This window comes from Streptomyces caniscabiei (genome assembly GCF_014930365.1).
GTDB lineage: Bacteria > Actinomycetota > Actinomycetes > Streptomycetales > Streptomycetaceae > Streptomyces > Streptomyces caniscabiei.
This window is the reverse complement of record NZ_JABXWI010000008.1, coordinates 1-115343: the sequence shown is the minus strand read 5'-3', so window position 1 is coordinate 115343 and position 115343 is coordinate 1. Positions and strand designations below refer to the sequence as shown.

The window sequence follows — 115343 nt, the reverse complement described above, 5'->3', positions numbered from 1 at the left end:
CGGGCGGCGCTCGCGTGCCTCGACATCCCCGGTACGGGCGCGGCCCGACGGCTCACCTACGCGGAGCTGGACGCGGCTGCGAACCGGATCGGCCACCATCTGCTCGACCGGGGGATCGAGCCCGGCGAGCACGTCGGTCTGCACCTCTACAACGGTGTCGAGTACCTCCAGACCGCGCTCGGCTGCCTCAAGGCCCGCATCGTGCCGGTCAACGTCAACTACCGCTACGTGGAAGACGAGTTGGTCTATCTCTACCGGGACGCCGATCTGGCCGGCCTGGTCTTCGACGCGGAGTTCACGGGGCGGGTGGCGGCCGCGCTGCCGCGGACGGAGAAGCTGCGGCAGCTGGTGCGGGTGGGGACCCCCGCACCGGACGCGCCCACCCTCGACGCCGTCGCCTTCACCGAGGCGGAGGCCGCCGCGTCCGACGGCCGGGGCTTCCCGGCACGCTCGGGCGACGACCAGTTCATCATCTACACCGGCGGCACGACGGGCATGCCGAAGGGGGTGATGTGGCGTCAGGAGGATCTGTTCTTCTCGGGGCTGGGTGGCGGCGCGCCGACCGGGGAGCCGGTGAAGTCGCCGGAGGAGCTGGCCGAGCGGGTCGCCGCCGGGGGCGAGGGGATCACGTTCTTCCCCACCGCCCCGCTGATGCACGGCACGTCCACGCTCACCGCGTTCATCGGGTTCAACTTCGGGCAACGGGTGGTGATCCACCGCAAGTTCGTGCCCGAGGAGGTCCTGCGGACGATCGAGCGGGAGAAGGTGACCAGTGTGTCGCTGGTCGGCGACGCGATGCTGCGCCCGCTGATCGACGCGCTGGGCGGCCCGATGAAGGGCACGGACTGTTCGTCGTTGTTCAGCGTGTCGTCGTCCGGGGCGATCATGTCGGAGACGGTCCGGCGGCAGTTCCAGGCGCTGGTGCCGAACGCGATGCTGCTGAACAACTTCGGGTCGTCGGAGTCCGGTTTCAACGGCACGGCCACACAGGACGCGGGCGCCGGCGACGGTTTCCGCATCCGCGTCCACTCCCGCACGCGGGTCGTGGACCCGGCGACGTACGAGCCGGTCCCGGTCGGTGTGCCGGGGCGGGTGGCACAGCGCGGCCATGTCCCCCTCGGCTACTACAACGACCCGCGGAAGACCGCCGAGACCTTCTTCGAGCGGGACGGCGAGCGCTGGGTGTTGCTCGGCGACATGGCCACCGTCGACGAGGAGGGTGTCGTCACGGTCCTCGGCCGGGGTTCGCAGTGCATCAACACCGGTGGCGAGAAGGTGTATCCGGAGGAGGTCGAGCAGGCGCTCAAGGCCCACCCGGACGTCTACGACGCGCTGGTCGCCGGAGTGCCGGACGTCCGGTGGGGCAACCATGTGGCCGCCGTGGTGCAGCTGCGCGAGGGGGCGGTCCAGCCGTCGCTGGAGGACATCCAGACCCACTGCCGTACCCGCCTGGCCGGCTACAAGATCCCCCGCCAGCTGGTCCTGACCGACTCCATCCGGCGTTCCCCGAGCGGCAAGGCGGACTACCGCTGGGCGCGCTCGGTGGCGGTGGCTGCGGACGCGTGAGCGGTGCGCGGGCGGCGGACGCGTGAGCGGCGCGCGGGCGGCGCCCTGCGCGTCCTGCCCGCGCCGGCCGCGTCGAGGCGGCCTCGGGGTCAGGGGCGTGCGAAGCGGTCGCGCAGCTCGCGCTTGAGGATCTTCCCGCTGGCGTTGCGCGGCAGTTCGTCCACGAAGAAGACCCTCTTCGGCGCCTTGAAGTGGGGGAGCTTCTCGCGGGCGTGGGCGATCAGTTCGTCCTCGCTCGTCTCGCCCCGGGGGACGACGACCGCCGCGACGGCCTCGATCCAGTGGTCGTCGGGCAGGCCGATGACGGCGACCTCGCCCACCCGGTCGTGGGTGTAGAGCGCGTCCTCGACCTGGCGGGAGGCGATCAGGACGCCACCGGAGTTGATGACGTCCTTCACGCGGTCGACGACGGTGAAGAACCCGTGGGCGTCCCGCACGGCGAGGTCCCCGGAGCGGAACCAGCCGTCACGGAAGGCCTCGGCGGTCTCCTCCGGCTTCTCCCAGTAGCCCTCGCAGAGTTGGGGCGACTGGTAGACGATCTCGCCGGGAGAGCCGTCGGGCACCTCCTCGCCCTCCTCGTCGACGACCTTGGCCTCGACGAACATGACGGGACGCCCGCAGGAGTCCATCCGGCCCTTGTGCTCGTAGGGGCCGAGGACCATGGACAGCGGGCCGATCTCGCTCTGGCCGAAGCAGTTGTGGAAGGCGAGCTTCGGCAGGCGCTCCCGGAGGCGTTCGAGGACGGGCACCGGCATGATCGACGCCCCGTAGTAGGCCTTGCGCAGCCCGCCGAGGTCGCGGGTGTCGAAGTCGGGGCGGTTGGCGAGGGCGATCCACACGGTGGGCGGCGCGAAGAGGCTGTCGGCGCGGCCCTCCTCCACCAGGTCCAGGATCCGGTCGCCGTCGGGGCCGTCGAGGATCGTGTTGGTGGCGCCGACCGCGAGGTAGGGCACCAGGAAGACGTGCATCTGCGCGGAGTGGTAGAGCGGCAGGGAGTGCACGGGCAGGTCGCCCGCCTGGAGGTCGAGGGCGGCGATGGCGCTGAGGTACTCGTGCACCAGCGCGCGGTGCGTCATCATCGCGCCCTTGGGCAGCGCGGTGGTGCCCGAGGTGTAGAGGAGCTGGACGAGGTCCTCGGCGCGGGGCTCCTCGCCGTCGTACGGCTCGGTGGCGGCGAGCCGGGCGAGGAGCGAGTCGTCGGTGTCGCGCAGCGCCAGGGTGCGGGTGCCGTCGGGGAGGTGACCGGCCAGGTCCGGGTCGGTGAGGACGAGAGTGCTGCCGGACTGGTCGAGGAGGTAGGAGAGATCGTCGCCGGTGAGGTTCTGGTTGACGGGGACGTGGACCAGGCCGGCTCGGGCGGCGCCCAGGAAGGCGATGAGGTAGGCGTCCGAGTTGTGGCCGAACGCGGCGACCCGGTCGCCCGGTTCGAGGCCGGTGTCGCGCAGTGCGCGGGCGGCGCGGGAGACGGCGTCGTCCAGTTCGGCGTAGGTCCAGGACCGTTCGCCGTAGTGGATCGCGACGCGGGCGGGGGTGCGCCGGGCGCTGCGCCGCAGCGTCCCGTCGACCGTCACGCTGCGACCAGCCGTCATGTCCCGCTCTCCTTCGTCCAGGGTCTGTCGCGATCCTCGTTCCGTCGCGCGAGCCAGGTCAAGCGGACCGGCCGTACGGCCGGTGTCCGGCGCACATGGCGGGAAGTCGCTCAACCCGGGCCTTCGGACGGTGAGTCACCTTGAGGGAAGATCCATCACTCGTATGGACTACGCAGACACGTGTCGACATGCTCAACCCTCTCTTCCTCCGACGACGTTGGGAGTCGCCCATGCGCACCCGTCTGAGACAGCTGGTGGTCTCGGCCGTCGCTCTGTTCACCGCTTCGGCCGTACTGCCCTCGGCCACCGCCGCCACCGACGGCGAGCGGGCCGGTGGGCAACGCACGTCCCACGGCGGCCTGTCCGCCGTGATCCGCTACACCGAGTACGGCGTACCGCACATCGTGGCGAAGGACTACGCGAACCTGGGCTTCGGCACCGGTTGGGCGCAGGCCGCCGACCAGGTGTGCGTGCTCGCCGACGGCTTCGTGACCGTGCGGGGGGAGCGCTCCCGCCACTTCGGGCCCGACGCCGCCCCCGACTTCTCGCTCTCCTCCGCCTCCAGGAACCTCACGAGCGACCTCTACTTCCAGGGTGTCCGGGACGCCGGCACCGTGCGGCGGCTGCTGGAGCAGCCCGAGCCGCTGGGGCCGAGCCGCGCGGTCAAGGATCTGATGCGGGGCTGGGCGGCCGGTTACAACGCGTGGCTGAGGAAGAACCGGATCAGCGACCCGGCGTGCAAGGGCGCCGCCTGGGTGCGACCGGTCTCCACGCTCGACGTGTTCTCGCGGGCGTACGCCCTGGCCGTGCTCGGCGGCGAGGGCCGGCTGGTGGACACCATCGCCACCGCGCAGCCGCCCGCCGCCGGAGCCCCGGACCAGGCCGCCGCCCCGGACCCGAAGAGTGCCGCCCGCGCCGCGAGCGAGCTCTTCGACGCCGCGAACGCCGACATGGGCTCGAACGCCGTCGCCTTCGGCGGCGGTACCACGGCAGGCGGCCGGGGGCTGCTGCTGGGCAACCCGCACTACCCGTGGGCCGGCGGGCGCCGCTTCTGGCAGGCGCAGCAGACGATCCCTGGTGAACTGAACGTCTCCGGCGGGGCGCTGCTCGGCTCGCCTATCACCCAGATCGGGTTCAACGAGAAGGTGGCGTGGAGCCACACCGTGGCCACCGGCGTCCCCATGAACGTCCATCAGCTGACGCTGGACCCGGCCGACCCGACCGCGTATCTGGTGGACGGTCGGCCGGAGCGGATGACGAAGCGGACCGTGACCGTCGGGGTGAAGGACGGCTCCCCGGTGACCCGCACCCAGTGGTGGACGCGGTACGGCCCGGTCGTCACCTCGCTCGGCGCCGAGCTTCCGCTGCCCTGGACGGCCGGCACCGCGTACGCCGTGCACGACCCCAACGCGGCGAACATGCGCTTCACCGACACCTCGCTGGGCTTCGCCAAGGCCCGCGGCACCTCGGGCATCCTCAAGTCACTCGCCCGGCACCAAGGGCTGCCGTGGGTGAACACCGTCGCCGCCGACTCCGCGGGGCACACCCTGTTCACCCAGTCCCAGACCCTCCCCCGGATCACCGACGACCTCGCGGCCCGCTGCTCGACGCCGCTGGGCCGGGCCACCTATCCGTCGGCGGGCGTCGCGATCCTCGACGGCTCGCGCTCGGACTGCGCGCTCGGCAGCGACGCCGACGCCGTGCAGCCGGGGATCTTCGGGCCCGCGAGGATGCCGACGCTCAAGGACGCGCCGTACGCGGAGAACTCCAACGACAGCGCGTGGCTGGCCAACGCGGACCGGCCGTTGACGGGGTACGAGCGGATCTTCGGCAATGTCGGCACCCAGCGGTCGCTGCGCACGCGCGGCGCGATCGAGGACGTGTCGGCCATGGCCGACCGGGGCGGCCTGACCGTACGGGACCTCCAGCGGCAGCAGTTCGCCAACCGGGTGCCCGCGGCCGATCTCGCGGCCGACGACGTGGCGCGGGCGTGCGCCGCGCTGCCGGGCGGAACGGCGACGGCCAGTGACGGCGAGGTGGTGGACGTGTCCGAGGCGTGCCGGGTCCTTCGGACCTGGAACCGGACCGTCGACAGCGACAGTCGGGGCGCGCTGCTCTTCGACCGGTTCTGGCGGCGGCTGAACGCCATGGTGCCGCGCCCGCAGATGTGGAAGGTGCCGTTCTCGGCGGCGGACCCGGTCAACACCCCGAACACGCTCAACACCGACGCGCCTGGCTTCGCGACGGCCCTGGCGGAGACGGTGACGGAACTGCGGGCGGCGGGCGTCGCGTTGGACGCGAAGCTCGGTGACCACCAGTTCGTCGTACGGAACGGCCTGCGCATCCCGGTGTCCGGCGGGACGGAGTCGCTGGGCGTGTGGAACAAGATCGAGTCGGCGTGGCGCGGGGCCGAGGGCGGCTACGCGGAGGTCTCGTCGGGTTCCAGCCACATCCAGGCGGTCGGCTGGGACGGCGGCCGCTGCCCGGTGGCCCGCACGCTGCTGACGTACTCGCAGTCCTCGAACCCCAATTCGCCCCACTACCTGGACCAGACGCGGCTGTTCTCGGCGGAGAGGTGGGTGACCTCCCGGTTCTGCGAGAAGGACATCCTGTCCTCGCCGAAGCTGAAGGTGGTGCGTGTGAGCCAATGAGCGAGGGGGTGTGGTGCCGTCCCGCTTCGGGGCGGCACCATTCTTCTGGCAGCACTCATGCCATGGGCATATAACCGTTCCTCATGAGGAGGCCCCTCGGTGGCGCAGGACTCGTTACGTCGGGAGACGGATTCGACGGCCATGATCGACACGTCGGTCCCGCACTCGGCCCGGATCTGGAACTACTGGCTGGGCGGCAAGGACAACTACCCGGTCGACCACGCGGCGGGCGACGCCTTCCGCGCGGTGTTCCCCGGCATCACCGACCTGGCCCGCGACTCCCGGGCGTTCCTCGGCCGGGCGGTCACCTTCCTCGCCGGCGAGGCGGGGATACGGCAGTTCCTCGACATCGGCACCGGGCTGCCGACGGCGGACAACACGCACGAGATCGCCCAGCGGACGGCCCCGGACGCGCGGATCGTCTACGTCGACAACGACCCGCTGGTCCTGACCCACGCGCGTGCGCTCCTCACCAGCACGCCCGAAGGGGCGACCGACTACGTCGACTCCGATCTGCACGACCCCGCGACCGTATTGCGGGAGGCCGCGAGGACGCTCGATCTCTCCCGGCCGGTCGGACTGACGATGATGCAGGTCAGCGGCCACATCGCCGACTACGCCGAGGCGCGTGCCATCGTCGGCGCCCTGATGGGCGCGCTGCCGTCGGGGAGTTGGTTCGCGTTCAACGACAGCGTGGACACGCACGAGGCGAACGCCGAGGCCACCCGCCGTTACAACGAGAGCGGTGCGGTCCCCTATCACCTGCGCAGTCCCGCCGAACTCGCCGGATTCTTCGACGGGTTGGAGCTGCAGGACCCCGGGGTGGTGCCGCTGAACGACTGGCGTCCCGGCCCCGCGACCCCGGTCCACGGCGAGGTCATCGCCCTGGGCGGAGTCGCGCGCAAGCCGTGACCCACCCTCGCGTCCGTGGGCCGGCGGCGAGAGGCGTCAGACGGCCTTCTCCCGGTCCTTCCAGTACGGCTCCCGCAGTCGGCGTTTGTAGAGCTTGCCGTTGGGGTCGCGGGGCATCGCCTCGGTGAAGTCGACGCTTCGCGGGCGCTTGTACCCGGCGAGCCGGCGGGCGCAGTGGGCGAGGATCTCCTCGGCCAGGACCGGTCCCGGGGTGAATCCGGGGGCCGGTTCGACCACGGCCTTGACCTCCTCGCCCCAGTCGTCGTGCGGGATGCCGAAGGCGGCGGCGTCGGCGACGGCGGGGTGGGTGAGCAGGGCGGCCTCGATCTCGGCGGGGTAGATGTTGACGCCGCCGGAGATGATCAGGTCGATCTTGCGGTCCCGGAGGAAGAGATAGCCGTCCTCGTCGAGGAGACCGAGGTCGCCGACGGTGAAGAAGTCCCCGATGCGGTTCTTCCGCGTCTTGCCCTCGTCCTTGTGGTAAGAGAAGCCGCCGGTGCTCATCTTCATGTAGACGGTGCCGAGTTCACCGGGCGGCAGCCGGTTGCCGTCGTCGTCGAAGACCGCGAGTTCGCTGATGGGCCAGGCCTTGCCGACCGTGCCCGGCTTCTTCAGCCAGTCCTCGGCGGTGGCGAAGGCACCGCCGCCCTCACTGGCCGCGTAGTACTCCTCGACGCACTCGCCCCACCACTCGATCATGGCCCGCTTCACATGGTCCGGGCAGGGCGCGGCGCCATGGATGGCGTGCCGCATCGACGACACGTCGTAGCGGGCGCGCACCTGCGCGGGCAGCGCGAGGAGCCGGTGGAACTGGGTCGGCACCATGTGCGTGTGCGTGCAGTGGTGGGCGTCGATCGCGCGGAGCATCCCCTCGGGCGTCCACTTGTCCATCAGCACCAGCCGGTGGCCGATGTGCAGGGACGCGCCGGCGAACTGGAGCACGGCCGTGTGGTAGAGCGGTGAGCAGACCAGGTGGACGTTGCCGTCGAACGGCCGGATGCCGAAGATGCCGAGGAAGCCGCCGAGATAGGACTCCTCGGGGAGCTTGCCGGGCAGGGGGCGCCGGATGCCCCGGGGGCGTCCGGTGGTGCCCGAGGTGTAGTTCATGACCCAGCCGAGCGTGCGCTCGGCGGGCGCCGACTCGGGCTGCCCGTCGAGGAGTTCGGCGTACGGCCGGAAGCCCTCGACCATGCCGACGGCGTACCGGCGGCTGTCGGGCAGCTTCGCCTCGTCGGCGGCGTTGCGGGCGGCCTCGGCGAACCGCTCGTGCGCGATGAGCACCTTGGCGCCCGAGTCGGAGACGATCCAGGCGATCTCGGGGCCCACCAGGTGATGGTTGACGGGCACGAGGTAGAAACCGGCCTGGGTGGCGGCCAGATAGGCGACGAGGAACTCGACACCGTTGGGCAGGACCACGGCGAAGGCGTCGCCGCGTTCGAGTCCGGCCGCGCGCAGTCCGTGGACCAGTCGGTTGGTCTCGGCGTGCAGCCGTCCGGCGGTCCATCCCTCCCCGTCCGGCGCGATGAGCACCGTACGGTCGGGGTCGGTGGTGGCCTGGGCCCAGAAGCCCTGGGGTGGTTGGCTTCGGGGGGCTTGGCCTTGGGGGGCTTGGCTCACTGTCCCTCGCTCCTTCCGGCGATCCGGTTGATGCGGTCCACGGCCTCCTCGAAGCCCCGGGTGAGGTCGTCGAAGACGGCCTGGACGCTGCGTTCGCTGTTCATCCGGCCGACGATCTGCCCGACCGGGGTACCGAGCAGCGGCTCCACCTCGTACTTCTGGATGCGGGAGACCGCTTCGGCGACGAGCAGGCCCTGGAGCGGCATGGGCAGGGTGCCCGGTCCGGCCGGGTCGTCCCAGGCCTCGGTCCATTCCGTACGGAGCTGGCGGGCGGGTTTGCCGGTGAGGGCACGGGAGCGGACGGTGTCGCCGGAACCGGCGGCGAGCAGCTTCTCGATCAGCCGGGGCGAGGGCAGTTCGGCCTCGGTCGTGGTGAGCCAGAGCGAGCCGAGCCAGACGCCCTGGGCGCCCAGGGCGAGGGCGGCGGCGACCTGCTGTCCGCTGCCGATGCCTCCGGCGGCGAGCACCGGCAGCGGGGCGACGGCGTCGACGACCTCGGGGGTCAGCACCATGGAGGCGATCTCGCCGGTGTGGCCGCCGGCCTCGTAGCCCTGGGCCACGACGACGTCGATGCCGGCGTCCGCGTGTTTACGGGCGTGGCGGGCGCTGCCGGCGAGCGCGGCGACGAGGACGCCCTGCGCGTGCGCGCGGTCGACGACGTCGGCGGGCGGGGAGCCGAGGGCGTTGGCGAGCAGCTTGATCGGGTAGTCGAAGGCGACGTCGAGCTGGGTGCGGGCGACCTCTTCCATCCAGCCGGTGATGCGCCAGCCGGAGGCCTCGCCGTCGGCGAGTTCGGGCACGCCGTACTGGGCGAGGGTGTCCTTCACGAACTGCCGGTGCGACTCGGGGATCATCGCCTCGACGTCGGCCTCCGTGACGCCCTCGACCTTCTTGGCCGGCATCACGACGTCCAGGCCGTAGGGCCTGCCGCCGACATGGGCCTCGATCCAGTCGAGGTCGCGTTTGAGGTCGTCGGGGGCCGTGTAGCGGACCGCGCCGAGCACCCCGAAGCCGCCGGCCCTGCTGATGGCCGCCGCGACTGCGGGGAACGGGGTGAAGCCGAAGACGGCGTACTGGACTCCGAGGGTGTTGCTCAGCTCCGTCTGCATGGTGCGCAGGATGCCGTAGTCCTCCGGACGAGGGAAGGGTTTTCTGATGCCTCGTCAGATCTGGCTGGGCGGAAGCCTTGGCTCCGCCTTGGGCGCGTCAGGGGGTGCCTTGGGAGGTTGTTCGGCGGGTGCGGGGTTGTGGGGGCTGGTCGCGCAGTTCCCCGCGCCCCTTGCGGGGCGGGGTGCGGCCCTGCTGATCGCGGGCAATCAGCAGGGCCTCTCCCCCGTGAACGGCCCCCCGTCGCCGCTCGTACCGTCGATCTCAGCGCACGGGGCATTGTTTGGCAGGGGTGTTCGAGCGGCCTGACAATGGCAGGCGCGCGCGGAGGCGGGCCGCTGACGGAGGGGGCCGTCCCTCCCATCACTCCCCCAGGACGGCCATCGCCGCGTTGTGGCCGGGCACTCCGCTCACCCCGCCGCCGCGCACCGCGCCCGCGCCGCACAGCAGGACGTTGGCGTGTCGGGTCTCCACGCCCCAGCGGCCGACGTCCTCCCGGGCGTAGGGCCAGGCGAGGTCGCGGTGGAAGATGTTGCCGCCGGGCAGGCCCAGGTCGCGTTCCAGGTCGATGGGGGTCCTGGCCTCGATGCAGGGGCGGCCGTCGGCGTCGGTGGCCAGGCAGTCGGCGAGCGGCTCGGCGAGGTGGGCGTCCAGCTGGGCGAGGGTCGACCGGAGGAGTTCCTCGCGCACGGCGTCGTTGTCGGCCTCGAACAGCCGCGCGGGGGTGTGCAGTCCGAAGAGGGTGAGCGTCTGGTAGCCCTGCTCCACCAGCTGCGGGCCGAGGATGGTCGGGTCGGTGAGGGAGTGGCAGTAGATCTCGGAGGGCGGGGCCTCGGGCAGGGTGCCGGAGGCGGCCTGGGCGTAGGAGGCCGCCAGTTGGTCGTACCCCTCGGCGATGTGGAAGGTCCCGGCGAAGGCCTCGTGCGGGTCGACCGACTCGTCCCGGAGCCTCGGGAGCCGCTTGAGCAGCATGTTCACCTTGAGCTGGGCGCCCTCGGCGGGCGTCGACGGTTCGTCGCCGGTGAGGGCGGCCAGCTCCTGCGGTGAGGCGTTGACCAGGACGTGCCGGGCGGCGACCGCGCCCTCCGTGTCGGCGGTCCGGTAGGTGATCTCGGCCGAGTGTCCGTCCGTGGCGATCCGCCGGACCTCGTGGCCCGTGGCGATCACGGCACCGGCGTCGCGCGCGGCGCCGGCCAGCGCGTCCGTGAGGGCGCCCATGCCGCCGACGGGCACGTCCCAGGCGCCCGTGCCGCCGCCGATCACGTGGTAGAGGAAGCAGCGGTTCTGGCGCAGCGAGGGGTCGTGGGCGTCCGCGAAGGTTCCGATGAGCGCGTCGGTGAGGACGACGCCGCGCACCAGGTCGTCGGCGAACGCCGTTTCGACGGCGGCGCCGATCGGCTCCTCGAAGAGCATCCGCCACGCCTCCTCGTCGTCGACGCGTCGGCGCAGGTCGTCGCGGGTGGGGAGGGGCTCGGTGAGCGTGGGGAACACCCGTTCGGCGACGTGCCCCGTCATCCCGTAGAACCGCTGCCAGGCCTCGTACTCGCGGCCCGAACCGGTCAGCCGCTCGAAGGCCTCGCGGGTGCGGCGCTCGCCGCCCCCGACGAGCAGACCGGTGGGGCGGCCGTCGCGTTCGACGGGGGTGTACGAGGAGATCGTGCGGCCGCGGACGCGGAAGTCGAGGTCCAGGTCCCGCACGATCTTCCGGGGCAGCAGGCTGACCAGGTAGGAGTACCGCGAGAGCCGGGCGTCGACCCCGGCGAAGGGGCGTGTGGAGACGGCGGCTCCGCCGGTGTGGTCCAGCCGCTCCAGCACGAGTACGGAACGGCCCGCGCGCGCGAGATACGCGGCGGCGACCAGTCCGTTGTGACCGCCTCCGACGATCACGGCGTCGTACGAGTCGTGCGGCCGGGTCCCACTCGGGCGACCGGACGGTGCTGAAGGCGCGGGGGTGGCAGGCATGGCTCTTGGTAACACGCCATGATCGAGGTCGGCCAGGGGGGCGTGCCAGGTGGATCAACAGCTGGGTGCCCTGGTCCGCGGCGCACGGGGTGGTGTCCTCGGTGGCCGCACGGGTGGGCGCGGCGGTCCGACGCTCCCTGCGTACGGCGGCGACGCCTGGTGTGTGGGCGGTCGTCGGCTTCGGGGCCGGCCCGGGGGTCAGTGGTGGCCGGTCGTCCGTTGTCGGCGTAACGCCGCCACTCGGCGGTACAGCTCGACCGCCTCCTGGCCGCGGCCGAGTTGTTCCAGGCAGTGTGCCTCGTCGTTGCGGCCGGCGAGGGTGTCGGGGTGGTCGGGGCCGAGGACCCGTTCGCGGGCGTCGGCCACTCGGCGGTACTCGGTGAGGGCGTCGGGCCAGCGGCCGAGCCAGCCGAGGCCGACGGCGACCTCGCGGCGGCTGACGAGGGTGTCGGGGTGGTCCTCGCCGAGGACGCGCTCGCGCAGGGCGCACACCTCACGGGACTCGGCGAGGGCCTCCTCCCAGCGGCCGAGGCGGCCGAGGTTGACACCGAGGCCGTGGCGGGCGCGGAGCGTCTCGGTGTGGACGGGGCCTTGGACACGGGTGCGGTCGTCGACGAGGGCGCGGTAGAGGGTGAGCGCGTCGGCGCTGCGGCCGAGCCTGCCGAGGCTGATACCGACCTCGTGGCGGGCGGCGAGCGTGTCGGGGTGGTCGGGCCCGAGGGCCTGGGCCCGGGCATCGGCGACCTCCTGGTAGGCCCGCAGCGCCTCGGGCCAGCGGCCCAACTGCCCGAGCGCGTAGGCGACTTCGTACCGGGTGACGAGGGTGTCGGGGTGGTTGGCGCCGAGCACCCGGGCGCGCGCGGCGGCCACGTCGTCCGCCATGCGGTACGAGTCCTCCAGGCGGCCGAGCCTGCTGAGGTTGAAGGCGAGGTTGTGGCGGCAGCGCAAGGTGTCCGGGTGGTCGGGGCCGGCGAGGCGCTCGCGGACGGCGAGGACCGACGTGTAGGCCTGGTGGGCTTCGAGGTGACGGCCCAACTGGCCCAGCACGTATGCCATCTCCTGCCGGGCGGCGAGGGTCTCGGGGTGCTCGGCGCCGAGCGCGTGCTCACGGGCGCGGGCCACATGGGCGAACTCGCGCAGTGCGTCGGCGGGCCGGCCGGTGCGGCTGAGGGTGAAGCCGACCTCGTACCGGCTGGCGAGGGTGTCGGGGTGGTCGGGGCCGAGGGCGTGCTCGCGTTCGGCGGCGACCGCGCGGTGCACCTCGCCGGCCTCCGTCCAGCGGCCGAGGCGTCCGAGGCTCAGGCCCGCGTTGTGCCGACCCGCCAGGGTGGTGATCAACTCCGGTGACGGGGCCGGACGTTCGTCCTGTACGGGGTGTGCCGCGCGGCCGACGACGGGACGGGCGATCCACTCCCCGGTGAGCCCGGCGGAGCGGTCCGGCGGGGTGAGACCCGGTCCGGTACCGGTGGCCTTGTGGCCGGTGGTCATGCCCCGGGTCCAGGACGGCAGCCGCGGTTCGCACGAGGGCGGCCGGCCGGGGTGGGGGCGGGCCGCGCCGCGAGCGGCATCGGGGCCGGGCGGGGGCGGGACGACGGCCGTGCCGTGGACGCGGGCCGGTGCCGGGGCGGTCGCCGCCCGTCCCTCGTCGACCCGGCGGCCCACCTCGCCGGCGTCGTACGGTCGTTCCTCCGGCTCCTTGGCGAGCAGGTCGAGGATGATCCGGTCGAGGTACTCGGGCACCTCGTCGCGGTGCCTGCGCGGAGGGGTCGGCGCGGTGTCGCGGTGGCCCATGAGCACCGCCCAGGCGTCGTCGAGGTCGAACGGCGGCACCCCGGTGGCGATCTCGTAGAGCACACAGCCGAACGAGTAGAGGTCGCTGCGCCGGTCGACCTGAGCACCGACGATCTGCTCCGGCGACATGTAGTGCGGGGTACCCATCGCGATGCCGGTGCCGGTGAGGCGGGAGGTGAAGGTGACGTCACGGCCCAGGCGCGCTATGCCGAAGTCGCAGATCTTCACGGTGCCGTCGGTGAGCAGCATGATGTTGGCGGGCTTGAGGTCACGGTGCACGATGCCCTGGAGATGCGTGTAGGCGAGGGCGGAGGCCACCTGGTCGGCGATCTCGACGACCGCGGGGACGGCCAGCGGATGGTGCTTGTTGTCCTCCAGGAGCTGGCTGAGGTTGCGGCCCTCCAGCAACTCCATGACGAGGAACAGCACACCGTCGGACTCACCGAAGTCATGGACGACGGTCACGCCCCGGTGCTGGAGCGCCGCCGCGACCCGCGCCTCGCGTCGGAACCGCTCCCGCAGGACCCGGGTGAAGGACTGGTCGGGCCGGGTGTCGAGGGGTTTGAGGCACTTGACCGCGACCTGCCGCCCCAGTGACTCGTCCTTCGCCCGCCAGACCTCGCCCATCCCCCCGCGCCCGATCAGATCGAGCAGCCGGTACCGGCCCTGGATCAGCCTGGTGTCCCCCATCGCCGACGATCGCCCCCGTATCCGAACCGACGCGCCCTCCCCTGGCCCGTCCAGTATGGCGGCCTATCTGCCGACTTTGTACGGTGCCGGGCGGGAGCCGGGGCCCAGCCGTGACATGGCGCGGAGAATGTGTTTGGGCGGGAGTTGCCAGCGCAGACGTGCGGGAACCGAGCGAAGAAAGGTTCCGGTGAGCCGCAGGCGGCGGGTGACCACAGTGGGGGCGGGGGCGGGTCTGCCGTACAACTCGTGGGCGTACGGCGGCAGGGAGGCGTACGCCAGGTTCGCCACGCGCCGCCACAGTGCTTCACGTGCCGGTACGAGCAACGGGTGGGTCGGCGGCCGCCCCAGGAAGTCGTCGACCTCCCGCGCCTCGGGGCCGGCCGCCAGGTCGGGCCGTACCCGCTTGAAATAGGCCGCCAGCTCCGCGGTGTTCCCGGGTGCCGCGGCGGGGTCGAGGCCGACCAGGCGGGCGCTGACGCGGTGTTCGCCGACGTACCGGTCGGCGGCGGCCTCTGTGAGCGGGTAGCCGGAGCGGCGCAGGATGTGGAGGTAGGAGTCGATCTCCGCGCAGTGCACCCACAGCAGCAGCTCCGGCTCGTCGACGCCGTACCGCTCCCCCGTGTCCGGGTCGGTCGCCGAGAGCAGACTGTGGATCCTCCGGACCCGGGCGCCCGCGTGCTCGGCGGCCTGGGTGGTGCCGTACGTCGTCGTGCCGACGAAGCTCGCCGTGCGCAGCAGCCGGCCCCAGGCGTCCTTGCGGAAGTCGGAGTTCTGCATGACGCCGCGCACCGCGCGCGGGTGCAGGGCCTGGAGGTACAGCGCGCGGACCCCGGCGATCCACATCATGGGGTCGCCGTGGACCTGCCAGGTCACGGAGGCCGGTCCGAACAGGCCGGGGTCGCCTTCGAGGGGATCGCTGTGGCCGTCCACGCCGTCACTCCAGCCTGTCGGGGGTCGGCGCGTCACCCGGGAGGTGGGCGTCGTCTCGTCCCAGTGTGCTGGGGCTCGGGCCTGGCTTCAACGGATCAAGCGCCCGGCCCCCACCACGGCCCGTGCCGTCACGCCACGCGACGCCACGCGACGTCACATCACGTCACGGTGGACGACGCGCGAGACTGGGACACGGCGATCATTCGAGAGGCGGTGCGATCTTGAGTCGGATTCTGGTGACCGGTTCCGCGGACGGTCTGGGACGCGCGGCGGCGGACACTCTCCTGTCCGCCGGTCACGAGGTCGTGGTGCACGCCCGCAGCCCGCGCCGCGCGGCGGCCCTGGACACGTTGGTCGGTCGTGGGGCCCACCTCGTGGTGGGCGACTTCGCGGAGCGCGACGCGGTACGGCGCATCGCGGCCGAGCTGAAAGACGCCGAGCCGCTCGACGCGGTCATCCACAACGCCGGCGTGTGGAGCGGCCCGGCGGTCATGCCGGTCAACGTCATCGCGCCGTACCTGCTCACGGCGTTGCTCGACGGTCCACGCCGGCTGGTGTACCTGAGCAGCGGCTCGCACTACAGCGGCCGGCCCTCCCTCGCCGGCGTCGACTGGCGTGGGAGGAGCGCGGGTTCGTACGCCGACAGCAAGCTGTTCGTCACCACGCTCGCGGCGGCGCTGGCGCGCCTGCGTCCCGGAGTGCCCAGCAATGCCGTGGACCCCGGCTGGGTGCCGACGAAGATGGGCGGGCCGAGCGCGCCGGACGATCTGGAGCTCGGCCACCGGACCCAGGAGTGGCTCGCGTCGAGCGACGAGCCCCAGGCGCTGACGACGGGCGGGTACTGGTACCACCGTCAGCGTCAGGAGCCGCATCCCAGCGTCCACGACGAGGCCTTCCAGGCCCGTCTCCTGGAGGCACTGGCACAGGAGACGGGCACGGCGGTCCTGCCGGGCGCTTGACGCGAGCCACGCGCCCACCGACGGAGATCTCAGCCATGCCACCTTCGGTGGCGTCGGTCAGCCGACCGGCTTGATCGTCCACAGCAGGTTGTTGTTCTGCTCCCATGTCCACTGCTTGGTCACGGACCCCGAGGCGACCTTCCCGCCACTGTCGAGAACCAGTCCCGTGCTGCGGTTGGCGATCGAGTACTGGCCCTGGCCGCGGTGGGTGATCTGCCACTGCTGGGTCTGACTGCCGTCCCAGGCCTTCTGCCGGGCGGGGTCGCCGTTGCCGGTGGAGCCCCAGCCGTCGGCGACCATGCCGTTGGTGCGGTTGACGAGCCGGTAGTAGCCGTTGCCGAGTTCGACCGCCTGCCACTGGAGGTTGGCGTGGTCGATCACCTGCCACTGCTTCAGGTTCGAGCCACTGGCGACGTTGCCGCCGCTGTCCAGCGCCAGGTTGCTCGTGACATTGACCAGGCGAAGGTACGTGGAGGGCTTGAACGTCACCTTCAGTGAGGCGATGGCGTCGTTGTTGCCGGTCACCCGGAGGTCGGGGGTGTCCGAGGTGAACGTCCAGGCGGTGCCGGTGAAGTTGTTGCCGGAGTAGCCCGTCACCTGGTAGCCGTCGGCCACTCGGATGGAGGAGGCCATGGCGGGCCCCAGTCCTGCGGCGGTCAGCTGGGCGGAGGTGTAGGAGCCCAGCGGCAACTGGGCTCGGGTGCCCTGGTAGTCGACGTTCTGGAACACCGTCGCCGTGGCACCCCGCACGGGCATGCCCTGGACCTCGACGCACACCACGGAGTCCCTGGCGTCCGGCGCGGTGCTCGGCACCGTGACGTTGATCTGGTCGGTGACGGTGTACGAGAGCGAGACCGAGGGGTTGTTCATCAGGTAGACGCGGCTGATCGTGTTGTCGATCGCCGGGATCTGGAGCTGGCCGTTCGTGGGCCAGGAGAAGACATGGGCGAAGAGCTTGCCGCTCTTCTTGGTGATCTTCCCCCAGGAGGGTTCGGTGGTGAACGGGCTGCCGCTGGTGCCGTGGATGCTGTCGCTGTACGTCGACATCCATGAGGCGAGGCCGTTCAGGATGGTCTGGGTTCCCGCGGTGACCGAACCGTCGCCCTTGGGGCCGATGTTGAGCAGGTGGTTGCCGTCCCGGGACACCACCGTCACGAGCTCTCGGACGATGTCGGTGACCGACCTGTACGAGTTCTCTCTCGCTCCGTCGTAGCCCCAGGCGCCGTTCATGGTGGCGCACCGCTCCCACGGTCGGTCCATCGGTCCGCTGGGTATCCCGAACTCCGCGACCGCGTAGTCGCCGAGACCGTGGTCCCGCTTGACCCGTTCGTTGACGATGAGGTTGGGCTTGCGGGCGATCAGCCAGTCGTAGAGGTCCTCGCCGTCCGAGGTCAGCCACCAGTCCTCCAGGGTGGGGCTGGAGGGCTCCGCGAACCAGTCGCCGTCGAACCACAGCAGTGCCGGGTCGTAGCGGTCCAGCAGTTCCTGGAGCTGGGCCTTCATGTCGGCGATGTAGGCGGTGCGGGCCGCCTGCGAGGACATCGTGGTGAGACCTCCCTCGTGACGGTCGGTCTGGGAGGGGTGGTTCCAGTCGAGGATCGAGTAGTAGAGGCAGAACTTGATGCCACGGCTCTCGCACTCCGTCTTGAGGTCCATGAGCAGGTCGGTCTGGATGCCGTTGTAGTCACGCAGGTTGTACTGCTTGGTGCCGGTGGTGTCGGTGAAGCCCGCCACGTCGGAGTTCCACATCGCGTAGCCCTCGTGGTGCTTGGAGGTGATCACGATGTACTTCATGCCGGCGTTCTTGGCGAGTTCGGCGATGGTGGCGGCATTGAACGCCGTCGGGTTGAAGGGCTCGGTGACCTCGTTCTGGTAGTCCGCCTTGCTCCAGTTCTGAGCGTCGAACGCCCATTCGCCCTGGCCGAGGTGCGAGTAGGACCCGAAGTGGATGAACATCCCGAACCTGGCCTGGTACCACCAGTCCATCTTCGAAGGGACGGTGTACGCCTCGGCGCTGGAGGCCCACAGGGCCTGCGGCAGCCCGAAGGCCACCACTCCTCCGGCGAGGGCGGCGGCCTTCATCAGTGAGCGTCTGCTGAGGGAGGCAGAGGACATGGTGCGGCTCCATGTGTCAGGGGATGACAGGGCGCTAGGAGCGGAACGCCGCCATGGCTGCCGTGCTCCGCGTTGCCCCGAAAGATACATCGGATGGATTTATAGGAGCCTCAAGGTGGCCACGTCTATAGCTGCGACGAGATTCACCTGAAGAAGCGACTCAAACAGGAGCTTCCTGGGCACGTGGCCGAGCCGGAGAAGCCTTCTGTCAACTTCGAGAACCCGCCATACATCGGATCTATCGAGGTCGACTTTCCCGACCAGCGACAGCCGCCGCTATCGACGACGGGGACGGTGCAAATTCCTCGCCCCGTCGCCGCCTGCGCGTCACTGTGCCGGTTGTGACATGTCAGCGGGGCTTCTGTGATGCGTCATCGGGCGCCGCCGGTCCGGGGCTGTGAGGATCGACGACCATGACCAGCAGCGAGACGACCATGAGCAGCTACGGGCACGACCCCAAAGGCGGTGGCTTGGCCTGGGACGACGATCGGGACTTCGCCGACGCGGACCGGGGGTTCGTCGCCCGGCTGGAGCCCGGCGTGGTGCGGGCCGCGGACGGCCGGGTGGTGTGGGACGCGGACGCGTACGGCTTCCTGGACGGGGCGTGTCCGCCGACCGCCCATCCCTCGCTGTGGCGGCAGAGCGGGCTCGTGGCACGGCAGGGGCTGTACGAGGTGGTGCCGGGGATCTACCAGGTGCGCGGCCTGGACCTGTCGAACGTGACCTTCGTGGAGGGCGAGCGCGGTGTGGTCGTCATCGACCCGCTGATCAGCGCCGAGGTGGCCGCCGCCGCCCTCGCCCTGTACCGGGAGCACCGCGGCGAGCGGCCCGTGACGGGGGTGATCTACACCCACTCGCATGTCGACCACTTCGGCGGTGTCCGCGGCGTCGTCGATCCGGCCGAGGTCACGGCCGGGCGGGTGCCGGTCCTCGCCCCGGCCGGGTTCCTGGAGCACGCCGTCAGCGAGAACGTCTTCACGGGTACGGCGATGGCCCGCAGGTCGGGTTACATGTACGGGGCCGCGCTGCCGAAGGGGCCGGCCGGGCAGATCGGCTGCGGGCTCGGGCAGACGACGTCGACCGGCACCGTCGGCCTGATCGCGCCGACGGTCGACATCAGCCGCACCGGGCAGGTGGAGACCGTCGACGGGGTACGGATGGTCTTCCAGCTCACACCGGGCACGGAGGCTCCGGCGGAGATGAACTTCCACTTCCCCGATCTACGGGTGCTGTGCGTGGCGGAGAACGCCTGCCACACGCTGCACAACGTGCTCACCCTGCGCGGCCGGACCCCGACTTCGCCCTCGTCACGCCGTGACGCCGGTGTCGGCGTCACGCGGCAGCAGGGCCGCCAGCGCCAGGGCCACATCCCGGGGGTCGGCGAGGTCCAGCCCGGTCAGGTCCTGGATCCGGGCGAGCCGGTTGTCCACGGAGTTGGGGTGCAGGTTGAGCAACTGGGCGGTGGCTCGGCGGTCCTGACGCTGCGCCACGTGGGTGCGCAGGGTCGCGACGAGTTCGGGGCGGTCGGCGAGGGGGTCGAGCATGGCGACGATGCGGGCGCTGCCCTCGCTCGGGCGGGACAGGTGGTACTCCAGCAGCACGTCCTCGAGCCGGTGCGCTCCGGGCCGCACCCCACAGGCGGGTGCGACCCGGACCACCTCGGAAGTCAGGTGCGCGGCGCGCGGGATGTCGCCGGCCGTCGTCGCGGCAGCGGCCGCCAGCCGTAGCTCCGGCCCCACCGCCTCCCCCAGCAACTCCCGGAGCCGGCCCGGGGGTTCGACCACTCCACCGCCTGAACGCGCCGGAGCAGCCGCCGGACGGTAACAGGGGAAGGTTCGCCAGTCGCCGCCGAAGTGCCGAAACGCAGGAACAGCACCAGCACGGGCCCGTCCGGTGCGGCCCCGTCGACGACCGGCCGCCCGTCCAGCAGGGCCCGGGCGCGGGAGCGGCGCTGCTCGTGGCGTTCGGCGGCGGGGGCGACCCGCTCGTCGAGGTAGCTCTCCGCGACGGCGCCCACGACGTGGTCAGCGGCCGTGAACAGTGCCTCGGCCAGCTCGGCCAGGGCCTGCTGCTCGCCGGGACCGGCCACCTCCCGCAGGGCCCGCCACAGTTCCCGTGCGCCCAGGTTGTCGGTGCGCAGCAGCAGGTGGAGCGGCATGCCCTCCTCGGCGCGCTGCGCGGCGCGTTCCTGGAAGTACTCCAGCGAGTCCCACCCGGACCCCTCGGCGGCCCCGCGCAGGAAGAGCCGCATGGCGTGCCGAGCGGTGGCGGCGATCTCCACGTCCTTCACGTCGCCCGGCAGCTCCGCGTAGCCGCGCAGCTGCTCGAACACGCCCCGGGCCATGCGCCGGGCGAGTTCGTCGACCCGTGGCTCGCACCGGGCCGCGAGCGCGGCCGCCGCAGGGGAAAGAGCCGGCGGACGGTCGAGGGAAGCCGGTTGCGCGTGTTCCTCGTGCGCCATGCTCACCTTCCCACCGATGGTGATCCATCACAGTAGCGAGCGCGCACGACTGCGATGCCGAAGGGTGTCCTCCTGCCCCCGCTGCCCGCTGCCCGCTGCCCGCTGCCCGCTGCCCGCAGGATCGGCGCCACGCCGGTGACAGGACTGCGCGAAGGAGCGCCCCTCCCCCTGGAGAAGGGGCTCGCTGGTCGGCGAACGCCGACCGGAGACTCGGCTCGGTCAGGAAGCACTGCAAGGTTGAGGGCGAGGAGACGGTGCCGCCGGTCAGCTGACCGTCTGGGCCTGTTGGGCTGCGGTGGGGTGGGGCAGCGGGATCTTCTGTGCGAGCTGGTCGCCCTCGACATCGAGGTCGGGAAGCAGGCGGTCCAGCCGGGCGGGGATCCACCAGGCTTTCTCCTGGGCGAGTGCCATGGTGGCCGGGATGAAGGTCATGCGGATGACGAAGGCGTCGATGAGGATGCCTGCGGCCAGTGCGAAGCCGGCCTGTTTGATCATGGGTTGGGCGTTGAAGACGAAGCCGGCGAAGACGGAGACCATGATGGTGGCCGCCGCCAGGACGACGGAGCTGGCACGGGCGAACCCTATGACGGTGGCGTTGACGGCGGTGGCACCGTGGACGTGTGCTTCGCGTATGGAGGTCACCAGGAACATCTGGTAGTCCATGGCCAGCCCGTAGAGGACGCCGGTGATGATGATGGGCAGCAGGCTCACGACCGGTGCGGTGGCGTCGAGTCCGATCAGGCTCTGCAGCCAGCCCCACTGGAAGACCGCCGTGGTGATGCCGAAGGTGGCGGCGATGCTCAGCAGGAAGCCGAGGGTGGCCATCACCGGGACCATGAGGGAGCGGAAGACCAGGAGCAGGACGATGAGGGACAGCCCGAGGACGGTGGCCACGTAGAGCGGAAGGACGTCGGCGAGCCGGTCGGAGACGTCGATCGCCAGGGCGGTGAAACCGGCGATGCCGATGTCGGCGTCGCGGGTCGCACGGATCTGCGCGCTCTTGTCCCGTACGGCGGTGACGAGGTCCTTGGTGGCGTCGTCGTTCGGGCCGCTGCCGGGGATCAGGCTGAGGATGGCGGTGGTGCCGGCCTGGTTCATGCCGGCCAGGGAGACCGATGTGGCGCCCTTGACGCTGCGCAGGTCCGAGGTCACCGCGGCGAGAGTCGCGGGGGTGAGGGGCCGTCCGTTCGTGGTGGAATCGACGGCGATCAGGAGGGGGCCGTTGTAGCCGGGCCCGTACGCGTCGCTGACCAGGTCGTAGCTGCGCCGCTGCCCGGTGTCGGTGTTGTAGCTGGCGCCGGAGGGCAGGCCGAGCTTCATGCCGGCGGCGGGCACCGCCAGGATCACGGGGATCAGGATCGAGGCCGCGAGTGCGGCGTACCTGTGGCGGACCAGGAAGGCTCCCCAGCGCGTGGCCCGGGTGTGCTCGCCACCTCCTGTCCGCTCCTGTTCCCTTCGCCGGGTGCGGGCGGGGCAGATGCGTCCTTTGACCAGGCCCAGTAGGGCGGGCAGCAGGGTCAGGGCCAGCAGGACAGCGATCGCGATCGTGCCGGCCGCGACGAGGGCCATGGTGCTGAGCAGCGTGATGCCGATGACCAGGAGCCCGGCCAGAGCGATGATGACGGTGCTGCCGGCGAAGAAGACCGCGCTCCCGGCGGTGCCGAGCGCTCGGCCGGTCGCTTCATGGGGGTCCATGCCCTGGTCGAGGATCAGCCGGCGTTCCCGGTTGACGATGAACAGTGCGTAGTCGATGCCGACGGCCAGCCCCAGCATCAGCGCCAGCACCGCGGCGAGTGAGTGGATCTCGAAGACGGTGGAGAGGGTGAAGGCGCCGCCGACTCCGACCGTGACGCCGGCCAGGGCGATGATCAGTGGCAGACCCGCCGCGACGACCGATCCCAGGGTGATCAGCAGGACGAGGGCCGCCACGACGACGCCGACGATCTCCCCGACGCCGATGATGTCGGGGATCTCCATCATGGCCGCCGACGGCAGGACTTCCAGGTGCCCGGGTGCGGCCTGCTCCTCGGCGGCCCGGACGGTGCTGTCGATCGTCCCTGCGGGAAGTTCGAAGGTCTGCTGGTCGAACTGGAACTGCATCAGTGCCGTTGAGCCGTCGGCGGAGACGACGACTCCCGGCACCGGCTGACCACCCTGCTGCAGGGGGACGGGCGTCTTGCCGGAGGACGGCTTTCCAGCGGCCTGGGCGACCGCTGCCTGAGCCCGCAGCAGTGGGCTGTTCGCCCCCTTGGCGGCTTCCCGGGCCAGCACTTCCCTCGCGTCGATGACGTGGTCGTGGCGGTATACGGCGTCGACGGCGGCCACCAGGGCGGACCGCACCTTGTCGTCGTCGATCCGGGCACCCTTCGGGGCGGTGAAGAGCAGCATGCCCTGGCCGCCGGACGCCTCCGGCAGGGAGGTGGCCAAGCCGTCGATGACCTGCTGGGACGGGGTGCCGTCGATGCGGACCTCGTTGCTGAGCTTGACCGGATGGGTCACGAGCAGCAGGACGACCGCCGCCAGCACCGCCAACCATCCTCCGATGACGTACCACGGCTTGCCGTAGGCGAACTTTCCCAGCCGATACAGCAGAACGGACACAGATTTCTCCCTCTCGTCCAGGCGACCTGACGAGCCAGGCCGCATCGCGAAGTGAGAGAGTACTATCAAAACGAGAGTGGACTATCGATACGGTAGGGTGCTATCGAAGCGGCTCATCCGAGATCAGGGAAGTCACAGATGGCAACGACGGACGGCCGCGCGCCCCGACGCAGGGTCGACGCCCGCTCCAGCATGGAGCGCATCACCGCCGCGGGACGGACGGTACTGGGCAGAGGCGAAGCCTCTCTGGAGCAGATCGCGGCAGAGGCCGGCGTGGGCATCGCCACGCTCTACCGCCACTTCCCCAATCGTGAGGCCATCGTCCGGGCCGTCCTGGAGGACATCCTCGAAACGGACCTGCTCCCTCTCGTCGAGCGAGCCGCCGACTCCCCGCACACACGCCAGGCCCTTCAGGACATCGCCACGCATCTGCTCGACCTCATCACCGAGGAGCGGGGCCTGGTCCCCTTCGCCGGCAACTTCGCCGACGTCGCGGTGGACGTTCTCCAGCGCTTCAGCGCCTCACTCCACCCGCTCCTGGTGCGCGCACAGCAAGCCGGTGAGATCCGCGCCGACCTCACCGCCGAGGACATCCCCCACTTCCTCGTCATGGCGGTCGCCGGCCTCGCACTCCCCGGCACCACACCCTCTCTGCGCGCCCGCTTCATCGCCCTGCTCTTCGACTCACTCGACCCGGCCAACGCCACTCCTCTGCCCCCGCTGCTCGCCGGAAACGACGACCTGCGCGCCTCGGTCGGCAACGTCGCGCGCACCTGACCCACGACATCCGGCCCGCCGAGTCGAGCCGAGTCGAATAGCATTAGGAAACGATATGGTGTCGTTTCCTCAGCATTCGAGAGAGTGAGCCGATGAGCGCAACGAACACCCGCCCCCCGGGGCGGCCCATGAGTGCGGAGCGGGAGCAGGTGCTGCTGGACGCCGCACTCGAGGTTCTCCGCTCCGTCGGCTACGACAAACTGACCGTGGTGGCCGTGTGCGAGCTGGCGGGAGCCAGCACCAAGACCGCCTACCGGCGCTGGGCGAACAAGGACGAACTGCTCGTCGCGGCACTGCGTCGCGCCGTCGAGCGAAAGGTCGACGGCGTACCGGCTCTGATCCGCGAGGACCATCTACGGGAAGCACTGATCGCGAACCTGCAGGCGCAGGCGGACTCCTACCGCGCCTCCGCCAACCTCGTGATCGGACTGCTGGTGGCCTCGCGCGTCGACGGCGATCTCGGCGCCGTGGCCCGCCAGGTCATCAGGCAGCACGAGACGACGTACTGCGGGGTGCTGCTCCAGGACGCCGTCGCGCGCGGTGAGGCGCGTCCCGACGTCGATCCCGAGTTCGTGGCCGACCTCGCACGTTCGTTCTTCCTGCACGAGCTCCTCGTCCGCGACGAACCCCCGGGTCGCGAACGCATTCTCGCCTTCGTGGACCAGGTCCTGGTGCCACTGTGCGCCACCCGCGAAGCGTGACACCCCCTTCCCTCGCTCCCCCGCACGCCCCGGGACATCCGGTCGGCATGCCTTCGCGAGCAGAAAGAGGTACGACGTTGTCCGACGACTACAGCGCCAAGTACACCGAGATCGATCACTCGGTCGCCCCGGTGACACTGGAGGACGAGAAGAGTCACTTCGAGTCCCTCGCGCTGCCCTCGGAGCAGACCGACATCTGGGAGGAGACCGCTCTGGGAGTGGTCGCGGAGTCGGGCGATCATGACGTCCTGCTGTGGGCGGCCGGGTACGCGCTGTTCGGAAACGGCAAGGGCGTCTGGGGCCCCGGAGCGTCTGCCGAGCGTGAGGTGCAGCTCATCGTCGTACCCAAGTCCCAGCGGGGCACGATGACCGACAACGACTTCGTGCGTGTCGGCTGGACGCCGACCGAACGTCTCCGCGGCGAGCAGCTCGTCATCACAGAGGGAAGTGACGAGGTCACCTGGGACTTCGACGGCCTGCGTTTTGTCGCCCAACCGCCGCAGTGGCGTCTGGAAGGGGCCGCGGGCGACGCGGAGTTCGACCTCACCTACCGGACGAAGGGCACCCCGCTGTGGAACTGGGGTCCGTTCTCCGAGGCGGCCGAGCAGGACCGCGCCGGCTACGACGTGTTCGTCGGGGTCGACGGCACGATCCGCACCCCGGCGCACGAGCTTGAGCTGACCAACGGCTACGGCGTGCGCGAGCACATCATCACCGGACAGTCGAACGACCCGATCGCCAACCTGCCCGCGCCGAACTGGATGTGGTGGCTCTACAGCATCAAGGACGACGTCAAGGTCAACTTCTTCCAGCCCCGCGACGGACTCCAGCTCGGCTTCGTCAAGTTCGCCGACCAGCAGGTGAACATCGCGACCGGGCTCGGTGACATGGACTTCGCGGTCACCGAGAAGTGGGAGGACCCTCGCACCGGAATGAACCTGCCGGTCAAGTGGCGGCTCTCGATGGCGAACGACGGAGTCAAGGTGGATGTCGAGATAGCCGCCCACGGTCGCGCATACAGCCACTGGCCCACCGCGAACGGCACTCGCATGTACTGCTACCTGCTGTCCACGATGACCGGCACCGTCGATCTCCCGGACGGGCGAACGATCGAACTCGACCAGCACCTCACCGTCAACTCGTTCTGCCGTACGATCCTCACCGCACGGGAGACGAGCCAGGGCGCACGCGGTGACATGGTCTGACCAGGCGTTCAGCCGCGCCAGGGGGAACGGGAGGCCGCTCGTCGGCGCCCGCTGACGTAATCCCGGTGAGGTCGGCGAGACCAACTACCCCCGGTATGTGACAACTGGCGTCGGTGGTCACACACGCTGTGACCAGGAGCGGTAGTTGGCACTAGGAAACGCTCGTGACCTGCACTGATGCCAACTACCTTCCTCAGCCCTACGCCCGGGTTCAGAGATTTAGTTGGCACTTTGGTACACCGCAGGTCAAAGAGGGTTCCGGGGCGTTTCAATGGATCACTTGGCCGTTGGGGCAGGCATGTCGTCGACCGCCGAGCAATCAGAGCAGACCGAGCCGTTGCGACCTGACCCCGGACCTCAAAGGGGGACGGGCGGCAACTGGCACCATCGGCATGCGGACGATGCGCAATACCGAAGCTGGATGGTCACGGTCTGCTCTGCCACAGGCCGCACGCCCGGCCTACGCTCGCCAGATAGGTCTACTCGCACTCGCGCACGAGGCGCGGTGACCTTGCGCCCTTTCCAACCTCAGCATGGCTGCTGACGCGGCTCGCCCCCGGTTGAGCCGGGTGGAAGCCCTGAGGGCAGGATGCCTTCGTGCCCACCATGGTTGTTGAGATCCACGTGCCGTTGCTGCCGACGCCCGACCTGTCGGACGGTTCCTACCCGTTTCCCTGGATCGAGGAGGTCGAGGACTTTCTGTCAGATCTCGAAGACCAGGGTGACGTGGAAGTCTTCGATGAGGGAGAGGAGGACGGGGACGTCTACGTCTTCTTCGTCACCGGAGCCGGTGAGAGGGATCTGCTGGCAGTGGCATCCCGCGTGGCCACGCTGCCCGGGGTCCCTGCAGGAGCAATTGCGGTCGTCAGTAACGACGAGGCCGAGGGGTTCGGTCTGGGACGACGGGTGGCGCTTCCGCTGCCTGCGCTCTGAAGACCGGTGCGAAGCCCCCTTGCACAGGTCAGGTCGCATAGCAGCGGGGCACCGCGTGCGTGATGAAGTGAAGCTTCTGGTAGACGAGTTGTCGGCCAAGATCAACCTGCCCGCCCGGAGCTTCGCATGCTTGTCTATCCATCGGGACTCGATCTGTCCAGTTCAGCCCTGCGGTTCCTGGCCGGGAAGCTGACAGCCCTGCGCCGTGAACGCGGAACCCGGTGGCGCCGGCTCGGAACGGACCGGCAGGCCCTGCTGGTCCTAGGTCGTGTTTTGAAAGTCGGCTCTGCTCCTTGTCCCGCATCGCGATGATCTCGGTGTGGGGCGAGGGGATCTTTCTGACGGGCAGTGGGCTGTGCTGGAGGCGCTGTTGCCGGTCGCGGTGTTGGGGCGGCCGTCGTTGGGCCGGCGGAAGCTGATAGATGGGATCCGGTGGCGGGTGCGGACCGGTGCTCCATGGCGGGATCTGCCGCCGGAGTACGGGCCGTGGCAGACCGTCTACGGACTCTTTCGCCGCTGGCAACGCGACGGCACCTGGCCCGAACTGCTGACCCGGCTGCAGGCCCGGGCGGACGCCGACGGGCTAATCACGTGGGAGGTCAACGTCGACTCCACGATCTGCCGGGCCCATCAGCACGCTGCAGGCGCCCGCCGCGACGGCCAGGCTCAGAAGGAACCGCCGGGCGGAACCCGCACCGAGCCCGAGGACCACGGCCTGGGCCGGTCCCGGGGAGGCTTCACCACTAAGATCCACTTGCCTGCACAAGGCCAACGGCCGCTGTCTCTACTGGTCACCGCAGGACAGCGTGGTGACAGTCCTCAGTTCACCGCCGTCCTGGAAGGCATCCGGGTGCCCCGCACCGGACCGGGCCGTCCCCGTGTCCGGCCGCTGCGAGTGCGCGGCGACAAGGCCTACTCCTCCCGCGCCAACCGGACCTACCTTCGAAAGCGCGGAATCCGCTGCACGATCCCGGAGCCTGCGGATCAGGCCGCCCACCGCAAGCGGCGAGGGAAGGCCGGCGGACGGCCTCCTGCCTCCGATCGTGAGGACTACAAGGCCCGGCACGCGGTCGAGTGCGGGATCAACCGGCTCAAGCGCAACCGCGCGGTCGCCACCCGGTTCGACAAGCTCGCCGTCCGCTTCGAAGCCACCGTCCTGATCGCCGCGATCGGCGAATGGCTGTGACCGGCCTGACCTGTCGGTGCCTCATGCCATGCTGACCGCGACCCGGGTCGACAGCGAGGGAGAGGCAACGATGGGGGCTCAGTACTACGGCGCCGACAGCGAGAACGGCGACCGCATCGACGACCCCTCCGAGGACGCGCTGTTCATGATGATCAGCGACCTCAACAACTCCGACAACACCTTCGTGGTCGTCCAGCCCGACGAGGACGACCCCGTCTGGTTCACCTCAGTGGCCGTCCTGGACGAAGGCGGTTACGAGATCGTCCGCCGTGACACCACCCGCAACGTGCACGAGGTCACCACAGCGACCAGCATCAACGACATCGCCCGCGACCTCACCATCTGGATGGCCGCCCGCGACTTCCCCAGACGGCCAACCACGCAGGTCAGCGAGTTCTAAAACACGGCCTAGCCCACCTGCGATGCGGACACACCTACGCCCAGCTGGCCACCGGGTTTAGCATCAGCCTCAGTACCGTCTACCGGTACGTGAGCGAGGCCGTCGAACATCAGCAACGGTCAGTTCACTTCGTACCCGAAGTCACGTGCTGCTCGTTGCACCACTGCGCAATCCGCTCGGCATAACGCCCCAGCCGTGCACGCAAGATGGGCCTTTCACCGGTCCGGGCGGCAAGGTGTGCAGCCACTCCCTTGCTGATCGACTTTCCCTGGGCCAGGTGGTTCCCGAGTTCCTCGTCACGAACCAACGGGCTCAACAAATAGTCACCCTCAGTTACATAGGTCCACACAATTATAGTGCTGACCTTGTGTCGCCACGGGTCACGCATCCGCGGTGACATGCCGTGCGTCAACTGCTCCCAGTCGTCACCAGGAATATCCCACTGCGCCAAAACCTGACGTCGCTGGGCATAGTTCGGTGGATCCTGTGCTCTCTCGATTTCATGGGCAATCGCCCGCACCCCCGCTTGAAGTAACTGCCAACCTTTCGAGTTGGCACGACACCTCAGCACCTTTATTGACGTGTGAGCTCGCCCCGGCGGAATCTTCAACACCTCGGCGCACTCCTTAACGGAATTTCCGGATGCAAGCTGGGCCAACATCAGCGCCCCGGCACGGCGCACGTGCCGAACAGTGTCGCGCTTCACGCTCGTGAGCGTTTTCGTGAATGGCTGGAGGTGGCGATGATACCACTCAAGAGGAATGAGTTGCGGCACTTGAGACTCTCTGATCCATACGCTTGGCAGCGAAACCGGCTGGGTTGCAACAGCCCTCAGTCGTGACCCAACCCGAAATCCGAGGTGCTGCAAGCCCATCGCCAACCTGAGCTGATCCGTCATGGGCTGGTGGTTGACCAGCTTCCCGAACCTGCCCAGCTCTTGAGCGGAGGCAACCTCAGCCAACGGTGGCATGACCTCGCGCAGGCGGGCAGGTTCACGGTCAGCGAGAAGTTCGTCCGCCTGGAGGAGCAGAGCTGCAGACGCTGCGGGGTGCGTCGGCGGCGCAAGGAGTTCCCGGGGGCGGCCCTTCGGGAGCGCCGCAGCCTTGCGCCGAACGTCCTGGATATGAGCGTCAAGAGCCTCCACCATCGGAGATGACGTCGACGCCATTCGCATCGGTACAGGCCAGGACATGATGATTAGTTGGGCCACGGCGATCAGGTCGTGGAAGTAGGCCGGGTCAGATTGATCTTTCGGTGACAGGCACAAACGCTGCTGAATACGCGCCTGCAGAGCGACACATCGAGCGAGTACCTCGGCGTCCAGAACTGGGGCAGCAGATCTCGCTTCGCCAGTAAGATCTGCTCCACACAGGAGACGCGGGCGTTGAAGAGGCGCATCGAGGGCATGGTTTCTGCACTGTTTTGGGTGTAATGCTTCGCAGTGCAGATGCAGCAGCAGACTCGTCTTGGCACCGAGCCTGCCGCTGGGCGGACGGCGACAATGGGGGCACAGATAGTCCAGTAGCCGCTCGTGGCGGACGCAAGCGAACGTTGTGGGCAGGTGCCATTGTTGTCGCCAGGCTCCGCCGTGAGCCTGCTGAACGAGATCTCCGTCTCCACCCAGACACTGGGGACAGAATCTGCTGGAGGCCGTGAATGCCCATGCGTTATACAGTACGCGACCGTTCTCCTGTGCCCCGGCGCCAGCGAGCGGCGGGTAGACCTCCGAATAGCGGCGCAGCCCCAGCCCGGCGACTTCCGCAGCGGTCAGGCGGGCTGCAGCAGCAAAGTTCGCTGCAGCAGGGGAACGCAGACCCACCAGCAGATGTGCGGGCAGGGCAACTACACGATCCTGACGGTAGTTGCCAAGCGTGGTGAGTTCGGCGATGCGCCCAGGTGAGCAGTCGAGCCTGTAGGCGAGGCGCAGCACGTACCCGGAGAGCGACTCGTCAGGCAGGGGAACGAGGCTACGCGGAAGCGGTCTCCGCCCGATGCTCCCCGTCATGTTCTACCTCTCGTCCGCCATCGGCTTCGAGCACGGCATCACCATGCTCCGACCCTGCACGCCGTAACGGACCAGTCCGACGTCGTCCGCAGCAGCACAACGCTCGAATATTCACTCGTACGTGTGACATGGGAACGCATGGGCGGTCCCTGGGGGCCGGACGTCGTACCGTCATCGCGCTCCTGGCATACGGATCATGACGGCGGAGGCGGGAATTGCAGATTAAGTCGACTGTCGTAGATGGGAGTTGGCGCCCTGGGGTGGCCTTGCGGCCAGGCGGCGTGTGGTCGGATACATGCACTCTCAATGATCTCGCTGTGCTGTGCACCGGCTTCGCGGACTACACACAGTCCTTGGACCTCGACGAGAAGTGGCCCGCGCGCTGGACCACGACGTGGAAGTTCAGACGCACCCCGGGCACCAGCCCTGTGCGCGACCTGGACAAGGTGGATCTGAGGCAGAGCGTTCCGGTGCGCCGGTTCACTTGGCGCACCGATCAGTTCCACCGCCCTGGGCTCGAGTACCTGATGTCGACCGACCGGCACCACGGATTTGAGAGTCATGAGGAGGAGCGCCTGCTGCTCGTGGCCGACTTCGCGGCCGGCCTGGTGGAGGCTCTGTGTCAGCCCTTCCGGCTGCGGTTCTTCGCGGGCGGAAAGGCGATCCGGCACACGCCCGACTTCCTGTTGGTGACGGAGTCGGGGCTGCTCCTGATCGACGTGCGTCCGGCCGATCGGATCGAGCCGGAGGACGAGTTGAAGTTCGCCGCGACGGCGGAGGTCGCGCTATCGGCAGGGTGGCGGTACAGCGTCGTCGGGGGATGGCGCCAGCATGTGTGGACGAACATGGACGCGCTCTCCGCGGAGCGACGGCCGACGCCGGACGTGCTAGGGACTCAGGAACAATTGCGGCATGTGGCAGCGCAAGGCCCTTTACCATTCGGTGAGTTGGTCGAGCGCTGCCGCATCCCGGCGATTGCCCGCGCGCATGCGATCCACCTGTTGTGGCACCGGCACCTCGGCGCCGATCTCTCCGTGTCGTTCGGTGACGCGAGCCTGATCCGATTGGCGCCCCAGAAGCACCACCGGGAGCTCCCGCGGTGAGCACTGCGGTAGGGCCGATGTGGAACCTGGAGCCCGGCGCCGAGCTGATCATCAGCGACATTGCGTGGCAGGTTCAATCCTGTCTGCCGCACCTCGGCCGGGTGACCCTTGTCGACGAGGACGGCGAGACATGGAACGTTTCGGTGGGTGAATTGATCCACCGTGCGGACTGCCGCCCCTCCACCCGGACCCGCGCAGACCTGCCAGCCGCGAACCGGGGTCGGCAGCCCAAGTCGATGGACGACCTGAGACCGGAGCAGCGCACCATCGTCATGCTTCGCGTGGAGCACCTGCGGGAGGTCGAGACCGGCTTCCGTAACGGGCATCCACTCGCCGCGCTCCCCCACGAACCGAGGCCCCAGTACGACCCGGACACCACGACACTCACCCAGCGCCGCCTCGCGAAAATGGACGAACTGCGGAAGACCGCAGCCGAAACCCCCGCGCAGGCGAAGGCGAACGGCCTGCACCACGTGAGCATGCGCACGCTGATCCGCTGGGGCACGGCCCACACGAGGTACGGCCCCATCGGCGTGGCGGACGACCGGTGGCTGCGGGAGGCAACCGGACACAAGATCGCTCCCGAACTGCGTGAGGCTCTCTACGCGGTATACGAGGAGTCACAGCACCGCTCGAAGCTGACGATGCGGGACAAAGACCTTCTCATTCGCCAGTACGTCCACGAGACATTCAACTCCGAGGAATCCGACGACTCCGATACACCTCGCGTGGAGATCCCCGGCTACGACACCCTGCGGTCCATCTGGAAGGACTGGTTCGGCTCGAACGGCGCGCGGCAGCGCTACGCGCGTTCGGCCGCGAAGACGAAGGCGTACGCGACCGGCCGGCACATCGTGGTGTACCGCCCCGGGCAGGTGGTGGCGCTAGACAGCACCGTACTGCCGGTGAAGGTGCTGGAGCACGTGTTCGGCGACCCGGTGTCCGTGCATCTGACACTGGCCCTGGACGTCTACACGCGCTCGATCGTCGCGTTCCGGCTCAGCCTCGTCTCGGACACCTCGATCGACGTGGCCATGGTGCTGCGGGACATGATGATGCCGCTGCCGATGCGCCCCGACTGGGGCGAGGACATGGAGTGGGCCTACCCCGGAGTACCCGGCATGGTGGTCGCGGACTTCGCCGGATACGAAGTCGCCGGCCTCCCGTTCTTCGCGCCGGAAACCGTCACCACCGACCACGGCTCCGTCTACCGCAACCACCATCTGGTCGAGGTGCAGCGGGTCATCAAGGCCAACATCAAACCCAGCCGCGTCCTCCGCCCTACCGACAAGCACTCCGTGGAGCGGACGTTCGGCGCCATCAGGTCACTGCTGTTTGCCCTCCTGCTCGGCTACCAGGGCACAGACGTCGCCGACCGGGGCGCGGACCCGGAGGCGGATGCCTGTCTGACCGTCACGGAAATGGAACACCTCATCGCCACCTGGGTTGTGGAGACCTGGCAGAACCGCCGGTTCGGCTCGTACGCTCCGAGCTGGGACCCGCGCGGTGATCACAGCCCCAACAGCCTGTTCGCGGCGGCGATGTCCCAGGGCGGCTTCGCCCTGCGGATCCCGCCCGCCGAGCTGTACTACCAGCTCCTGCCGCGGCACAAGGTCATGATCCACGGCAAGCGCGGAGTGAAGATCAAGAACCTCTGGTACGACGGTGAGGCCCTGGAGCCCTACCGCGGTGCACTCTCCCACCGCGGGGGCCGGAACAAGAACAAGTACGTCATTCACCGCGACCCGCGCGATCCCTGCTTCGTGTTCTTCCAGGACCCGCGGACCCACGACTGGCACACGCTGCGCTGGACGGGCCTGCCCGAGGAAGGCGAGGTGCCCGCCTTCAGTGACGCCCGCGTCCGTGAAGCCATGCGGGAACTGCGCAAGAGGGGCCTGGCCCCGAAGGCGGACACCGAACTCCTGCCGGTGCTCTTGGAGTTGATCGGCGGCAACATACCGGTCGAGAAATGGCCGACCCAGCTCTCCAAGAGGCAGCGTACCGAGCACGCACGCGAAGTCGCCCAGGCGTCCGCGGCGGCCGCCGACCGGCCCGCGAACTCGGTCAAGAAGGAGCCGCCAGCACAGCCCGCCTCCATTCCCGCAGCGCGGCCAGGCTCCCCCGACGCCAAGGTCGTACCTCTGCGCCCGACGGACCGCGCCCAGCACGTACACGATGCAGTGAACAGCGAACGCCGGCGCCGCCGTGAAGCAGCGGTCCCCGACCAGTTGCCCACACCCCCCGATCTCTCCGAACGGCTGCGCGCTACAAGTTTGTTGGCGTTGCCGGATGACGACTTCGACGATGACGACACCACGATCACGGCCAGCGAGGCCGAGGAAGAGGCCGACCAGTGACCTCGAAGCAAAAACCGCTGTCGTTCCTCCCCGGCCCGGCGGTGGACCGCACCACCTTCGAAGGCTGGAACCGATGGTGCCAAACTCGCAGAGCCTTCGTCCCCGCACCGATCCTCACGGCACAGGAGTACGGCCGCCTCTCGAAACGCCGGAAGCGCATCCACGACCTGCATCGCCTCGCGACGCACAGTTCCCTGCCGATCCAGGCCACCCCCATGAGCGAGCGCGTCGCCCACGCAGTACTCGCCCGTGTCGAGGACGGCGCCTTCAGTCACAAGGCCGGAACCCGCGGCGGCATCATGGTCAACGGCGACGGCGCCCAGGGCAAGACCGAGACGATCTGCGAGGCCCTGGCCTGCTTCCAGGAGGAGTGGCTGGCCATCAACAACTACGCAAACCCCGACGCCATGCCGGGCACCCGCGACCTGGTCGCCCCCGTCGCCTACGTACGCTGCCCGGTCAAGGCCACACCCATCTCCACCTGCCAGCGGATCCTCGACTTCTACGGCGAGGACTACAAGGGCATGCGCCTGGAAGACCTCGTGCGCACCGTCAAGACCGCGGTCGTCGAGCACGCCACGAAGGCGCTCGTCATCGACGACATCACCCGCCTGAAGCTCCACCGCGAAGCCGACCAGGACGTCCTCGACCTGATCCGCGAAATGATGAGCATGCCGGTCACACTCATCCTCGTCGGCGTCGGCATCCCCACTTCAGGCCTGCTGCGCGAAGGCCGCCGCGACCCCAAGACACAGGAGTGGATCTACGAGCCGGTCAAGGACATCGGCCGCAGCCCCAACGACCACGCCGCCAGCCAGCACGAACGCCGCTTCCAGGTCGTCGACCTCGGCCCGTTCAGGTACGTCACACCTGCGGAGATGGAGGCCTGGATGGCCCATCTCCGACGTCTCGAAGGCGAGTTGCGGTTACTTGCCAACACCGCCGGCATGCTCACCCAGGGCGACATGCCCGAGTACCTGTTCAACCGCACCAAGGGCGTGGTCGGCATCCTGGAGAAACTCATCCAGCACGGCTGCCGCCGCGCCATCGAGGACGAAAGCGAAGGACTGACCAAGGACCTACTCAACCAGTTCACCGTCACCCCCGACGACATGCCCGACCTCGACGCCGAATCCGGCGAACAGCCCGATATCCCGGTGCACACGCCAACGCCGAAAAGGAAGCCCAAAGGCCGCAACACCGTGTTCGACGACGACGGCCCGGAGGCCGTAGGGTCGGCAGGGTAAATCGGATGGAACGCCTGGCACTACCCCGAAGTCTGGCCCCGTTCCCGGAGGAATCGCTGCCCGGATTCCTCCTCCGACTCGCTTACCGGCTGGAACGGTCCCCTGCCCGCATCGGTGCGTTGTGCGGGCTCAGCACCATGCACCGTCGCCTGCCCGCCGACTATCTGATCGCCTTGCCCCCGCAGCCCGCCAAGGCGCTCGCCAAGGCCGCGCGGCTCTCCTCCACCGAAGCACAGTCACTCACGCTCGCCGGATCGGGGCTCTCCTCCACGTACACGCCACTCGTCACAACCCGTCTGGATCAGGGCCGCAACCACGCGGCCGCGCGACGGCGTTGGGCGATCAACCTGTCCAGCCGCTTCTGCCCCCGGTGTCTGGCGGGCGACGGAAGTCCCTTACAAAACACGTTCGGCAGCGCCTGGAAACTGCGCTGGCATCTTCCCGTTGTATTCGCCTGCTCCAAGCACTCGATGCTGTTGTCCGGCACCTGCCCGCAGTGCGACAACCTACCCAACCGTCCCCCCGGAACCGAACGCTCCGGCCTACTCATGCAGCGTTCCGCAGTCGGGCTCCATCCCGCACAATGCCGTCACCCACTGCTGGGCAGGAACTCCACCGCGTCCGAGACCAACCGCTATTGCGGAGCCCGACTCGATCAGTCACCCGGCAACCCACCGACGATGACACCCGAGGACCTGGATCGCGTTCTGGCCCTTCAACTCCGCATTGACCAGCATCTATTTGCCACGCCTTCCCAGCCCACAAAGAATGATCCCTATTTCTTCCTCGATCTGGTCGCCCTAGCTCATCTGATCAAGTTCAGTTGGCCGCTAGGAGCGTCCCTGGTCCGTTCGGCGCATCTCGCCTCTCTGATCGACAGCCACAGCACGGCTATCACCCAGCGGCTGAATAGGCCGCTCGGCTCCGGGCCCGGCCCTCGGTCGTCCAGCCCTTGGCCTGCCCCGGACAACCCCGCCCAGTGCGCGGCCTTGCTCGCCGCAGCCAGCGAGCTTCTCAGCCATCGCGATGAAGGCGATGCAGAGTTCCGGGACCGGGTTCAACCGCTGGCGCGCACGGCCTTCGAACGGCTCCCCTCGAACCAATCCGCAGGGTTCCGTCGGATGGACTTCTCACCGGCTCTCGCCCGTGCATTAGCTCGCAAGATCAACGGCTTTTACCACGCAGGCGGCCATGGCGGCTCTAAACTCCGTACACCCTCGCGGAAGTGCCTTTTCGGCATCGAGCACGTTCCAGCGCTACTACCCACAACCTGGTCGGACAGTCACTTCGCCAAGCTCCGGGAACGCTTGGGGGCCAGCACAGACTGGAACACCCGCCATCTGCGCCGGGCCACATCGCTGAAACTTGTCGAGATGGCGGCCGGCGGCACCTGGTCCCAGTGTGCGGAGACTCTTGGTACGCCCTCGACCACAGCACAGCACAGCCTCAGAATCCTCAAGCAAGTACTGGGCACGAAGGAATCGTGGGCGGAATTCGACCGAGCAGTCGAGCGAATCGCCTACGCCCTGGACTCCGATCCCAATCGCATCGACTACGCCAACCGGCGCCGCGCTATGTTCCTCTGGCACCTGTCAGATGCCGCCTGGACTGAACTCCGCGATGGGTTCAAGAACTTCAGAGGCGGACCGACGTCACCAAATCCAACAGCCGCGACCGCGCTGCTCTGGGCTCACGTCACTCAAGGCGACTATTTGCACAGCCCTGCTCTCCATGCGCTGCGAGACTCCGGAAGGGACACCACGCCCGTGGTCGCGAGTGTGAACCAGCTCCTCCGAGCCGCTTCCCGGAGCAGAGGGGAGAAAGCCCTGTTCGTCGACCGGCTTGAGCACTATGCCAGCCGTCTGGCACGGGCGTGTGACCATACGCACGGTAGCCAACCCGTCACGGACGCTCTCGTTGCTGAACAAGCTGCTTGCTGACCTCGAAGCGTGGTGTCGGCGCGAGCTGACAGCTCGTCATCCCTCCGTTATGCCGATTGCATGTCTGCTTCGACGCCCTCGCGTGTGCCGGGAACGCCGCTGAGCCAGCGAACCAGCGGCTCATCATCCCCCGCGAGGTGCGCCTCCGCATCGTCCAAGCGCAGCGGGGACAGAGCGATGAAGCCGTGGGACAGCTTCACTTCACGCATCCGGCGATTCTCGAGGCCGGAGCTGTGTCGGGCCATCGGATTCCGCGGGGTATCGCGCAGAGCCACCACGACAGTGGATGATCTTGGTGTGCCTGGTGTGATCACGGCGTCGGAGCCGTCCTGGACAGCCCCGTTCACCGGGCTGAGCCCGCCTCAGTTCGGCAAACCGGTCACCGCGTTGCGGTGCGAGGGTGCGGATCCGGTGCGCAAGGGCCGACCGTGGAGCCCGCCGCTGGAGGACCGCGTGCTGCTGGTCACCGCGTACTGGCGGACGAACCTGACACTGCGCCAACTGGCGCCATTGTTCGGGGTGTCCAAGTCCGCTGCCGACCGGATCGTCGATCACCTCGCCCGTCGCTGGCACTGCAGCCGCGCAAGCGGTTCCGCCGCGACGCCGTGCTGATCGTGGACGGCACTCTGGTCCCCACCCGAAACCACACCATCGCCGAGCAGTCGAAGAACTACCGCTATTCGACCAACCACCAGGTCATCATCGACGCCGACACCCGCCTGGTCGTCGAGGTCGGCCAGCCACTGCCAGGCAACCGCAACGACTGCAAGGCGTGGGAGCCGTCCCGTGCGAAGGACGCCGTCGGCCGCACCACGGTCGTCGCGGACGGCGGCTACCGGGGCACCGGCCTGGTCATCCCGCGCCGCCGCGAGAGAGGCCAGGCCGAACTCGCCGCCTGGAAAGAGGAACACAACGCCTCCCACCGCAAGGTCCGCGCTCGTGTCGAGCATGCCTTCGCCCGCATGAAGACCTGGAAGATCCTCCGCGAGTGCCGCCTGAAAGGCGACGGCGTCCACCACGCCATGCTCGGCATCGCCCGCCTGCACAGCCTCGCGCAGTGCGAGATACCAGGTGTCGCTGACTTCAGTAGGCGCAGTCGGCGACCACCGTCCGGCAGCCGAAGCCCGCCTCCTTGCCCTGGGCCGCGAGGGTTGCGGCCAGCTGCGGTTTCGTACGGAAGGCCGGATCTGACCGGCCGCGGGCGAAGTGGTGGGCGGGGGTGTAGGGGTGCGCGTGCAGCGGGTAGTAGACGCGGCCATCGGTCCATGCCGTGGTCACTGTGACGATGCCGTTGTCGGTCTTGCCCAGCCGGCCCAGCCACTGCCGGCCCACGTTGGCCGTCGCGGTGCCGTCCTTGCGGTCCCCGGAGTCGTCGATCACGATCACCCCGCCGTCGTGCGGAGCCGTCGCCGGCTGCTCGCGCAGCAGCTCAAGGCGCCGGTCGTTGATCTGTTCGGCCTCCCACGGGGATTCGGACAGGAAGAACTGCAGCCGCTTGACGCCCGGCGTCCCCGCACCCGCCACGGGCTCCGCGCCTGCCAGGCAGGTGATCGTCTTGTTCCGCTCCCGTGGCGCCAGCAGTCCCGTCAGGTACTCGCGAAAACCCCGCCGCTGGGCCAGGCTGCAGAAGAGGTCGTCGAACCGGGCCGCGTACTCCTCCAGCGGCCCCGGCGCGGGCGGACACGGACGGCGAGCGGTCATCTTCAGCCCCAGCCAGGCAGTTGATTCCTACCACCGGCCTACGACCAGCCCGACCTACCGTCAACCCACACCACAGCCGGATTTAACGAACTACCGATAGCTAGGAAATGGGCCTACGCGACGATCTTCGCCACGGACTCACGAGCCTGGTTCGCGATACGGTCGTCCGTGGTGTCGTCCGCCCCGCCCACCCCGATGGCGCCGATGACCTCCCCGTCCGCCGTCACGATCGGCACGCCGCCGGCAACCGGCAGGAGGTTGGCGTCGACCATGTGAGGAGGCGCCACCCGCATCTGCGGGGATGCGGCGAAGGCCGCGAACTTGGCGGTCGGGACACCGCTCACCGCCGAGGTGTACGCCTTGCGTCGCGCGGTCTCCACGCCGAGCAGGCCGACGCCGTCGTCGCTGAGCAGCACCTTGGTGACGCCGCTCCGGTTGACCACGACAGCGCACACCTTGTGCCCCTCGGCCCTTCCCGCTTCCAGAGCGGCGAGCGCGGCGCCGTGGGCGATCTCGTAGCTGAGCGGCTCTCGCATGGGGCGGTTCCTTCCCTGGCGGCCGCATGGTCGAGCGGCCGACTTCCGTGGCGGAAGCCAGTATGTCGCCGTCGGCCATTAATGTGAAGGGGTGCTCGCATTCACATCAGGTCCCACTCACCGCGTCGGCATGCCGAGCAGGTACAGGCAGGCGACGTTCACCAGTTCGTCCGTGAGCTGACGCCACGTCAGCGGCCGGTCGGACTCGAAGAGATCGCCGTACAGCACACGGTTCTGGCACGTCCCGTAGATCAGGCGGTAGACGACGTCCAGGCGTCGCTCCGGCTCCGGCTCCGGCGCGTCGATCATCGGCAGAATCGGCTCCAGGAACCGACGGAAGACGCGCCCGGCGTCGATGGCGGCCTCCGAGCCGACCCGGGCCACCGCAGGATCGGTCGCACCCGCGGCCAGGAAGACGCGCATCAGCCGCTCGTGCGCCTGATAGGTCTCGGTGAGGCCGGCGACCGCCGAGGTGACCAGCACGGTCGGGTCCGTACTCAGCGGCGCGAAACGGCGGACGATGTCGGCGCCGAACTCGTCGATCATGGCGTGCTGCAGAGCCGCGATCAGCCGGTCCTTGTCGCCGAACCGCCGGTAGACGCTACCCACTGAGACGCCCGCCCGAGCGGCGACGGCCGCGACCGTGAGCGCCTCGGTGCCGCCCTCCTCGAGAAGGGCCGTACCCGCCTCCAGGATCCGTTGCTGGGTCAGCCGGCTGCGGGCCTGCTGCGCCGGCGGCAGATCGAGTGACGGTTCGGTACTCACCGTCCCAGCCTATACACCGTCGGCATCCGCCCCGGCGGCGTGCCGCCCGGCCCGCTTCGCGAACACGGCCCTTGACGCCCACGAGGCGTAATGCGAATGTGAATGCACAATCCTATTCGAGGACCGCACACCACCGTGCCCTCGCAGGTGATCCCCCACAACCCTGCCCGCGCTACGAGTTGTGCCCCCGAGCCGCACGGGAGACCGCACCATGACCACCACTTCAGAGACCACCACTTCAGAGATCGACACCGGCACGGCCTACGGCCGCCCGAAGCCCTCGTACAACGCCCGGCTGCGCGAGGTCGGGCCCGGCACACCCATGGGCGAGGCACTGCGCCGCTACTGGCACCCCGTCGCCAGCTCGGAGACGCTCGTCGCCGGCGCCCTGCCGCAGAAGACCCGCGTCCTGGGCGAAGACCTGGTCGTCTTCCGGGACGGGCAGGGCAACCCCGGCGTCGTCATCGAGCGCTGCACCCACCGTGGCGCCAGCCTCTTCTACGGCCGTGTCGAGGACGACGGCATCCGCTGCTGCTACCACGGCTGGAAATTCGACGTCCAGGGCCACTGCATCGAACAGGCCTGCGAACCGGCCCTCGGGCGCCGCCGCGACGCCGCCCGCCAGCCCTGGTACCCCGTCGCGGAGCGCTACGGCCTGGTCTTCGTCTACATGGGCCCGCCCGAGCTCAAACCCGAACTCCCCCGCTACGACGCGCTGGAGGACCCCGCCGAGGACGAGAGGTACTTCGCGAGCTGGCCGGTCCCGCACGCGGCGGTCCTCGGCATGCCGGCGGACTTCAGCTGGCTCAACGTCTACGAGAACTCCGCCGACCCGACCCACGTCACCTGGCTGCACTCCACGCACAGCGGCTACCAGATGCTGGGCACCGGCACCTTCGGCTACCCCGAGAACTTCTTCGACCCGGCCACCATCGCCGACCGCCTGACGTACGAGCGCACCGACCACGGCGTCAAGTACACCCAGCGGTTCGAGATCGAGGGCGAGGACGGAGAGGTCACCGAGTACAGCTTCGACGTCGAGCAGCACCTTCCCAACGTCTTCGGCCTGGCGGACTACGTGAAGGTGACCCCCGACGAGCGGCCGGACCAGTTGCTGTGGGTCGTGCCGTCCGACGACACGACCCACCGGCTCTTCTTCTCCATCCGTACCAACGACCACGAGCGCATGGTCCGCTTCGTCATCGGCATCCAGCAGAACGGCAAGCTGAACCACGAGCTGACCGACGAGGAGCGCCAGCGGTTCCCCGGTGACAACGAGGCCCAGGGTTCACAGGGCGCCATCACCTTGGACTCCGAGGAGACCCTGGCCACCGGGGACCGCGGCGTCGTCATGCTGCGTCGGATGCTTCTGACGATGGCGGACGACGTCGAGGCCGGGCGGGACCCGATCAACATCATCCGTGACGCGTCGGAGGTCCACCACACCCAGTCCGGCCTGTTCACCATCGGCAAACGTCCGGCGGACGCCGATGTCGACGCCACGGCTGGAATTTGAGCGAGCACCATGAGCAACGAGTGGCTCGACACCATCGTGATCGCCCGGTACGACGCGACCGCGCGGATCGTGGTGCTCGACCTGATCAGTCCCGACGGAGCCGAGCTCCCGGAGTTCGCCGCCGGCGCCCATGTCGACGTGCTCCTGGACGGTGACGGCGCCGCGGGACTGGTCCGTCAGTATTCGCTGTGCGGGCCGCCGCACGACCGCACCCGGTACCAGCTGGCCGTGCTGGCCGAGGCGGCGTCGCGTGGCGGCTCCCTCGGTATGCACCGGCTCCGCGCGGGTGACAGGCTGCGGATCTCGCGTCCGCGCAACAGGTTCGGAGTCTCGGACCGGGCCCGTCGCCATCTGCTCGTGGCGGGCGGTATCGGTGTCACTCCCCTGCTGGCCATGGCGCATCTGCTCCAGGCCACGGGCGCCGAGTACGAGTTGCACTACTGCGCCCGCAGCCGGGCGGACGCGGCGTTCCTCGGCGAGTTGGAACGCAACCCCCGCGTACGGCTGCACTTCGACGACGGCCCGGACGACCAGCGGTTCAGCGCCGGCGACCTCGGCCCGCCCGACCCGGACACCGCGGTCTACGTGTGCGGACCCGGAGGCTTCATGGACTTCGTGATCTCCTCCGCGCAGGGAGCGGGATGGCCCGCGGACGCGATCTACAAGGAGCGCTTCGCGCCCGTGCAGGACGCCGACGCGCACACCGAGGGCGGCGCGTTCACGGTGCGGCTCGCCAAGTCCGGTGGCGAGTACGAGATCAAGGAGGGCGAGAGCGTCCTGGACGTCCTCCTCTCGGAGGGCGTCGACGCCCCCTACTCCTGCCAGCAGGGGATCTGCGGCGAGTGCATCGTGCGCGTACTCGCGGGAGAGCCCGACCACCGCGACGACATCCTGACCGACCGTGAACGCGCCGACGGCATGTTCACCACCTGCTCGTCCCGAGCACTCTCACCGATTCTGGAGTTGGACCTGTGACGACCGTATCCGCCGCACCCGGCAAGGCAGTTCAGGCGATCGAGCAGGCGGAGGCCGCCTGGCTCGTCGCACTCACCGAGGGCGAGGAGGCCATGACCGCCCTCATGCTCGACGACAGCCGGGCGGTCCACGGCCCTGTGGGGAAGATCGACGATGCCAGGACCTTCGCCCACTTCACCTGGACCCGCCGCCGCCACGTCTTCGCGAAGGCCGAGCAGCTGAGCATCACCGTGCGCGGCAACACCGCGATCACGACATGCCTCCAGGAGATGCACATCGTCTTCGACGAGAACCTCCCGCCGTTCCCGGTGCAGGAGGCCGTGACGCGCGTGTGGGAGGAGACCGCCGAGGGCTGGCGCCTGGCACACATGCACCAGGCCAAGCGGATGCCGCCGGTCTGACATCCCGAACGGCAGGCGGCCGCGCCCTCACGCCGTTGTTCGATGAACGGACAAGAGGGTTCAGGACAGGCCGTCGGCCGAGAAGAGTTCGGCATGCAGGGTTCGTGCGGCAGTGAGCCGCTGTCGTGGAGATGAGGCAACAACATGTCACCCACTGAGACTCAGGCACCTACGTCCGGCACAGTCCGAACCAGCGATCTCTTCATCGCGGGCGAGCGCGTCGCGGCCAGGGACGGCCGCTACCACCAGACGACCGAGGCCCTGACCGGCGAACCGATCGCACGGGTCGCCGCGGCCACCGTCGAGGACGTCAACCTCGCGGTGGACGCCGCAGCCGGCGCCCTTGCCGAGTGGTCGGCCCTTCCGCCCGCCGCCCGGCGGGCGGTTCTCGAGCGGGCGGCTGCCCTGCTCGGCGAGCGCACCGACGACATCGTCGCCACCATGAGCCGCGAGATGGGCGCCACCCTGCCTTGGTGCGGCTTCAACGTGCACGTCGCCAAGGGCATGCTCGTCGAGGCGGCGGCCCAGGCCTACGCGGCCGTCGGCGAGGTCATCCCGTCTGACGTGCCCGGTCTCACCGCCCTCGGCGTTCGTCAGCCGGTCGGTGTCGTCGTCGGCATCGCCCCCTGGAACGCCCCGCTGATCCTCGGCGTGCGCGCCATCGTGTGGCCGCTGGTGTGGGGCAACACCGTGGTGTTGAAGTCCTCCGAGCAGACACCGCTCACCCAGGCCGCCATCGTCCAGGTGCTGCACGACGCCGGCGTGCCCGCCGGAGCCGTCAACCTCATCAGCAACGCACCCCAGGACGGTCCGGCCGTCGTCGAGGCGCTGATCGCCCACCCCGCCGTGACGCGGGTCAACTTCACCGGATCCAGCAAGGTCGGCCGTGTCATCGGCGAACTCGGCGGTCGCCACCTGACCCGCGTGGTCCTCGAACTCGGCGGCAAGGCGCCCTTCCTGGTGCTTCCCGACGCGGATCTGGAGGAAGCCGCCGCGGCGGCCAGCTTCGGCGCCTTCATGAACCAGGGCGAGATCTGCATGTCCACCGAGCGCGTCATCGTCAACAGGGCCGTCGCCGACGAACTCTCCTCCCGCCTGGCCGAGCGCGCCGCCAAGCTGGTCGTCGGCCCCCCGAGCGACCCCGGCTCACAGATCGGCCCGCTGGTCCACACCGCCGCCCGCGACCACGTCGTCGCGCTGATCGAGGACGCCCGTGACAAGGGTGCACAGGTCCTGACCGGCGGCACGGCCGACGGCCTGTTCGTGCAGCCCACCGTGCTGCGCGGAGTCACACCGGACATGCGCATCTACCACGAGGAGTCCTTCGGCCCGGTCGTCTCGATCATCGAGGTGGACTCCACCGACGAAGCCGTCACGGTGGCCAACGCCACCGAGTACGGGCTCTCCGCCGCCGTCTTCGGCAAGGACGCTGCCGCGGCGCTCGACGTGGCCCGCCGCATCAAGTCCGGCATCTGCCACATCAACGGCGCCACCGTGCACGACGAGCCCCAGATGCCCTTCGGCGGGGTCGGCGCCAGCGGCTGGGGCCGCTTCGGCTCCCGCGCCGCGCTGGAGGAGTTCACGGAACTGCGCTGGATCACCATCCAGTCCGGATCCCGCCACTACCCCATCTGATGGCATGGAGAGGCGGGTGGGGTACACGTGACTGCCGTGTGCCCCGCCCGCCTCTCTGGCGAGACCCCTGTACCGGGGATCTCCGCCCCTCTAAGGAGTCAGCAAGGAGTCAGCGATGTCGCAGAGCGACAAGGACCGCCACGAGATCCGGCAGCTCGTCGAGAACTGGGCACTGTGGCGCGACGCCGGGGACTGGGACCGTTTCGCCACGGTCTGGCATCCGCGCGACGGCTGGATGAGCGCCACCTGGTTCCAGGGCAGCGCCACCGACTTCATCAAGGCCAGTCGTGAGGGCTTCGAGAACGGCGTCAGCATCCTCCATTTCCTGGGCGGCCACACCGCGGACATAGGCGGCGACCGCGCCGTCGCCCAGACCAAGATGACCATCAACCAGCGCGCGAGCGTCGACGACGTGGAAGTCGACGTCGTCTGCACCGGCCGCTTCTACGACTTCCTCGCCCGCCACGAGGGGCTCTGGACCCTCGTGCGCCGGCAGCCGATCTACGAGAAGGACCGGCTCGACGTCGTCGACCCCGCTGCCTCACTCACGCTGGACCCCGGCCTCCTCAACCGATTCCCGACCGGTTACCGACACCTGGCCTACCTGCAGACCAAGGCGGGTTTCACGGTCAAGCAAGGACTCCCCGGCCTCACCGGCCCAGCAGTCGAGCAGCTCTACTCGGAAGGCAAGCAGTGGCTGACGGAAGCCTGATGCGATTCACCCACCGGACCCTCCCCCAACGGGTCGTGTTCGCGGCGGGGGGATCGCCGGCCGCCGTCGCGGCGGAGGTCGAGGCCCACGGTGGTACCAAGGTCATGCTGATCGCGTCCGACCGCGAGAAGGAACTGGCCGACCCGATCGCCAAGGAGATCCCGGTCGCCCTCCGTCACGAGGAGGTCGTGATGCACGTGCCGGTCGAGGTCGCGGAGCGAGCCCGGCGGGCCGCGGCCGACGCGGGCGCGGACATCCTGGTCAGCGTCGGCGGCGGCTCGACCACGGGCCTGGCCAAGGCCGTGGCGATGACCACCGGCCTGCCGATCGTCGCGGTCCCCACCACCTACGCCGGCTCCGAGGCGACCGACGTGTGGGGCCTGACCAAAGGCGAGACCAAGACCACCGGTGTGGACGACAAGGTGCTGCCCGCCTCGGTGGTGTACGACGCCGCCCTGCTGACCTCACTGCCCGGCGCGATGACCGTGGCCAGCGGTCTCAACGCGATGGCCCACTGCGTCGACTCGATGTGGGGACCACGCGCCGACCCGATCGACCGCGCGCTGGCGCAGGAGGGCATCCGCGCGCTGGCGAACGGCCTGCCTGCGGTCGCGGTGGACTCGACGAGCGTCCAGGGCATCGAGCAGACGTTGTACGGCGCCTACCTCGCCGCCGTCGCCTTCGCCTCGGCCGGCTCCGGCATGCACCACAAGATCTGCCATGTCCTCGGCGGCATGTTCAACCTCCCCCACGCCCAGACCCACGCGGTCGTCCTGCCCTACGTACTGGCCTTCAACGCCCCGCACGCCCCGGAGGCGGAGGCACGGATCGCCCAGGCCCTCGGCACGGACTCCGGCACCCGCACGGCGAGCGCCGGGCTCGCCGCCCTGCGCGAGCTGCTGGGCGCGCCACGGGCGCTGCGCGACTACGGCATGCCCGAGGACGGCATCGCCAAGGCGCTGGCGCCGATCATCAAGGCGATCCCGGCCAACAACCCCACCCCCGTCACCCTCGCCAACCTGACCCTGTTGCTGCGGGCCGCGTGGTCAGGCGAACCGATCAGCTGAAAGAGGCCGTCATGGCTACCTACGTCAACCCCGACTCGGCCCGGACCGACGACGCCGGCGCGATCCACCGCGAGGCGTCGCCGGCGCAACAGGCGGTGGAGCAGCGGCTGGTGGACAACGTCGTCGCCTCGTTCGACGCCTGCGACGACGCACGGCTGAAGGAAGTCATGGTCAGCCTGGTCAAGCACCTGCACTCCTTCATCCGTGAGGTCCGCCTGACCGAGGACGAGTGGGGACAGGCGATCGACTTCCTCACCCGGGCCGGCCACATCACCGACGACGTCCGGCAGGAGTTCATCCTGTTGTCCGACACCCTCGGCGCGAGCATGCAGACGATCAACGTCAACAACCAGGCCTACCAGGGCGCCACGGAGGCGACCGTGTTCGGACCGTTCTTCGTCGAGGACGCCGCCCGGATCGAACTCGGCGAGGACATGGCCTTCGGCGCGCCCGGCGAGCCCTGCTGGGTCGAGGGCACCGTCACCGACACCGACGGCAAACCGCTCGCCGACGCACGGATCGAGGTCTGGGAGGCCGACGAGGACGGGCTGTACGACGTGCAGTACGACGCCGGAAAGCGCGCCGGCCGGGCTCACTTGTTCTCCGCGGCCGACGGCAGCTACCGCTTCTGGGGTCTCACCCCGACGCCGTACCCCATCCCGAACGACGGGCCGGTCGGCAAGATGCTCGACGCGGTCGGCCGTTCCCCGCTGCGCGCCGCTCACCTGCACTTCATGGTATCCCACGAGGGCTCGCGCACCCTGGTGACGCACATCTTCCCTGCGGGCGACCCGATCGGTTTCAAGGACACCGTCTTCGGCGTGAAGGACTCCCTGATCAAGCGGTTCGAGCGGCAGCCCGTCGGCACGACGACGCCCGACGGCCGTGTCGTCGACGGTACTTGGAGCCGGGTGCGCTTCGACATCGTCCTCGCCCCTGCGGGTGTATGAACAGGGGCACGTGGTGGAGGGGCGGTCCGGCCGGACCGCCCCTCCGTCGTCATGGCCGCATGGTCAGTCCGACAGCAACTCCGCGAAGTCCCTGACAGGTCGAGCCCCGTTCCAGTCGACCGATGCCCGCCAGACGGATGTGAACATCTGCCGCGTGATCTCGTTGTCCTGGACCAGCTCGATCATCCCCAGGGCGTCTTCGCCACCGTCCAGGAAGAAGACGTCGCCACCCGGGGCCACATCGTGGAAACGCACCGCCGCCCCGCTCGCTTCTCGGCGTTCGACCTCTGCCTTGACGTCCGGCACGACCTTGGCGACGTGGTGGAAGCCATAACCGTGGCGTTCGTAGGCGTCCTTGTAGATCGAAGGTTCGTCGTCGAGGGTTTGGACGAGCTCGACCATCATGTGCCCCGAGAAGGCGAGCGCGAGGGTGAACTCGGCATTCCCAGGCTCACCGTTGTAGGTGGAACCCTCGCCGCCGATCCTCTGGTTCACGAACCAGGGGCCGACGCCGAGTTGGTCGGTCCACCAGCGCATTCCGGCGGTGAGGTCGGGGACGGCGTATGCGAACTGGACGACGGCGTCGGTCGGCTGACCGAAGGGATGCTCCACTGCGGTCGTCCTCTCTAGGCCGTCGGGCGAAGGAAGCTGGTGAGGCCGCCGTCCACGACGAGGGACGCACCGGTGATGTAGCCGGCTTCAGGCGAGGCCAGGAAGAGCACTGCGTCGGCGAGTTCCTCCGGCTCCCCTTCCCGAAGCATGGGGGTACTGAGCCTGATCCGCTCGCGGAAGGCGTCCGCTCCCCTGGGCGCCAGGCCCGTCGTACGGGAGGCGATGTCCGTGTTCATGCCGGCCGGAACGACGATGTTGACGCGGATACCGTCGGCGACGACCTCGGCGGCGAGAATGCGCGTCAGGTGCTCCAGTGCCGCCTTGCTGGCTCCGTAGGCGGCGGTTCCCGCGCTGGCCCTGCGGCCGGCAGCCGAGCCGCAGAAGACGACGGCCCCGCCGGGCGCGAGCAAGGGCTTGAGCCCCTGCATGAGGAAGAACGAGCCCTTGACGTTGGTGTCGAACACCCTGTCCCAGGTCGCTTCGTCCATGTCGTCCAGGCGCTTCATGCCGGCGTGCCCCGCGTTGATGTAGGCGGCGTCCACGTGGTCGACCTCCCCGGCGACCTCGGCGAGCGCGGCCTTGATACCGGCCACCGAGGAGAGGTCGGCCGCGACGGTGACCGTGCCGTCACCAATGAGACCGCTCGCGACCTTCAACTGGTGCGCGTCCCGCGCGATGATGACCACGCGCGCGCCCTCACGCGCGAAGGCCTGTGCGGCTGCCAGGCCCAGTCCTCTGCTGCCTCCGGTGACGAGGCAGGTCTTCCCAAGGAAGCGCTGTCGCTGGTCCCCGACGGCGGGGTCGCGAGGCTCGGTGTCAGTCCGGTCGTTCATGGTTCTCCTTCATGGGGGTCAGGAGTGGCGGTTCACGCGTCGATCTCGACTCCGCCGAACGGAGCTCCGCCATTCAGGACGCGCTCCTCCGGCGGGATGGGCGCGAGACTCACGCGTACGTCGATGCAGGTGGGCCGGCGGGCCGCGAGGGCCGCCTCGATCGCGGGTCGCAGCTGGTTCAGACCGGTGACGTCGACGCCGTCCGCGCCGAGGGCTCGCGCCGCTGCGCTGTAGGAGCCGTTCTCCAGGCGGTTGTTGGTGACGCGGTCCTGTCCGAAAATGAACTGCTGGGTGTGCAGGGTGGCGCCCCAGGCCCGGTTGTTCAGCACGATCACGACGACCGGGAGTCCCGCCCGGACGAGGGAGTCGAACTCGGCGAGGCTGTAGCCGACGGCGCCGTCGCCGGTGACAAGGATCGTTGCCTTGTCGGGATGCGCGTACTGCGCCCCCAGCGCCACACCGAAGTTGCTCCCCATCGCACTGAGATAGCCGTGTCCGAGGTAGTGGGCCAGCGGCGCGAGCGCGATGGTCTCCGACAGCCACAACTCGGTCAGGGCGCCGTCGACGACGACGGTGGCCTGGTCGGGGACACTCTCGGCGATCGTACGAACCGCGAGGTACGGGTGGATCGCGGGGTCCTCGTGCTGCTCGGTCTCGGCGGCGAGCGCGGTCCGCCGGGTGGTGGAGATATCCCGCAGGGCCGTGAGCCAGTCCTCGCGTCCCGAAGGCACGCCGTCGGCGCCCAGCCGCTCGTTCAGCAGGCAGATCGTGCCGACCGGGTCGGCCTGGACGCCGAGTTCGACTTCCTGCAGTCGGCCCAGCTCTCGGCCGTCGGGGTCGATCTGGAAGATCCGCGCGTTCTTCGGGAGCAGTCGGCCGGTGCCGAACTGGGTGGCCATGCCGAAGCGCAGCCCGAGCATCAGGACCAGGTCGGGCCGCTCGTCGTCGGGAACGGTGGCCAGGGTCTGGAGGAGGCCGGCGTGCTGTGCGGAGCCGGCGATGGCCCCGAGGCCCTCCCAGTCGGAGAAGAGGGGCACTCCGGTCCGGGCGGCGAACTCGTGCAACTGCGCCCGTGCCTCGGCGGTGACGAAGGACTTGCCGACCAGCGCGATCGGGCGCCGGGCGGTGGCGAGCGCCTCGATGATGCGGTCGACGGCACCGGCGGGGGAGACGCCGGTGCCGTCGACCTCGACGCGGTGGTCGTCGACTTCGTCGACGTCCACCGACTGGCGCAGGACGTCCCAGGGAATGTCCAGGAGCACGGGGCCCTTGGGCTCCGACTGCGCGATGCGGATCGCCTGGGCGACCAGACGCGGGATCAGCTCGGTGCGGGTGACGCGGTGCGCGAACTTGGTCACCGGGGCCGCCATGGCGACCTGGTCGAACCCGGCCTGCTGGTCGTTGACCTCGTCCATCTCCAGCGGGGCCGAGCCTGCGATGTACAGGACGGGGGTCCGGTCCAGGTAGGCGTTGGCCACCGAGGTCAGGACGTTGGTGAAACCGCCCCCGGCCGTGACGACGGCGACTCCCAGCTGCCCGGTGACCCGCGCGTATCCTTCGGCCGCGTGGCCGGCGTTCATCTCGTGCCGTACGTCGACGACCCGCAGCTTGGCGTCCAGGGCGTCCTGGAGGATGCCGTCGATGTGGGCTCCGGGCAGGCCGAAGGCCACGTCGACCCCGGCTCGCCGCAGCGTTCTGACGACGAGCCCACTACCGGTTGCGGTTGCCATGCGATGGTCCGCCTCTCTGGACGTACTCGGGGTTTCGACAAGGGCGCCGAGGCAGGGGCCGCGTCTCGGGCCGCCCGTGCCGCAGTCTGGGTGGGGTCGTGGGGGACGGCAATGGCTGTGTTCGTTGGACGGCCATGGTCTTGATCGTCGTCGCCCGGTCGTGACCCCGCCGACCGGGCTGTTCGCGGAAGGCGATGTCAGGATTCCGGCATCCTGAGCACGGCCTTGATCACCCGCCCGGAACCGGTCTCCGTCCACGCCCGGGCAAAGTCACTGAACGGGAACTCCTCGATCATCCGGTCGAAGGGGAACCGGCCCGCCCGCCAGTACTCGACGAGTTGGGGGATCAGCACGTGGGGGTTGGCCGAGCCTCCGATGATTCCCTGGAGCCTGCGCCCGCCGGCGAGGAGAAACCCGGTGTCCGGGACCCACTCGTCCGCAGGCGCGACCACATAGCCGAGGGTGCCTTCGACGGCGAGGCACGTCGTCGCGGTCGCGTGGACGGACGATACGTCCGCGGTGACGTACGCGAAGTCGAAGCCGTCGGGGTCGATGTCCCGCAGCGCCTGTTCGGCACCGGCGCCGCCCAGCACGGTGTCCGTCGCTCCCAGATCCCGAGCGAGGTCGAGGCGCGGCTGGTTGATGTCGACGGCGACGATGTGCCGGGCGCCCGCGAGGCGTGCGGCCATGATGGCCGCGAGTCCCACGCCTCCGGTGCCGAACACCACGATCGACTGTCCGGGGCGGAGCCGGTACGCCTCCAGGACCGAACCCGCCCCCGTGATGACACCGCAGCCGAGCGGTCCCATCAGGTGCAGCGGGACGTCCTTCGGCAGGAGGACCGCGCTCCGCGCGGGCGCCACCGCGTACGTCGCGAAGGAGGACTGCCCGAAGAACATCGCCGCGATCCGGGCATCGCCCCGGGTGATCGGTGAACTGCCGTCGAGTCGCGCGCCGCCGAAGGCCACCCGCATCGCCTCCCGGCAGTAGGTGGGCCTCGCATCGAGACAGCGGGGGCACACACCGCAAGAGTTGCCCGAGAGCACCACGTGGTCACCGGGCACGAGGCGGGTCACCCCGGCCCCGACCGCCTCCACGACGCCCGCGCCCTCGTGCCCGAGCACGATAGGGCGAGGAACGGGAACCCCACGGCCCCTGTGCGCATTGATGTCGGTGTGGCAGATGCCGGTCGCCACGACGCGCACCAGAACCTCGTCCGGCCTCGGTTCACCGAGGTCGACCTGCTCCAGACCGGGGACGGTCCGGCTCTCGCGTGACACCGCCGCCGTGATCTTCATGAGACGGCGACCTCCGGGTCGTACGCGTAGATCCAGCCGTTCTCCCTGAGCGGGTCGGCCTGTGCGTACTGCAGGTCGCGTGCCTGCTGCTCGGGGCCGTCCGGCAGGTGGTTGACGTGTGACCTCCCGTGCGAGACCTCCTGGAGGCGGGCCGTGCGGCTCCGGCGCAGTTCCTCGTAGCGGGCCAGCGCCGCGATGGGGTTGTCCGGGTCCGCCGCGAGGCACAGGGAAAGGACGGCGCCGTCCTCGATCGCCTGGGCGGCGCCCTGGGCGAAGAACGGGAACATGGGGTGGGCCGCGTCGCCCAGCAGGGTCGCGTTGCCGCGGTTCCATCGATCAAGGGGCTCACGGTCGAGCAGCGCCCAGCGCCCCGGGGTCTCGGCCGACTTGATCAGTTCCACCAGTCGGGGATCCCAGCCGGCGAACTCGTCGAGCAGTTCCTGGACCGTCGCGGTGGCCGTCCAGGACTCCACGCTGTCGGCGCCGGCAGGTGCGAAGGCAACGAGGTTGACGTAGTCCTCTCCGGAGACCGGGTAGTGCACGAGGTGGTGCTCGGGGCCGATCCAGAGCGTCTGGGCTCGCCGCTTGGCGAAGTCGGGTGCCTTGTGCGCCGGGACGAGAGCGCGGAAGGCGCAGATGCCCGACTCCCGTGCCTGAGTCGGGCCGACGATGGCGCCGCGCACGCGGGAGTGGACCCCGTCGGCGCCGATGAGGATGTCCGGGCGGACCGTCTCACCGTCCTCGAACCGCAGAACAGCCTGGTCGCCTTCGAATTCGACGGAGACGCAGCGCCTGCCGAGGTGGAGGGAGCGCTCGGGGACGGCCGACCTCAGAGCCTCCAGCAGGTCGGCCCGGTGGGCGGCGTAGGTGTGCTCGCCGTACAGGCGTATGCACCCCTCCTCCAGGTTCTCCGCGGAGAGAACCGTGCCGTTCTGCCAGCGCCGGAACTCCCAGCCGATCTCCATCCGGACCGCGCGTTTGACGAACCGGTCCAGAATTCCGAGACGCCGCAGCAGGCGGGCGGCGTTGGGCGCGATCACCAGGCCGGCGCCGACCTCGGTCAGGGCGGACGCCTGCTCGTAGACGTCACTGTCGAAGCCCTTGTCGCGCAGGAACGCCGCGGCGGCCAGGCCTCCGATACCACCACCGAGGATCGCGATCTTGGGGCCGTTGTCAGTACTCATGGTCTTTCACTCCCGTGGGCCTCGAAGCGAGGTGGTGACTGGCTACGCGCAAGAATCCGGCAGACTGCGCGTTGTTAGAACTCCTATATCCATCCAACGAACATCAAAGGTAGGATGGCCGGAGGTCAGAAACGATGGAGGAGGGGCTCATGCCTCGCGCGAACGAGCCCGGCCGGACCGTCAGCTCCCGGCTGTGGGACCTGCTGTTCGCCTTCGACCCCGACCACACCGAGCTGAGCCTCGCCGACCTGGTCAGGCGCACCGGCATACCGCACGCCACCGCGCGCCGGCTCACGCTCGAACTCGTGGAGGCCGGTGCGTTGGAGCGCACCAGCGACAACCGGTTCGCGATCGGTCTGCGGCTGTGGCGTCTCGGCACGCTCGCACCCCGCGCCGAGACGCTGCGCAGCGCCGCCCAGCCGTTCGTCGAGGACCTGTACACGGCTCTGCGCCAGCATGTGCAGCTGGCCGTCCTCCAAGGCGACCAGGCCGTGATCATCGAACGCCTCTCGGCGGTCAACGCCGTCGGGCTCACCTCGCAGGTCGGCGGCCATCTGCCGCTGCACTGTTCGGGTGTCGGCAAGGTGCTGCTGAGCCACAGCAGTCCGGAATTCATCGACGAGATGCTGGCGGGAAGGCTGCGGCGTTTCACTCCCAGGACGATCGTCGACCCCGCCGAACTCCGTCGCGAACTGGCGTCCTGTCGCTCGACCGGAACGGTTGTCGTCAAGGAGGAGCTCAGCGAAGGGGCCGAATCGGTCGCAACACGCATCGTCGACGGCCGCGGCAAGGTCGTCGCGGCGCTGTCCGTCGTGGTGGCCGCAGGCTCGATCAAGCTGCAGGCCGCCGTTCCCTCGCTGGTCGCGAGTGGACTGGGGCTGTCGCGGAGTCTCGGCTGGCGGCCGGGTATCCCCATTCGCACGTCGTGACCTCGTGCGCGGCGGATCAAGCCGCAGGTTGCCGCCGGGAGAGCTGCATGTGGCCGAGCCGCCACCCCTCGTCGGTGGCGAACCACACCCGGGTGACCACCGCCTGCACCAGGAACGGCGGCAGGTCGGGTACGCGTCGGCTGCTCATCTTCTGAAAGCACGTCACGATGGCCCGCCCCTCTCGCTCCCGGCACGTCACCTCGCTGCTCTCGGCCTCAAGGGTGGCCCCCATCGACGCGTTGTGGGCGAGGAAGCGCTCGCGGTCGTGGACGTTGCCGACCGGCCCGTGCACGATCACGCACTCGGGGAGCATGAGCGCACGCTGCTCCTCGTCCCCTTTCGTGATCGCGACGAGCCACGCCGCCTCCGCCTCGGAGACCGTGTCCGGCCCGCAAAGGCCGTCCCTGCTGCCCGGCGCCGACTGTGTAGTGGTCATGGTCCAACTCCTGTTCGAGTGGGTCGTGTGGTCGTTGTGCGTGGTACGCCGTGGCCCGCCGCGTGGCCGCTCCGGTGAAGGAGCGGTCGCGGCGGGCGAATCCGACTGTTCGACGAACCTGCTGCCCCCGTCCGGCGCCCGCAGGTTCGTCGGAGGGTCAGTCGTCGAGGGTGTGCAGGTCGTCCTCGAGATGAGCCGCCTCGACGCCACCGCGCGCACCCACGAGGAGGAGCGCCGCCGCCACGAGAGCAGCCACACCGCCGAGGGTGTAGGCGATGGAGTAGCTGTCACTCAGGGCGTTGAATGCAACGTCCTTGAGCGGGTTGAAGGGCATGGTCTGACCATCCGGCAGCGGGATGGTGGCAGGCACCGAGTTGGCGCCGAGCGGGCCCGACTCCACGGCGTGTACTGCCGCCTCGAGTTGCGGCTTCTGATCCGCGGGGGCATGGGCCGCAGAGGCCTGAAAAGCCTCGTAAGCACTTCGCAGGCCGGCATTGTCGGCCAGTTCGCGGGCGATCTCCTTGGCCGCGTGCCCCAGCGCGACAGCACCGATGATCGCGGGGGCGAGGGCGAACCCGAGGTCCCGGAACATGCTGGTGACACCGCTCGCCATGCCGGCAAGACGGTTGGGCAACGTGTTCACCGCGACCGCGCTGATGGAGGCGATGGCAAGAGCCGAACCAACTCCGACGAAGATGAGCGGCACGACGATGGAGCCCAGGCCCCGGTCGCTCGCCGGAATCTCGGCGAACCAGAACCCGCCGGCACCCACCAGAATCAGAGCGACAAAAAGGACCCACCTGGGGTTGTAGCGCTCCAGCAGCTTCGAGGTCAGGGGCAGCAGCACCAGTCCGATGCCTCCGAAGAAGAGGTAGGCGACGGAACTCCGCAGCGGGCTGAATCCCTGGATGGTGGTGAGCCGGATACTGGTGGAGTACATGATCGCGAGGAAAGCGAACATACCGATGAGGGTGACCACCGAGTTCATCGCGAACGCCCGGTTCTTGAACACACTCAGGTGAAGCAGCGGCTCGGCGACCCGGCTCTCGGTGAAGACGAACAGCACGAGGAAGACTGCCGCGGCGACGAACGCGGCGACGATCTGCGCGCTTCCCCAGCCGCTCTCGGGTCCCTGGATCACGGCGTACATCAGGGCGAACAGGCCCAGCGCGGCGGTGATCTGACCCGGCCAGTCGATGGAGCGCCCCTCGGGCGAGGCGGAGTTCTGGGCAAGGGCCTGCGACAGGACCACGCTCGCGGCGGCGAGGACAAGAACACCGACGAAGGCCCAACGCCAGTTCGCGTTCCCGGCCCAGCCGCTGTCGATCTTCGCAGCCACACCTGCCAGCAGCGGGCCGAGGAAGCCGCCGACCGAGAGCGCGGTGGCCCAGATCGCCACGCCACGCGCACGGGTGGCCGTGGTGTGTGTACCGGCTGCCACCATGGCGAGGCTGGTCGGGAAGACGGCCGCGGCGCCGATACCGCTGAGGAGTTGCGCAAGGATCAGCAACGTCACGCGGGTGTCTGTCGAGGATCCCTCACCGGGTACCAGGATCGCGAGAGCCGAGCCCGCGGCGATGAGCACGGCGCCGCCGACGAGCAGGCGCTTGCGGCCGAACAGGTCACCGAATACACCGAAACCCAGTCCCAACGCGGCCACAGGCAGCATGAACGCCTCGACGATCCACGTCAGCTGGGCCGAAGACGGCGCGAGATCCTGCTGGATCAGCCCGGTGATGAGCGAGGGGACGGAGAGAGCTATCTGCGCGAGACACACCGCGAGAACCACAGCGGCCAACGTGCCGGGCCGCAGGGTGTATCTGCCACCCTCGTCGCTTGCCTCACTGGGTGAATCGATCTGGACCATGGATGACTCCTCGTGCGCAGCGCGCTGCTGTCGGAACCGACGTTCGCCGCCGGACCTTGCTGGGGTGCTCGTGATCGGCCGTACGGCGACACCGCTGCCGAACCGCCCCGGGGCCTTCGCGGACCGCCTCCGCGTGGCTCTGCGACCAATGTGATTCAGGACGCTCGGCGTGGTGACCGACCCGTGCCGAGCAGCGACAAGGTAGGAAGTGGCCGCCGTCACGCTCAATGGACATGTTCGTTGGACGGACAAGCCATCAGCGATCCATCGGTCTCGACAGGCGCGGCGTCGCAGGTCATGCGGCGAAGGCACCTGTCCTGCGACGCCGTGCGCCCAGAGTGCGTGCCGGGCTTCGGGGCGCAGGCGTGCACTGCAGGACAGGCCGTCGGCCGACGAGGCCGACGAGGCCGACGAGGCCGACGAGGCCGACGAGGCCGACGAGGCCGACGAGGCCGACGAGGCCGACGAGGCCACTCGACTGCCGGTGCCGGTCGGCGACAGCGCAGCGCGCAGTGCCGGACGCAGCGCGGACGCTGTTCTCCGAGCGCGGCTACGAGAACACCGGCATCAATGACATCGTCCAGGCGTCGGGTGTGAGTGCCGGCAGTGTCTACCACCACTTCGGCGGCAAACTCGAAGTGTTCTCCGCTCCGACGAACGGGTTGTCGAGCATCCATGCGACCGCCTCGGCCCGCACGGCGAAGCGGGCTGTCGGCGCCGAATCGGCCAGCCCCGCAACCATGTATCTCGCGGGGCGCATGCCTACCGCTTGAGCACGTGGAAAGAACGCGGTATCACCCGCATCATGATGGGCGATGACGGGCCGGCCGGATTCTCTCCCGTGCGGCGGGAGGCGATGGAGCGGTGCAAGCGCGGCGCGGAAGGTCTCACCGTCGGCACACCGCCGCTGCCGGACTCGACCGCGTTCGCGGTGACCGGGCTGCTCCACGCGTCGGCCCTGCAGATCGTGCAGGTCGAGAACTGCCATACCGCCCAGCGGGTCGCGGACTGCTTCATCGATCTGCTCCTGTGCCTGTTCGCCCCGGCCTCAGCGCTGGAAGAGCAGCCCGCACAGCAGAGTCGGCAGTGAAGCACAGGCATCGGCCGGTCACTGGAAGTCGCACCCTGGATCGGGAGCGTCCACCGTGAGCGGGGTGCCGGTCAGATCGACGTACAGCGCGTCGAGGACGACGAGGGTACTGCCCAGGTTCCGGCCGATGTGGACATGGTCCGGTCCGGCCGGTTCGGTGATGGTGTCACCCGAGGAGTACACGCCGTCGGTCGCGCAGTCCGCGTCCGAGTGGGTCAGCGTGCCCTCCCGCACGATCCCGTACACCGTCCCGGGGTGGTAGTGCCATCCGGTCGTGCCGCCGGGGCTGATCGTGATGCGCTTCAGTGTGTACGTCGTGCCGTCAACCGTCCGCTCGTAGAGGGTGGTTGACGAGACTCCCGAACTCGGAGTGGCATGGGACACCCCTGGTACCAGGACGAGGGGCAGGGCCGACATGCCTATGAGGGCAGCTCGGCTGGTTGAGCGCATGTGTGCTGCGGTCCTTTCGTGGTGTGCGGAGTCGGGTGCGGGTCAGCGGACCCGCCGGACTGAGGCGTGTGGGCGTGTGCGGTGAATGTCGTATTTCGTCTCAGCGGCGTGTGCTGCCGCCGTCCGCGACGACGATCTGCCCCGTGATGAACGCGGCGTCCTCAGAGGCCAGGAACGCCACGACGCCCGAGACGTCGTCCGGCATCTGCACCCGCTGGATGTTCTGCGCCTGCACGGCCTGCTCGAAGAAGGCCTCGCCGGTGTTCTCCATGGCTGCGGCGGTCCGGACCAGACCCGCCGCCACGCCGTTGACGGTGATGCCGTGAGCGGCGAGGTTGGCGGCCAGGACGGAGGTGAGGCCGTTCAACGCGCCCTTGGCGGAGACGTAGGAGACGAAGGGCGGCGGCGCGGTCCAGTAGCTCGACGAGGTGATGTTGATGATCCGTCCCGACCGGGATCTCTTCAGGTCCGGAAGGAACGCCCTGGAAGCCAAAAGGGGGCCGTCCACGTTGACCGCGAAGGTGCGACGCCAGTCGTCGTACGTCACATGGTCGAGGTCGGCCAGCAGCACCACGGCCGCGTTGTTCACCAGGATGTCGGCGGAACCGAACTCGCCGCGGACCCTCGCGGCGAACCCGTTGATGGCCTCCTCGTCCGAGACGTCGACCTTGTCACTGAAGAACCGACGTCCTGTCTCCGTGACCAGTGCCCGCGTCTCGTCCGCCGCGTCGACGTCCGCGACCGCGATGTCCGCCCCCTCCGCCGCGAGCCTCCGGGCGATCTCCTGCCCGATGCCGGCACTGCCCCCGGTCACCACGGCGGTCCTGCCCGCCAGTCCTCCAGCCATGACTCATGTCTCCTCGGTCGGCGTTCGAACACAGCCAGAGCGGCCACGGCCCCATGGAGCGCTCGGTGCCGCAAGGCCCTCGCCCTCGGATTCTTGTGCTTCGAGGCTGCCGACGACTGCGGCTTGTTCGTTCAATGAACGCCCAGCACCAAGGGCTTCAGCCTGGAGCTGGACGATCTGAAGGCCTTCCGCACCTGGGGTTCGAAGACAGCGGGCAACCCGGAGCACCGGCATGCATGATCCGCTGCGACTGATGGAGCCGCTCACGCGGATGGTGATGACTCCGGCCAAGGGCGAACAGCCCGGTGTCCGGTCACCCGCACATCAGGCACCGCCGCGCAAGCCCTCCGAGGCAAGCGCGGTCGCCGCGCGAGCGATCTCTTGACGGAGCCGGTCCATGCCGATGTCGGTGCCGAGCACCATGCGCCACAGCTGCGGCATGCCGACGCTCCAGTTCGCCAGGGCAAGAGGAGCCGTGGCCTGCACGGAGAGCCGTCGTCAGGTAACTAGCGCACCCTGGGTGGCGTCCAGGGCGTCGAGCACGTCGTGGGCGGCCGCGCGGAGGGCGGCCTCGTCCGGCGTGGCGGAGGTTTCCAGGGCTGCCTTGATCGTGTGGGCGAGCAGGTCCGCCCGGCGGTCCGGGCGGAAGTCCTCGGCCGGGACCGCGATGCCTCCCGTGATGAATCCGGTCAGCACCGCGTCGATTGTATAGACCTGGTCGGCCGCCGGTGCCGTGACGGCCACGAGCCCGTGTGCGCGCCACACCTCGACGAGTCGGGCGAGGAGTGTGTGGAAGCCGAGTTCCTGGATGAGGGGACGGCCCGCCGGGGTGATGGCGAGCACGCCGAGGATCTCGCTGTCGCCGGCATGGAGGGCCCGAGTGACGGGGTCGCGGGTCTGCTGCAGGAACACCTGCCGGACCACCCGGCTGGGCAGGGCCGCAGCGGGGTCTTCTCTGATTCCGGCGGCGAAGACGCCGAGCGCCTTGTGGAGTTCACGCCGCAGCAGTTCGGCGAACAGGAGCTGTTTCGTCTTCCAGTGAAGGTAGACGGTGCCTTTCCCGACACGGGCGCGGCGGGCGATCTCATCCACGGTGACCCGCTTGTAGCCCCAGGCCAGCAGCAGTTCGCGCGCGGCGGCCAGGATGCGCTCGGCGCGTTCGTGGTCGGCCTGCAGGGCGCCGGCCGAGCGATCCAAGGTCATGAGCACAGCATCCCACCCCCTTCACTGGATGACCAAATTTCGAATCTGGTCATCCAGTATCGATCAAGAGTATGGTCGGGGCATGACCTCTTCGTCACTCCCCCCACAGGGCCCCCGCCGTGCCCTTGTCGTCGGATCCGGCATCTCCGGTCTGGCCGCGGCCCTGAGCCTGCACCGGGCCGGCTGGAAGCCCTTGATCATCGAGCGGACCCCCGAACGCCGCACCGGCGGCTACTTCGTCCGCTTCAACGGCCCGGGCTACACCGCTGCCGAACGCCTGGGCATTCTGGACTCCCTCCCGGACCGCCGCGACCCTGAAGGGCGTATGTTCGAAGTCGATTCCCGCGGCCGTCTCACCCCTGGCCTGACCTTTCCCGAACAGGCCAACGGCACCCCGCTGCGGATGCTGCTGCGCAGCGATCTGGAGCGCGTGTTGTACGAGGCTGTGCAGGACCTGGTGGAGATCCGTTACGGCACGGGGCCCGCGGCCATCACCCAGGACCGCGACCAGGTGACCGTGACCCTCACCGACGGGTCCGTGGAGAGCGCGGACCTGCTCATCGGCGCCGACGGTATCCACTCCACGGTCCGCTCCCTGGCCTTCGGCCCCGAGGACCTCTACCGCAAGGACTTCGACCACGTCGTGGCCGCCTGCGTCATGGACGGCCCGCTGCCCGGCATGCGCGATGGCGACTGCGCGGTCGCCACCGCCCCAGGGCGCTCCGCCTGGATCAACAGCTACCGCGACCACCCCCCGGTCGCCTTCCTGCTCTACCGCACGGACTGGCCCTCCGCCGAGATCCGCAAGAAGCCCTCGGTCGCCCTGCGCCAGGCCTTCGCCGACTTCGGCGGCGACCTCGTGCCCGTCATGCTGGAGGCGATGGACCGCTCCGAGTCCGTCCTGTTCGACCAGGTGAGCCAGATCCACCTGAACCGCTGGAGCCAGGGCCGGGTGGTCCTGCTCGGCGACTCCGCCTGGTGCATGACCCTCCACTCCGGCCAGGGTTCCGGCATGGGCATCGCGGGCGCCGAACTGCTGGCCCGCCTGCTGACCGAACACGGCGACCTGCCCACCGCTCTGGGCAGCTGGGAACAGCAACTGCGGCCGTTCGTCACCCGCTATCAGAAGGAAGCGCTGCTGATGCGGCACTTCTTCATGCCCGCCAACCGCTTCGGCCGCCTCGCGCGCAGCACCCTGATCCGCGCCGTCTCCACCCCGGTCGGCGCCAGGCTCGGCAAAGCCCTGATGGGCTGACACCCACACGAGAACGAGGACATGCGATGACTCAGACAACCGCTACGGTGGTCGACCGCTACATCACGCTCGTGGACCGTGCCGTGCACGAACCGCAGGCACTGCAGGAGCTCGGATCGGTCTTCGCGCCCGGCGCCGTCGTGCGGTTCGGCGACGTCCCACCGGTGACCGGCCTGGCCGACATCACCGAGTTCTACCGACGCTTCTACTCCGACATGGCCGACTGCAAGCACGTGTGGACCACCACGGCGCTCGACGAACGAACGCTCGAGGTCCGCTTCATAGCAGCTTGGCGCATGCTTGACGGCCAACTCGCTTCCCAGGGCGGTACCGAGCACGTGACCGTCGACGACAGCGGGTTGATCACGAACCTGCGGGTCCTCGGTCCAGAGACGCAGGAGGCAGGATGACCTCGCTCCACCCCACCCTGATCAGCGCCGCCGACGACCTCGCCGCGACCGCTCCAGGCAAGAACGACTCCTGGTGGTTCGCCTCCAGGCTGCGCGACGACGACGGGAACGTCTTCTGGGCGAAGATCCACGCGATGGACACGGACGGAGCCTGTCACGGCACGGTCGCGCTGCTGCGGGAAGCGGACGAACACGCCGGCGACAAGCACATCGTCGAGCCCCTCCACGACGTGAAATTGTCCACGGACCAGCTCGACGTCCAGACATCGATCCTGAGCCTGAGCGGAGACCTGGACGAACTCGAGATCTCAGGCGCGACGGACTCCGCGTCGATCCGGCTGGCGCTCAGGCGGGAAGATTCGGTGCTCTTCAGCGGCGGCAGTGGGGTGTTCCCTTTCTTCGGCGGGACGACCGGGCAGTTCGCCCTGCCCGGCCTGATCGCCTCAGGAACCATCACCATCGAAGGGGTCACGCATCGGGTCACCGGGCATACGTGGTGCGACCGTCAGTGGCTTGCCGAGGTCAGCAGACCACTGCGCTTCTTGTGGCTCGGACTCGACCTCGGACGGGGCCGCTACCTCAGCGTCTGGGACACCGAGGGAGACGGCACTTCCTGGCTCACGGCGCTGCGTGAGGACGGCTCACACCTGATCATGTCCGCTGGGCGAACCGACCGCGACGAGCACTGGATCCTGTCGATTCCCGGCCTCGACGCCCGACTGGAGATCACCCCTCGCAAGCTCGACGGCACACAAGGCGCCAAGTCCCATGTGTGTTACGTGACCGGCACGTTCGAGGGGCACGAGATCACCGGGCACGGCTACGCCGACGTCGTCGGACGCTGAGGTTTCGGCCTAGCCCAGCCTGACGGAGTACCGAGACCGCTCGGCGCGGCCGATGCCCTCCCCATGGGCCGACTTTTGATACCGTGCCGGGCGGCCACCAGCTACTTTGAGACGTTGCGGGGGTGTGCTCGCGGCCGGGAGCACGACGGGCGACGATGCCGCCTCTCGGCACCGAGGGCCGTACGCCCATCCCGCTCTTCATCGCGGCGACGAATCCCCCGCACCCGGCACACGAGTACTTCACCCGTAGGGGATTGCTGCGCCCCGGCGCAGGGGGGACAGCCCGCACCGACCGGGCGTCAGAGCAGGCTCACGCCGACCCCTGGAGCGACGGCGTGGCCAAGGACCCGTTCTTTCACGACCCGGTCGACATGCGGGGGTGGAGCCGCCGAGCCGGCTCCTGGGGGGAGCCGGCGGCGGGGCGCCCGGCCGGGTCTACGCGTGGCGAGGATCTTGTTCGCCCACCCCGTCCGGCTGGGAAGTGTCCTTGCCTGCGGAGGCGGGGCGGGGGGTGGACTGGGCGTACCAGCTGGCAAGGATGCGCAGTTTCTCGAGGTCGTCGTCGGTCTTGCCGGCGTAGACGAAGAGGATCTGGTCAGGGTCGCCGGGCAGGGAGAGGGCTTCGTAGGTGATGTCGAGGCGCCCGACGACGGGATGGTTGAACCGTTTGCTGCCCCAGGTGCGTTCGACCACGGTCCGCTCGGCCCACCAGGTGCGGAACTCGGGGGACACCGAGCGAAGTTCGGCGACGAATTCGGCGATCCGCGGGTCGTTCGGGTTGCGGCCGGCCTCGGCGCGCAGCACGCCGACGACTTCGGAGGTGACCTGAGCCCAGTCGAGGTAGAGGGAGCGGGCGGCGGGGTCGAGGAGCATCCAGCGCAGCAGGTTGCGCTCGCCGGGCGGGCGGTGGTTGAACGGGGTGAACAGGGCGTCGAGAAGGTCGTTGGAGGCCAGGACCTCGTTGCGGCGGCCGAGGACGAAGGCAGGCTGGTCGTGCAGCCCGTTCAGCATGCGCAGCAGGTCGGGCCGCACCTGCTGGGGCGGCGCCGGCTCGGCGCTGCGGCGGGGCTGGGGGCGCAGCAGGTCGCGCAGGTATTGGGTCTCGGCTTGCGTGAGCTTCAGGGCCTCGGCGATGGAGAGGATGACGCCCTCCGAGGCGCTGGTCAGCCGCCCTTGTTCCAGCCGGGTGTAGTAGTCCACGCTGACGCCGGCGAGCTGCGCGACCTCTTCGCGGCGCAGGCCAGGTACTCGCCGGCCCGGGTAGTTCGCCAGGCCGACCTGGGAGGGACGGACCGCGTCACGCCGGGCGCGCAGAAATTTCTTGATCTCCTCGGCATTGTTCGCCATGAGAACCAGTCTTCCCCGGCCCGCGGCGGCGATCCACCGGGTGGGGGGGGGAAGGTTCTTCCCCGGCAGCAATGGCCCCCGCAGGTGGCTTGGCCCCCGGCTCCCCGGCGTGCATGAATGGTGGGGCGGCCATCGCAGTGACCTCAAGAGGTCCGCGGCCCGCCTGCCGTGTGCGAGGCACAGGCGGAGCGGGCGCCGCTTCACCCCGTATGCAGCACCCCTGTCGCCGTCACCCCGTTGTGATCGCCGTAGGAGGGGTGCGTCCGTTCCGAGGAGATCCGCTTGATGACTGCTCAGCAGAAGGTCTGGTTCATCACCGGCTGCTCGACCGGCTTCGGCCGCGCTCTGGCCCAAGAGGTTCTCGCCGCCGGCCACAAGGCGGTCGTCACCGCCCGCAACGTCGCTCAGGTCAAGGATCTTGTCGAGGGCAACGACCAGGCGCTCGCCCTGCCCCTCGACGTCACCGACGCCGCCCAGGTGAGGGAGGCCGTCGAGGCGGCCGTAGAGTACTTCGGCGGCATCGACGTGCTGGTCAACAACGCCGGCATCGGCTACTTCGCCGCCGTGGAGGAAAGCACCGACGACGAGATCCGCCGGATCTTCGACATCAACGTCTTCGGCCTGTCCGACGTCATCCGCGCCGTCCTTCCTGGCATGCGTGCGCGCCGCTCGGGAACGATCGTGAACTTCTCCTCCATCGGAGGGCTGCGCGCCTTCCCGGCCGTCGGCTACTACGCCGCCACCAAGTTCGCCGTCGAGGGCCTGACCGACGCCCTGCGCCAGGAGGTCGCACCGCTGGGCATCACCACGATGCTCGTGGAGCCCGGCCCCTTTCGCACCGACTGGGCAGGCCGGTCCGCCAACGAGACGCTGCCGGAGCGGGAGATCGCCGATTACGCCGACACGGTCGGCGCGGCGCGTGCCGGGTTCCGCGCGGACACCGGCAAGGAGCCAGGCGACCCCCGCGCCGCCGCCCGGGCGATCATCACCGCCCTCGCCGCCGACGCCCACCCCCAGCGCCTGCCGCTGGGTGCCCCGGCGTACAGCATGGCGATCGAGCAGTTGGAGTCGATGCTCGCCGAGATCCGGGCCAACGAGGCACTGACGAAGTCGGCCGACTTCGACACCCCCGCCGCCTGACTCCCGCCTGGAGGGCCGGCCGGTGACGGCGTCGCCTGGCCCGTCACCGGCCGGCCACCTCAGGCAGCCCGCGGCCCTGGCCGGAGCGAGGGACCCCAGCATCTCCTCCAGCACTTCCTGCCCTCGGACACGGTAGTGAAGGAGATGGAGTCAATGCACACCACTCTCCCCTGCCGATGCGGCGCTCACGGCGTATCACCGCGTCGTGGGCTACGGCCTGACCGGACTCCCTCGGCGGACAACCGCATGCGGCCGACGGCACCGCAGGTTCCGCCTCCCGCACCCCCACGACGAAAGGCACCCCAGGATGAACGCGCACGCCGCAGTGGCCACCGTTACCGATCACGGCAGTGTCCGGATCAGCCACGGCCGTGCCTGGATCGACCAGGACGCCGGTGTCCGCATCGGCTACACCCTCACCGAACCGTCCCCTCTGTCCGAGGCCGAGGCGTTGAAGACGGTGCTGCTCATCCACGGCGCCCCACAGACCCGACATGCATGGCGCAAGGTACTCGCCCCGCTCGCACGGGCCGGCTACCGCGTCATCGCCCCCGACTACCGCGGCGCCGGCGCGTCGACCAAGCCCCGCGACGGCTACGACAAGTGGACGATGGCCGCAGACCTGCACCGTCTCGTTCACGAGCACCTCGGAGTTCACGGGCCCGTCTCCGTGGTCGGCCACGACCTCGGCTCGATGCTGGCATTCGGCTACTCCCTGCGCTACCGCGACGACGTCGTCAGCCTCACCACCATGGAAGCCCCGCTGCCCGGCACGGATTACTACGAGCAGCGCAAAGTCGCCAAGAGCGCCTGGCACTTCGACTTCCACGCCAACCCCGACATCGCCGTCCACCTCACCCACGGCCGGGAACGCTGGTACGTCACCCGCTTCTTCGACGACCTGGCCTACCAGCCCGACGCAATCACCGAAGCCGATGTGGCCGTCTACTCCCGCGCCTTCCAGGCCCCCGGCGCCATGCGCGCCCTGTGCGAGATCTACCGGGAACTCGACCACGACGCCCAGATCCACCGCGATGCCATCGCCTGCGACGGCAAACTCACCCTCCCCGTGCTCGCCTCCGGCGGCGCCACCCAGACACTGGCCGCCAACTACCGGGCCATGTGCGAGGAGATAGCCGACCACGTCACCGGCCACCTCGTCGAGGGCGCAGGCCACTGGGTGCCCGAGGAGAACCCGGAGGGCTTCCTGCAGATGTTCCTTGATTTCGACACCCGCGCACGCACCGCCTGAACACCGCTACACAGATGGAGAGCCGCCATGGCTGACAGCCACGCCAACCACCTTCAGGGCCGCGTCAGTGTCATCACCGGCGCGTCCTCCGGCATCGGCGCGGCCACGGCCCGCGCTCTGGCCGCTCGGGGCGCCCGCGTCGTCCTCGCCGCCCGCAACGCCGACAAGCTCAACACACTGGTCACCGAGATCCGCGGCGCGGGCGGCATCGCGACCACTCGCGTCACCGACGTCACCCGCCGCGACGACGTCGAGGGTCTGATGGAGTTCGCAGCCACTGAGTACGGCCCCGTCGACCACCTGGTCAACAACGCTGGCCTGATGCTCTTCTCCAAGTGGTCCGACCGTGCCGTCGACGACTGGGACAATATGATCGACACCAACCTCCGCGGCTACCTGCACGCCATCAGTGCCGTGCTGCCCGGCATGATCGCCCGCCAGTCCGGCCACATCCTCAACCTCAGCTCCGTGGCTGGTATCCGTGTCGGGGACGCCAGCGGCGTCTACAGCGCCACCAAGTTCTTCATCCGCGGCATCACCGACAGCCTCCGGCGGGAAGTCGGCATCACCCACGGCATCCAGGTCTCCATGATCAGCCCCGGTGTCATCGACACCGGCTGGGCCGACAAGGTCTCCAACGCCGAGGGCAAGCAGATCGCCCACGACCTCAACGAGGGTGCCATCCACCAGGACCGCGTGGCCGACGCCGTCGTCTACGCCCTCGACCAGCCCATCGAAGTCACCGTCAACGACATCGTCATCCACCCCACCCGCCAGGACTGGTAACCCACCCCCAAGCCCGTAGCGACCCCACACTCCCCCACGGTGGTCGGCCACCGGACGCCCACCAGTACACGGAAACGGAGCACCTCTCATGAGCAGCACCGCCTCCCGCCGCCCACTCGCCCTGGTGACCGGGGCCTCTGCGGGCATCGGCTACGAACTCGCGAAGCTGTTCGCCATCAACGGCTTCGACCTGATCGCCACCGGCCGCAGCGAGCACACCGACCAGGCAGCAGCCGACCTGGCACGGCACGGCGTCCACGTCACACCCGTGCGCGCCGACCTCTCCCAGAGCGAGGGCATTGAGAAGGTGTGGCAGGAGGTGCAGCAGACCGGCCGACCGCTCGACGCCGCCGTCCTCAACGCCGGCCGCAGCATCGGCGGCGCCTTCCTCGACACCGACCTCGACGACGAACTCTCCCTCATCCAGCTGAACGTGGCCTCCGTCGTCCACCTGGCCAAGCACGTCGCCCGGCACATGGCTGGCAACGGCCGCGGCCGCATCCTGATCACCTCATCGCTGTCGGCGACCCTGCCCACCCCCTACGAGACCGTGTACGGGCCCTCCCGCGCCTTCACCCGCATGTTCGCCCTCGGGCTGCGCGAGGAACTCAAGGAACACGGCGTCACCGTCACCTGCCTCATGCCCGGCGCCACCGACAGCAACTTCCACGCCAGCGCCGGCATGAACAACACCGCCTTCGGCCCCGACATGAAGAAGAACAGCCGCAAGGAAGTCGCCCGCCAGGGCTTCCTCGCCCTGATGAAGGGACGTGCCGAGGTCGTCGGCGGCGACGCCACCACCAAGCGCACTGCCATCGAACACCGCTTCCTGCCCGAGACTTACAAGGCCGCCCGCCACGCCAGCAAAGCCAAGCCGCGCCCGGAGCACTAGGCACCCCCTCGCACTCCTAGCTCGGAGGATCACGAGCTGAGTGCGGCCCCCTTACGGTTCAGGTCCTGGGTCGGCTCACGGTCGGCTTCGCGAGACGCTTCCTGGTCCTTGTCCCGCTCCCCCCGTTGCACCACCGGCTCGCGGTTCCGTCGGCGCGCTGAGCACGAACCGGGTCGCAGAAACGGACCAGCGGCGCGAACGCGACATCGTTGGGCGCTCTGCCTGGCCCAAGTGGCAGAGCCTCAGCCATCCGCAGGACCGATCGCACAGTCTTCGGCAGCCGTGTCCGCAGGCGCCCGGGGCCGCAAGGGTGCCGACGGGAGTAGTCGGACGGGCCTTCGGCAGCACCGCCCCTCTGCCCTGCCTCGTGTCCACCGCCCCGACGGCCGGTTCGAACGTTTGCGCGGGAGCCGGTCGCCCGTATTTCCGACACCGCCCCTGGGGCGCCCCGTACAAGTCGGGCAGCGCGACCCCTGAGCGGTCGCATCGGTCGCAGGGCACCTACACGCTGGGCGGCAAGAAAGTCCGGCTCGGCCGAGGCCACCGTCACCATCACCGAGAACAGCAACAGGCACCGCCATCAGCACCGTCGCCGCGCTACGTCATCAACGGCACCGAGAGCATGGCCCTGCAGAACGGCACTCCCTTCCACAACAAGATCGACCGGTTCTCAGACCTGTTCCAGACCTGCATCGAGACTGGCCGAGTCCACGCGACGAAGCAGACCAGCCCCGACGGATTCCACCTGGACATCACCGTGGGGACCAACAAGTTGCAGGCGACCAGCACGCTGACCACCACCGTTGGCGGGCCGCGCCTACACGCGGCCCGCCAACGGAATGCAACCTGCCAGTGTGTTGCATCGGAAGCGGAGAGCGGACTCCGGCAGAGCCGACAAGCGCACAAGCCTTGTCGTTCACGTGGACCGGAGGCTCCGCTGTCCGGCAACTTGGTATCAGCCGAGATCGTATTGGCCTCAGGCCATTCACACCGGCATGAGCAGCGACGATGTGCACGGCGCTGGGAAGAAAACGCTGCTCCGGCAAGATCGGCGCGGACTGAAATCGGGTTTCTCACCGCTGCTCAATGCGCGCATCGGTGGGAGACTGACTTTGCGATGGAGGATTTCGGCACGGTTCCTTGGGGTGCAGCCGCTGATACGTCATACGCGGCTGTGGCGCTGACGGACGCCGAAGGAGTCGTGATCGGCTGGGGCCCGGAGTCCCGGGTGCCGCTCGGCCTTTCTCGCACCGAAATCGAAGGGCGCCCGGTGCAGGACTTGCTGCGCCGGGACGACGCCGCGACCTTGCAGCGCGTGCTTGCGCGTCAGGCGAGTTGGAGAGGTCGGCTCGCATTCCTGCGCAACGACGGACAAGTCCTGGAGCTGGTACTTCGGGCGCAGCCGATGCCGTCGGGGAGGGGGGAGCTGCGCTGGATTCTGACGATGACCCGGCCCGGCGAGCCGATGGGGTCGGAAGGCGATCAGACCCTCGCAGACCGGGCTTTCACTCAGTGCCCGGTCGTCCAGGTGATCTACGACACGGAACTCCGTTTTGCACGCGTCAATGCTGCCGCCGGGCGCCGGTTCGCCGCCACGGAGGAAGAACTGCGGGGTCGTCTGGTCTCCGATGTCTTCTCGGCGCCGGTCTACGCGGCATTCCAGCGACATCTGCGTCAAGTGATCGAGACCGGGGAGCCGGTGCACTACGAGGGCTATTACAGCGTCCCGGGCGTCATTCACGAGCGCCCCTGGGCGCATGAGATAGGGCCTGTCAGGGACGCTTCTGGGCGCCTGTGCGGTGCGATCGTCACAACCTACGAGAGCAGCGAACAGTACTGGGGCCGACGGCGGTGGTCTCTGTTGAACGAGGCGGCCACCCGTATCGGCACCAGCCTGGACGTGTCACAGACCGCTCAGGAGCTCGCCGAGACGATCACCCCACAACTGGCCGACTTCGTCACCGTCGATCTCCTCGATTCGGTGCTCCAGGGGACGGATCCCGCTCTGCGGCATGATCACTCGCCGCTCGCGCTGCGCCGTGTCGCACAATCCTCGACCACTGAGGGCTCTCCGGAGGCCGCGGTCGCCGTCGGCGAGTCCACCGCTCAGACGGCGGACTCGCCCTACACACGCTGTCTGGCCACGGGAGGAGCGATTCTGGCGAGAGCTGGAGACCTCGCATGGGAACGGTGGCTCGCGAACGACAGCGTTCGTAGGGCCCGCGTGCAGGAGTTCGGGTTCCATTCGACGCTGGCGGTACCGCTGCGTTCTCGTGGTACGACGCTGGGTGTCCTCTCCCTACTACGTCGCCTGCACCCTGAGCATCCCTTCGACAGGGACGATGCGGTCCTTGTGGAAGAGCTTGCCGCAAGGGCGGCGGTGTCCATCGACAATGCCCTGCGCTATACCCGTGAGCACGCCACAGCCTTGACACTCCAGCACAACCTGCTGCCCCAGCGGCTTCGAGAACAACCTGCTGTGGAATTCGCCTCCCGCTACCTGCCCGCAGACTCCCCCCTGGGCGTGGGCGGCGACTGGTTCGACGTCATTCCTCTCTCCGGCGCGCGGGTCGCCCTGGTCGTAGGTGACGTCGTCGGGCACGGGCTTCAGGCCTCCGCCACGATGGGACGCCTGCGGGCCGCTGTACGCACACTCGCCGATGTGGACCTCGGCCCGGATGAGCTGCTCACCCGCCTCGACGATCTGGTGATCCGCCTGTCCGTCGATTCCGAAGGCGTAAGCGGCCAAGGAATCGACGGTGACGTCGGTGCGACCTGCATGTACGCCGTGTACGACCCCGTCTCGCTGCACTGCAGCATCGCCCGTGCCGGACACCCGTTGCCTGCCATCGTGCTCCCGGACGCTACGGTCGAATTCCCCGAGATACCGGCCGGGCCGCCCCTCGGATTGGGCAGCCTGCCCTTCGAGTGCGCCGAATTCGACCTGCCGGCCGGCAGTCTCCTCGCCCTGTACACCGACGGCCTCATCGAATCCCGGGCCCATGACATCTCTGTCGGCCTGGATACGCTGCGCGAGGCTCTGGGAGCTTCGCACCGCTCGCTGGAATCCAAGTGCGACGCCATCATGGACGCACTCGTCCCCAAAGCCCCCGACGACGATGTCGCTCTGCTCCTTGCCCGCACCCGGGCCTTCGACGGCGACCACGTCGCCACCTGGGACCTGGCGAGCGACCCGGTGGCCGTAGCTCCCACGCGTGCTGACGCGCGCCGGCAACTCACCGCCTGGCGACTGAGCGATCTCGCGTTCACCACCGAGCTCGTAGTGAGCGAACTGGTCACCAATGCCATCCGCTACGGCACCCCTCCCATCCGGCTTCGGCTCATCCGTGACAGCGCGCTCGTCATCGAAGTCACCGACGGGAGCAGCACCGCTCCTCATCTCAGACACGCCCGCGCCTTCGACGAGGGCGGACGAGGCCTGCTCCTGGTCGCCCAGATGGCACAACGCTGGGGCACACGCCACACAAACAGCGGCAAGACCATCTGGGCCGAACTACCGCTCAGCCAGTAACCCTCTAGTGAGGCCCGGCCGGACCAGCTCGCGACAGGGGCGGGCAGGGGCGCGACATCAGATGGCCGGCTCGGTCTTCCGAGCGTGGCGGCCGGCACGTACCGGCGCGGCGACGCTCTGGCGCTTCCGCGAGAACAGGACCGCCAGGCCTGACAGGGTGCACGGGACCGCGCCGAAGAGAAACGCGGCGGTGGCCCAGGTGCCGTGGTTGCTCAGCAGCGTGGCTGCCAGGGCGGAGGAGAGGATCGCCCCGATCGGACCGACCGCCGCGACGAAGGCGGCGCCGCGGCCTCGGATACGCGTCTCGTAACTCTCGCCCACGAAGAAGAGGACGCACGAGTAGGGACCGATCAGGAAGAAGGTCCCGATGCTGTAGAGCGCGACGACGGTCCAGAAGTTGCTGGGCCCGTAGATCATTGCGGTGAAGACGAGGCCTCCGGTGACCCAGCCGGCGGCGATGACGTTGCGCCTGCCGAACCGGTCCCCCAGGAATCCGTGGGTGAGGTAGCCCAAGTAGGCGATGACGTTGGACATCAGCAGGATGACCAGCGAGTTCGTGAACGACACATGGTGCACGTTGATGAGTACGGTGGTGCCCAGGACGCTGAAGACCTGTACGGGGAAGTAGTTGAGGATGTGTCCGAGCCCCAGGGAGAGCGTGGTACGCAGGCCGCTGCCGCGGAAGATGTCGGCCAGGGTGCTGCGGGTCTCGGACTCTTCGACGCCCAGGGTGACCGCGAGTTGTTCGGCTTCTCGGCGCGCGCCGAGGGACTGCAGCTGTCGCAGCTTCTGCACGGCCTCGAACTGCGGGGACTCCCGCAGCTTGCGTGCGAGGAGCGCGATGACCAGAGACGGAACCGCAGCGAACAGGAAGCACCCGGCCCAACCGATGATCGGGAGCATCACTGCCGTCAGTGCGGCGGCCAGGATCGCTCCGACCGGCCAACCGCCCTGTACCAGGGAGTAGATGAAGCCCTGACGTTTCTTGATTCGCGGATCGTCCGAGGCCCCATAGAGTTCGCTGAGGTAGGCGCCGTTGACACCCTGCTCGGACAGGCCCAGGCCGCTGAGGGAACGGATGGCGACCAGCCCCCAGGCCGGCACGACACCTGCCAGAGCTGTGAGGGCCGAGGCGACACCGGCTCCGGCCGTGGTGACGGCCACGCCGGCCTTCCGGCCGAACTTGTCGACGACCGGCCCGGCCAGCAGGCCGAGCACGACTGCGCCGATGGACATCCAGGTGACGAGAGTGGCCTGCTCGGCCGAGTCCAAGCCCTGGTCCTTGCCTATCTCCGGCAGCAGAATGCCGAAGAGAATGAAGTCGTAGACCGCGAACGCCCAGGCCAGGAAGGCCAGCACGGTGGCGTAGGTGATCTGTCGATTGGTGACGGGCCGAGGCCGCCAGCTGTTCTCGCTCTGGATCGTCATCGACCCACCTCCAGGAGTTAGCTACCGTTCGCTGTCAATCAATTACCGAAAGTCGCGAACGGAGGGTGTGTGCGCATGCGACATGAGGGCGATGCGCCTCATGCGGCTGAAAGGGAAAGGGGGCCGGAGGCCGGTTGGTCAGGTCGGCCTCCGCCTGCGGACTACAGGCTCAGGCTGCCGGACCCACTGGGGGCGGACACCTCGGAGCCATCCTCGATCTCCAGCAGAATCGGCAGGAGGTACCTGCGGAACTCCTCGTAGTTCTCGGTCACCGGGAAGTGGCCGAGTCTGGGCATCTCCCAGTACTTGCACCCGGGCACGAGGTCGGCCAACTCCTTGGTGTCGGCCGGCGAGGTGTTCGGGTCGTACTCACCGGTGAGCAGGTACAGCATGCATCTGTCGGTGTCGATGGCCCGCGCCTCCTCGGGGGAGACGTTGTGGTCGTAGTAGTAGTAATAGAGGTCGCCCGCGAACACGCCCGGTCCGCCGCACTGGTACTCCCACTGGAGCTCCCGGACGTTCTCCTCGGGGCTGTACGGGGAGATGTTCAGCAGCATCGCGGCCCCGGTGGAAGTGCGGGCCACGTTCGGGTTGTCGAACTCCCGGCGGATCCCCGCCATTCCCACATCGACATACTCGGCGGCTGAACGCAAAGCCCCCTCCACGGCGATGGTCGCCCGATAGCGGTCGGGACACTGGGAAGCCAGGTCGATGGCGAGGTGCCCGCCCATGGAGCTGCCCATGTAGACCGGCCGATCCAGTTCCAGGGCCTCGGCCAGCGCGTTGGGGAAGGCGATCATGCGCGCCTTGGTCATCTGGTACTCCTGCGTCCACCACGGCACTCCGTGCGGCGGCAGGGACTTGCCGTGGTAGGGCAGGTCGAATGCGATGACGCGGTAGCGGTCGGTGACCTCCGGATCATTGAGCAGGTGCCGGTACTGCCGCCCGTCCGAGCCGGCGGTGTGGCCCACGATCAGGGGGATGCCCTGACCGGCCTCCTCGTAGTAGACGCGGTACTCGACGTCTTCCACGGTCAGGTAGACGTAGCGTCCGGTGATCGGTTCATGCCTGGCCATGGTTCACGCTCCCTGGGCGTTGAGCTGGCGGAAGATCTGCATCAGCCGGTTCAGGGCCGGCAGATATGCGTAGAGCTGGTCCGTGTTGCTCAGCCGCACGCCGTGCTTGATGGAAGAGCTCTGCAGCGACTGGAAGAACGGCCGCGGGTGCTCGGCGGTCATCTCCTCCCACTGCTCGCGGGTGCCCGACACGGCGATCGCCGCATCCTCGGGATCGATGTCGCTCGGGTCCGCTGACAGGAGGCGGCCGTCGTCGTAGACGGCCAGCCACGCCTGGTCACCGATGGTCACATGGAGCTTGCCGGTGTAGTAGCGCATCTCCCGGGAGAACTCGAAGTCCTCGTCGGCCTGCTGCAGCACAGCCGCGAAGTCACGCATGGGCGTGTCCTTCCTGTGTGGTACGGGGGGTGGTGTCGGGGCGGTCGAGGATCTCGTACATCCTCGTGTGGTCCTCGGCGGCGAAACCGTTGTCGACGGCCTGGTGCCACACATCGGCGCAGTGGTGACTGAGCTCCGCGTCGACGCCCAGTTCCTCGGACAGGGCGATGGCTATGTCCACGTCCTTGGTCATCAGTCCGATGGGGAATCCGGAACGGAAGCTGCCCGAGAGCATGAACTGGGTCACCTTGTTCTCCGAGGTGTTGCTGCGCCCGGAGGAGGCGTTCAGCACGTCGGTCAGGGTCTGTGGTGCGATTCCGAACCGTTGCCCGATGTGTAGCGCCTCGACTGTGACGGCCACCGACGCGGCCGAGACGAGATTGTTCAGGGCCTTGGCCGCGTGCCCGGAGCCGGGTCCCCCGACGTGAATGAGCGACTTGCCCATCACCTCGAACAGCGGCTTTGCCTCACGCACGTCGGCGGCGGTCCCGCCGGCCATGATGGCCAGCTGGCCGTTGAGCGCTCCTCGCACTCCCCCGGAGACCGGGGCATCGACATAGCGCATGCCCTTCTTCTCCAGGGTGACCGCCAGCTGCTGAGATTGGCTGGGTTCGGCCGAGGACATGTCGATGAACAGGGTGTTCAGTGAGGCCGCGGCCACGACCTGACCGGTGAGCAGAGCGGCCTCGACGATGGCGGAGGTCGGCAGCATCGTGATGATGATGTCGGCGCGCTGCCAGGTGGCGGTCCCTGCCGTGGCGGCAGTGGAATGGGCCGCCAGGAACTTCTCGACGGCCTGAGTGTTGTGGTCGTGGACGATCAGGGCATGTCCGGCCTGGACGAGGCGCTGAGCCATGGGGAAACCCATGTTGCCCAGGCCGATGAACCCGATGGTGGTCATGCCTCGGCCTCCATTTCGGCGAAGACCTCTCGTGCCAGCCGGAAGCTTTCGAGGGCGGCAGGGGCTCCGCAGTAGACCGCGACCTGGAGGAAGATTTCCCGGATCTGCTCCTTGGTCACCCCGTTGCGGACCGCACCGCGCACATGCACTTTCAGCTCGTGCGGGCGGTTCAGGGCACTGATCATGGCCAGGTTGATGAGGCTGCGCTGAGATCGCTCGAGACCTGGGCGGTCCCACACATCGCCCCAGCAGTACTGGGTGACCAGTTCCTGCATCGGCATCGAGAAGTCATCGGCACCGTCGAGGCTGCGTTGGACGTAGGCGTCACCGAGCACCTCTAGGCGAGTGGCCAGGCCCTTCTCGAACAGTTCCTTGTTCAACGTGTTGCTCCTTCGAAACCGGGTGTGCAGTTCCACACGGCTTGGATGTTGGTGAACTCGTGGACCCCCAAGTGGGACAGTTCGCGGCCGTAGCCGCTGTTCTTCACTCCACCGATGGGGATCCGGGGGTCGGAGACCGCTATGCCGTTGATGAACACCCCGCCCACCTCCAGACGCTGGGCCACGCGGGAAGCGAGGTCCGCATCGCCGGTCCACAGGCTGGCGCTCAGGCCGAACTGGGAGTCGTTGGCCATCGCGAGGGCGTCCTCGAGGTCCTCGGCCACCACCAGAGAGGCGACAGGGCCGAAGATCTCCTCACGGAAGGACGTCATGGCCGGCGTGACATCGGCGAGCACGGTGGGCTGGAAGAAGCTGCCCGGTCCCTCGATCGGACCCCCTCCCGTCAGAAGCCGGGCACCCTCGGCGACGGTGCGCTCGACCTGGCGGTGAATCTCCTGGCGAATGTCGTCGCGGGCGATGGGCCCGATGTAGGTCGATTCCTGGGTGGGGTCGCCTACCGTCAGCTTGCGCACCTCGGCCACGAACCGCTCGGTGAACGCGTCCGCGATGGCCTGGTCGAGGATGATGCGCTTGGCCGCGATGCAGATCTGCCCACTGTTCTGGAACCGGCCGTGGATCGCCGCCTCCACGGCCGCGTTCAGGTCCGCGTCGCCGAGAACGATGAAGGCGTCCGAGCCCCCCAGTTCCAGCACACTGCGCTTGATCGCCCGCCCGGCCTGGGCGGCGATGGCCGAGCCCGCACGAACACTGCCCGTGACCGTCACACCCACAATGGCCGGATGAGCGATGGCCTGGGAAACCACGTCGTTGTCGGCGTTGAGGACGCTGAACGCCCCCTCCGGAACTCCGGCCTCCCGCCACAACCGTTCGACGGCCAGAGCACAGCCGACCACGTTCGGGGCGGGCTTGAGAACGTAGGCGTTGCCGCCCAGCAGGATCGGGATCGCCCCTCGCATCACCTGCCAGACAGGAAAGTTCCACGGCTCCACAGCCAGCACCGGTCCCAGCGGACGGTAGGCCACATGAGCCGCAGGTCCGATCGAGGTGGGAGCGTCGGCGATCATCTTCGCGCCGTTGCCGGCGTACCAGGAAGCTACCCAGGCCGCTTTCTCCACTTCGGCACGGGCCTGCGTGATGGGCTTGCCCATCTCGGCCGTGATCAGCGCGCCCAGTTCCCCCACATCCCGCAGCAGCAGCCGGGACATGCGGGCCAGAGCGGCGCACCGGACCTCGGGACTGCTCTGGCTCCACTGTGCGAAACCTTGCCGGGCACGGCGCAGGACGGCGTCCAGTTCGTCACCATCGACGAACGGGTAGGTGTCGATCACCTCTCCCGTGGCGGGATTGACCGACCTCGCGGCCGCGGGTGCTGCTTGCAGAGTCACAATCTGGTCCTCTCGGAGCCGAGTGGGGAAATGCGCAAAGTGGGTGGACAGCTCCGCGCGGTGCAGTGAGTGAACGGGCATCCGGTGGAGCCGACAGCGGACGGTTGTGTCCTCAGTCCTGCCGGTCCGGCGAAGGTGAGCGCCGTGTGCACGGCGCGGGACCGATTCCGTGTGGGGGCGGCTGGTGAGCCCCTGCATTGGTCTCTCCGTGTCGCCGGGCCCCTCCTCGCTTCTCAGGGCCGGCGACCGCTTGATAAAAGGTTAGGAGAGTGTCACGCTGCTGTGAACGAGCAGTTTCAGAACCTAAACTTCAGCGAGAGAGAACGATGGAATTCGCCCAGCTGGAGATGTTCGTGGCTGTGGCCGAGCATGGTGGGATCACCGCTGCTGCCGAGAAGTTGCTACGAGCCCCTTCCAACGTTTCCACCCGTATCCGGCACCTGGAAAAAGAGCTGGGTATGGACCTGCTTCTGCGTGACAAGCGACAGGTCACCCTCTCCGCCGAAGGGGAGGCATTCCTCGAATACGCGCGCCGGTTGATCGACATCGCCGGCGAGGCGAAGTCCCTGGCCAACGGAGAGCGGCCCCACGGCCGATTCCGCATCGGCGCTCTCGAAAGCACCTCTGCCGTACGGATCCCTTCACTGCTGGCCGAGTTCCATCTGAGCTACCCGGAAGTTGACCTCGAACTGGAAGCCGGAGCCTCCGGCATGCTGTTCGATCATGTACTCAAGGGTCAGGTAAGCGCAGTCTTCACCGACGGCCCACCCGCCTCCCCGGTTCTCACGGGAATGCACGCGTTCACCGAGAATCTGGTCATCCTCACCCCCGAACCGGTGAAGACGATCGACGACGATTTCCGGCAGTCGAACCCAACTGTCTTCCTTTTCGGCACCGTCTGCTCCTACCGCCAGAGATTCGAGGACTGGCTGGAGGAGAGCAGTATCAAACCCGGAAGGATGGTGGAAATCTCGTCCTACTACAGCATGCTCGCGTGCGTGGCCGCGGGAGCCGGCATCTGCATGATGCCGCGTTGCCTCTACGAGTCCCTGCCCGGAAGCAACCGGGTGACCTGCCACCCCATCCAAGGTGACCTGGGACGTGCGGAGACATGGCTCACTTGGCGCCGTGACGCCCGCTCCGCGAACCTGCGGGCCTTCGTACGGCAAGTCAGGGCGCACCTGGCCGACCTCTCCGAGCAGCAGGCCCCCCGAGCCGCCTGAGCCTGGACGCCCGTGTTGTCGTCGAACAGCACGGAAGTGGTTCCCGCCATGCTGTGCGCATGGCGGGAACCACTTCCGTGCACTGCCCTATATCTGGGTGCGGGGGTGCGGTTGACGCCCGTACAGGGCGACCATGGGCACGATGAGCAGACCGAGCACCGCCTGCTGCGCCGCTGCGGAGAGCCCCAGTCCCACGAGAACCGTCCCCAGCAGGGTCATGACCGCGACGCCCAGCACCGTGGCCCCGTATCCGCCGCGGCCACCAAGCAGCGACGTGCCACCGACGACGACCGCCGCGACCGTCGTGAACAGGTACGGGCGGCCGACATCGGCGAAGGCACCTCCGCTGAACCCGAGCAGCAGGATGCCGACGACCGATGCCATCGCGGCGCTGAGGGCGAAGGTGCCCAGCCAGATGCCGAGTTGCGGCACCAGGGCTCTGTCGGCAGCCGTCCGGTTGCCTCCCATGGCATACAGTCCGCGCCCCGGCCAGGTGCGGCGCAGGACGAGGATGACCACAACGGACAGCGCGGCCCACAGCCACACCGTGAGTCCGATGCCGGTCCCGAGGAAGCTGCCGTTGGCAGACCCGGCGTCGGTGAGCCATCCGGGAACGCGACCGTACACAGTCCCCGCCTGGTCGGCACCGATACCGACGACGATCTGCGCGCCTCCCAGCACAGCGAAGCCCATGCCCAAGCTCAGGATCAAAGACCTACCGGGCTGGAAGTAACTGACCAAGCCCGTGATCGTCCCCATCCCGAGCGCCAGCACGACGACGATCAGGACGCTGAACCATGAGGACAGCCCCTGGCCGAGGAGCCAGAGCATCACGATGTTGGCGGCACCGACGACGAACGGGATCGAGAGATCGAGCTCGCCGAGGAGCGCACACAGCGTCTGGCCTATGCACACGATGCCCAGGAACGCGCCGAACACCAGCATGGTTCTGAGGTTCGTGCCCGACCCGAAGCCGTCCACCGCGAGGATGCCGGTGAGGACGAGGGCGATCACGAGGATGCCGGCCATGAGGCTGCTGTTCGTCGCCGACTTGCGCAGAACAGCACGCGTAGCGCCCTGCTGTACGCGGCCGTCCCCAGCGACGTCATCACTGTTGCGCACGGACACCCCACTCATGCGAGCACCTCCACTCGGCCATGGCGAGGTCGCCTTCGCAGACCGCTCCTCGCGAAGACGGTCCCGACCGCCAACGCGAGAACCAGAATCAAGCCGTACACAAGTTGCACCACGAAGCTGGCACCGGCCCCGAAGTCGAATGTCGCCAGGGCATCACTGATCAGGAAGACATCGATCGCCCCGACGACCGCACCCAGCGCACCCCCGCGGCCGCCGCCGACGCTGATGCCGCCGAGCAGCAGCGCGGTGACGACGATCAGCGTGTACTGCTGACCGAACGCCGGATCGCCCGAGGCGATCACCGCGGTGTAGAGCACGCCGGCGAGACCAGCGTAAACCCCCGCGATGGCGTGCGCGCCGACGCGCGTCAGGACGAGTGGTACGCCGCTTGCGTACGCGGTGCGTTCGTTGAACCCCATGACCCGCAGGTTGTGGAAGAAAGAGGTCCGCGCGATCAGTGTCCACATGACGAAACCTGCCACGAGGACGCCCGTTGCCGGTGAGAGTACCGACGTCGGCGTACCCCAGGCGGTCAGCCAAGCGGGCGTCATGCCGTCGGGCCTGTCGGTAATCATCAGGTTGACACCGGCCAGTACCAGAAATCCGCTCAGCGTCACGATGACCGGCTGCAGTCTGAGACCGGCGATGAGGAGGCCCTGGACGACCTCGAAGAGAACCGACACCCCGATCGCGAAGGCGATGATGAACAGGGGGCTGGTCACTCCGGACTTGATCAGCCAGAACACCAGGCCCACATTGACGAATCCCACGAGCGGCCCGATCGCCAGGTCCACCCCTCCCCGGCCGGCCATGGCGATCGGAGTCAGGGCCATCGTGGCCATGATGAGCGGTGCGGCGCTGACGATCGCGTAAGCCGCTCCGTCGCTGGTGAACAGGTGAGGGCCGCGAACAGCGGCGAGCGCGAGCAGACACACCAGGAGGCCCAGGGGAACAGCCGCATATCCATGGCGATCGGCGAGCCGACGAAGGAGGGAACTGTCTTTCACGGTCATGATCCCGACTCCTTTTCCTTGCCGGGAATGCCGTCTGCCTGGCCGAACATGGCGGCGAGTACGCCATCCACCGTGATCTGTTCGCCCTGCAACGTGGTGAACAGCGAGTCGTCGCGGAACACGGCGACGCGGTGGCAGAGCCCGATGAACTCCACGATCTCCGAGGAGAGGAACAGGACGGTACTTCCCTGTGAGGAGAGCCGACGCAGTAGGTCGTAGAGGCTGTGCTTCGCGGAGATGTCGACCCCGCGAGTGGGATCGTTGAGCAGAACGACCCCGGGATCGGCTGCGAGTGCCCGGCCGATGAGTACCTTTTGTTGGTTGCCTCCGCTCAGGGTGCCGATGGGCGCCGAGGGCCGATTCAGACGGATCGACAACGCCGCCCGCTGCTCCTCGAAAGCCTTCTGCACCGCTCCGAATCGAATCACGCCTCCGGACCGCTGGGTGCGGAACAGGGGCATACCGAAGTTCTCGAGGATCGACAGGTTGGGGAAGGTGCCTTCGAGCTTCCTGTCCCCGGGGATGTAGGCGACGCCGGCGTCCGCCGCGTCCTTCTGCCTGGTGATCCGCAGCTTGTTCCCTTGCCTGTCGGCGACGGTGATCGTTCCTTCGGCCGCAGGCCGGATGCCGGCCACTGCCTGGATCAACCCGGCCTGTCCCTGACCGTCCAGCCCTATGACGCCGACAATCTCGCCGTCGGTCACGTCCAGGTCGAACGGCGCCGCACCATGGCGGAGGCGTACACCGGACGCACGTACCACGGGGGCACGTTCCCCCTGTGGCACGGGCGGCGGAAGTGCCGCGGTCGGCGCCCCCTCGCCGAAGTGGGCGGTGTCCCCGGTCATCATCTCCAGGAGACGGTTCTGGGTGATCTGCGGACCCTCGAGCGTGCCGACATCCACGCCGTTGCGCAGGACGGTGGCCCGATCGGCGAACCTCGTCAGCTCCTCGATCCGGTGCGTCACGATGAGCACGCACATCCCCGCGGCCTTGAGGCGGACCACTGCCTCGTAGAGCCGCTCGGCCCCGGAGTGGTCCAGGGCCGCCGTGGATTCGTCGAGGATGAGGACACGCGGCTCGCTGAGCAGAGCCCGTGCGATGGTGACCCACTGGCGCATGCTCAGCGGAAGGTCGTCGACCAGGCCATACGGGTCGAGTGCTTCACCGAGCAACTCGGTGAACACCGCTGCGACCCGGCGCAGTTGCTCGGCCCTGGGCCCCTTCCGGGTCCGGGGCCCTTCCGCGCCGATGAAGAGGTTGTCGAAGACGGTCATGCCTTCCGCCAGGAGGACCTCCTGGAAGACGGTGGCCACACCGAGCGTTCGCGCATGCGCGGGGCTGCTCGGCGTGCGGCCCTGCAGTTCGACGGTCCCCGAGTCGGCGGAGAAGACACCAGAGATGATCTTGGCGAGCGTGCTCTTGCCGCTGCCGTTCTCCCCCACGATCGCGTGGACCTCGCCGCGCCGGGCCGTGAACGAACACCCTTGCAGCGCCTTGGTGTCGCCGAACGCCTTGCGCACATCGCGCACGCAGATCACATCGTCCGCGTTGTCGTTCCGTGCGGTCTTGCTCGCGTCCTGCGGGCCAGAGGTGGCCTCGGCGGTCATGGTGTCCTCCTTCCGGTGTAGGCGCACAGCACGTGTCATCCCGTGCTCCCGCTGCCCGGAACCGCGATGTCCTTGCCGAGCGGGGCCTTGGGCCGCAGGAAGAAGTTGTCGAGATACTTCTCGGTGAACCAGTCCTTGGGCTCGATCCACGTCGCGTCGTTGACGTCACAACCCTTCGGCGTGATCGCGCGGACCTCGTCGATGCCGTACTCGGTGAGATTGCGGGTGATCGACTGGACCTTGGGACCCTGCCCCTGGAGGATGCGGACCATGATGCTCATGGCACCGGTCGCCTCGCTTCCGGGCGGCCACACGTTGAACAGCCGGGTCTTCCACTCCGGATGCTTCGTCCAGTAGCAGGCAGCGCCCTTCTCACCTCCGATGGTCATCGGCGGCAGCTTGCGCCCTGATTCGAGGACGGCCTGCATCACACCGATCTCCTGAGCGGAGTGCGTGACGATGCCGTCGATCTTCTGCGGGTGGGTGGAGAGGAACTTCAGGACCTCGGTCTTCGCGATCTGATCGGTCCACTGTCCGGCCACGGTTCCGACCAGCTTGATGTTCGGATACTTCTTCAGGGCCTTCTTGACACCCCTGTCGACGCTGTCACTGGATGCGGCTCCGGGTATGCCGGTGACGAGGAGCATGTTGCCCTTGCCGCCCATCTGCTTGGCCACGAAGTCGGCCATGGCGGCACCGCCCTGGACATAGTTGCCGTACACGTTCACCGATCCCTCGGCCGATGTGTATCCCGAGAACGTCACGACAGGCACGCCACGCGCCTGGGCGTAGGTGACGGCAGGGTTGATGGCCGCGGACGAGCAGCACAGCAGAATGATGTCGGCGCCCTGGTTGACCAGCTGACGTATCTGCTGGATCTGGGTCGAATCATTGAGGTTGGACTGGGTCACGATCATCTTGTCCACCAGCCCTGCCTTCTTGTAGGCGGGGACGAGTACGTTCTGCAGCTGGTTGAGCGATCCGGATCGCCACGTGTTGCCGGCGTACGAGCTGGCGTATCCGATGGTCCATGGTGGGCTCTGCTTCGGCTTGAAATTCGCGAAGGGCGATGAGCCGGTCGGTCCGTCAAAGTCCGTGTAGGCCGCTCTTATGTCGCTCGGCAGCGATTTCAGCCCCTGCTGTGATGACTTCGGTGTGCCGGACTCCGCTCCGTTCTGGTTCGATCCGGCACACCCGGCGACTGCCAGGACCAGTGCGGCGAGCACCGCAAGCAGGGCAAGTTGGGTTCGTTTCAACAAGGTGAGTTCCTTCATCGGAGGGGCTTGCATCGCCCTGTGGACAGTGTTCGAGAGGCGGCGATGAGCTTCTGAGCCCTCGCGGCATGCGTACTAGCGCTATGGCCGAACGTCAGCGACAGAGGGGGGTGGAAACGTAAGCGGCCGGGCAGCACCCGATCGTCGGTGTCCGTCTTGAGCGGCGAAATGATCGTGATCCTCGCCGTCGGATCCATTCGGCTGTCACTGAGCGCCCCGTTCCCTCACATAAAGCCAGAACGGCGATGTACCGACGAAGCCACCGCCGATCACTGTGAGAGTGATGGTGAGAGATTTTTCCTCCGGTTCAATCTGCTTGCCCCGGAAGGGGATAGAGGGAAATGCGGCTCGTACGGATGGGCCCGCCGGGGCTTGGCATACCGGCGGTTCGCCGGAAGCTCGACGCCGATGACCTTCGCGGGCGATCAGCCGCGCCTGATCGTCGCTCCGCCGCCCGATGCACTGCGGCGAGCAGACAGTAATACCGTCGACAGGCGCGGACAAGAGGGCGGGCAAAGATCCTCAACACTCCTCACCCCCACCACCCCTGATCGATTTCGGTCCCGACGGCGAGAACATCCGTCGCGACCTGGCCCTCGCTCGTCTTCAGCTGGGCTTCTCCGGGATACGCAGAGGCCGTAGGCGCAGCCGATCCGGGCACGGTCGACGACCATGACTCACAGCCGTCCGCACGCAAGGGCGCACGTCAGGACCGGCGGAGCGCCACGTAGAATCCCTTGACCACCGGGAACAGCCCACAGACCCACGCGTGGGGCACGTCAGCGCGTGTACGAACGGGCCCTCCGGCACCCGGCACTCCCCGCACCCATGGGGCGGGCACGAGCTGCGGCGCTTCGCGGGGGTCTGCAGATGAGCGCACGTCCGGCTTCACAAGGAGAGCCGGAGCCAAGCACGGCAGATCACCTCGCCTGGCTCTTTCCAACCGGCGCCCGACATCCGCCGCCCGCACAGCAGCGAGCGCGCACTTGCCTGACCCGTATTACCGTATTACTGTCCTCTGGCAGGGCGGAACCTTCCCTCCGAATGACGGGTCGCCTCCCCGCGGACACAGCGAGGGGCACGAACTCAGGGGTTCCAGGAGTCGCCCGCGTGCCTGCCGCCCGCGTCGCGAGGAGATCCAGCACATGACGGGTGGGCAGACGCGCGTTGCGGGCCGGGTCCCGTTCCTCGGCGCGAGCATCATGGCCGCGCGCTCACGGCCGGCGACATCGCACGCGCGGGCCACTCCGTGTCCGAATCCATAGGAGCGCCCGAACCCGCAGGCAGGGGCGAAGCGGCCCAGGATGCCCCCTGCGTCACGTCACCCACCCGTGCGTTGAACGCAGTGTCGGCGCCGAACTGCGCTGCGCGTAGGCGCCGCCCGCACCACATCGGCAAACATCCATCCACACAACGAAGGGAGAGCCGCATGGCCACCGAGGTCGAGGCTCAGGCGTACATCGACGAAATGGCTCGCGCGCGCGGTTACGTGCTGGACTACCACAAGGTGATGGCCAAGCAGGACTTCGACGTCCTGACAGCGGCCAACAACCTGGTGTCCAGCGCGTATCTCAAGCAGCGGAAGCTGGACCGCGCGACCAAGGAACTCATCTTCATCGTCAGCCTCACCGTGATGCGGGCCTCAAAGGGTCACATCCAGACCCACATCCGCGTCGCCCTGGACCTCGGACTGAGTCCGGGAGAGATCCTCGAAGCCATCGAGATCTCCCTGCCGGAGGCCGGCATCGTCGCCTTCCAGGCAGGCTTCGACGCATGGCGCGAGGTAGTGGGGGCCGATGGCCTGGAGCCCACCGTCAAGGTGCACGAGGGCGGTTCCGGCTCCAACTGACCTCGCGTTGCGTGTCTTGGTCCCCCTCGTCGCTCCGGGGCCAAGGCACGGCTCCGTCACCAACTGGGGCCACGCCGCCCGGCGGCGGCAGAGCGTGCATCCGCGTGGACCGCAGCCTGCCCGCCGCATCGGTCAGCGGGCAAACAACTTCTTCATGACCTAGCCGTGGACACCACTGCTGCCCACAGCGCCGAATCATGCCCCCGTCCTCGAGCCCCGCGAACTCGCGATGCCCGCGATGCCGGACCTCAATCCGAGTACGTCGAGTCTTACCGTATTATCAGGAGCATGACGACTGAGGCTGCAGATGCGACCGTCGATGCCGTTCCCAGGATGGCTGCCCCTTTGCGTCAGCAGGTGATCGAACGACTTCGCGACGCGATCTCCGGGGAGCAGTTCCAACCGGGCGAGCGGCTGGTGGAGAAAGTCTTGTGCGCGCGCTACGGCGTGAGCCGGACGGTGATCCGTGAGGCCCTTCGGCATCTCGAGGCCGAGGGTTTGGTCGAGCTCGTGGCGAACCGGGGTCCTGTGGTGCGGGTGCTCTCCGACAAGGAGGCCGACTCGCTGTACGAGGTGCGCGGGGCCCTCGAGGGCCTGGCCGGCCAGCTGTTCGCCGAGCGAGCCACCCCCGCCCAGCGGGAGCAGCTCCTACGCGCTTTGGATCAGGTGCGTTCGGCGCTCGCCGACGGCTCGCTCGCCGAGTTGCTGGAGGTGAAGGACAGCTTCTACGACGCCCTGATCGAAGGGTCGGGCAATGGTGTCATCGGTACGAGCCTGCGCACCCTCCACACCCAGATCCGCATGCTGCGCACGCTGTCGTTGCAGGCCGCGGGCCGCCTCTCCCACACACTGCGGGAACTCGAGGGCATCGTGGAAGCCACCGTCGTGCGCCGGGACCCGGAACTGGCCCGGATCCGTTGCCTGGAGCACGTGGAAGCGGCCGCCGCCGCCATGCGCTCCGCACGCGAAGCCAGGCAGGCCGCCGAGGCCTGATCACAAAGGCCAGCTTCACCACGTCCCTGACCATCAACGACGCATTCTGCGCATCACACGTCACGTCGGCCCATCAACGCCGGACGGACAGGAGCCCGGCGCCGTGCGCGCGCCACCTCCAAAGACCACCGGGATGTGCACCGCCCGGAACAATAGACGCATCATATGCTTGCCCATAGCGTCTGACCGTAATATCGTAATCTCACCCAGGTTGGTGAAGAGAAGGACGCAGTCACCCCGCCCTCGACGAGGCCGACCACAGCAGCTGGCCAGCTCCATCCGAGGGGCATCGACATTCCCGTGGCCATAGTGGACACAGCAGTGCCGACGAGTCCTTGCCGACCGCTTGCCGGGCATGGAGCCAGGGTCACCGTCGCGGTCGGCGTCGGTAGCTTCATGGGGTGGTCCGACTTCGCGGTCGTCACGTTCCTCGTGACGACCGCGGGCCGGCTGTGCTCCCCCACTCGCTCCTCCGGTGGCTCTGCTCAGTTCACTGGGCGTCCGAAGGCTCCGGACGGCGACGGCAGTGACCGGGCTCGTACTCCTTCCTGGGTGTGCGCCCGGCATCGTGCGGCGTCACCATCGTTCTACGCCTCTTGAGGCGTCCCCGGCAGTCGGCCACTGAGGCGGCTCAGCACTCCGGGACCACATCGCGTGCGCGATCGTCGCCGGGCTCGATACCTTCGCCGACCCTCGTGGCGATCGTTCTTGGCGAATGACTGACGGAGACTTCCTGACGTGACTTCACGGAGAAGAGATGAGCAACAAAAAGACTGTTCCTGAAGACCTCTACGAGGTGACCATTGTTCGCTATGGCACCAGAGAAACCCTGCGCAGCGACGTCTTCCTCAATTACCAGTTCTACGGCCTATCCGACGGACCCATGACCGTCGACTATTTCTTCTGGGTGGTCCGCGGCCCCAACCGGACATTCATCGTCGACACCGGATTCAACAGCGAGGCGGGCCGAAAGAGGGAGCGCACGATGTGTGTGGACCCCGTCACAGCGATGCGGTCCCTGGGCATTGACCCGGAGGCCCAGAACGACGTCATCGTCACCCACGCACACTACGATCACATCGGCAATCTCGGCTCCCTGCCGAACAGTACCGTCTTCATGTCCCGGCGTGAATACGACTTCTGGACCTCCGACGTCTCCGACAAGACCCTTCTTCGGCAATTCACCGAAACAGCGGAGATCGATCACCTCGTTGCTGCCGCGAAAACGGGCCGCATGATCTTCGTGGAGAACGGATACTCGCCCGCGCCCGGGATCACCCTCTTGGAAATCAGCGGGCATACCCCAGGGCAGCTGGCCGTACTGGTGGAGACCTCAGAGGGGCCGACGCTGCTCGCGTCCGACGCGGTGCACTTCTACGAGGAGGTGGAGCGGGACATGCCCTTCGTCTCGCTGACCAGCCTTCTCGACACGTACAGCGGACTCCAGACCGTGCGTGACCTCCAGGCGTCTGGAGTGCGCCACTTGGTGACGGGCCACGACGCCTCGACACTCCAGCGATTCCGCCCCCAGCGGGGCAATCTGGGGGAACACGCCGCCGTTATCGGATCCAAGGAGGAATGATGACCACATCGGGCACCGCGAATTTTCCCGATGAATCATGGATCGGGCAATGGATCGAACACTCTTGGAAAGACCCCGAGTTGTGCCACACGGGCAGGTTCAGCAATTTCGTGATCGAGCTTGTCGTGAGTGACGGTCGAGAAGTCAAGCTGAGCTACCGAGCGGGAACTCTGGCTCTCGGCGACAGCGAAGAATCCGACGGAGAAACCCTGACCCTGCGTGCGGATCTCCACACATGGACCGAGCTGTTCCACGGCCCGCCCCGTCCGCTCCGGCACGATCTTCTGGCTCTGCTCAAGCAATCTCAGGGGATCGAACTACGCAAGGGCCGGCTCACACTCATTCGTAATCTGCGGGTCATCACACGCCTGGTGGAATTGGGGAAGAATGTCGAAATCCAGTGAACCGGTCGTCCTGGAAGAGGCGGTCGGACGTTACGTCCATCTCACTGCAGGCGGTGTGCGCTACCGTATTTATTTCGAAGAAGCGGGCTCAGGCCCGGTGCTGCTGTGCCTGCACACGGCCGGCGCCGACTCACGGCAGTTCCGGCAAATGATCAATGACCGAGAGCTGACCTCGCAATATCGCGTGATCGCCTTCGACCTTCCATGGCACGGCCGCTCCCTACCTCCCGACGGCTGGTGGCGCGAGGAGTACCTGCTGACGACGGACTCCTACCTCCAGATCATCCATGCTTTCGCCGACGCGCTCGAACTACGCTCCCCCATCGTCCTTGGGTGCTCGATGGCCGGCTCGATCGTGCTGGAACTCGCCCGGCGCACCCCCGACCGCTGGCGTGCCGTGATCGGCCTGTCCGGTGCGCTCAAGGTGCACGGTCGGTTCCAGGACTGGTCGCTGCGCCCGGACGTCAACGCCCAGCAGTCCGTGCCGAGTTGGACCTACAGCCTGATGGCTCCGTCGAGCCCGGAGGAATGGCGCCGGGAGGTGTGGTGGATCTACAGCCAAGGCGGCCCGGGCATCTACCGGGGCGACACCTACTTCTACTCCGAGGACCTGGACCTGACGGAGAAGACAGAGGAGTTCGACACGAAGCGGTGCCCCGTCTACCTGTTCACCGGTGAGTACGACCATGCCTGCACGGCCGACGAAACCCAAGAGGCCATCAGCAGGATCAGCGGTGCCCGTGGCGGGCGGATGGCAGGTATCGGGCATTTCCCGATGGCGGAGAACTACCCGCTGTTTCGCGAATACCTCCTGCCGGCCCTCGATGAGATCAGCGAAGCCGACACCGCTACGGCTCCCCCCGAGAACCCGGCAACCGCAGCAGGAACATGATCGACACATGCGGTGTGGCAACCCCACCGGCCCTGGTCACCGATGAGCGATCAGCTCTCCGCGGGCTCCCCTGCCGAGGACATTCGGCGGTACGGCACCAATTAGCGGGGGCCGTGGATGGACTCCACGCGGGCCGCGCCCTGGGCCACATCAAACACCTTTGCCTGAGGAGCATCCATGGATTTCCACGGAAAGACCGCGATCGTCACTGGCGCCGGCAGCGGCATCGGCCGGGCCACGGCACTGCGGCTGGCCGCACTCGGTGCCTCGCTGACTGCTGCGGACAAGAACCTGGCGGCAGCCGAGGAAACGGCCGGCCTGGCCGGAAAGCGGGCCGTGGCAACCTGCACCGACGTCAGTAGTTCCGCTGACGTGCAGAAGATGGTCGCCGCGACGGTCGAGGCGTTCGGGCGGCTCGACATCCTGGTCAACAACGCCGGGTTCGGGTTCCGCGGCACGGTGGAGACGATCTCCGAAGCCGATTGGGATCGATTGATGGCCGTCAATACCAAGAGCGTCTTCCTCTGCTCGAAGTACGCACTTCCTGAACTGGTCAAGACATCAGGCGCCATCGTGAACGTCACCTCGTACACCGCCCAGGTCGGCATCCCCGACCGTGCCGCCTACGTCGCCTCCAAGGGCGCGATCGCGGCCCTGACCAGGGCCATGGCCGTCGACCACATCGGCCAGGGCGTCCGCGTCAACGCGGTCGCACCGGGGACCGTGAACTCGCCGTACTTCGCCAGGATGCTCGCCGAGTCCGACAACCCGGAGCAGCTGCGAGCCTCACTCGACGGTCGCGCGCCGATCGGCCGCATGGCCGAGCCGGAGGAGATCGCCGAGGCCATCGCCTGGCTCGCCAGCTCCGAGTCGCGCTTCGCCGTCGGCACCGTGCTCACCGTCGACGGCGGCACATCCATTTGGGGGCGCTGACCCCTCCTTGCCCGCGGAGCACGTCTCGCGTTCGAATCCCGGTCCCACGTCACTGTTGTCGACACGACGCAGAGCGAGTTCGCCGCCGATCAAAGGTGAGGGGTTACGGACCGGCCGTCGGTTGTGCAGCTGCCGCCCGTCTCGACCGCCCTCCGGAGGCGTGGTGGCGGGACAGGTGACGGTCAGGTGTTGGCAGTCAGGTTGGTGTCGTCTTCTCCGCACGGGTCCAGAATGGAGTACCGGACGCGTGGGGTGGAGTCCCGGCCATAGGCATCAGCTTTGAGGTAGCGGTCGTAGAAGCGCCTGCGGTACTCGATATTCTCCGGGTCGCGATGTCGCCCCACTCTGGGTGGTGTGCACCCCAGGCACTTCGCCACCACATACGCCGAAATCGCCACAGCAGACAGGTCGGTCCCCTAGTCGGGCCAGCAGGCGTTCTCCTTGGGGTGGTGACGCATCATCTCGGCGAGGTCGTCGAACCGGCCGGTTCCGTAGGGGAAAGCAATGATGTGCCCGTGTGGAACACCGTGTCGGGGATGCCGCCGCGCACGACGACGTCACGATAGACGTCGGTCAACCCCTCCCACGGGTCGATGGCCGTCAGATACGGCGGACGTTGGGCGGTGGCCGGCCACTGCACCATGGCGAGCTGGGAGTTGGCCACCATCGCGACCTTGCCCGTCGACCACTTTTGGGCGGCGATCGACTCGACGGTGTCGTACACGTCCGGACCAGCCGCTGTGTCCTGGGAGGCCATATCGCTCTTCGAGCGGGCGGTACCCGGGCGTCCAGGACGACCAGCGCGTAGTCGTGCTCGCGCCAACCCGAGACGGCGTTCGCCCGCACCCCGAAGAGGCGAGCCCAGATGCTGGCGGTCCAGTGCCCTCACGCCAAAGCGTCTTGCAGAAGGCCGTGTTCAGGGCTTTTCCTGTGTATGCGCGTGGTGTGTTGAGGGCTGATCCGTGGTGGGTGGAGACGTTCACGGGGCTGCGGATGAAGCAGTTCGAGCGGTTGCTGAAGGTGGTGCGGGAGCCGCTCGCGCCGCCGTTCGGGGTCTCGTCGGCCTCGGTGTCCAGGGTGATTCAGCGGCTCCCGGCCCCTCCTCGCGCATGAGCCGATCTAACGCCCCACTCTGGTCTGGCGGACCAGTGCCAGGACATCACCGTCCTCGGCGACGGCGCCCTACATCAACACCGGCCTGGTCGTCCCACACCGCTAACGACCCGGCCGGGCCCTGCTGGCTGGTAAGGAAGCCGACAACGCGGAACATCGGCGGGTCCGTGCGCGGGTCTAGCATGCAATCGGCCAACTGAAGAACTACAAGATCCTCCGAGACTACCGACAGCCCGGCGACGGCCTCCACCACGCGGTCCAGGCCGTCGCTCGCACGCGCAATCTCACCCTCGCCTCGTTATCAGAACAGCCGTGGCCGGGCTTTGACCTACAAAATCACGGCCTTCTGCAACACGCTTCCCGTGGGTCAGGTGCTCGGACCGCGCACCTGCGGTAGACCGCGTCGACCGTCCACCGCGGCCGGTCCGACCAACGCGCTCGCCGATACCGCGCCGGCCAGCCCACCTGTGGCGGCACTCGGCCGGAATTCCCGCCAGATCACCAGGAAAGTCAGCGGCTCGGTCAGCCACGCAATGCCTTTCGGACGGTCTCCGTGGGAGTCTCACCATATTGCTGCCGGTAATATGAGGAGAATCGGCCTAGGTGCAGGAATCCCCAATGTGTGGCGATGTCGGTAATGGAACGCCGACCCGCCAGGGAGATCAATTCATTTCGGACTCGCTCGAGACGGACTTTTCGAACGTATGCCATCGGTGTAATTCCCGTGGCCTCACGAAATCCCACTTGCAGCGACTTCGCGCTGACACCTGCGACCTCGGCTAGACGCGCGATGGACAGGTCTGACTCAGGTTGCGAATCGACAAGATCGATGACGTCCTTGATCCTGTTGCGTTGCGCTGGCTTCGTCGGCGTGCAGAGCTCGTCACTATAGCTGTGCGGCACAGCCAACAGCAGTTGCGTCAGCACGAATGACTCCAACTGCCTCAGAGCAAGCGGAAACTCAGCGACGCCTCCAGGCCGGGCGAGTTCGGAACGCAGAAAGCGGACCGCTGAGACCAGGCCCTGTCCGGCTCCTGTAGTCATGTCAAAGCCGAGCGAAAAATCGATCGGCCCCTCCACAGGATGGTTCAGCAACACTCCCAGATGTTCCTCGACCGCCTTGCTCGACAGCAGGACGGCGTACTGCAGAGCATCAGGGCTCCAGCGGACGGTGAAGTCATCGAACGGCCGGACCATCACCCCCTGGCACATCCCCGTCGTCACCACACGCCGACCAGCCTGTGTCACCATGCTCCTGCCTTGCATGGTCAGGTTGAGGTGGTAGTTCTGCAGCATCTGCGGGACCAGCAACTCGGCGTCCGCCCCGTAACCGAGGTGCCCGATGAGTAGTTGCTGAGACCGCAGAAGATGAAACTTGAAGTCCAGCCGTTTCCCGTCGTGAGACTTCAGTTCATGAGGCACGTAAACGGACGCAATCACGTCATGAGCCTCGTCGAAGTCCCTGGTCCTCAGGGTGTCGGGCCGCAGTTGCGCATCCGGCTGCCGAGAAGATCGATCAGGGGTGTGCGAAAGGAGGTGCCCCGGTGCCGGATTGGCGGGCTCAGAGCTGCGAAGAAGATCTTTCGCACCTCGCTGCCCACGCTTGGATTCTGCTCCGGAGCGGCCTCGAGTATCGCCGCTCAAACCTGTGATCACTTCGCCACCTCCACCCGCCATCATGGGAAACCGTATGGCCTAGGCTTGCGCAAGACACTAGAGCAAGTACGGGCGGGTGTCACTATCCACAGAACGTCGCGACTATCCGTTCCGCGAATTCATCTACCGATAGCGGATCTCACATTTACCTGCCGCCCGTCGCGGCACCCTGTCGTCCGGCACGGACTCACTGAGCTTTTTCAGCCTGGCCATTGATCGGGGGACGCCGGTGGTGTGTGCGACGCACGAGGCTCCTGTGCCGTTGGGGGAGGTGTTCGAAGTCTCAACCCACAGGCACAGGAGCCGCGTTGGTTCCCCATCCTGCCGCACTCGTTCTGCCTCATGCGCTGGTCGAGTGGGTCACGATGCTCATCGTCACCCGCGAGGGTCACCGCCGCTGCAGACTCCCGCCTCACCAACGTGCGCTCGTCGGCTTGGTGTACCTGCGTCGGCACGACACCCTCCCGGCCTGCTACGCGCCCTGCGCGAAGCGGACCCGACTACGTCCTGCTCGAGGGCACGCTGGCGGAGTGCGACAGGAGCGACGACAGCCGGGCCGATTACTCCTACAAGCACCGCCGGCGCAGAGTGAACGTGCAGCTGGTGACCGATCCTGATGGTCCGGCTGCTGTGGATCTCACCCACACTGCCCGGCCGCGCGCACGTTCTGACCGCGGCCCACACCTGCCGCGTCATCCGGATCTGCGAACACCAGAGCATCCCCGTCCTGGCCGACCGCGCCTACATGGGAGCCGGCCCATGTGTGACGTCACCGCTTAGACGTCTGCCCAGCCGCGACCTCACGCTTGCGCGCTCTCCGCTGCACGGGCACCGGTCGAACGCGCCGTAGCACGACTGAAGTCATGGCGGAGCTTCCGCAAGGCCCGATGCAGCCCGATGCAGCCCGAATCGAGTACGGCAATCGTCGCAGCCGTCCTCACCCCTGGAGCGCCGAGGCTGAAAGCCCTCGCTGTTCCATCGCAGCTGTCGGAACAACGGGTCAGACTATGTCCAGTGCATCGAGCAGTGGAACAGCCAGCTCTTGCGGGCCGTCGATCTTGCAGTGGTCCACCCAAGGACGCCGAGTTGTCCCCCACGCCACGAACGCACTCGCGTCCGAAATCACGCGCACTGCTCCGAAGTCACCCTCGCCAGTGCTCAGGCCCCCGTCCGTGCGCCGGCTTACCGTCCACACACTCGCCCCGGCGCCAGTGAACTCGAAAGTCACGGGCGCCGTCACCGTCTCGTCGAGCAACGAGCCCTGCATCTGCGGCAGCCCCCACATCATCCACTGCACCGCCGCGTACAGTGCGGCGTGACTCACCGGCTCGAGGGCCCGAGCCGCCAGGGCGGGGTCGACAGGCCCGTAGGGCCGCAGGATGTCGTGCCGCAGATGACAGAAGTAGTCGAACACCTGGGCGTTGGCCAGGGCGTGCGTTGGATAGGTTCCCAAAGTCGGGATCGTCACGGGAACCGACGCTTGAGGCTCTTCCTGCTGGGCGAGCAGCTTCTGCTCGAACAGCGGGACATAGGAGTGGAACTCGTCAAGAATCTCCTCGATCGAACGGTTCCGTCGCCGGTCGACACGCACATCGTGCTGTCGTTCACGGTTCGATGGGAGCGGCGGCGCGCCCTCGGGTTCGGGGATGGGATCGATGGCCTGATGAGCGTTCGCAGCCATGTGGGCCACCACGTCACGGATCCGCCACCCGGCACAGGCCGAGTCCATCATCCACTCTTCGCGAGTCAGCGTCGCGATGACGCGCTCTACGTCGCGCCGCAGGGCGGGGAACTCCTGAGCTGCTTCCCTGGTCAAGTTCTACTCACCTTTCCTTGCCGGTGACAGTGGAGACGTTGCCCGCAGGCCCAGGAAGTCCGTACTTGCCGCCGAAGAATACGAGCGGGTGCTGCGTCGCATCGGAGCCCAGCGCCCGTATCTCCGCGGCGACGATCGTGTGGTCGCCACCGTCGTACTCGGCCCACACGGTGCAGTCGGCCCACGCGATGGCGCCGTCCAGGATGGGGGCGCCGGATGGCGCGGGCGACCAGTGCACACCCGCGAACTTGTCGGCGCCGGACTTGGCGAAGGCGTTCGAGATCTCTTCCTGGTTCGTCGCCAGGACGTTGACGCAGAAGTTGCCCACGGCACGGATGCGCGGCCAGGTCGTCGAGGTACGTGCGGGATTGAAGCTCACCAGCGCCGGATCGAGAGAGAGCGAGGCGAACGACTGGCAGGTGAAGCCGATCGGACCGGTTTCGTCGGCGGCGGATATGACGGTCAGACCTGAGCAGAACAGCCCCAGAGTTCTGCGCAGATTCCGCGGACTGAGAGGTTCTTCGACGCGAGGAGTCTCTGTCATGGTGTCCGATGATATGGACATGATGCTCCCATCACTTTCCAAGTAACTGGGGAAATCCGTGGGGATGGATTGCGCCGCCAGAGCCGACGGCATCGGCGGCACAATTCGATTGCAAAGACCGCGAGATTTCAGCGGTGTACCGAAGAGGACCATGGCCACGTTTCTGCCCGAAGGTCAGAAGATGGGCGGTCCTTTGGTGACCACTCGATCCGACAACAGAGGAACAATCTGCCCGAGCACGATGTCCTTCACGTGAGGTGTGGAGAAGTGGTGATCGAAGTCAGCTGCTTCCTGGTACCTCTCGACGATGAAGAAGACACTTTCATCGTCGGCCGATCGATGCGGTTCGTACGAGATGCAACCAGGCTCTTTCAGAGTCTCTTCCCGTACCTGCCGCAGCAGCTCCAGGAGCCGGTCAGTGTGCCCATCGGTGACGGTGTATCGAGCAACAACCGTGAAGGTCACGTTTCCTCCCTTTCCGGAGACGATGCACGGCCGTTCGATCAGTGCCTGAGGCCGGCAGCACGCATTAGGGGCATGACCTTCTCGTTGAAGTACTCGAGTTCCTCGGCGTAGTCCAGGAATCCGATCAAGGCGCCGTCCATTCCGGCATCGGAGAGCCGCTGGAACTGCTCGACAACCTGTTCGGGCGTGCCGACCAGGTTGATTCCACCCCAGCCTGCGATGAACCGCTCCTGCATCCTCTCGATCTGCGCGTTCGACGACTGGCTCTCGATCCCGAGAACGCTCATGATGTTGCGCGCGCCCGGCCAGTCCCCCTGGTCAAGGATCTTCTGGTGCGCCGCCTTGGCTTCCGCTTCGGTGTCGCGGCACACCACCAGCGCCATGGTCATCACCTGGATGTCGCGCTGGTACCTGTTCTTCGCGCGGGCTTTGATCATGTCGGAGTACTCCTTCATGCTCTCGCGGGTGTCGAGAGCGGTGAAGTTGACGTCGACATGCTTGGCGTTGAACTCCAGTGCGGCGCGTGACGTGCCGGCGTTGAGCAGTACGGGGCGGGGCTTCGACAGTGGCTTCGGGTATGCCTCGACGCCCTTGGACTGGAAATACTTACCGTCGAAGTCGAATGAGCCATCCTTGGTCCACAACTCTTCGGCGAACTCGACCCACTCGCTACCGAACGCGTACCTGTCGTCGTGTTCCAGCTGCTTCTTGCCGAACATCTCCATTTCCGGGGTGAACCAGCCCATGACCAAGTTGATGCCGTAACGGCCGTTGGAGATGTGGTCGATGGTGGTGGCCATCTTGGCCGCCGCGATGGGATGCACGGTCGGCAGGTGACACGTGGTAAAGACGTGGATGTTCTCCGTGGCCTCTGCAAGGCCAGCCGCCCACGTAAAGGTCTCGTAGCACACGCCGTTGAAGTTCGTCTCGCCACCGAAGCCTCGCCACCGCGCGATGGGAACGATCGCTTCGAAGCCACTCCTGTCGGCGAGCTGAGCGATTCTCTTCTGCTGCTCCCAGGTGACGCGGAAGGATGTGGGGGCGTGGCTGTTGACGATGCCGCCGCTGCAGTTGAATGCGAAAACCCCGAGCTTGAACTTCTGGTCGTTCATCATGGGTGTCGTGGCGACATCAACTTCTCCGACGCCGAAGGTGTCCTGCTGATGCACGGGCATGGTCACGGAATTACTCCGGTCACGTAGTGATGAGTACCAGCCGAAACGGCTGGGCTACCTGGCTGTCACAAGGTAGCCATCTGCGGCCGCTATCACTATCCGAAAAATAACGCCGATGTCCGTCCGCCAGAGACCCGATCTAGCGGTACAGGCACATCTGGTTCAGTCGTAAAGCCTTCGTTGGAGAACGCAGTGCGGACACAGAACGCGGTGCCCGGTGTACCCAGGGACCGAACCGACATGATCTCTTCTGTGCTGGTCTGAGCACAGCGTCGGAGTGGTCCTGCGGTGCGGCGGCACAGGCTCGGCCGGCAAGATCGCCCCCGGAGACGGGAGCTGCACGACCCGTCCTGTTGAGCACTGCGTAGCGGAGGACGAACCCGACGCTGCGCCCGCTACCTGGCGAAGGTGGCAGGGGTCAACCTCACAACCTCACCATTGAGCGTATTACAGTCATACACTCAGCCTCGATGAAGGGAGGCGCTCGTGGGTGGACAGCGGGTTCACACGTCCGCAACGCCTCGGCCACCGCCCTGCGTGAACTCGCCCGGCGCCAGACGAGCCAGAAGCCGAAGCCGCTACTTCCTCACACAGCTGACCGGCACCCAGCCGCCCCGGCCCCGCGCCCCCGCCCCCTGCTGCATATGGGGACCCTAGCGGAGTTTCGCATTCCGGTTGCGCAGCCTCGGCGTCCTGTCCGCCGAAGGCTGCGACGCCCCTCAGCGCGTCCGGGCTGAGCCCTGCCCGGGGCGGTTTAGAGGGAGGCGGCCAACACCTCTGCCCTAATACGGATTCGCTCCAGAGGGCTCAGAGCATCCCTGTCGCGCCTCCCTGGTGCGGCCGCGCAGTCCCACGCTGGCCTCGCTCGATGTCAATCCTTGACGGGATCCATCCCGGTCTCTTGACATTGCCTGTGACGGTATTACGGTCATATGGCCTGCCGGGGGTCGAAAGCTCGTCCAGAGCCTCCGGCTGCCCACCCACTCCGTTTGAAGCGGCGCCTGCCCCTGACCCCCGTGACCCAAGAGCCGTCGTCCGGCCTTGACGCCGCGGAATGACGCATCACGGAGAGGCAGCGGACGCACCCGGCGAAGCCCTCGGCGCATCCGTCCGCGAACCGACATGTACACAGCACGAAGGTGAAGGGAGATGGTCCGCAATGACACGGATCAGAGGCGCAGTCCTCGAACGGGTGGGTGACGCCGAGCCGTGGTCGAAGTCGACCCCGATCACGGTGGACGTGCTCGAACTCGACGAGCCCGGACCGGGCGAGGTCGAGGTCCGCATGGAGGCGGCGGGCGTCTGCCACTCGGACCTTTCCCGCGTCAACGGCAACCGTGAGGTCGTCGTGCCGATGCTGCTCGGCCACGAGGGCAGCGGCACCGTCGTGCGCTGCGGGCCCGACACGGACGGCGTCGCGATCGGTGACCGCGTCGTCATGACCTTCCTCCCGATCTGCGGTACCTGCGAGGCGTGCACCAGCCCGGGATGGGCCCTGTGCTCGCGCGGGAGCGCCGCCAACGCGCGCGGTGAAATGCTGGGCGGCGGGCGACGGCTGCGCTGGCGCGGCGGGCGCATCGACCATCACGGCGGCGTGTCGGCGTTCGCGACCCGCGCCATCGTCGACGTCGCCTCGCTCGTGGTCGTTCCGCCCGAGGTGCCGGCCGACGTCGCCGCCGTGCTCGGATGCGCGGTGCTGACCGGCGGCGGCGCGGTGCTCAACGCCGGCGGACTGAAGCCCGGGGAGTCGGTCGCGGTAGTCGGTCTGGGCGGTGTCGGATTCGCCGCCATGATGGTCGCCGCCAGCGTCGAGCCGTCAGCGGTCCTCGCGGTCGATGTCCTGCCTGCAAAGCTCACCCGGGCCGGGGGTTTCGGTGCGACGCGCTCGCTCACCCCGCAGGACGCGGTCGCCGCCGACGCACGATACGACCTCGTCGTCGAGTGCACCGGCAACGTACGCGCGCTGGAGACGGCGATCGCCCTGACCCGTCCGGGCGGCCGGACCGTCACGGTCGGCCTGCCGCACCCTTCGACGCAGCTGACCATCTCGCCGCTCTCCCTCGTCACCGAGGCGCGCTCACTGATCGGCTCGTACCTCGGCTCCGGCGACCCCGCCGAGGACATCAGGCGCTATGCCGCGCTGTACCTCGAAGGCCGGCTGCCGCTGGACAAGCTGATCACGGGCCACATTGCCCTTACCGACATCAACAGGGCGATGGACGACCTCCACGCGGGATCGGTCCTGCGCCAGATCATCGACCTCGCGAAGGAGCAAGAGCCGGCATGAGTGCACAAGGACAGGTCGTCATCGTCACCGGTGCGGGCAGCGGCATCGGCCGCGCTACCGCGCTACGGTTCGCCGAGCGCGGCTGGACGGTCGTCGCAGCCGACCTCGACGAGGGCGCGGCCGCCCGGACCGTCGCCGAGCTGAAAACGCCCGGCAAGGCGGCGTCTGTGGACGTCAGCGACAGTGCCCGGGTCGCGGCGCTGATCAGCACCGTGGTGCAGTCTTTCGGCAGGATCGACGTCCTGGTCAACAACGCCGGCTTCGGGTTCCGGGGCACCGTCGAGACCATCGAGGAAGCCGACTGGGACCGTGTGATGACGGTCAACGCCAAGGGTGTCTTCCTGTGCTCGAAGTACGCCATCCCCGAGCTCGCCAAGACCGGCGGCCGCATCGTCAACGTCGCCTCGTACACGGCGGCCCAGGGCATCGCCGACCGCGCCGCCTACGTGGCGTCGAAGGGGGCCATCGCGTCCCTGACCCGGGCCATGGCGGTGGACCACATCGGCCAGGGCATTCGGGTGAACGCCGTGGCGCCCGGCACCGTCAACTCGCCTTACTTCGCCAAGATGCTCGCCGAGTCGCCGGACCCGGAGAGCCTGCGGGCCTCGCTCGACGGCCGTGCTCCTGTCGGCCGGATGGCGGAGCCCGAGGAGATCGCGGACGCCATCGTCTGGTTGGCGTCCGAAGAGTCCGGGTTCGTGGTGGGCAGCGTGCTCACCGTCGACGGTGGTACCTCCATCTGGGGCCGCTGACCTCGACCGTGCCCGTCGAGTCGTCCGGGCTTGGCAGGCGCCTTGATCGCACGGACAACAAACACAGAAGACTGCCAGGGGAGAACGCCATGATGGGCATCGACGCCCAGCAGGTCGCACGATTCCAGGTCATCGCCGACTACCGGCTGCGGGAAGGCACCGAGGAAGTGGTGCTCGGACACCTCGCACGCCTCGCCGCGGCAAGCCGGACCGAACCGGCCAACATCAGCTACGAGTTCTTCCGCGACGCGGAAGATCCGGCCCACGTGGTCGTCCTGGAGCGGTACGTGGACGCCGCCGGCTTCGACGCCCACCTGAAGTCCGAGCACTTCGAGACCATTGGCAAGACCGAGATCATTCCGCGGCTCGCAGCCCGCACCGTACGGGTCTACGCGGGCACGGGAGAACGCCCGTGACCGGCGCGGCCACCCGCACAGCGCGAACCTCCAAGAACACTCCACCCCCGTCCCCGCCACGGACTTTGAGGACGTGAACCATGCCGGACAACATCAAGCTGCAGATCCTGCCGACCGGCACCATGCACGCCGACCTCACCTGGCTGCTCCTGGACCCTTCCAGGGTGATGGCGTCGCGCGCGGAGAAGAACAGACCCGCGCAGTGGGTCGGCGTGCCCACGCACTGCGTGTTCATCGACCACCCCGAGGGCAAGCTGCTCTGGGACGCCGGTGTGCCCCGCGACTGGGAGACCCGCTGGGCCCCGACAGGCCTGCAGGAGTACTTCCCCGTCGATGAGGTCACCGAGGACCAGTGGCTGGACTCGCGGCTGGAGCAACTCGGCTACGAGCCCCACGACATCGATCATCTCGTCCTGTCCCACCTGCACTTCGACCACGCCGGCCAGGCCGACCTGTGGAACGACGCTCCACGCACGAGGGTCATCTGCAGCAAGGACGAGTACGAAGGCGCCTTCGGCTTCGAGGGGTACAACCTCGGCGCCCACGTGAAGAACGACTATGCGGGACTGAACTTCGAGACGGTCGAGGGCGACACCGAGATCCTGCCCGGGGTCACCCTGCTGCAGACCCCCGGCCACACCTGGGGCACCATGTCCCTGCAGGTCGACCTCCCCGACAGCGGCACCATGATCTTCACGTCGGACGCCGTCTACCGCTCCGAGAACTACGGCCCCCCGTCGGTCGGTGCCGGAGTCGTGTACGACAGCCGAAAGTGGTTCGCCTCGGTGGAGAAGATCCGCAGCATCGCCGAGCGGACCAACGCCACTGTGGTGTTCGGGCACGACGAGGAGCAGATCACCCAGCTCAAGGTCACCCCCGCCTTCTACTCCTGATGACACACCGCCGGGGGCGGGCATCGCCTGCCCCCGGCCCAAGGACGGTCACCATGCGAATCTACGACTACGCCTGCGCGTGCGGCACCCGCTTCGAGGCGATGGTCAGCGGCCCCGACGCGCCCCCGCCCCCATGCGCCGCCTGCGGCCGGCCGACCAGGCGCCTGCCCTCCGCAGGCGCTGCCCTGCTCGGCCAGGCGCGGCTGCCCGCAACCGCCGACGCCGCGCCCAAGTCCTGGGACGGGACCCACCAGGGCAACACCGAGTACATCGCGCACTGGCGCCGCACCCTCGACGCACGCGCGGCGCTGGAGGAACGCCACCCGGAACTGGCCAAGAAACGCTCACCCGTCGTTGCTCACGAAGGCCCTTACCACGCCGCCCCGTTGACGGCGGACGAGCTGGCGTCGGGCACGATCAATCCGCGCCGCCACGCGCACCCGCACCCCCATCCGCACCCACGCCAGCTTCCGGCGGGGCAGAACCCGGGAGAGTGATCTCCGCGCCCCTCGGCGCCTGGTCCAGCAAGGCCCGGACATCCGCGCCGTCACGGGCCGTGGTGTGGCGGCCAGCGCTGTGCAGGCCTCCGTCATCGTTGCGGTCACGACGTCGTCGAGCTGTGATCTAGGCGGCCAGCGGGAGACGGGACACGCGGACGCTCATGCCCACGGCAGCGCTTGCCCAGCGCGGCGCGACCTCTTCGATGACCTGCACATACACCTATACGGTTGGCCCGCCGCCCGCATATCAGGCCGGGCACGGGAGGGAGAAGAGACTGGACTGGTACAGCGTGCGGAACACCCCCCGCGGAAGGCGCTCGGCGGCCTCGTGCTCCGTGTTGTCGGGTGTAGGAAGGAACCAGCGAGGCACTCCTCGCTTCCAGTACCGGGCACCGATGGAGGCTGCGCGAACGCTGTGCCGGACGTCGCGGGCGAGGATTTGTAGGACATCTGCGGATAGTTCGGCTGCTTTCTGGGCCGCTAGAGCTGCCGCTTCCGCCAAGACGCGGCGCACACGAAAGTCTCCGCCACGCGCCAACTGCAGGATCGTCTACCGGTGCTGAGAGGGATGACGCATGCAGAGGACCGCGCCCGCCTGGCAAACACCGACGTAACTGTATGCGACAAGGATGGCGAGACCAATCCGCGACTTAACGTCGTGCGGGAGTTGAGACAGCGTCATGGCTGCATCATGAAGGATCTCGGTGTCCTGTTCGGAGAGCAGACTGATTGCCTGGTCGCGTACCCAGACGTGGTCCTCGGGGTCAGTGGCGGACACCTCAGCCAGCCGTAGCCCCTTTCCGCGGAGCGACGCCGAACCGCCGGAGAACTTGAACGAGCTGAGCGGGTGGGGACTACTGGTCACTCGTCCGTCGAGGTGGCTTCCATCCCGCCTTCCTAGTGCATACTCCATGGCCAGTAGGAACGTGCGCCGTTGTACTTCGACCGGGAGGTCGACGACCAGGTTGCGGGCACCGGTGATGGCGTCCTGCCGTGCCAGAGCAATCTCGCGGGGGTCGGCCGCGATGTCCATGAGCCTTTCAAGGCACGTCTGACACGCATCGATGTGGAGGCTGCCAACCAAGTGCGAGTCTTCCACCAGCCGCGTGCCGGGTCGGCGCGGCCTTGGTCCCCGAAGCTGCGAAATCGATCAAGCCCTACAACTCGTGGTACTCGGCGTGCGGGGTGGTTGCTGGGAGCGGTGCGCTGGGTTGAGTTCCGCAATTGCCGTAGCACTTGAAGCCGCAGGATGTGTGTCGATCCAGGACAATCCGCCTAGGTCGAGTCGGCAGCGTGCACGCGTGACGGCGACGTATGCGAGGCGGGCGTCAGTGTCGTTGACGGGTTCCGGGATGGGACGGCCCTCGGCGTCTTGTTGGTCGGTGTCCTTGGGAGGTGGAAAGTCGTCGCCGATCCGGACGGTTGCCCATTCACGTCCCTTGGCCTTATGAGCTGTAGACACGGTCACGTCGGCATGGTCCTCGTCGGTGAGTTCGTCGACTGCGGCCAGGATGGCGTCGGGACCGTGCGTATCAACGAGGTCTACAAAGGGCTGGAGATCGCCTCCTGCCGGATCGTAGGTTGCATAGTCCTGTACTTCGCCCCAGGAGGCGAAGAGGACGAGTTCGGGGTGGCTGGTGCGGCGTCCTTCCTTGAGGTCGCGAGCGGCGAGCGCCAGCGAGGCGAGCGTGTGCCCTCCGCGTGCCAGCGCGACGCGGCTCCCCTCGGAGAGGAGGCGCATGACTTCGGCCATGGCGCCGATGTTGGTGCGGCACAGCACTGCATCCGGGTTGGCCACGTCTCCGACCTCGGTGGGAATGGTCTCGCTTCCGGTCAGGCGGATGGGTGCCTGCGCGAGTTCGAGCCAGCGGTTGGCTTGTTCGGCGAGGAGAGGGCCGAAGCGGAAGGAGCGAGTCAGAGTGAGAGCGGCGGCGTCGAAGTCGGTCATCACATCGCGGGCGCCGCGCCATCCGTAGATGGCTTGGGCCGAGTCGCCGACCATGACAAGTTGGGCGTGGTCTCGCTGGGCGTTGAAAACGTGTTCTAGAACAGGGTTGGTGTCCTGGGCTTCATCGAGGAAGAGGAAGTCCGCTTCGATCTTGGGTTGGGTCAGGGCCCACATCTTCAGGTAGTGGTCGTGTTCGAAGCGGACCTCGCCCTGGTCGAACATGTGCAGGTCGGCCCATGCCTTGGCTGCAAACGGTAGTACTTCGTCAACGAGTTGGGCGTGCTCGGCCCGCGTTGTCAGGCGGCGAAGGTGCGGCACATGCTGTTGGGCCAGAGCACGGTCTGCGGAGTAGCAGAAGCGTTTCACGGCGCGTAGCACCGTGTGGGAGAGCGTCTTGTGGCTGATCTCGTGATCGCCGATGCGGATGGGCCGGGTGATACCGAGCGCTTGGCCGGTCTTCCAGGCAGGCTGGCGAGGGCCGTTGAGTCGGCCGGCATAGCGGTGGCCGAGTGCTGCGTACGCCGTTGCGTGGGCGGTCTTGCACATCACCGTTCGGGGGAAACGATCAGCGGCGACGCGAGCGATGTCCTTGTTGAAAGCGAGGTAGCGACCGCGTCGTTTTGTGCTGGCGGCGAGCATCGCGAGGGTGGTGGTCTTGCCGGTACCCGCCCCCGCCTGCAGAACAAGGTGGTGCCCTGCTCGGAAGGTGTCGGAGGCTTGGACCTGCTCGTCGGTCGGGATGGGCACAAAGGGCTCCTCAAGAAGGGGTGGAGCAGGACTGACTGCGGCCGCTGGGCAGACGGTTGTCATGACTGAGGAAGGTGCTCGCTGCACAGGCCAGGAGTTCTTCCGGGGAGTGCAGGGCCAACATCCCCTCGAACTGAGTCACCAGCCGGCGGACGCGATCTTCTTTGTGCTGGGCAACAGCGTCGGTCACGCTCTGCCTCAAGAAGTCCCGGGGCCGTTGGCCGCAGGCTTCCGCAGCCCGGCCGAGGGTGGCGCGGGCGTGGTGACTGAGAGCGAGGTTCAGCAGGACACAGCCCTCTCTGTCTGGGTAATGGGTAGTCAGGACATCAATGGGCAATACGGCATCGAGTCGACGCCGAAGCGTTCGCAGCGCACGCCCTGGAGTCTTTGCGCGTTGCAGAGTCAGCAGTCGGGTGCAGTCGTTGTTTCTGGCCAGAGCCACGACACGACGAGCACGACGCAGTTCACAGTCGGTGGCAGGCCGGGTCAGGGTGATCTCAATCGCGTGGTGCGCTGTCACGGTCGTGTCGCCTTCCTGTTCCGACTACCAGGCGCTTGGCGTCGGGAGCCGGGCGTGGATGTGTTCGTGGTGGATGAGGGGATCGAAGGACTCCCACTCGGTCACCACCACGTCTGCAGCTGTGGGAATTGCGGCGTGTTCGGGGCAGCGTTGAGCCCTCCAACGCAACTGCTCGGCATAAGGCAGGCCAGTGAGCGCGTAGACGGCCATGACTGTTCCAGCCAGAGAAAGCTGACCGTGCCTTGTGGGGACGGGCACGAGGGTCCAGACGCCTGCCTGAGTCTCGGCTGTGAGCAGAGGACTTGTGCAGCGGCGGCGGCGACGGGTCTGGGCGACGCACTGGATCTCGTCCACCGGGCGGTTGGCGAGATAGCGGATGTACAAGGAGTTGGACGACGGGGCGGGTCGGCCGACAGGTAGCCATCGGCGGGGCTGCAGTGTTCGGCCGGGTGGGTGGGTGGAGGAACGAATGCACCGCTGTCGATCAGGCGGCGGGTGTTGACTGCCAGAGCGCGGCGCAGTCCTGCCAATTCGGGTACAGCCGGAAGATCGTGACGGGCAGGGCACAGCCTGGCGTGGGGCAGGCGGCACCACCCGCTGCCGTCGCCCGACGGATGAGCGACGCCGCAGCTGACGTGCCATTGGCAGGTGGCGGGCACCCTCTCGGCCGGCAGCTCGTGAGGGTGCAGGCGGATGGGCCGCGCGTTGGTGCGGTGATACCACTCGATGCGGTTGCCGCAGTCCCGGCAGCGGTCACTCTGACCGCATCGCAAGAGACGACTGGCGCTGTCGTTGCTGACGCGTAGGGAACGCCTCGCACGGACATGGACGCGGCTGCCATCCCAGCGCTGCGGAGAAGGGGGTGTGGAGTGCATGCGAGCGAATCTGTCAGTCGACACGCCGCCCAGCCGTCGCCAGTACCGTGCGTGTCCCCCGAAGTGCCGCATCTGGTGAGACTGGTTTTCGAGGATGCGATCGTGCGTTCACGTGGAGTCACCCGTTCGAGCGTTGGTGAACTTCGACCTGAAAGCGGTCAGTCGTCGGGTTGCTCGGGAGGCTCGTGTCCGTTGCACAGGGTGGCGAAGAGGCCGTCGACAGGGGTGCTCAGGGCGTGCGCGAGGGCGTGCCAGGATTTCAGAGTCCCGATCGTGCGGCCTTGCTCAATCTCGATAAGAGTCCGTCTGGCGAGCCCACTACGGGCGGCGAGCTCGTCATAGCTCCATCCTCGGGCCGCCCGCAGGCGCGCAAGCTCCAGGCGGAGCGCCTCGAAGTCCGGATCGGGCGGAAAGATCGTCACCCGACCATCCGACGGGGCAGACCCCTGCCCTGTCAGTGCAGACCTCTGCCCTATTTCTCCAGGTCGCAGCGCGGGCGCGAGGGCAGAGGTCTGCACTACCGTGTGCGGCCGCCGCTCTCTTGAGCAGACAACGAGCGCGGAAGCAGGATTGGGAGGAGCGCGCGCCCTATGAGGCTTTGCACAACACGCTCGGCAGCGCGGCGTGCCTGGACTGTTGAGCTGCGGCCAGGTTCTGGCGGACCGCAGCTTGTGTGTCAGCAGTGCGACCACCGGGGCGTGCTGCTCGCCGACGTATCCGCGCGCTCCGCAGCGCTCGAGCATCTGGCCGGACATGCCCGGAACGACGCCCTGCCGTCATACATGCGCACCTGCGAGTGCCACGAGCGAGGGTGCCGTTGGCATCCCCGTCACCGCGGCTGTGCCGGCCCCGTCCGTCTGCTCCTCGCCCGCGAGCGGGGAGGACGGCTCTGGCGTCTTGCTGACGCCTGTACGGCCTGCGCGTCGGTGACGGCGCAGGCCGCCGTGGTTCCGGAAACATTCCTGCACGTGGCCGTGGCAGCGTCAGGCAGAGCCTCGCGGCGTCGGCAACGACGATCCAGAGGGCCGGGCGACCAGATTCGCGTGCGGGAGATGCTCAGCTACTTGGCCGCGGCCCTCCCGAGCCACACGGGGGCCGCAACCCGACTGCTGGCCGTGCAGTGTGCACTGCGCATGGACTCCAAGGGGGAGGTCCGGCTGCCGACTGGGGTCCTACGCAGTCTTCGCCTTGGCCCCAATCCGCTCCCGTGGCGTGAACTGGAGCAGGCCCGATGGCTCCGCAGAAGGCCAGCTGCCCCGGGTTCTGCCGACAGGATGGCAGGCGCCCACATCCTCGACGGCGTGTTGTTTACTCAGAGCCCCGCACGTCCAGACCGCAGGAGCGCTGCCGACTGGGCGCTGCGTATGGGGCGAGGTGGCTGTGGAGACGTCGGCGACCCGTCTCTGCGGCTGACCGTCCTCTGCCTTGCGGCGCACACCGACTTCTCGACGGGTCGCGGGTGCGCCGACATGGACCGGATCGCGCGTGAGTGTGGACTCGTTCCTGATGCTCTGGTCCCCGTGCTCGACCGATTGGCAACCTTCCTGACCTCCTGGAGCATGGCCCCCGCTTCAGGAGATCTGCACTGGGAGCTATCGGCCAAGGGCAATGAGAAGCAGCGGGCAGCCAGCCGATCTGACGCTGTCGCGGATCCCGAGAGCTGAGGCGACCGGCCTGGGAGTCAACCCGTTACCTCCCAGCACACCGGTCGCCGACTCGCGGAGATCGGCGCCCTCGACTCTCCCCAGCCCAGGCTGACCAACCACATCGACCGCCCCAGCGACGCGCACCATCGCACCGACGGCAGGCGGCCGCAAGAAAGGGCGCACAGACCTCCACACCGGCGTCATGATCAGCGCCTCTGACGTCCCGCACCAGGCGCCCTACACCGCGGGCGCTGTCCCTAATCTCTCAGGACATCACCTCGCCACAGATAAGCCCGAACGGACGATCAGCGTCTACACACGGGAGGAGAGGTTTCAACTAGCCGATCGGCCTCGACGGGCGTTCGCACCGCTCATATTCATGCGCCAGGTCAGCATGCTCCTGCTGACTCCGTATGCGAGCATCGCGGTCTCAGGACTCATCCCCTTCCTGGCGATGGACCAGGCCGCTTCGTTTGTGATGAGGAGATTTCCCGCCAGCCAATCCGCTTCCCCTTCGATCTCACCGTCCCAGTGCCGACAACCGAGAAGGTCAAGCGCCGGACCGGGTGGATGCATCAGGAGAGCATGGGCGATCTCATGATCGGCTGAGCTGTTTTGACGTCCCGGATCATGGGAGTCGTTCACCCAGATCTCGCGGCGTGGCCCTGCGTGCACAGTGAGGGCGCTCAGGGATTCCCGCTCGGTCGTGAGGAGTCGCTCGATGCGAGCGTCATGCGCGATTGCCGAGCTGAAGGTCTTGATCGGGATCGCCAAGTGTTCAGCGAGTTGCGCAGGCGCAAGTGGTGCGGCGGGGTGGAGCCCCAACTCCCTCCGCATCTGCACCGCCAAGCGGTTGGCTTCAGCCTTGAAGCCATGACGCAACGACATAGGGAGCTCCCCTACTCCGGCTGATCGGTCACCAACTGGTTGTAGGCGACGGTGATCAGAGCTTCGAGGGCTTCTGCGGCCTCAGGAGTGAGGTTGCGATCGCCCCGCAGATGCGTAGCCACTTTGGTCAACGTGTCTTGACTGCGCGGTTCGTCGGTCCGGCGAACAAAATCATCTGCGCTCAGATTGGCCCATGTGACGAGGGCCGCGAGCCCATCCACGTCGGGCCGCCGCCCCTGAGCCAACCTCGTCAGCGTCGAAGCACTGACACCCGCCTGCTGGGCCACGTCCTTCCAGAGAAGGCCGCGCTCCTGACGCGTGCGATCCAGGGCTGTGTGAAACGCGACCGCGTCAAACCGTCCTGCTGCAATCCGCTCGTTCACGATCTCCTCCTCTCTCGCGCATGGTTACACATCAGGTACCACTTGCGAAAGTCGAAGCATCTCCTCTAACCTCCTGATTGCAAGATCGGTATTGATGTCGATCTTGCAATCGACTGAGCGTCGATGACGAAGGGTGATGGGCACATGGCTACGAACACTGGCAAGGGTTTCCGTCGCGGCAGCGTCTCCCGGCGGAGTCAGATCCTCAATCCCCGGACCGCCACGTGGACAAAGCGAGGTGAGAACGGCCGCTTCATGGACGGGAAAACGGACGGCACTCCGTTCAAGGGTGTCCGCCGCGAGAAGTAGGAACGTCTCGCGCTGGTGGGAGGCCGAAGTCTCGTCTCCCTCCAGCGCAAGGAGGTATCAATGGTTCGAAAAGAGACCCTTGCGCAGCTCCTCGACGAAGGACGCCGCAAGATCCAGGTGACCGACGAGGAACTCGCTGAGGCCAAGCGCCGCCGCCTGCTCCTGGCCGCGTCCGCGCGCCGGGCCTTCCCCGGCTCCACCACCTACTACAACGGGAGCGTCGCGCACGGCGACGCCAACACCCCCCTGACCGACGTCGACCTCGGCGTCGTCCTCACCAAGAAGGACGCCGAGCCGTACGGCCCCGGTAAGAAGAGCGCCCTGGACCTCATGGAGATGGTCCGCGAGGTGATCCATGAGGACCTCGATGACGAGTTCGACAATCTCACCATCGAGGTAGAAGGCCGGCGCCGCGCCGTGCTCGTACGCTTCGGCGACCCGGTCACGCCGGGGCAGATCGACTTCACCGCGGACGTGATGACCGCGCTCCCGCACCCCTCGGGTCGTGGGCTGTACATCCCGAACACGAAGATCACGGACCAGTGGGACCGCGCCGACCCGATCACCCACACCCGGATGGTGCTCCAGGCGATTGAGGACACCAGGGTGGTCTTCGCTCGAACGGTCCGGCTTTTGAAGCACTGGAACTGCACGCACAGCAAGCCGATGTGCTCCTGGAACATCAAGGCCCTCTGCCTGGGGTGCCTCGAGGAGCCCATGCCGCTGATCAACGCGCTGCAGATCTTCTTCACTTATGCGGCGGACGAGATCGACAAGGGTCAGACGCCCGACCCGGCTGGGGTGGCCGGCCCGATCCCGCTCAACATGCCGCGCCGGGATGTGCACAAGCGGCTGCACACCGCCAAAAAGTACATCGACCTCGCGATCGACCATGAGAAGGCCGGGCGCCCGCTCAGCGCGCAACACGCGCTGCACCAGGTACTCCCGGAGCTCGTGCCGGACGCGGACGGCACCCCGGAGGAGGCCGCGCGCCTCGCCCGGACCGTCCTCGCGGGCGGTACGGCTGCCTCAGGACTGGGGCTCGCCACCCGGCTGGGCACGTCAACCCGGCCCCGGGCCTGGGGAGACTGACCGCCATGCCCCTTTGGTACGGGGTCCAGCCGTCATGGTGGGCCCCGCTCGAACGGGACGCCCGGCAACACTTCGGCGACGCGCTCCAACACACCTACGACCAAGGGTCGTTGACGTACGAACTCGCCGGCCTCGACGTCATAGGCGAACCCGACCCCATCGACGTCCGGATCCGCTTCCACTCGAACCCGCCCTACCCCCTCTACGGCCAGCGGCCCGAGGACTTCCCCCGCGTGCACGCCAAGCCCGGAGTCCCGTCAAAGCACCGATACAGGTTCGACGACGCCCTCTGCCTCTGGTACCCGCTCGACCCGGAAGAGCGACGCTGGACGAGTTCGAAAGGGCTACTGGACCTCATCGAGATAGTCCGCACACACTTGTTCCTCGAAAACTACTGGCGGCTCACCGGCGGTGAGCAGGGCGGCCAGTGGCTCGTAGAGGATGCGCCTCACGGCATGCCGGAGGGTGGTGCGTGGCGGTCATCGCGGCGGCACAAGCGACGGACGGCGGCTGGACCTGGGCCCAGACCGCCGCATTGATCGTCCCCTTCATCGCCCTCTTCGGCGCCTTCGTGACGTACGCCCTCAACCAACGGGCCGTACGCAAAGAACGTCGGGCCAGGACCTTCGCGGAAGCCCTGACAGCGGTCGAGGAGTACCTGGAAATGCCGTACCGCATACGACGACGCCCCAAATCCTCCTCCACCGTACGACAACAGCTCACCGACGAGGTCAGCGGCCTTCTGGCCCGGCTGGCATTCCACCAGGCATGGCTCCAGATCGAGGCATCGGCGGTCGCGGGCCCCTACGCGACGCTTGTGGCCACGGCCAGGGCGGAGGCCGGGGCACAGATGAGCCTCGCCTGGGATCAGCCGCCGATCACCACGGACAGCGGCATGAACCTCGGGGTGCCGTATCCGCGGGACCGATCAAATGCCGCTCGAGCCGAGTGCATTGAAGTGATGCGCCGTCACCTTTGAGAATGTCGTGATCTTGGTGCCAACTATCCCTCTTTTGTGCCAACTAAAAATCCTCGTCACACACGCTCAGCGCCGTACTCGGGGCATTCCCAGGCCGATCCACGAGATGATCTCGCGCTGGATCTCGTTGTTGCCGCCGCCGAAGGTGAAGATGACGGCCGAGCGGTAGCCGCGTTCGAGTTCGCCGTGGAGGACCGCGCCGGCCGAGCCCTCCTTGAGTGCGCCCGCGGCGGCGACGATCTCCATGAGCCAGGCGTACGCGTCCCGGCGGGCCTCGGAGCCGTAGACCTTGACGGCGGAGGCGTCCTGGGGGGTGAGGGTGCCGTCCTGGAGGGCGCTGACCATGCGCCAGTTGAGGAGTCGAAGGGCGTCGAGCTTGGTGTGGGTCTGGGCGAGGCGGCGGCGGACCCAGGGCAGGTCGACGACGCGGCGGCCGTCGACGAGTTTGGTCTCCATGGCCCAGCGCTGCACGTTGTGCAGGGAGCGGATGGCCATCGTGCCGTGGGCGGCGAGGGTGACGCGTTCGTGGTTGAGCTGGTTGGTGATCAGCCGCCAGCCCTTGTTCTCCTCGCCGACGCGGCGGGAGACGGGGACGCGGATGTCCTCGTAGTAGCTGGCGGTGGTGTCGTGGGAGGCGAGGGTGTTGATGAGGGTGCAGGAGTAGCCGGGTTCCGTGGTCGGGACGAGGAGCATGGTGATGCCCTTGTGGGGCGGCGCGTCGGGGTCGGTGCGGGTCGCCAGCCACACCCAGTCGGCCGTGTCGCCGTTGGTCGTCCAGATCTTCTGGCCGTTGACGACGTACTCGTCGCCGTCCCGGACCGCGCGGGTCTTCAGGGAGGCCAGGTCCGTGCCGGCGTCCGGCTCGCTGTAGCCGATGGCGAAGTCGATCTCGCCGGAGAGGACGCGCGGCAGGAAGTACGACTTCTGCTCCTCGGTGCCGTACTGCATGATCGTCGGCCCGACGGTGTTGAGCGCCATCAGCGGCAGGGGGACGCCGGCCTGGGCGGCCTCGTCGAAGAAGACGAACTGTTCGATGGCGGTCAGACCGCGTCCGCCGTACTCCTCGGGCCAGCCCACGCCGAGCCAGCCGTCACCGCCGAGGCGGCGGATGGTCTCCCGGTAGAACCGCTTCTGGGCGGCCGGGTCGGCATGGCGGGTGTAGGCGCCGTCCGGGACCAACTCGGCGAAGTAGGCGCGCAGTTCGGTGCGCAGCCGCTGCTGCTCGGGCGTGTATTCGAGGTGCACGGCGCCTCCAGGCTCCCCAGGGCCTACCTGACGGCGCACACGCTAGAACGTGTTCCAGTAATTGGGAACAGGCGAGGGCGACCCCCTTTTCACGGCACGGGGAGCGGCGCGGCGGCTCAGCGGAGGACGGCGAGGAAGTCCGTGCAGGCCTGGGCGCACTCGCGGCAGGTCTTGGCGCCGTCCTCGGCGCCGGGGGTGTCGTCGAAGACGCGGGCGCACTCCAGGGCGACGGTCCGGCACCACTCCACCTGGAGCCGGATGGCGCCCTCGTCGAGGCTGGTCTGTTCGGAGAGCACCCTGCACGTGGCGTCGCACACCTCCGCGCACATGATGCCCTTGCGTCGCATCTTCTCCTGACCCTCGGGGCCGCCGGGATCGGCGAGGCTCGCCCGCAGCGCGCAGGCACGCGCACATTCGGTACAGGCCTGCGCACAGGCGAAGCGGTCCTCGAGGAACCGGATGAGTTCCTGGTGGGATGTCGTCGTCGAGGTCACCACGGGCGGGTAGCCGGAGCCGCCCCCGCCAAACACCGGCGCCCGCCCCGCGCCCGGTTCGCGGGATTCCGTTTCCCCCGATGCCGGGTGGGGCACCCGTCCGCTCCCGGGCCGCCCCTGCGGAACGGGGCCGGTTCACTCGACATATTGGGGGTATTCATCCCTTATGAACATGGAATGGACTGATATAGCCGCAGAACGCAGCGTCCTGGGCGGTATCGCCCCGTTCCTGGCAGGCGTCGTGGTGGTGGCCATGCTGATCGGCGCACTCTGGCTGGGCGCCCGCGTACGCGCCCGCGAGCCGCGCCGCCCGCGCCCCGACGAGCAGCCCCGGATCCCGGAGGGGGGCCCTGTCCATGAGGAGCGGCTGCTCCGCGAACCGGACGAGATCCCCCAGAGCGACCGCCGACTGACACCGTACGAGGTGCACGGCAACCAGGGGACCCGGCCGAGCCCGGACAAGAAGCGACCGCGCTGGGGCAAGAACAGCAGCGGTGGGTTCGGCAGCGGCGGCCTCGGCGCCCACTGACACCGGCAGCCTTTCGGGCGCTCCCCCTGCCGCGCGCAGGGGGAGCGCCCGCAGCTGCGCCCGGCCGCGGGGCTACAACGGCCGGTGCCCCGCGTCGAGCGGGAGGCCCGTGTAGTTCTCGGCGAGTTCGGCAGCCGCGTGGCGCGAGGTGGCGACGCGGTCGAGCTGCGAGAGCTGGAGCCGGGTCTCGAACGGCGACTGCCCAGGGTCGGCGTGGAGGGTCGTGGTCATGAAGTACGAGAAGTGCTCGGCCCGCCAGACCCGGCGCAGACAGGTGTCGGAGTACGCGTCGAGCAGGTCGGTCGAGCCGGTCTCCTTGAGCCGGGCGAAGGCGCGGGCCAGCACGATGACGTCGGTGGCGGCCAGGTTGAGGCCCTTGGCGCCGGTGGGCGGCACGATGTGGGCGGCGTCCCCGGCCAGGAAGAGCCGGCCGTGACGCATCGGCTCGGTGACGTGGCTGCGCATCGGCAGGACCGCCTTGGACGTGACGGGCCCCCGCTTGAGCCGCCAGCCCGGGTTGGCGGTCAGCGCGAACCGGGCGTCCAGCTCGTCCCAGATCTGTTCGTCGGACCAGTCGGCCGGGTCGGTGCCGTTCGGGACCTGGAGGTAGAGGCGGCTCACGGACGGGGACCGCATGCTCGCCAGGGCGAAGCCGCGTTCGGAGTGGGCGTAGATCAGCTCCTCGTAGACGGGCGGGGCGTCGGCGAGGATGCCCAGCCAGGAGTAGGGGTACGTCCGCTCGTACGAGGTCCGCACCCCCTCGGGGACCGCGTCCCGGGCCACGCCGTGGAAACCGTCGCAGCCGACCACGTAGTCGCAGGTCAGCGTCTGCACGCGGCCCTCGTGGGTGTACCGGATCACGGGCCGGTCGGTGTCGGCGCCCTCCACCGCGTGCACCTCCGCCTCGAACAGCAACGGTCCGCCGTCGGTGAGCTGGAGGGCGATGAGGTCCTTGACCACCTCGGTCTGGGCGTAGACCCAGACGCGGCGGCCGCCGGTCAGCTCGGGGAAGTCGACGCGGTGGGCCCGGCCGTCGAAGCGCAGCTCGATGCCGTCGTGGGGAATACCCTCGGCGTCCAGCCGTGCGCCCGCCCCGGCGGAGCGCAGCACGTCGACGGTGGCCTGCTCCAGGATTCCGGCACGCTGACGCTGCTCGACATAGGTGCGGTCCTTGCGTTCCAGGACCACACTGTCGATTCCCGCGTTGTGCAGCAGGCGGGCCAGCAACAGCCCCGCGGGGCCGCCGCCGATGATGCCGACGGTGGTGTGCATTGAGTACTCCTCGTCGTTGAGGACGAGCCGCGTCCCGTCCCCCGGGCGCCGACCTTGTTCGTCTAGTGAAATTCAGTTCACTTTCTGGGGTCGAGTCTGCGCCCGACCCGTCCACCTGTCAACGGTCACCCTCCCCCATCGGCCGGTCCAGGAAGTGGAAGCCGGGGCGCGGATGCATCAGGAAGTCGTGGTGCGAGATGTTCCAGGCGTACGCGCCCGCGAGGGCGAAGGCCACCCGGTCCCCCGCGCGCAGCCCGGGGGCGTGGGCGTCCCGGGCGAGCAGGTCCTTCGGTGTGCACAGCTGGCCGGCGAGGCTGACGTACTCCCCCTCGGCCTCCGGGCGCGGCCAGGGGTACGGCCACTCCTCCACCGCCAGCACCGAGCACGGCTGGTCGTGCCCCTTGGTCGCCGGGGTGCGCAGATGGTGGGTGCCGCCGCGGACCACGGCGAACTCCCCGCCGTGGCTGCGCTTCACGTCCAGCACCTCGGTGGCGTACCAGCCGCAGTACGCGGTGAGCGCGCGGCCGGGTTCGACACGCAGCGTCAGTTCCGGGTGGGCGTCGGCGAGTTGGGCCAGGCCCGCGCCGTACGTCTGCCAGTCGAAGCGGCTCTCGGGGCGCGTGTAGTCGACGGCCATGCCGCCGCCCACGTTCACCTCGGAGATCGGTACGCCCAGGCCCGTGGCCCATTCCACGATCGACCGGGCCACGGAGAGTTGTTCGGGTGCGTCCAGTCCGCTGGCCAAGTGGGCGTGGACGCCGAGCAGTTCGAGGTGCGGGTGGGTGCCGTCCGTGAGAGGGCGGAGCACGTCCGGGGCCCGTGCGGGATCGAGGCCGAAGGGGGTGGGGCGGCCGCCCATCGCGAGGGAGCTGCCCGCGAGCGAGCCGTCCGCCACCGCGAGGTTGAAGCGGAGCAGCACCCCGACCCGCTCGGCAGGCGCCGCCCGGCGGGCCAGCTCGGCGAGCACGCGCAGGTCGTGCTCGCTCTCGACGTGGAAGCGTCGGACTCCCCGCTCCAGGGCGGCCCGGATCTCGTCGGGGGTCTTGCCGGGCCCGCCGAAGGCCAGCGGGCGGCCCGGCACCGCCTCGGCGACGTGGGCGAGTTCGCCGCCGGAGGAGACCTCGTAGCCGTCGACGTACGGGCCGAGCGCGGCGAGGATCTCCGGCTCCGGGTTGGCCTTGGCCGCGTAGTACAGCTCTACCCGCTCGGGGAGCATCTCGCGCTGTCCGATCCCGGTTGATGCTTGACAGTTCGATCCCAGCTGATGGTTGACGGTGGCCGTGATCGGCTTTTCTGTGCGCGTCGTTGCGGTGCGTGTGGGG

At 68.1% G+C, this 115343-nt stretch carries 99 protein-coding genes and 8 pseudogenes (1 of these 107 running past the window's edge); 55 read left to right on the top strand and 52 right to left on the bottom strand.

Annotated features, from left to right (window positions below; translation table 11 throughout):
- On the top strand, positions 1-1566 hold the 3' portion of the coding sequence (locus HW837_RS22765) for an acyl-CoA synthetase (RefSeq protein WP_045555678.1). The gene continues 54 nt to the left of window position 1, outside the view; the window shows 1566 of its 1620 coding nt (coding positions 55-1620); the start codon falls outside the window, past its left edge; its stop codon occupies positions 1564-1566.
- Positions 1567-1655: 89 nt separating this feature from the next.
- On the opposite strand, the gene HW837_RS22760 is transcribed toward HW837_RS22765, so the two are convergent.
- Positions 1656-3155, bottom strand: coding sequence for an acyl-CoA synthetase (locus HW837_RS22760; RefSeq protein WP_045555679.1), 1500 nt, complete (start codon positions 3153-3155; stop codon positions 1656-1658).
- A gap of 230 nt (positions 3156-3385) precedes the next feature.
- Between HW837_RS22760 and HW837_RS22755 the strand changes: the two genes are divergently transcribed.
- Positions 3386-5806, top strand: coding sequence for a penicillin acylase family protein (locus HW837_RS22755; RefSeq protein ID WP_193380186.1), 2421 nt, complete (start codon positions 3386-3388; stop codon positions 5804-5806).
- A 99-nt stretch (positions 5807-5905) separates the two neighbouring features.
- Positions 5906-6718 (top strand): SAM-dependent methyltransferase, encoded by an 813-nt coding sequence (locus tag HW837_RS22750; RefSeq protein WP_093788997.1) that lies wholly within the window; start codon positions 5906-5908, stop codon positions 6716-6718.
- A gap of 36 nt (positions 6719-6754) precedes the next feature.
- On the opposite strand, the gene HW837_RS22745 is transcribed toward HW837_RS22750, so the two are convergent.
- From HW837_RS22745 to HW837_RS22725, 5 genes are all read right to left on the bottom strand, one after another.
- Complete coding sequence (locus HW837_RS22745) at positions 6755-8335, bottom strand: acyl-CoA synthetase (protein WP_193380185.1); 1581 nt, start codon at positions 8333-8335, stop codon at positions 6755-6757.
- A complete protein-coding gene (locus tag HW837_RS22740) occupies positions 8332-9444 on the bottom strand; it encodes an NAD(P)H-dependent flavin oxidoreductase (protein WP_193380184.1) in 1113 nt (370 codons plus the stop codon). The genes HW837_RS22745 and HW837_RS22740 overlap by 4 nt, the downstream gene beginning before the upstream one ends.
- A 361-nt stretch (positions 9445-9805) precedes the next feature.
- Positions 9806-11404, bottom strand: coding sequence for a phytoene desaturase family protein (locus tag HW837_RS22735; RefSeq protein ID WP_045555684.1), 1599 nt, complete (start codon positions 11402-11404; stop codon positions 9806-9808).
- A gap of 198 nt (positions 11405-11602) precedes the next feature.
- A complete protein-coding gene (locus tag HW837_RS22730) occupies positions 11603-13885 on the bottom strand; it encodes a serine/threonine-protein kinase (protein WP_193380183.1) in 2283 nt (760 codons plus the stop codon).
- 63 nt (positions 13886-13948) lie between these two features.
- Positions 13949-14815, bottom strand: coding sequence for an oxygenase MpaB family protein (locus tag HW837_RS22725; RefSeq protein WP_193382511.1), 867 nt, complete (start codon positions 14813-14815; stop codon positions 13949-13951).
- A gap of 221 nt (positions 14816-15036) precedes the next feature.
- Between HW837_RS22725 and HW837_RS22720 the strand changes: the two genes are divergently transcribed.
- Positions 15037-15774, top strand: a complete 738-nt coding sequence (locus HW837_RS22720; RefSeq protein ID WP_193380182.1) for an SDR family NAD(P)-dependent oxidoreductase — start codon at positions 15037-15039, stop codon at positions 15772-15774.
- Between the two features lie 57 nt (positions 15775-15831).
- Here the strand turns inward: HW837_RS22720 and HW837_RS22715 are convergent, their stop codons facing one another.
- Positions 15832-17889 (bottom strand): alpha-L-fucosidase, encoded by a 2058-nt coding sequence (locus tag HW837_RS22715; protein WP_045555688.1) that lies wholly within the window; start codon positions 17887-17889, stop codon positions 15832-15834.
- A 434-nt stretch (positions 17890-18323) separates the two neighbouring features.
- On the opposite strand from HW837_RS22715, the pseudogene HW837_RS22710 reads away from it, so the two are divergent.
- Positions 18324-19193, top strand: a pseudogene (locus tag HW837_RS22710) (MBL fold metallo-hydrolase); the annotation flags it as partial.
- Positions 19194-19196: 3 nt separating this feature from the next.
- Here HW837_RS22710 and HW837_RS48800 read toward each other — a convergent pair.
- The 3 genes from HW837_RS48800 to HW837_RS22700 form a co-directional block, all read right to left on the bottom strand.
- Entirely contained in the window at positions 19197-19433 is a 237-nt protein-coding gene (locus HW837_RS48800) for a helix-turn-helix domain-containing protein (RefSeq protein WP_237270325.1), read from the bottom strand.
- A 122-nt stretch (positions 19434-19555) separates the two neighbouring features.
- The gene (locus tag HW837_RS22705; protein ID WP_237270304.1) at positions 19556-20350 is read right to left on the bottom strand and encodes an RsbRD N-terminal domain-containing protein; all 795 of its coding nucleotides are present in this window, start codon (positions 20348-20350) and stop codon (positions 19556-19558) included.
- A 264-nt stretch (positions 20351-20614) separates the two neighbouring features.
- Complete coding sequence (locus HW837_RS22700; protein WP_045555690.1) at positions 20615-22951, bottom strand: MMPL family transporter; 2337 nt, start codon at positions 22949-22951, stop codon at positions 20615-20617.
- 138 nt (positions 22952-23089) lie between these two features.
- Here HW837_RS22700 and HW837_RS22695 point away from each other — a divergent pair, with 138 nt between their 5' ends.
- The 8 genes and pseudogenes from HW837_RS22695 to HW837_RS22660 all read left to right on the top strand — a co-directional run.
- Positions 23090-23728 carry a TetR/AcrR family transcriptional regulator gene (locus HW837_RS22695; RefSeq protein ID WP_045555691.1) on the top strand — a complete coding sequence of 213 codons (639 nt, stop codon included), beginning with the start codon at positions 23090-23092 and terminating at the stop codon, positions 23726-23728.
- Positions 23729-23820: 92 nt separating this feature from the next.
- On the top strand, positions 23821-24429 hold the full coding sequence (locus HW837_RS22690) for a TetR/AcrR family transcriptional regulator (RefSeq protein ID WP_093788992.1): 609 nt from the start codon (positions 23821-23823) through the stop codon (positions 24427-24429).
- A 77-nt stretch (positions 24430-24506) separates the two neighbouring features.
- Positions 24507-25634: a lipocalin family protein gene (locus tag HW837_RS22685; RefSeq protein ID WP_193380181.1), complete on the top strand. Its 1128-nt coding sequence runs from the start codon at positions 24507-24509 to the stop codon at positions 25632-25634.
- Between the two features lie 606 nt (positions 25635-26240).
- Positions 26241-26567, top strand: a complete 327-nt coding sequence (locus tag HW837_RS22680) for a hypothetical protein (protein WP_196789218.1) — start codon at positions 26241-26243, stop codon at positions 26565-26567.
- 126 nt (positions 26568-26693) lie between these two features.
- Positions 26694-26840: pseudogene (locus tag HW837_RS22675) on the top strand (IS5/IS1182 family transposase); the annotation flags it as partial.
- 46 nt (positions 26841-26886) lie between these two features.
- Entirely contained in the window at positions 26887-27753 is an 867-nt protein-coding gene (locus HW837_RS22670) for an IS5 family transposase (protein WP_193380179.1), read from the top strand.
- A gap of 28 nt (positions 27754-27781) precedes the next feature.
- Positions 27782-28153, top strand: coding sequence for a hypothetical protein (locus HW837_RS22665; protein WP_193380178.1), 372 nt, complete (start codon positions 27782-27784; stop codon positions 28151-28153).
- An 8-nt stretch (positions 28154-28161) separates the two neighbouring features.
- A pseudogene (locus HW837_RS22660) lies at positions 28162-28260 on the top strand (transposase family protein); the annotation flags it as partial.
- A gap of 17 nt (positions 28261-28277) precedes the next feature.
- On the opposite strand, the gene HW837_RS22655 reads toward HW837_RS22660, so the two are convergent.
- Entirely contained in the window at positions 28278-30158 is a 1881-nt protein-coding gene (locus HW837_RS22655) for a TniQ family protein (protein WP_193380177.1), read from the bottom strand.
- Positions 30159-30511: 353 nt separating this feature from the next.
- Between HW837_RS22655 and HW837_RS22650 the strand changes: the two genes are divergently transcribed.
- Genes HW837_RS22650 through HW837_RS22635 form a run of 4 tightly spaced genes read left to right on the top strand, consistent with a single transcriptional unit; the run spans position 30512 to position 36805 of the window.
- Positions 30512-31261 (top strand): TnsA-like heteromeric transposase endonuclease subunit, encoded by a 750-nt coding sequence (locus tag HW837_RS22650; protein ID WP_237270303.1) that lies wholly within the window; start codon positions 30512-30514, stop codon positions 31259-31261.
- A gap of 17 nt (positions 31262-31278) precedes the next feature.
- Entirely contained in the window at positions 31279-33618 is a 2340-nt protein-coding gene (locus HW837_RS22645; RefSeq protein WP_193380273.1) for a transposase, read from the top strand.
- Positions 33615-34865 carry an AAA family ATPase gene (locus HW837_RS22640; protein WP_193380176.1) on the top strand — a complete coding sequence of 417 codons (1251 nt, stop codon included), beginning with the start codon at positions 33615-33617 and terminating at the stop codon, positions 34863-34865. The genes HW837_RS22645 and HW837_RS22640 overlap by 4 nt, the downstream gene beginning before the upstream one ends.
- A 5-nt stretch (positions 34866-34870) precedes the next feature.
- Entirely contained in the window at positions 34871-36805 is a 1935-nt protein-coding gene (locus tag HW837_RS22635) for a TniQ family protein (RefSeq protein ID WP_193380175.1), read from the top strand.
- A gap of 47 nt (positions 36806-36852) precedes the next feature.
- Here HW837_RS22635 and HW837_RS22630 read toward each other — a convergent pair whose 3' ends face one another.
- Positions 36853-37014 (bottom strand): hypothetical protein, encoded by a 162-nt coding sequence (locus HW837_RS22630; RefSeq protein WP_196789229.1) that lies wholly within the window; start codon positions 37012-37014, stop codon positions 36853-36855.
- Between the two features lie 88 nt (positions 37015-37102).
- Here HW837_RS22630 and HW837_RS22625 point away from each other — a divergent pair.
- A pseudogene (locus HW837_RS22625) lies at positions 37103-37860 on the top strand (transposase); the annotation flags it as partial.
- Here HW837_RS22625 and HW837_RS22620 read toward each other — a convergent pair.
- The 3 genes and pseudogenes from HW837_RS22620 to HW837_RS22610 all read right to left on the bottom strand — a co-directional run.
- A pseudogene (locus HW837_RS22620) lies at positions 37852-38506 on the bottom strand (IS701 family transposase); the annotation flags it as partial. The pseudogenes HW837_RS22625 and HW837_RS22620 overlap by 9 nt on opposite strands.
- A gap of 113 nt (positions 38507-38619) precedes the next feature.
- The gene (locus tag HW837_RS22615) at positions 38620-39042 is read right to left on the bottom strand and encodes a GlcG/HbpS family heme-binding protein (RefSeq protein WP_193380174.1); all 423 of its coding nucleotides are present in this window, start codon (positions 39040-39042) and stop codon (positions 38620-38622) included.
- Between the two features lie 117 nt (positions 39043-39159).
- Positions 39160-39807, bottom strand: a complete 648-nt coding sequence (locus tag HW837_RS22610) for a TetR/AcrR family transcriptional regulator (RefSeq protein ID WP_193380173.1) — start codon at positions 39805-39807, stop codon at positions 39160-39162.
- A 211-nt stretch (positions 39808-40018) separates the two neighbouring features.
- On the opposite strand from HW837_RS22610, the gene HW837_RS22605 reads away from it, so the two are divergent.
- The 7 genes from HW837_RS22605 to HW837_RS22575 all read left to right on the top strand — a co-directional run bounded on the left by HW837_RS22605 (position 40019) and on the right by HW837_RS22575 (position 47063).
- Positions 40019-41323 (top strand): Rieske 2Fe-2S domain-containing protein, encoded by a 1305-nt coding sequence (locus HW837_RS22605; protein WP_193380172.1) that lies wholly within the window; start codon positions 40019-40021, stop codon positions 41321-41323.
- Between the two features lie 9 nt (positions 41324-41332).
- A complete protein-coding gene (locus HW837_RS22600) occupies positions 41333-42298 on the top strand; it encodes a PDR/VanB family oxidoreductase (protein WP_193380171.1) in 966 nt (321 codons plus the stop codon).
- Positions 42295-42699 (top strand): nuclear transport factor 2 family protein, encoded by a 405-nt coding sequence (locus HW837_RS22595; RefSeq protein WP_193380170.1) that lies wholly within the window; start codon positions 42295-42297, stop codon positions 42697-42699. Before HW837_RS22600 ends, HW837_RS22595 begins: the two co-directional genes overlap by 4 nt.
- 144 nt (positions 42700-42843) lie before the next feature.
- On the top strand, positions 42844-44334 hold the full coding sequence (locus HW837_RS22590; RefSeq protein WP_193380169.1) for an aldehyde dehydrogenase: 1491 nt from the start codon (positions 42844-42846) through the stop codon (positions 44332-44334).
- 115 nt (positions 44335-44449) lie between these two features.
- Positions 44450-45046, top strand: a complete 597-nt coding sequence (locus HW837_RS22585) for a nuclear transport factor 2 family protein (protein ID WP_193380168.1) — start codon at positions 44450-44452, stop codon at positions 45044-45046.
- Positions 45046-46113, top strand: a complete 1068-nt coding sequence (locus tag HW837_RS22580) for a maleylacetate reductase (protein ID WP_193382512.1) — start codon at positions 45046-45048, stop codon at positions 46111-46113. Before HW837_RS22585 ends, HW837_RS22580 begins: the two co-directional genes overlap by 1 nt.
- Before the next feature lie 11 nt (positions 46114-46124).
- Complete coding sequence (locus HW837_RS22575; protein WP_193380167.1) at positions 46125-47063, top strand: dioxygenase family protein; 939 nt, start codon at positions 46125-46127, stop codon at positions 47061-47063.
- A gap of 63 nt (positions 47064-47126) precedes the next feature.
- Here HW837_RS22575 and HW837_RS22570 read toward each other — a convergent pair whose 3' ends face one another.
- From HW837_RS22570 to HW837_RS22550, 5 genes are all read right to left on the bottom strand, one after another.
- On the bottom strand, positions 47127-47675 hold the full coding sequence (locus HW837_RS22570; RefSeq protein WP_193380166.1) for a VOC family protein: 549 nt from the start codon (positions 47673-47675) through the stop codon (positions 47127-47129).
- Positions 47676-47689: 14 nt separating this feature from the next.
- On the bottom strand, positions 47690-48508 hold the full coding sequence (locus tag HW837_RS22565) for an SDR family NAD(P)-dependent oxidoreductase (RefSeq protein WP_193380165.1): 819 nt from the start codon (positions 48506-48508) through the stop codon (positions 47690-47692).
- Between the two features lie 32 nt (positions 48509-48540).
- Positions 48541-50238 carry a thiamine pyrophosphate-binding protein gene (locus HW837_RS22560; protein WP_193380164.1) on the bottom strand — a complete coding sequence of 566 codons (1698 nt, stop codon included), beginning with the start codon at positions 50236-50238 and terminating at the stop codon, positions 48541-48543.
- A 197-nt stretch (positions 50239-50435) separates the two neighbouring features.
- Positions 50436-51536 carry an NAD(P)-dependent alcohol dehydrogenase gene (locus HW837_RS22555; protein ID WP_193380163.1) on the bottom strand — a complete coding sequence of 367 codons (1101 nt, stop codon included), beginning with the start codon at positions 51534-51536 and terminating at the stop codon, positions 50436-50438.
- Positions 51533-52720, bottom strand: a complete 1188-nt coding sequence (locus tag HW837_RS22550; RefSeq protein WP_193380162.1) for an FAD-dependent monooxygenase — start codon at positions 52718-52720, stop codon at positions 51533-51535. Before HW837_RS22550 ends, HW837_RS22555 begins: the two co-directional genes overlap by 4 nt.
- Positions 52721-52869: 149 nt before the next feature.
- On the opposite strand from HW837_RS22550, the gene HW837_RS22545 reads away from it, so the two are divergent.
- Positions 52870-53649, top strand: coding sequence for an IclR family transcriptional regulator (locus tag HW837_RS22545; RefSeq protein ID WP_193380161.1), 780 nt, complete (start codon positions 52870-52872; stop codon positions 53647-53649).
- Between the two features lie 16 nt (positions 53650-53665).
- Here the strand turns inward: HW837_RS22545 and HW837_RS22540 are convergent, their stop codons facing one another.
- Both HW837_RS22540 and HW837_RS22535 read right to left on the bottom strand, forming a co-directional pair.
- Positions 53666-54085: a nuclear transport factor 2 family protein gene (locus HW837_RS22540; RefSeq protein WP_193380160.1), complete on the bottom strand. Its 420-nt coding sequence runs from the start codon at positions 54083-54085 to the stop codon at positions 53666-53668.
- 157 nt (positions 54086-54242) lie between these two features.
- Positions 54243-55952: an MFS transporter gene (locus HW837_RS22535; protein WP_193380159.1), complete on the bottom strand. Its 1710-nt coding sequence runs from the start codon at positions 55950-55952 to the stop codon at positions 54243-54245.
- Positions 55953-56464: 512 nt separating this feature from the next.
- Between HW837_RS22535 and HW837_RS50075 the strand changes: the two genes are divergently transcribed.
- Together HW837_RS50075 and HW837_RS22525 are read left to right on the top strand one after the other, a co-directional pair.
- On the top strand, positions 56465-56725 hold the full coding sequence (locus HW837_RS50075; RefSeq protein ID WP_193380158.1) for a helix-turn-helix domain-containing protein: 261 nt from the start codon (positions 56465-56467) through the stop codon (positions 56723-56725).
- A gap of 32 nt (positions 56726-56757) precedes the next feature.
- Positions 56758-57042 carry a hypothetical protein gene (locus HW837_RS22525; RefSeq protein ID WP_193380157.1) on the top strand — a complete coding sequence of 95 codons (285 nt, stop codon included), beginning with the start codon at positions 56758-56760 and terminating at the stop codon, positions 57040-57042.
- Positions 57043-57060: 18 nt separating this feature from the next.
- Here the strand turns inward: HW837_RS22525 and HW837_RS22520 are convergent, their stop codons facing one another.
- Both HW837_RS22520 and HW837_RS22515 read right to left on the bottom strand, forming a co-directional pair.
- Complete coding sequence (locus HW837_RS22520; protein ID WP_193380156.1) at positions 57061-57492, bottom strand: cupin domain-containing protein; 432 nt, start codon at positions 57490-57492, stop codon at positions 57061-57063.
- 100 nt (positions 57493-57592) lie between these two features.
- Complete coding sequence (locus tag HW837_RS22515) at positions 57593-58339, bottom strand: SDR family NAD(P)-dependent oxidoreductase (protein WP_193380155.1); 747 nt, start codon at positions 58337-58339, stop codon at positions 57593-57595.
- A gap of 153 nt (positions 58340-58492) precedes the next feature.
- On the opposite strand from HW837_RS22515, the pseudogene HW837_RS22510 reads away from it, so the two are divergent.
- Positions 58493-58573, top strand: a pseudogene (locus HW837_RS22510) (hypothetical protein); the annotation flags it as partial.
- Between the two features lie 264 nt (positions 58574-58837).
- Here the strand turns inward: HW837_RS22510 and HW837_RS22505 are convergent.
- On the bottom strand, positions 58838-59542 hold the full coding sequence (locus HW837_RS22505) for a TetR/AcrR family transcriptional regulator (RefSeq protein WP_193380154.1): 705 nt from the start codon (positions 59540-59542) through the stop codon (positions 58838-58840).
- An 82-nt stretch (positions 59543-59624) separates the two neighbouring features.
- On the opposite strand from HW837_RS22505, the gene HW837_RS22500 reads away from it, so the two are divergent.
- The 3 genes from HW837_RS22500 to HW837_RS22490 are packed head-to-tail and all read left to right on the top strand — an operon-like array spanning position 59625 to position 62052.
- Positions 59625-60797 carry an FAD-dependent monooxygenase gene (locus HW837_RS22500; protein WP_193380153.1) on the top strand — a complete coding sequence of 391 codons (1173 nt, stop codon included), beginning with the start codon at positions 59625-59627 and terminating at the stop codon, positions 60795-60797.
- Between the two features lie 26 nt (positions 60798-60823).
- Positions 60824-61207, top strand: a complete 384-nt coding sequence (locus HW837_RS22495; RefSeq protein WP_193380152.1) for a nuclear transport factor 2 family protein — start codon at positions 60824-60826, stop codon at positions 61205-61207.
- Complete coding sequence (locus tag HW837_RS22490; RefSeq protein WP_193380151.1) at positions 61204-62052, top strand: lipocalin-like domain-containing protein; 849 nt, start codon at positions 61204-61206, stop codon at positions 62050-62052. Before HW837_RS22495 ends, HW837_RS22490 begins: the two co-directional genes overlap by 4 nt.
- Before the next feature lie 435 nt (positions 62053-62487).
- Here HW837_RS22490 and HW837_RS22485 read toward each other — a convergent pair whose 3' ends face one another.
- Positions 62488-63399, bottom strand: a complete 912-nt coding sequence (locus HW837_RS22485) for a helix-turn-helix transcriptional regulator (protein WP_193380150.1) — start codon at positions 63397-63399, stop codon at positions 62488-62490.
- Positions 63400-63684: 285 nt separating this feature from the next.
- Between HW837_RS22485 and HW837_RS22480 the strand changes: the two genes are divergently transcribed.
- The 5 genes from HW837_RS22480 to HW837_RS22460 all read left to right on the top strand — a co-directional run bounded on the left by HW837_RS22480 (position 63685) and on the right by HW837_RS22460 (position 71001).
- Complete coding sequence (locus HW837_RS22480) at positions 63685-64539, top strand: oxidoreductase (RefSeq protein ID WP_193380149.1); 855 nt, start codon at positions 63685-63687, stop codon at positions 64537-64539.
- Between the two features lie 307 nt (positions 64540-64846).
- Positions 64847-65791, top strand: a complete 945-nt coding sequence (locus HW837_RS22475; RefSeq protein WP_193380148.1) for an alpha/beta fold hydrolase — start codon at positions 64847-64849, stop codon at positions 65789-65791.
- A 27-nt stretch (positions 65792-65818) separates the two neighbouring features.
- Positions 65819-66577 (top strand): SDR family oxidoreductase, encoded by a 759-nt coding sequence (locus HW837_RS22470; RefSeq protein ID WP_193380147.1) that lies wholly within the window; start codon positions 65819-65821, stop codon positions 66575-66577.
- 88 nt (positions 66578-66665) lie between these two features.
- Complete coding sequence (locus HW837_RS22465; RefSeq protein ID WP_193380146.1) at positions 66666-67469, top strand: SDR family NAD(P)-dependent oxidoreductase; 804 nt, start codon at positions 66666-66668, stop codon at positions 67467-67469.
- A gap of 367 nt (positions 67470-67836) precedes the next feature.
- Entirely contained in the window at positions 67837-71001 is a 3165-nt protein-coding gene (locus HW837_RS22460; protein ID WP_313895570.1) for a SpoIIE family protein phosphatase, read from the top strand.
- 57 nt (positions 71002-71058) lie between these two features.
- Here the strand turns inward: HW837_RS22460 and HW837_RS22455 are convergent, their stop codons facing one another.
- The 6 genes from HW837_RS22455 to HW837_RS22430 form a co-directional block, all read right to left on the bottom strand.
- Positions 71059-72429: an MFS transporter gene (locus tag HW837_RS22455; protein ID WP_193380145.1), complete on the bottom strand. Its 1371-nt coding sequence runs from the start codon at positions 72427-72429 to the stop codon at positions 71059-71061.
- 161 nt (positions 72430-72590) lie between these two features.
- The gene (locus tag HW837_RS22450; RefSeq protein ID WP_193380144.1) at positions 72591-73505 is read right to left on the bottom strand and encodes an alpha/beta fold hydrolase; all 915 of its coding nucleotides are present in this window, start codon (positions 73503-73505) and stop codon (positions 72591-72593) included.
- Between the two features lie 3 nt (positions 73506-73508).
- Positions 73509-73883 (bottom strand): hypothetical protein, encoded by a 375-nt coding sequence (locus HW837_RS22445; RefSeq protein WP_055632776.1) that lies wholly within the window; start codon positions 73881-73883, stop codon positions 73509-73511.
- Complete coding sequence (locus tag HW837_RS22440; protein ID WP_193380143.1) at positions 73876-74784, bottom strand: NAD(P)-dependent oxidoreductase; 909 nt, start codon at positions 74782-74784, stop codon at positions 73876-73878. Before HW837_RS22440 ends, HW837_RS22445 begins: the two co-directional genes overlap by 8 nt.
- Positions 74781-75164 (bottom strand): carboxymuconolactone decarboxylase family protein, encoded by a 384-nt coding sequence (locus tag HW837_RS22435; protein ID WP_193380142.1) that lies wholly within the window; start codon positions 75162-75164, stop codon positions 74781-74783. Before HW837_RS22435 ends, HW837_RS22440 begins: the two co-directional genes overlap by 4 nt.
- On the bottom strand, positions 75161-76570 hold the full coding sequence (locus HW837_RS22430; RefSeq protein WP_408994920.1) for an NAD-dependent succinate-semialdehyde dehydrogenase: 1410 nt from the start codon (positions 76568-76570) through the stop codon (positions 75161-75163). Before HW837_RS22430 ends, HW837_RS22435 begins: the two co-directional genes overlap by 4 nt.
- A gap of 326 nt (positions 76571-76896) precedes the next feature.
- Between HW837_RS22430 and HW837_RS22425 the strand changes: the two genes are divergently transcribed.
- Positions 76897-77793: a LysR family transcriptional regulator gene (locus HW837_RS22425; RefSeq protein WP_193380141.1), complete on the top strand. Its 897-nt coding sequence runs from the start codon at positions 76897-76899 to the stop codon at positions 77791-77793.
- Positions 77794-77880: 87 nt separating this feature from the next.
- Here the strand turns inward: HW837_RS22425 and HW837_RS22420 are convergent, their stop codons facing one another.
- From HW837_RS22420 to HW837_RS22405, 4 genes are read right to left on the bottom strand one after another with little or no spacing between them, the layout of a single operon-like run.
- A complete protein-coding gene (locus HW837_RS22420; protein ID WP_196789164.1) occupies positions 77881-78930 on the bottom strand; it encodes an ABC transporter permease in 1050 nt (349 codons plus the stop codon).
- Positions 78927-79943, bottom strand: a complete 1017-nt coding sequence (locus HW837_RS22415; RefSeq protein ID WP_237270301.1) for an ABC transporter permease — start codon at positions 79941-79943, stop codon at positions 78927-78929. The genes HW837_RS22420 and HW837_RS22415 overlap by 4 nt, the downstream gene beginning before the upstream one ends.
- Positions 79940-81550: a sugar ABC transporter ATP-binding protein gene (locus HW837_RS22410; protein ID WP_193380140.1), complete on the bottom strand. Its 1611-nt coding sequence runs from the start codon at positions 81548-81550 to the stop codon at positions 79940-79942. The genes HW837_RS22415 and HW837_RS22410 overlap by 4 nt, the downstream gene beginning before the upstream one ends.
- 35 nt (positions 81551-81585) lie before the next feature.
- Positions 81586-82824, bottom strand: a complete 1239-nt coding sequence (locus HW837_RS22405) for a substrate-binding domain-containing protein (protein ID WP_237270300.1) — start codon at positions 82822-82824, stop codon at positions 81586-81588.
- A 1429-nt stretch (positions 82825-84253) separates the two neighbouring features.
- Here HW837_RS22405 and HW837_RS22400 point away from each other — a divergent pair.
- The 6 genes from HW837_RS22400 (at position 84254) to HW837_RS22375 (ending at position 89477) form a co-directional block, all read left to right on the top strand.
- Positions 84254-84673 (top strand): carboxymuconolactone decarboxylase family protein, encoded by a 420-nt coding sequence (locus HW837_RS22400; RefSeq protein ID WP_193380139.1) that lies wholly within the window; start codon positions 84254-84256, stop codon positions 84671-84673.
- Positions 84674-84961: 288 nt separating this feature from the next.
- Positions 84962-85666, top strand: a complete 705-nt coding sequence (locus HW837_RS22395; protein WP_055632769.1) for a GntR family transcriptional regulator — start codon at positions 84962-84964, stop codon at positions 85664-85666.
- A gap of 757 nt (positions 85667-86423) precedes the next feature.
- Positions 86424-87248: an N-acyl homoserine lactonase family protein gene (locus HW837_RS22390; protein ID WP_193380138.1), complete on the top strand. Its 825-nt coding sequence runs from the start codon at positions 86424-86426 to the stop codon at positions 87246-87248.
- Positions 87245-87652, top strand: coding sequence for a hypothetical protein (locus HW837_RS22385; protein ID WP_193380137.1), 408 nt, complete (start codon positions 87245-87247; stop codon positions 87650-87652). Before HW837_RS22390 ends, HW837_RS22385 begins: the two co-directional genes overlap by 4 nt.
- Positions 87636-88544 carry an alpha/beta fold hydrolase gene (locus tag HW837_RS22380; protein WP_237270299.1) on the top strand — a complete coding sequence of 303 codons (909 nt, stop codon included), beginning with the start codon at positions 87636-87638 and terminating at the stop codon, positions 88542-88544. Before HW837_RS22385 ends, HW837_RS22380 begins: the two co-directional genes overlap by 17 nt.
- Positions 88545-88721: 177 nt before the next feature.
- Positions 88722-89477, top strand: a complete 756-nt coding sequence (locus HW837_RS22375) for an SDR family oxidoreductase (protein WP_193380136.1) — start codon at positions 88722-88724, stop codon at positions 89475-89477.
- A gap of 457 nt (positions 89478-89934) precedes the next feature.
- On the opposite strand, the gene HW837_RS22370 is transcribed toward HW837_RS22375, so the two are convergent.
- On the bottom strand, positions 89935-90366 hold the full coding sequence (locus tag HW837_RS22370) for a CocE/NonD family hydrolase (protein ID WP_313895571.1): 432 nt from the start codon (positions 90364-90366) through the stop codon (positions 89935-89937).
- Between the two features lie 104 nt (positions 90367-90470).
- Between HW837_RS22370 and HW837_RS50375 the strand changes: the two are divergent.
- Positions 90471-90888: pseudogene (locus HW837_RS50375) on the top strand (transposase family protein); the annotation flags it as partial.
- A gap of 224 nt (positions 90889-91112) precedes the next feature.
- On the opposite strand, the gene HW837_RS22365 reads toward HW837_RS50375, so the two are convergent.
- Positions 91113-92246, bottom strand: coding sequence for an AraC family transcriptional regulator (locus tag HW837_RS22365; protein ID WP_193380134.1), 1134 nt, complete (start codon positions 92244-92246; stop codon positions 91113-91115).
- A gap of 308 nt (positions 92247-92554) precedes the next feature.
- Between HW837_RS22365 and HW837_RS22360 the strand changes: the two are divergent.
- Positions 92555-93185 (top strand): annotated as a pseudogene (locus HW837_RS22360) (transposase family protein); the annotation flags it as partial.
- Positions 93186-93246: 61 nt separating this feature from the next.
- On the opposite strand, the gene HW837_RS22355 reads toward HW837_RS22360, so the two are convergent.
- From HW837_RS22355 to HW837_RS22340, 4 genes are read right to left on the bottom strand one after another with little or no spacing between them, the layout of a single operon-like run.
- Positions 93247-94062, bottom strand: a complete 816-nt coding sequence (locus tag HW837_RS22355; RefSeq protein WP_193380133.1) for a maleylpyruvate isomerase N-terminal domain-containing protein — start codon at positions 94060-94062, stop codon at positions 93247-93249.
- A gap of 7 nt (positions 94063-94069) precedes the next feature.
- On the bottom strand, positions 94070-94759 hold the full coding sequence (locus HW837_RS22350) for a flavin reductase family protein (RefSeq protein WP_237270298.1): 690 nt from the start codon (positions 94757-94759) through the stop codon (positions 94070-94072).
- Between the two features lie 21 nt (positions 94760-94780).
- On the bottom strand, positions 94781-95071 hold the full coding sequence (locus tag HW837_RS22345; protein WP_193380132.1) for a putative quinol monooxygenase: 291 nt from the start codon (positions 95069-95071) through the stop codon (positions 94781-94783).
- Between the two features lie 38 nt (positions 95072-95109).
- The gene (locus tag HW837_RS22340) at positions 95110-96246 is read right to left on the bottom strand and encodes an LLM class flavin-dependent oxidoreductase (protein ID WP_196789225.1); all 1137 of its coding nucleotides are present in this window, start codon (positions 96244-96246) and stop codon (positions 95110-95112) included.
- 1159 nt (positions 96247-97405) lie between these two features.
- On the opposite strand from HW837_RS22340, the gene HW837_RS22335 reads away from it, so the two are divergent.
- The 5 genes from HW837_RS22335 (at position 97406) to HW837_RS22315 (ending at position 101091) form a co-directional block, all read left to right on the top strand.
- Positions 97406-98533, top strand: a complete 1128-nt coding sequence (locus HW837_RS22335; RefSeq protein ID WP_193380130.1) for an alcohol dehydrogenase catalytic domain-containing protein — start codon at positions 97406-97408, stop codon at positions 98531-98533.
- On the top strand, positions 98530-99285 hold the full coding sequence (locus HW837_RS22330) for an SDR family oxidoreductase (protein ID WP_193380129.1): 756 nt from the start codon (positions 98530-98532) through the stop codon (positions 99283-99285). The genes HW837_RS22335 and HW837_RS22330 overlap by 4 nt, the downstream gene beginning before the upstream one ends.
- An 89-nt stretch (positions 99286-99374) precedes the next feature.
- Positions 99375-99701 (top strand): putative quinol monooxygenase, encoded by a 327-nt coding sequence (locus HW837_RS22325; protein ID WP_193380128.1) that lies wholly within the window; start codon positions 99375-99377, stop codon positions 99699-99701.
- An 80-nt stretch (positions 99702-99781) separates the two neighbouring features.
- The gene (locus HW837_RS22320; RefSeq protein WP_193380127.1) at positions 99782-100594 is read left to right on the top strand and encodes an N-acyl homoserine lactonase family protein; all 813 of its coding nucleotides are present in this window, start codon (positions 99782-99784) and stop codon (positions 100592-100594) included.
- 53 nt (positions 100595-100647) lie between these two features.
- Positions 100648-101091, top strand: coding sequence for an FmdB family zinc ribbon protein (locus tag HW837_RS22315; RefSeq protein WP_193380126.1), 444 nt, complete (start codon positions 100648-100650; stop codon positions 101089-101091).
- 553 nt (positions 101092-101644) lie between these two features.
- Here HW837_RS22315 and HW837_RS22310 read toward each other — a convergent pair.
- The 6 genes from HW837_RS22310 to HW837_RS22290 form a co-directional block, all read right to left on the bottom strand.
- Positions 101645-102178, bottom strand: coding sequence for a hypothetical protein (locus HW837_RS22310; protein WP_193380125.1), 534 nt, complete (start codon positions 102176-102178; stop codon positions 101645-101647).
- A gap of 66 nt (positions 102179-102244) precedes the next feature.
- Positions 102245-103789, bottom strand: a complete 1545-nt coding sequence (locus HW837_RS22305; protein ID WP_193380124.1) for a UvrD-helicase domain-containing protein — start codon at positions 103787-103789, stop codon at positions 102245-102247.
- Between the two features lie 621 nt (positions 103790-104410).
- Positions 104411-105184 carry a DUF6083 domain-containing protein gene (locus HW837_RS48790; RefSeq protein ID WP_237270297.1) on the bottom strand — a complete coding sequence of 258 codons (774 nt, stop codon included), beginning with the start codon at positions 105182-105184 and terminating at the stop codon, positions 104411-104413.
- A 158-nt stretch (positions 105185-105342) separates the two neighbouring features.
- Positions 105343-105606, bottom strand: coding sequence for a helix-turn-helix transcriptional regulator (locus HW837_RS22300; RefSeq protein WP_193380123.1), 264 nt, complete (start codon positions 105604-105606; stop codon positions 105343-105345).
- 1557 nt (positions 105607-107163) lie between these two features.
- On the bottom strand, positions 107164-107718 hold the full coding sequence (locus tag HW837_RS22295) for an ImmA/IrrE family metallo-endopeptidase (protein ID WP_193380122.1): 555 nt from the start codon (positions 107716-107718) through the stop codon (positions 107164-107166).
- An 11-nt stretch (positions 107719-107729) separates the two neighbouring features.
- Positions 107730-108101 carry a helix-turn-helix domain-containing protein gene (locus HW837_RS22290; protein WP_240512534.1) on the bottom strand — a complete coding sequence of 124 codons (372 nt, stop codon included), beginning with the start codon at positions 108099-108101 and terminating at the stop codon, positions 107730-107732.
- A gap of 369 nt (positions 108102-108470) precedes the next feature.
- Here HW837_RS22290 and HW837_RS22285 point away from each other — a divergent pair, with 369 nt between their 5' ends.
- The 3 genes from HW837_RS22285 to HW837_RS22275 all read left to right on the top strand — a co-directional run bounded on the left by HW837_RS22285 (position 108471) and on the right by HW837_RS22275 (position 110481).
- Positions 108471-109502, top strand: a complete 1032-nt coding sequence (locus HW837_RS22285) for a type 2 periplasmic-binding domain-containing protein (protein WP_193380121.1) — start codon at positions 108471-108473, stop codon at positions 109500-109502.
- Between the two features lie 110 nt (positions 109503-109612).
- Positions 109613-110041 (top strand): hypothetical protein, encoded by a 429-nt coding sequence (locus HW837_RS22280; protein ID WP_193380266.1) that lies wholly within the window; start codon positions 109613-109615, stop codon positions 110039-110041.
- On the top strand, positions 109975-110481 hold the full coding sequence (locus HW837_RS22275; RefSeq protein WP_237270295.1) for a hypothetical protein: 507 nt from the start codon (positions 109975-109977) through the stop codon (positions 110479-110481). The genes HW837_RS22280 and HW837_RS22275 overlap by 67 nt, the downstream gene beginning before the upstream one ends.
- A 66-nt stretch (positions 110482-110547) precedes the next feature.
- Here HW837_RS22275 and HW837_RS22270 read toward each other — a convergent pair whose 3' ends face one another.
- Complete coding sequence (locus HW837_RS22270; protein ID WP_045555693.1) at positions 110548-111726, bottom strand: acyl-CoA dehydrogenase family protein; 1179 nt, start codon at positions 111724-111726, stop codon at positions 110548-110550.
- Between the two features lie 116 nt (positions 111727-111842).
- The gene (locus HW837_RS22265) at positions 111843-112220 is read right to left on the bottom strand and encodes a four-helix bundle copper-binding protein (protein ID WP_045555871.1); all 378 of its coding nucleotides are present in this window, start codon (positions 112218-112220) and stop codon (positions 111843-111845) included.
- A 166-nt stretch (positions 112221-112386) separates the two neighbouring features.
- Between HW837_RS22265 and HW837_RS22260 the strand changes: the two genes are divergently transcribed.
- Positions 112387-112749, top strand: a complete 363-nt coding sequence (locus tag HW837_RS22260; RefSeq protein WP_045555694.1) for a DUF6479 family protein — start codon at positions 112387-112389, stop codon at positions 112747-112749.
- A 72-nt stretch (positions 112750-112821) separates the two neighbouring features.
- Here the strand turns inward: HW837_RS22260 and HW837_RS22255 are convergent, their stop codons facing one another.
- Both HW837_RS22255 and HW837_RS22250 read right to left on the bottom strand, forming a co-directional pair.
- Entirely contained in the window at positions 112822-114021 is a 1200-nt protein-coding gene (locus tag HW837_RS22255; RefSeq protein ID WP_045555695.1) for a 4-hydroxybenzoate 3-monooxygenase, read from the bottom strand.
- A 118-nt stretch (positions 114022-114139) separates the two neighbouring features.
- A complete protein-coding gene (locus HW837_RS22250) occupies positions 114140-115282 on the bottom strand; it encodes a type III PLP-dependent enzyme (protein WP_237270315.1) in 1143 nt (380 codons plus the stop codon).
- Positions 115283-115343: the final 61 nt, after the last annotated feature.

Coding starts and splice junctions, on each gene's coding strand:
- HW837_RS22330 (WP_193380129.1), top strand. CDS start 98,530: ATGAGTGCACAAGGACAGGTCGTCATCGTCACCGGTGCGGGCAGCGGC.
- HW837_RS22755 (WP_193380186.1), top strand. CDS start 3,386: ATGCGCACCCGTCTGAGACAGCTGGTGGTCTCGGCCGTCGCTCTGTTC.
- HW837_RS22335 (WP_193380130.1), top strand. CDS start 97,406: ATGACACGGATCAGAGGCGCAGTCCTCGAACGGGTGGGTGACGCCGAG.
- HW837_RS22680 (WP_196789218.1), top strand. CDS start 26,241: ATGGTTGTTGAGATCCACGTGCCGTTGCTGCCGACGCCCGACCTGTCG.
- HW837_RS22285 (WP_193380121.1), top strand. CDS start 108,471: ATGGTTCGAAAAGAGACCCTTGCGCAGCTCCTCGACGAAGGACGCCGC.
- HW837_RS22705 (WP_237270304.1), bottom strand. CDS start 20,350: ATGGCGCACGAGGAACACGCGCAACCGGCTTCCCTCGACCGTCCGCCG.
- HW837_RS22490 (WP_193380151.1), top strand. CDS start 61,204: ATGACCTCGCTCCACCCCACCCTGATCAGCGCCGCCGACGACCTCGCC.
- HW837_RS48790 (WP_237270297.1), bottom strand. CDS start 105,184: ATGCACTCCACACCCCCTTCTCCGCAGCGCTGGGATGGCAGCCGCGTC.
- HW837_RS22420 (WP_196789164.1), bottom strand. CDS start 78,930: ATGAGTGGGGTGTCCGTGCGCAACAGTGATGACGTCGCTGGGGACGGC.
- HW837_RS22475 (WP_193380148.1), top strand. CDS start 64,847: ATGAACGCGCACGCCGCAGTGGCCACCGTTACCGATCACGGCAGTGTC.
- HW837_RS22340 (WP_196789225.1), bottom strand. CDS start 96,246: ATGCCCGTGCATCAGCAGGACACCTTCGGCGTCGGAGAAGTTGATGTC.
- HW837_RS22565 (WP_193380165.1), bottom strand. CDS start 48,508: ATGAACGACCGGACTGACACCGAGCCTCGCGACCCCGCCGTCGGGGAC.
- HW837_RS22515 (WP_193380155.1), bottom strand. CDS start 58,339: ATGGCTGGAGGACTGGCGGGCAGGACCGCCGTGGTGACCGGGGGCAGT.
- HW837_RS22695 (WP_045555691.1), top strand. CDS start 23,090: ATGGCAACGACGGACGGCCGCGCGCCCCGACGCAGGGTCGACGCCCGC.
- HW837_RS22690 (WP_093788992.1), top strand. CDS start 23,821: ATGAGCGCAACGAACACCCGCCCCCCGGGGCGGCCCATGAGTGCGGAG.
- HW837_RS22445 (WP_055632776.1), bottom strand. CDS start 73,883: ATGCGTGACTTCGCGGCTGTGCTGCAGCAGGCCGACGAGGACTTCGAG.
- HW837_RS22320 (WP_193380127.1), top strand. CDS start 99,782: ATGCCGGACAACATCAAGCTGCAGATCCTGCCGACCGGCACCATGCAC.
- HW837_RS22255 (WP_045555695.1), bottom strand. CDS start 114,021: ATGCACACCACCGTCGGCATCATCGGCGGCGGCCCCGCGGGGCTGTTG.
- HW837_RS22585 (WP_193380168.1), top strand. CDS start 44,450: ATGTCGCAGAGCGACAAGGACCGCCACGAGATCCGGCAGCTCGTCGAG.
- HW837_RS22575 (WP_193380167.1), top strand. CDS start 46,125: ATGGCTACCTACGTCAACCCCGACTCGGCCCGGACCGACGACGCCGGC.
- HW837_RS22615 (WP_193380174.1), bottom strand. CDS start 39,042: ATGCGAGAGCCGCTCAGCTACGAGATCGCCCACGGCGCCGCGCTCGCC.
- HW837_RS22380 (WP_237270299.1), top strand. CDS start 87,636: ATGTCGAAATCCAGTGAACCGGTCGTCCTGGAAGAGGCGGTCGGACGT.
- HW837_RS22260 (WP_045555694.1), top strand. CDS start 112,387: ATGAACATGGAATGGACTGATATAGCCGCAGAACGCAGCGTCCTGGGC.
- HW837_RS22735 (WP_045555684.1), bottom strand. CDS start 11,404: ATGCCTGCCACCCCCGCGCCTTCAGCACCGTCCGGTCGCCCGAGTGGG.
- HW837_RS22645 (WP_193380273.1), top strand. CDS start 31,279: ATGTGGAACCTGGAGCCCGGCGCCGAGCTGATCATCAGCGACATTGCG.
- HW837_RS22590 (WP_193380169.1), top strand. CDS start 42,844: ATGTCACCCACTGAGACTCAGGCACCTACGTCCGGCACAGTCCGAACC.
- HW837_RS22730 (WP_193380183.1), bottom strand. CDS start 13,885: ATGGGGGACACCAGGCTGATCCAGGGCCGGTACCGGCTGCTCGATCTG.
- HW837_RS22540 (WP_193380160.1), bottom strand. CDS start 54,085: ATGACCACTACACAGTCGGCGCCGGGCAGCAGGGACGGCCTTTGCGGG.
- HW837_RS22500 (WP_193380153.1), top strand. CDS start 59,625: ATGACCTCTTCGTCACTCCCCCCACAGGGCCCCCGCCGTGCCCTTGTC.
- HW837_RS22760 (WP_045555679.1), bottom strand. CDS start 3,155: ATGACGGCTGGTCGCAGCGTGACGGTCGACGGGACGCTGCGGCGCAGC.
- HW837_RS22410 (WP_193380140.1), bottom strand. CDS start 81,550: ATGACCGCCGAGGCCACCTCTGGCCCGCAGGACGCGAGCAAGACCGCA.
- HW837_RS22630 (WP_196789229.1), bottom strand. CDS start 37,014: ATGCGTGAAGTGAAGCTGTCCCACGGCTTCATCGCTCTGTCCCCGCTG.
- HW837_RS22600 (WP_193380171.1), top strand. CDS start 41,333: ATGAGCAACGAGTGGCTCGACACCATCGTGATCGCCCGGTACGACGCG.
- HW837_RS22535 (WP_193380159.1), bottom strand. CDS start 55,952: ATGGTCCAGATCGATTCACCCAGTGAGGCAAGCGACGAGGGTGGCAGA.
- HW837_RS22605 (WP_193380172.1), top strand. CDS start 40,019: ATGACCACCACTTCAGAGACCACCACTTCAGAGATCGACACCGGCACG.
- HW837_RS22520 (WP_193380156.1), bottom strand. CDS start 57,492: ATGCGCTCAACCAGCCGAGCTGCCCTCATAGGCATGTCGGCCCTGCCC.
- HW837_RS22550 (WP_193380162.1), bottom strand. CDS start 52,720: ATGAGTACTGACAACGGCCCCAAGATCGCGATCCTCGGTGGTGGTATC.
- HW837_RS22450 (WP_193380144.1), bottom strand. CDS start 73,505: ATGGCCAGGCATGAACCGATCACCGGACGCTACGTCTACCTGACCGTG.
- HW837_RS22560 (WP_193380164.1), bottom strand. CDS start 50,238: ATGGCAACCGCAACCGGTAGTGGGCTCGTCGTCAGAACGCTGCGGCGA.
- HW837_RS22485 (WP_193380150.1), bottom strand. CDS start 63,399: ATGGCGAACAATGCCGAGGAGATCAAGAAATTTCTGCGCGCCCGGCGT.
- HW837_RS22395 (WP_055632769.1), top strand. CDS start 84,962: ATGACGACTGAGGCTGCAGATGCGACCGTCGATGCCGTTCCCAGGATG.
- HW837_RS22505 (WP_193380154.1), bottom strand. CDS start 59,542: ATGACCTTGGATCGCTCGGCCGGCGCCCTGCAGGCCGACCACGAACGC.
- HW837_RS22655 (WP_193380177.1), bottom strand. CDS start 30,158: ATGACGGGGAGCATCGGGCGGAGACCGCTTCCGCGTAGCCTCGTTCCC.
- HW837_RS22480 (WP_193380149.1), top strand. CDS start 63,685: ATGACTGCTCAGCAGAAGGTCTGGTTCATCACCGGCTGCTCGACCGGC.
- HW837_RS22740 (WP_193380184.1), bottom strand. CDS start 9,444: ATGCAGACGGAGCTGAGCAACACCCTCGGAGTCCAGTACGCCGTCTTC.
- HW837_RS48800 (WP_237270325.1), bottom strand. CDS start 19,433: ATGCTCGACCCCCTCGCCGACCGCCCCGAACTCGTCGCGACCCTGCGC.
- HW837_RS22375 (WP_193380136.1), top strand. CDS start 88,722: ATGGATTTCCACGGAAAGACCGCGATCGTCACTGGCGCCGGCAGCGGC.
- HW837_RS22315 (WP_193380126.1), top strand. CDS start 100,648: ATGCGAATCTACGACTACGCCTGCGCGTGCGGCACCCGCTTCGAGGCG.
- HW837_RS22400 (WP_193380139.1), top strand. CDS start 84,254: ATGGCCACCGAGGTCGAGGCTCAGGCGTACATCGACGAAATGGCTCGC.
- HW837_RS22425 (WP_193380141.1), top strand. CDS start 76,897: ATGGAATTCGCCCAGCTGGAGATGTTCGTGGCTGTGGCCGAGCATGGT.
- HW837_RS22555 (WP_193380163.1), bottom strand. CDS start 51,536: ATGAAGATCACGGCGGCGGTGTCACGCGAGAGCCGGACCGTCCCCGGT.
- HW837_RS22415 (WP_237270301.1), bottom strand. CDS start 79,943: ATGACCGTGAAAGACAGTTCCCTCCTTCGTCGGCTCGCCGATCGCCAT.
- HW837_RS22665 (WP_193380178.1), top strand. CDS start 27,782: ATGCTGACCGCGACCCGGGTCGACAGCGAGGGAGAGGCAACGATGGGG.
- HW837_RS22440 (WP_193380143.1), bottom strand. CDS start 74,784: ATGACCACCATCGGGTTCATCGGCCTGGGCAACATGGGTTTCCCCATG.
- HW837_RS22455 (WP_193380145.1), bottom strand. CDS start 72,429: ATGACGATCCAGAGCGAGAACAGCTGGCGGCCTCGGCCCGTCACCAAT.
- HW837_RS22350 (WP_237270298.1), bottom strand. CDS start 94,759: ATGGTCCTCTTCGGTACACCGCTGAAATCTCGCGGTCTTTGCAATCGA.
- HW837_RS22385 (WP_193380137.1), top strand. CDS start 87,245: ATGATGACCACATCGGGCACCGCGAATTTTCCCGATGAATCATGGATC.
- HW837_RS22390 (WP_193380138.1), top strand. CDS start 86,424: ATGAGCAACAAAAAGACTGTTCCTGAAGACCTCTACGAGGTGACCATT.
- HW837_RS22465 (WP_193380146.1), top strand. CDS start 66,666: ATGAGCAGCACCGCCTCCCGCCGCCCACTCGCCCTGGTGACCGGGGCC.
- HW837_RS22715 (WP_045555688.1), bottom strand. CDS start 17,889: ATGTCCTCTGCCTCCCTCAGCAGACGCTCACTGATGAAGGCCGCCGCC.
- HW837_RS22525 (WP_193380157.1), top strand. CDS start 56,758: ATGATGGGCGATGACGGGCCGGCCGGATTCTCTCCCGTGCGGCGGGAG.
- HW837_RS22470 (WP_193380147.1), top strand. CDS start 65,819: ATGGCTGACAGCCACGCCAACCACCTTCAGGGCCGCGTCAGTGTCATC.
- HW837_RS22495 (WP_193380152.1), top strand. CDS start 60,824: ATGACTCAGACAACCGCTACGGTGGTCGACCGCTACATCACGCTCGTG.
- HW837_RS22635 (WP_193380175.1), top strand. CDS start 34,871: ATGGAACGCCTGGCACTACCCCGAAGTCTGGCCCCGTTCCCGGAGGAA.
- HW837_RS22405 (WP_237270300.1), bottom strand. CDS start 82,824: ATGAAGGAACTCACCTTGTTGAAACGAACCCAACTTGCCCTGCTTGCG.
- HW837_RS22580 (WP_193382512.1), top strand. CDS start 45,046: ATGCGATTCACCCACCGGACCCTCCCCCAACGGGTCGTGTTCGCGGCG.
- HW837_RS22545 (WP_193380161.1), top strand. CDS start 52,870: ATGCCTCGCGCGAACGAGCCCGGCCGGACCGTCAGCTCCCGGCTGTGG.
- HW837_RS22295 (WP_193380122.1), bottom strand. CDS start 107,718: ATGTCGTTGCGTCATGGCTTCAAGGCTGAAGCCAACCGCTTGGCGGTG.
- HW837_RS22325 (WP_193380128.1), top strand. CDS start 99,375: ATGATGGGCATCGACGCCCAGCAGGTCGCACGATTCCAGGTCATCGCC.